Below are 114869 nucleotides of genomic sequence, written 5' to 3'. Positions count from 1 at the left end.
GACGAGACCACCTACCAGGGCGGCACCATGAAGGGCGACCACCCGATCGCCTGGTGCCAGAGCTACGGCGGCGGCCGGTCCTTCTACACCGGCGGCGGCCACACCAAGGAGTCCTACGCCGACGAGGCCTTCCGCGCCCACCTGCTCGGCGGCCTCCGGTACGCCACCGGCCAGGTGAAGGCGGACTGCAAGCCGAGCAAGGACTACCGGAAGATCTTCAACGGCCGGACCCTGGACGGCTGGAAGCAGGCCGGCCCCGGAAATTTCGTCGTCAAGGACGGCGTGATGGAGTCCGAGGGCGGCATGGGTCTGCTCTGGTACCAGGCCAAGGAGCTGAAGTCCTACTCGCTCAAGCTCGACTGGAAGATGCGGGGCGACGACAACTCCGGGATCTTCGTGGGCTTCCCCGCCTCCGACGACCCCTGGTCCGCGGTGAACAAGGGCTACGAGATCCAGATCGACGCCACGGACGCACCCGACCGCACCACGGGCTCCGTCTACTCCTTCAAATCGGCGAACATCAAGGCCCGTGACCAGGTCCTTCGGCCGCCCGGCCAGTGGAACTCCTACGAGATCAAGGTCCGGGGCGAACGCCTCCAGGTGTTCCTCAACGGAGTCAAGATCAACGACTTCACCAACAAGGACCCCCAGCGGAGCCTGACCGACGGCTACATCGGCCTGCAGAACCACGGCGCCGACGACCAGGTCTCCTTCCGCAACATCCAGCTCAGGGAACTGCCCGTCCAGGGCGACTGAACGGCGGCGGGCGGGGGACGCCGGACCCCCGCCCGCCGTCTCCCTCCCTCTCCCCCCCCGGGTTCGCGTACGACCAGGAGGCTGCCCATGTCCGCGTCCCTCTCCCGACCGCGTGTGGGGGTGTGGCTGATCGGAGCCCGAGGCTCCGTCGCCACCACCGTCGTCACGGGGTGCGCCGCCGTCGCCGCGGGACTGCACCCACCCACCGGCATGGTGACCGAAACACCGGCCTTCACCGACAGCGGCCTGCCCGCCCTGTCCGACCTCGTCTTCGGCGGCCACGACACCCTCGACTGCCCCCTGCCCAAACGCGCCGAGACCCTGACCGCCGGCGGCGTCCTCCCACCCGGCGTCGCCACCGCCGTCGCCGCCGAACTCGTCGCCGCCGACCGGGAGATCAGGCCCGGTGGCCCCACCCCGGGGGACACCAGGAGCGAGGCCGACCTGATCACGGCCTTCGCCCACGACATCCGCGACTTCGTGCACCGCCACACCCTGGAGCGGGCCGTGGTGGTGAACGTCGCCTCCACCGAACCCGCCTCCCAGGGGCCCGGCGCCCCGCTGCCGGCCAGCACCCTGTACGCGCTGGCCGCCCTGCGCGCGGGCTGCCCCTACGTCAACTTCACCCCCTCCGAGGGCATGCACCACCCCGCCGCCGCCCGTGAGGCCGAAGGGAGCAGCCTGCCCTTCGCCGGCCGGGACGGCAAGACCGGACAGACACTGCTGCGGGCCGTGCTGGGCCCGATGTTCACACAACGGGCGCTCAGGGTCCGGGCCTGGTCCGGCACGAACCTGCTCGGCGGCGGCGACGGCGCCGCCCTCGCAGACCCCGCCGCCGCGGCGGCGAAGAACGCCGGCAAGGAACGCGTCCTCGCCGACACCCTCGGCACCGTCCCCGAGGGCGAGGTCCACATCGACGACGTCCCCGCCCTCGGCGACTGGAAGACCGCCTGGGACCACATCGCCTTCGACGGCTTCCTCGGCACCCGCGTGATCCTCCAGACCATCTGGCAGGGCTGCGACTCGGCCCTCGCGGCACCCCTGGTGCTGGACCTGGCCCGCCTGACCGCCCGCGCCCACGAGACGGGGCTGTCCGGCCCGCTCGACGCCCTCGGCTTCTACTTCAAGGACCCGGTGGGGGACGGGCCCCCGGGGCTGTCGCAGCAGTACGAGGCGCTGGTCCGGTTCGGGCGCAGCCTCGCGCAGTCCGGTGGAAAGGAGCGTGGCACGCGGCCGGAGAGGGGCACCGAGGAGACAGGGGAAACCTCGTGACGCTGCGCGAGAGCCCTTGCGGGTGCTCCGGCGGTGCGCCCGGCGCCGGCCCGGAAACCACTGGCGCCGGCCCGGGTGCCCGCCCCTGCACCCACCGCTCCCACCGGAGCCGCGCCTGGGCCGAACTCCTGCGCCTGCCCGCCCTGTTCAGTGTCCCGGGGGACGCCCTGGCCGGTACGGCCGCGACCGGCTCGGCACCCGACTCCCGCACGCTGCTCGCCATCGCCTCCTCCCTGTGCCTGTACGAGGCCGGCATGGCCCTCAACGACTGGGCCGACCGCGACGTGGACGCCGTCGAACGCCCGCACCGCCCCCTGCCCTCCGGCCGCATCCGGCCGGTTGCCGCCCTCACGGCGGCCTGCGCCCTCACCGGAGCAGGACTGGCCCTGGCCGCCCGCGCGGGCCGCCCCGCCCTGGCCGTCGCCGCACCCCTGGCGGCGACCGTCTGGGCGTACGACCTCGGCCTGAAACACACGCCCGCCGGACCCGTGGCCATGGGTGCGGCCCGCGGCCTCGACCTGCTCCTGGGAGCCGCGGCCACCACCGGCCGTACCCGCAAGGCCCTGCCCTCCGCCGCCCTCCTCGGCACCCACACCCTGGCCGTCACGACGGTCTCCCGCCAGGAGGTACAGGGCGGCTCACCCCTGCCACCCCTGGCGGCCCTCGCGACGACCGCCCTGCTCACCCGGCTGGTGACACGGCGCGCCGATGCCCTGTCGAGAGGCGCTCGGCAGGCGACCGCCACCGGGCTGACCGGTCCCCGGGCCGCCCGGCGCCCGGGGCAGGACTGGGCGGCGCCGCTCACCACCGTCCTCGGGGCCGCCTACGCCACGACGACCGCCCGCCCCTACGTCCACGCCACCCTCAACCCCTCGCCTCCTCTCACCCAACGCGCCGTCGGCGCCGGCATCCGCGCCACCATCCCCCTCCAGGCCACTCTCTGCGCACGCTCCCGGGGCACGGCGTCCGCCCTCCTCATCGCGGCCCTCGCCCCCCTCGGAGCCCGGTTCGCGAAGAAGGTGAGCGTCACATGAGCCCTGATGCCCGCAGCTCCGAGAGCGGTGCCGGGGCCTCGCGGGCACCCGGCGCCCAGGCCGCCGCCTCGCCCCGCACCGCCCTCGCCCCACCCGGTACCCTCCCCTCCCTCCGCTTCGGCTACGGCACCAACGGTCTCGCCGACCTCCGGCTCGACGACGCGCTCGCCCTCCTCGCCGACCTCGGCTACGACGGTGTCGGACTGACCCTCGACCACATGCACCTCGACCCGCTCGCCCCCGACCTCGCCGCCCGCACCGGCCGGGTGGCGCACCGGCTGGACGCACTCGGACTGGGCGTCACCGTCGAGACGGGCGCCCGCTATGTGCTCGACCCGCGCCGCAAGCACGGCCCGTCACTGCTGGACCCGGACCCCGCCGACCGGGCCCGCCGCGTCGACCTCCTCGTCCGGGCCGTCCGGGTCGCCGCCGACCTCGGCGCCCACGCGGTCCACTGCTTCAGCGGTGTCGTCCCCGAGGGCACCGACACGGACACCGCGTGGAAGCGCCTCACCGAAACCCTGACCCCTGTCCTGGACGCCGCCGCCTGCGCGGGCATTCCGCTCGCCGTGGAACCCGAACCGGGCCATCTCCTCGGCACGCTCGCCGACTTCCACCACCTCCGCAGCGCCCTCGGGGACCCCGAGCCCCTCGGCCTCACCCTGGACATCGGCCACTGCCAATGCCTCGAACCCCTTCCGCCGGCCGACTGCGTACGCGCCGCCGCCCCCTGGCTGCGGCACGTCCAGATCGAGGACATGCGACGCGGCGTCCACGAGCACCTCCCCTTCGGGGACGGGCAGATCGACTTCCCGCCGGTCCTGGCGGCCCTCGCCGCCACCGGCTACCAGGGCCTGACCGTCGTCGAGCTGCCCCGCCACTCCCACGCAGGTCCCCACTTCGCCGCACACTCCCTCCCGTTCCTCCGCCACGCCGAGCGGACCGCGGCCACCACGCCGCCCGCCCCCGCTCCGGCCCTCCAGCAGGCCGCGCCACCCCACGGCGCTCCCTCCGCCACCCATGAGGGGAGCAGCACCAGATGACCCGTCCCCGCACCACACCAGCGGCGAGAACCCAGCAGGCCGAAAGCCCCCAGGGCCCCCAGGGCGCCCAGGGCCTCCAGGACACCGACCGGACTGCCGACGGCCCGGGCGACGCCCCCCGCCTCCCCACGCGGGACACCGCCCCCACCCCCACACTCACCGACCTCCGCCACCACCTCGCCACCCACCTCGACCCGGCCGCCCGGGCCTGGCTCGACCACGCCCTCGACGAGGCCGCCGCCCACCCCGGCCTCCACGGGCCCATCTCCGCATGGGAGCTGCGCCTCGCCGAAGCCGGCCGGCGCTGCGGCCCCGCCCACGCAGACGCCGCGCGCGTCCTCATCCTCGACGCGGCCCACGCCGACACCGACGCCCTGACCCGGGTCTACTTCCAGGGCACCGCCGACGAGCGCCGAGCCGTCCTGCACGCCCTGCCCCACCTCGTCCCCGGCCCGGACGCCCTGCCGCTGACCGAGGACGCCCTGCGCACCAACGACACCCGGCTCCTCAGCGCCGCCCTCGGCCCCTACGCCGCCCGGCACCTGACCGCCCACCAGTGGCGGCACGCCGTGCTGAAGTGCCTGTTCACCGGCGTCCCCGTCGACCACGTGGCGGACCTGCCCCGGCGCGCCGCCGGTGACGGCGAACTCGCCCGGATGCTCGGCGACTACGCCGCCGAACGCACCGCCGCCGGCCGAACCGTCCCCGAGGACCTGTACCGCGTCCTGGACCTGACCGAGTCCGGCACCCCGGCCCCCGGCACGGACCACCCCCACGGCAAGGAGTCCTGATGCGCATCTTCGACCCCCACATCCACATGACGTCCCGGACCACCGACGACTACGAGGCCATGTACGCCGCGGGTGTCCGTGCCGTCGTCGAGCCGTCCTTCTGGCTGGGACAGCCGCGCACCTCGCCCGCCTCCTTCCGTGACTACTTCGACGCCCTCCTCGGCTGGGAGCCCTTCCGCGCCGCCCAGTACGGCATCGCCCACCACTGCACGATCGCCCTCAACCCCAAGGAGGCGAACGACCCGCGCTGCGCACCCGTCCTCGACGAACTCCCGCGGTATCTCGTCAAGGACAACGTGGTGGCGGTCGGAGAGATCGGCTACGACTCCATGACACCCGCCGAGGACACCGCCCTCGCCGCGCAGCTCCAGCTCGCCGCCGACCACGGCCTGCCCGCTCTCGTGCACACCCCGCACCGCGACAAGCTCGCCGGACTGCGCCGCACCCTCGACGTCGTCCGGGAGTCCGCGCTGGCCCCGGACCGCGTCCTGGTCGACCACCTCAACGAGACCACCGTCAAGGAGGCCAGGGACAGCGGCTGCTGGCTGGGCTTCTCCGTCTATCCGGACACCAAGATGGACGAGGAGCGGATGGTCGCGATCCTGCGCGCCCACGGCACCGAGCAGGTCCTGGTGAACTCCGCCGCCGACTGGGGAAAGAGCGACCCCCTCAAGACCCGCAAGGTCGGCGACCTGATGCTGGCGGAGGGCTTCGACGAGGACGACGTCGACCAGGTGCTGTGGCGCAACCCCGTCGCCTTCTACGGGCTCAGCGGCCGCCTGAACCTCGACGTCACCGGTACGGACGCCACCCACGAGGGCAACTCCATCCTCCGGGGCGCGCCGAGGGACCCGCACCAGCCGGACCACGGCCCCGGCAGGACGGCCGGCGTCCCCACCGCGGGGGCGTGAGCCATGCGCTTCCGCCACCCCGACGGTTCCACCGTCCACCTCGCCTACTGCACCAACGTCCACCCCGCCGAAACCCTCGACGGCGTCCTCGCCCAGCTGCGTGACCACTGCGAACCCGTCCGGCGCCGCCTGGGCCGCGACCGGCTCGGCATCGGACTGTGGCTCGCCAGGGACGCCGCCCACGCCCTCGTCACCGACCCGGTCGCACTGCGCAAGCTGCGCGCCGAGCTGGACCGGCGCGGTCTCGAGGTTGTCACCCTCAACGGCTTCCCCTATGAGGGTTTCGGCGCCGAGGAGGTCAAGTACCGCGTCTACAAGCCGGACTGGGCCGACCCGGAACGCCTCGACCACACCACCGCCCTCGCCCGCGTCCTCGCCGGGCTGCTCCCCGACGACGTCACCGACGGGACCATCTCCACACTGCCCCTCGCCTGGCGCACCGCGTACGACGACGACCGTGCGGAGACCGCCCGCACCGCGCTGCGCACCCTCGCCGAGCGCCTCGACGCCTTGGAGGAGCTGACCGGCCGCTCCATCCGCGTCGGCCTGGAACCGGAACCCGGCTGCGTCGTCGAGACGACCCACGACGCCATCGCCCCGCTCACCGCGATCGGCCACGACCGCATCGGCATCTGTGTCGACACCTGCCACCTCGCCACCTCCTTCGAAGATCCGCACACCGCCCTGGACGCGCTCACCGCAGCCCACGTCCCCGTCGTCAAATCCCAGCTCTCCGCCGCCCTGCACGCCGAACACCCCCATCTCCCCGAGGTGCGCGAGGCCCTCGCCGCCTTCGCCGAACCCCGCTTCCTGCACCAGACCCGCAACGCCACCGCCGCCGGCCTGCGCGCCACCGACGACCTCGACGAGGCCCTCGCCGGTGCCCTGCCGGACGCCTCACCCTGGCGCGCCCACTTCCACGTCCCCCTGCACGCGGCCCCCGCCGCCCCTCTCACCTCCACCCTGCCGGTCCTGAGATCCGCACTGACCCGGCTCGTCGGCGGCCCGGCTCCGCTCACCCGCCACCTGGAGGTCGAGACCTACACCTGGCAGACCCTCCCGCCCGAGCTGCGCCCCAAGGGCCGCGCCCAGCTCGCCGAGGGCATAGCCGCCGAACTGACCCTCGCCCGCGACCTGCTGACGGACCTCGGCCTGAAGGAACTGCCATGAGCAACGGCACCCATGAGCACCCCGGCCCGGCCGCCACGGACCGCCCCACCCCGCTCCTCGTCCTCGACGTCGTCGGCCTCACCCCCCGTCTGCTCGACCACATGCCGCACCTCAAGGCGCTCGGCCTGTCCGGCTCCCGCGCCCCACTGGGCACCGTCCTGCCCGCCGTCACCTGCGCCGCCCAGTCCACCTTCCTCACCGGCACCATGCCCTCGGAGCACGGCATCGTCGGCAACGGGTGGTACTTCCGCGAACTCGGCGACGTCCTCCTGTGGCGCCAGCACAACGGGCTCGTGGCCGGCGACAAACTCTGGGACGCCGCCCGCCGTGCCCACCCCGGCTACACCGTCGCGAACATCTGCTGGTGGTACGCCATGGGCGCCGACACCGACATCACCGTCACCCCCCGTCCCGTCTACTACGCCGACGGCCGCAAGGAACCCGACTGCTACACCCGGCCGGCCGCGCTGCACGACGAACTCACCGACGAACTCGGGACGTTCCCCCTCTTCCACTTCTGGGGCCCCGGAGCGGACCTCGTCTCCAGCCGGTGGATCATCGGCGCGACCCGCCACATCATCCGCACCCGGCACCCCGACCTGACGCTCTGCTACCTCCCCCATCTCGACTACGACCTGCAGCGCTTCGGCCCCGACGACCCGCGCTCCCTGAAAGCGGCCACCGACCTGGACGCCGCCCTCGCCCCGCTGCTGGACGACGCCCGCGCCGAGGGCCGCACCGTCGTGGCCCTGTCCGAGTACGGCATCACCCGTGTGAACCGGCACGTCGACATCAACCGCGCCCTGCGCCGGGCCGGCCTGCTGGAGGTGCACACACAGGACGGCATGGAGTACCTCGACCCGATGGCGTCCCGCGCCTTCGCGGTCGCCGACCACCAGATCGCCCATGTCTATGTGCGCCGCCCCGAGGACCTGGACGCCACCCGGGCCGCCCTCGACGGCCTGCCCGGCATCGAGCAACTCCTCGACGACGAGGGCAAGAAGGCCCACCACCTGGACCATCCGCGCGCCGGTGAGCTCGTCGCCGTGGCGGAACCCGACGCCTGGTTCACGTACTACTACTGGCTCGACGACGATCGCGCGCCCGACTTCGCGCAACTGGTCGAGATCCACCGCAAACCCGGCTACGACCCGGTCGAACTCTTCATGGATCCCCTCGACCCCTACGTCAAGGTCAAGGCGGCCACCGCACTGGCGCGCAAGAAGCTCGGCATGCGCTACCGCATGGCGGTGGTGCCCTTGGACCCCTCACCTATTCGCGGCAGCCACGGCCGCCTTCCGGCGAGCGACGACGACGGTCCGCTCCTCATCTGCTCCACCCCCCGCGCTGTCGGCGACCGCGTCGCGGCCACCGATGTGAAGTCACTGCTGCTCCGACTCGCCGGTCTCACCTGAGGTCATGACCCTCAGTGTCCGACTGGTCACAAGTGAAGCACTCACCACTGACAACGCCCCGCGATCACGAGGAGTTCCACGCATGAGCCGCTTCTCCCAGCCCGACCCCGAGCTCGGCCACCGCCTCAGCAGACGAGGCATGCTCGGCGTGGCCGCCGGTGCCACCGCCGCCGCTCTGCTCGGCGCCACGGGCCCCGCGACCGCCGCCACCGGCAACGCCACGACCGCCACCGCGTCCGGCGCCAAGGGCCGCGGCCGCCCCGTCCTGCCGCCCGGCCGGCTCGGCATCCAGCTCTACAGCCTGCGCGACAAGGTCTCCACCCTCGGCTTCGGCCCCGTCTTCGCCGAACTGGAGCGGTACGGCTACGACGAGGTCGAGTTCGCCGGCTACACCCAGGGCTCGGCCGGCCCCATCACCCTCGCCCAGCTCAAGCGGCTGGCCCGCGACCACGGCCTGAACCCGATCGGCAGCCACGTCGGCTACTACTCCGACGACCCGGGCGCCTACACCTTCGCCCAGAACCTCACCAAGGTCCTCGACGACGCTCAGGCCCTCGGCCTCAAGCACATCGGCACCGCCTCCGGCCCGTTCCGCTACGGCTCGACCGTCGACGCCTTCAAGCGTGCCGCCGAGGACTTCAACACCTACGGCGCGGCGGCCAGGGCCCGCGGCATGAAGTTCTACCAGCACAATCACTCCGAGGAGTTCTCCTTCGCCACCGACGATCCCAAGGTCCGCCTCTACGACATCCTGCTCAAGGAGACCGACCCGGACCTCGTCTACCTGGAGATGGACATCTACTGGGCGTACGTCGGCCAGTTCCGATTCTCCAAGCGGCCCGACGGCACACCCGCCCCGTTCGAGCCGCTGAACTACGTCCTCAGACAGCCCGACCGCTACCCGCTCTTCCACGTGAAGGACGGCGAGAGCGACCCGTCGAACCCCTACGGCTACAAGATGACCGACGTCGGTGACGGGGACATCGACTACCAGCGGTTCATCTCGGCCGTGACCCGGCTGCGGGGCCACCGCATGGCCCACCACTGGCAGGCCGAGCACGACAACCCGGCCGAGTCCTTCACGTTCGCCCGCCGCTCCAGCGCCCACCTGCACTCCCTGAGGGAGAAGTGCTGACGACCCCGGAAACGTGAGGAGGCCCTTCCCCGGCAGGGGAAGGGCCTCCTCACGTGGGGGCGGTCAGCCCCCGGGCCGCGTCCGGCCCGGGACGCCCCCGCCCGTCCCGCCGAGGCGGTGGACACAGGGGTGACCGTCGGTCGTTCGGCGATGGGGACGGTGCACGGCGGACGATGCGAACGGTCTGCGTGCCGCGGTCGGATCCGGCGTCATGTCAGGTCGTGTCCTCGCCGAGCGGTTGCGGGTTGGGGGAGATGCGGCGCGTTTCCTTGTCGCGTCCCGGCGGAGTCAGGAACACCGCCACGCAGCCGGCGAAGAGCGAGATGGAGCCGGCCAGGATGAAGGCACCGGAGTGTCCCCAGGCGCCGACGACCACGGCGCCCATGCCGGCTCCCAGGCCGGAGACGAGCTTGGCGCTGTAGACCATGCCGTAGTTGGACGCGTTGTTGTTCTCACCGAAGTAGTCGGCGGTGAGTGCCGCGAACATCGGGAAGATGGCACCGCCGCCGAAGCCGGAGATCGAGGAGAAGACCAGGAACAGCGGAAGGTTCTCGGCGTTCGCCGACCAGAGGATGCCGTACTGGGACAGGCCCAGGATCACGCACACGACGAGCAGGCACCGCTTGCGGCCGTACAGATCGGAGAGCCAGCCGATGACACCGCGGCCGGTGCCGTTGACGATGGCCTTCAGGGACATGGCCGTGGCGACGATCCCGCCCGCGAATCCGGCCTCCTCGCCGATCTCCACCTGGAAGGCGATGCCGAAGATGTTCACTCCGGAGGTGCAGGCCAGACAGAACCACATCAGAGCCACCCGGCCGGTCTTCCACGCCTCCTTGGGGGAGTACTGGCGTACCGCGGGCGGGTTCATCCGCATCGAACGGGCCGCGCGCGGGTCGTCCGGCGGGTTCAGCGGGTCGATGGCGGAGGGCCACCAGTTCTTCGGCGGGTCCTTGAAGAAGTAGCCGGAGCACGCGACCATCCCGGCCAGGAACACGCCCACCGAGACCAGCACCCAGCGGAAGTTGGTCAGGTCCATGTAGCCGTTGAAGAGGAAGACGAAGGGCACCGAGCCGTAGGCGAAACCGCCGTTGACGAAGCCGGTCTTGCCGCCCTTGCGCTCCGGATACCACTTGCCGACCATGTTGACGCAGGTGGCGTACACCATGCCCGCGCCCATGCCGCTGAACATGCTGAAGCCGATGTAGGCGAAGACGACGTGCGGCGCGAAGGCGAGGGACAGGTAGCCCAGCAGCGTGCCGGTGGCGCCGAGCATCATGGCCCAGCGGGCCGGCAGTTTTCCGCTCTCACGCAGTTTGCCCGCGGGGAAGGCCACCGCGGCCTGGAAGAAGACCCACACGGTCATCATCCAGAAGATGTGCATGCTGTTCCAGCTGTGCGCCGTGTGCAGGGTCTCCTCGGCCGACGCGAACGCGTACTCGGCGGAGGAGATGCCCATCATGCCGATCCAGGGCAGGATCACCATCCACTTGCGCTTGCGCCCCATGATGTCGATGTCGGTCTCCCCGAGGCGGTAGACGCGGCCGTTCGCGTCGGTGACCTCCCGGTAGGGAACCGTGGTGGGCAGATCGGTCGTTGTCATGTCGTGTCGCACCCCTTGCGTCGAAAGATCTGGCCAGCGCCCCCTGTCCCATGCCTTTCGTGCGCGTGCGGGTCCCGAGGCCGGCCGACGCGCACCGTCGGCCGGCCCCCCGCTCACTCACCTCATGTACCGCCCCCCAGCCGTCCCGCCTCCCGCGCCCAGCGGTACTTCGCGCCGAGCACGGCCACCGGCTTCTCGGTCGTGTACGGGTACGCCACGACTCCGCGCTCGAAGAGGTACTGGCAGGCCTCCTCGACCTCCACGTCCCCCGCGAGCGACGCCACCACGGGCTTCTCGATCCCGCGCTCCCGGAACTCGGCCACCACGCGCGCGGTGAGCTCCGCGAAGACCATGGGAGGAGTGACGATGGTGTGCCAGTAGCCGAGGACCAGCGCGTGGATGCGCTCGTCCTCCAGACCCAGCCGGATCGTCGCCTCGTACGTCGACGGCGGCTCGCCCCCGGTGATGTCCACCGGGTTGCCCGCGGCCCCGAAGGGCGGGATGAACTTCCGGAACGCCTCGTCGAGGTCCGGCGGGATCTCCATCAGGGACAGGCCGTTGTCCGTCACGGCGTCGGAGAGCAGCACACCGCTGCCGCCGGCGCCCGTGATGATCACGACGTTGTCGCCCTTCGGTGCGGGAAGCACCGGCAACGCGCGCGCGTACTCCAGCATGTCGTTCAGTCCCGGCGCCCGGATCACCCCGGCCTGCCGCAGGATGTCGTCGTACACGGCGTCGTCGCCGGCGAGGGCGCCGGTGTGCGAACCGGCCGCCTTGGCGCCCGCCGCCGTCCGCCCGGCCTTCAGCACGACCACCGGCTTCTTCGGCACGGTCGCCCGCGCCGCCTCCACGAAGGCGCGGCCGTCCTTGAGGTCCTCCAGGTGCATCGCGATGCAGTCGGTGTGCGGGTCCTCACCGAACCAGGTCAGCAGGTCGTCCTCGTCCAGGTCCGACTTGTTGCCGAGCCCGACGATCGCCGACACACCCGTCTTGGTGGTGCGGGCGAAGCCCAGGATGGCCATGCCGATGCCGCCCGACTGCGAGGTCAGCGCCACCCCGCCCTTGACGTCGTACGGCGTGCAGAACGTGGCGCACAGGTCCTGCCAGGTCGAGTAGTAGCCGTAGATGTTCGGCCCGAGCAGCCGGACGCCGTACCGCTCGGCGATCGCCACGATCTCGGCCTGGAGTTCGTGCTCGCCGGTCTCGGCGAACCCGGAGGGGATCAGCACGGCGTTCGGGATCTTCTTGCGTCCCACCTCCTCCAGGGCCGCGGCCACGAACTTGGCGGGGATCGCGAAGACCGCCACATCCACCTCACCGGGAACGTCCGTGACACTCTTGTACGCCTTGCGGCCCAGGATGTCATCGGCCTTGGGATTCACCGGGTGGATGTCCCCCGCGAAGCCCCCGTCGACGAGGTTGCGCATCACCGAATTGCCGATCTTGCCCTGCTCGTTGGAGGCGCCGATCACGGCGACCGAGTTCGGCTGCATCAGCCGGCGCATCGAGGTGAGGATCTCGTCGCGCGAGTACTTCCGGCGGGGTGCGGGCTGCGACTCGGCGAGGATCACCCGGATGTCGGCCGCGACGGCCCCCTCCGCCGTCGCGATCACCGGGTTGAGGTCCACCTCGGCGATCTCGGGGAAGTCCGCCACGAGTTGGGACACCCGACGGATCTGCTCGGCGACGGCCCACCGGTCCACACCCGCCTGGCCCCGCACCCCGCGCAGGATCTCCGCCGACCGGATCGAGTCCAGCATCGACAGCGCCTCGTCGGCGGTCACCGGCGCGAGCCGGAAGGTGACGTCCTTCAGGACCTCGACGAGCACCCCGCCGAGCCCGAAGGCGACCACCTTCCCGAACGTCGGATCCGTGACCGCACCGACGATGACCTCCTGCCCCTTCGGCAGCAGCTCCTGCACCTGCACGCCCGAGATGCGGGCATCGGCGTCGTACGCACGCGCGTTGTCGACGATCTTGTGGAACGCGGCCCGGACGTCGGTCGCGCCCTCGACCCCGACGATCACTCCGCCGGCGTCGGTCTTGTGCAGGATGTCCGGCGAGACGATCTTCATCACGACGGGCCCGCCGAAGCGTGCCGCGAACGCCACGGCCTCGTCGACGTCCGTCGCCAGTTCCTCGCCGGGTACGGCGATCCCGTACGCGTCGGCGATCACCTTGCCCTCGGGCGCGGTCAGCGCGGTCCGTCCCTCGGCCCGCACGGACTCCAGGAGGGACCGCACCCGCAGGACCCGGTCTTCCGCCATCACGTCAGATCACTCCGTTCGACTTGAGCAGGCGCACTTCCCCGTCGCCGAGGCCGAGTTCGCCGACGTAGACCTCTTCGTTGTGCTCGCCGAGCAGGGGTGAACTGGTCACCTCGACGGGGGAGTCGGACAGCTTGAGCGGGCTGCCGACGGTCACGAAGTCGCCCCGCTCGGGGTGCGGGACGGTGACGACCATCTCGTTGGCGACCAGCGAACGGTCCTCGATGATCTCCCGGGTGGACAGGATCGGCCCGCACGGGATGTTGTGCGCGTTGAGCCGCTCCAGCACCTCCCACTTGGGCAGCGTCGAGGACCACTCCTCGATCAGCTGGAACATCTTGCCGAGCTTGGGCAGCCGCGCCTCGGGCGTCGCCCACTCGGGGTCGGCGGCCAGCTCGGGCCGGCCGATGAGCTCGCTGATCGGCTGCCAGCCGACGGGCTGCACGATGACGTACACGTAGTCGTTCGGGCCGCCCGGCGCGCACTTGACCGCCCAGCCGGGCTGGCCCCCGCCGGAGGCGTTTCCGGACCTGGGAACCTCGTCGCCGAAGTCCTCGTTGGGATATTCAGCGAGCGGCCCGTGTGCCAGACGCTGCTGATCCCGCAGCTTCACCCGGCACAGGTTCAGTACGGCGTGCTGCATGGCCACGTTGACCCGCTGCCCGCGCCCGGTGCGCTCCCGTTGGTAGAGCGCGGCGAGGATGCCCGCCACGGCGTGCACACCCGTCCCCGAATCCCCGATCTGGGCTCCCGTCGCCAGCGGCGGCCCGTCTTCGAAGCCGGTGGTCGACATCGACCCGCCCATGGCCTGCGCGACGACCTCGTACGCCTTGAAGTTGGTGTACGGGCCCTCGCCGAAGCCCTTGATGGAGGCGTAGACGATCCGTGGATTGATCTCCTGGATGCGGTCCCAGGTGAAGCCCATCCGGTCCACCGCGCCCGGGCCGAAGTTCTCGACCATGACGTCGGAGCGCCGGATCAGCTCGGTGAGGATCTCCTTGCCGCGCTCGGTCTTGGTGTTGAGGGTGATGCTCCGCTTGTTGCAGTTGAGCATCGTGAAATAGAGGGAGTCGACGTCCGGCAGATCACGCAGCTGCTTGCGCGTGATGTCGCCGGTCGGCGCCTCCAGCTTGACGACGTCCGCGCCGAGCCAGGCGAGCAGCTGGGTCGCCGACGGCCCGGACTGGACGTGGGTCATGTCCAGGACGCGGATGCCTTCGAGGGCCTTGGTGGAGGTAGCTGTCATAGGGGGCACCTCACTTGTACATGGTCTGGTTCATGGTTCCGGGGGCGTACGCGTCCGGGTCGACCCAGACGTTGATCAGTGACGGCTTGCCGGACTCGCGGGCGCGCCGCAGGGCCGGGCCGATGTCGGCCGGGTCGCGGACCTCCTCGCCGTAACCGCCCAGCATCTGGGCGAACTTGTCGTAGTGGACGTCGCCGAGGGTGTTGCCGACCCGGTCGCGGTCCTTGCCGTACTTGGCGGCCTGGCCGTAGCGGATCTGGTTCATGGAGGAGTTGTTGCCGACGATGCCGACGAACGGGAGGTCGTAGCGGACGAGCGTCTCGAAGTCCCAGCCGGTCAGGGAGAACGCGCCGTCGCCGAAGAGCGCGACGACCTCCTTGTCGGGCCGCGCCTGCTTGGCCGCGAGCACGAAGGGGACACCGACGCCGAGCGTGCCGAGGGGACCCGGGTCCATCCAGTGCCCGGGCGACTTGGGCTGCACGACCTGTCCGGAGAAGGTGACGATGTCGCCGCCGTCGCCGATGTAGACGGAGTCCTCGGTGAGGAAGTCGTTGATCTCGCTGACCAGGCGGTAGGGGTGGATGGGTGAGGCGTCGGACCTCAGGTTCGGCAGCCGCTTCTCCAGAGCGGTCTGCTCGGCCGCCCGCAGCTCGTCCAGCCACTCCTTGCGCCTGGACGCACCGCCGTTGACGCGCCCGGAGGCCGCCTCGGTCACCGACTTCAGCACGAGGCCGGCGTCGCCCACGATGCCGAGGTCGATGTCGCGGTTCTTGCCGACGGTGCGGTAGTCGAGGTCGATCTGCACGACGGTCGCGTCCGGGGACAGCCGCTTGCCGTAGCCCATGCGGAAGTCGAAGGGCGTTCCGACGATGACGATGACGTCGGCGTTGGAGAAGGCGTACCGGCGCGAGAGCTGGAAGTGGTGCGGGTCGCCGGGCGGGAGGGTGCCGCGTCCCGCGCCGTTCATGTAGGCGGGGATGTTGAGGGTCCTGACGAGTTCGATGGCCGGCTCGGTGCCCCGGGTCGTCCACACCTGGCTGCCGAGCAGGATGGCCGGCTTCTCGGCGTGCACCAGCAGGTCGGCGAGCTTCTCGATCGCCTCGGGGTCGCCGGCCGAGCGGGTCGAGGCGCGGTAGGCGCCTTCCCGCGGGACGCGGGCCTTGGCGGCGGGGACCTTGGCGTCCAGCACGTCGCGCGGGATCTCCAGGAAGGAGGGGCCGGGCGCGCCGTGGAAGCACTCGCGGAACGCCATGGACACCATGTCCGCGGCGCGGGCCGTGTCGGGCACGGTCGCCGCGAACTTGGTGATGGGGTTCATCATGTCGACGTGCGGCAGGTCCTGGAGGGACCCCATCTTGTGCTGGGTGAGGGCTCCCTGACCGCCGATCAGCAGCATCGGGGACTCCGCGCGGAAGGCGTTGGCAACACCGGTGACGGCGTCGGTCGTGCCCGGTCCCGCGGTGACCACCGCGCAGCCGGGCTTGCCGGTGATGCGGGCGTATCCGTCGGCGGCGTGGGCGGCGACCTGCTCGTGGCGTACGTCGACGACCTCGATGCCCTCGTCGACGCAGCCGTCGTAGATGTCGATGATGTGGCCGCCGCACAAGGTGTAGATGCGGTCGACCCCCTCGGCCTTCAGCGCCTTGGCTACGAGATGACCACCGGAAATCAAGTCCTGGGTGTCGTCGGGCATGGCGAAGTCCTGTCCCTTCGTAGGGGGTTGGAGCGGCTCTCCGTACATTGCATACAGTCGACGAATACTGTATGAAGCTTGTTATCCCGCATCCGGTGGGTGGTGTCCAGGGGGCGTGCGGCATTTTCGGGGGACTGGGCGTCGCTCCCCAGCAGACACGGCAGTCAGGAGCCGCAATGGACCTGTACGAACACCAGGCAAGGGAACTCTTCGAGGAACACGGCATCTTGGTGCCGCGGGCCGAGGTGACCGACTCGCCCAAGGAAGCACGCGAGATCGCACGCCGGCTGGGCGGTCGGGTCGTGGTGAAAGCCCAGGTGAAGACCGGTGGGCGCGGCAAGGCCGGCGGTGTGAAACTCGCCGCCGACCCGGCCGCCGCCGAGCTCACCGCACGCCAGATCCTCGGCATGGACATCAAGGGCCACACGGTCGGAAAGGTGATGCTGGCCCAACCCGTGGACATCGCGAGCGAGTTCTACGTGTCCTACGTGCTCGACCGCGCGGCGGGCCGCTTCCTCGCGATCGCCTCGGCCGAGGGCGGCATGGAGATCGAGGAGGTCGCCGCCACGCGGCCGGAGGCGGTCGCCCGCGTCCCCGTCGACCCGGCCGAGGGTGTGACCTCCGCCAAGGCCACCGAGATCGCCGACGCGGCCGGGCTGCCGCCGCAGACCGTCGACGTCCTCGTACGCCTGTGGGAGGTCCTGGTCCGCGAGGACGCCCTCCTCGTCGAGGTCAATCCGCTCGTCCGCACGAAGGAGGGCCGGATCCTGGCCCTCGACGGCAAGGTCACCCTTGACGACAACGCCCGTTTCCGGCAGGCACGCTGGGGCGCGGACGACGCCGGGCACGACGACCCGCTGGAGGCGGCCGCCGCCGCGAAGGGCCTCAACTACGTCAAGCTGGACGGCGAGGTCGGCATCATCGGCAACGGCGCCGGCCTCGTCATGTCGACCCTCGACGTGGTCGCGGGCTGCGGTGCGCGCCCCGCCAACTTCCTCGACATCGGCGGCGGTGCGAGCGCCCAGGTGATGGCGGACGGGCTGTCGGTCGTCCTCTCCGACCCGGCCGTGAAGTCCGTCTTCGTCAACGTCTTCGGCGGGATCACCGCCTGCGACGCGGTCGCCGACGGCATCGTCCGCGCGCTGGACACCGTCCGGCTGACCAAGCCGCTCGTCGTGCGTCTGGACGGCAACAACGCGGCCCGGGGCCGGGCCATCCTCGACGAGCACGCGCATCCACTGGTCCAGCAGGTCACCACCATGGACGGCGCCGCCGCCCGTGCCGCCGAACTCGCCACCACGGCCTGAGGAGAGGGAACGCCATGGCCATCCACCTCACCAAGGAGAGCAAGGTCCTCGTCCAGGGCATGACCGGCGGCGAGGGCATGAAGCACACCCGGCGGATGCTCGCCGCCGGCACGAACGTCGTCGGCGGCGTCAACCCCCGCAAGGCCGGGCGCACCGTCGACTTCGACGACCGTGCCGTGCCCGTCTTCGGCTCGGTCGCCGAAGGGATGCGCGCCACCGGAGCGGACGTCACCGTCGTCTTCGTGCCGCCCGCCTTCGCCAAGGCGGCCGTCGTCGAAGCCGCCGACGCAGGCATCGGCCTCGCCGTCGTCATCACCGAGGGCATTCCCGTCCACGACTCCGTCGCCTTCACCGCCTACGCGAAGAACAAGGGCACCCGCATCGTCGGGCCCAACTGCCCGGGCCTCATCACCCCCGGCCAGTCCAACGCGGGCATCATCCCCGCCGACATCACCAAGCCCGGCCGCATCGGGCTGGTCTCCAAGTCGGGCACGCTGACGTACCAGCTCATGTACGAGCTGCGCGACATCGGCTTCTCGACCTGTGTCGGCATCGGCGGCGACCCCGTCGTCGGCACCACGCACATCGACTGCCTCGCCGCCTTCCAGGACGATCCCGACACCGAACTGATCGTCCTCATCGGCGAGATCGGCGGCGACGCGGAGGAACGAGCGGCGGCGTACATCCGGGAGCACGTCACCAAGCCGGTCGTCGGCTACATCGCCGGATTCACCGCACCCGAGGGCAAGACCATGGGGCACGCGGGCGCGATCGTGTCCGGCTCCTCCGGCACGGCCGCCGCGAAGAAGGAGGCCCTGGAAGCGGTCGGGGTGAGCGTGGGCAGCACACCGACAGAGACGGCGAAGCTGGTGCTCGCGCGACTCGAAGGCCGATAGCCGGGCGCCCACGCCGATTCCCCGGCCGATAGCCGGGCGCCGACGCCGATTCCCCGGCCGAAAGACGGGCGACCCCACGCCGGCTTCCCCGCCCCCGACGGTGCACCGAGAGCGGAGCAAACCCCATGGCACCCACCCTCACCCTCAAGACCGGCACGTCCTGGCCCGACGCGTGGCGGCGCTGTCTCGCCGTCGCCCCGGAGGCCTTCCGTGACGACCGGGTCCTCAACCTCTGGAACGGCGCCTGGCAGGAGGACGGCCGGGTCCTGCCCGCCGTCAGCCCGGTCGACGGCAGCCCGATCGCCGGCCCGCCACGCCTGGACGGGACCACCGCCCACCGGGCCGTGTGCGCCGCGCTCGACCAGCACCGCGCCTGGCGGCACCTCCCCCTTCAGGAGCGCCGGGCCCGGGTCGCGGCCACCCTCGACGCCCTCACCGAACACCGCGGCCTGCTCGCGCTGCTGCTCGTCTGGGAGATCGGCAAGCCCTGGCGGCTCGCCCAGGCGGACGTCGACCGGGCCATCGACGGGGTCCGCTGGTACGTCGACGGAGTCGAACCCATGCTCGCCGGGCGCTCCCCGCTGGACGGCCCCGTGTCCAACATCGCCAGCTGGAACTACCCGATGAGCGTGCTCGTTCACGCTTTGCTGGTCCAGGCACTGGCAGGCAACGCGGTCATCGCCAAGACCCCGACCGACGGCGGTGTCGCCTGTCTGACCCTGGCCTGCGCCCTCGCCGCCCGCGAGGGCATCCCGGTGACCCTCGTCAGCGGCAGCGGAGGCGAGCTCAGCCAGGCGCTGGTGCGGGCGCCCGAGATCGGCTGCATCTCCTTCGTCGGCGGCCGCGACACCGGCGCGGCCGTGGCCACGGCCGTCACCGACCTCGGCAAACGGCACGTACTCGAACAGGAGGGACTCAACACCTGGGGCATCTGGAACTACTCGGACTGGGACACCCTCACCGCGGTGATCCCCAAGCTCTTCGACTACGGCAAGCAGCGCTGCACGGCGTACCCGCGCTTCGTCGTCCAGCGGCATCTGTTCGACGCGTTCCTGGCGGCGTACCTCCCCGCGGTGCGCACCCTCGAGGTCGGGCATCCGCTCGCCGTGGAGCGGCCGGACGACCCTTACCCGGAGCTGGACTTCGGGCCGGTGATCAACGCGGCCAAGGCGAAGGAACTGCACGACCAGGTCGCCGAGGCGATCGAGCGCGGCGCCGTGCCGCTGCACCGCGGCAGGCCCGACGACGCCCGCTTCCTGCCCGGCCAGGACACCGCCGCCTACGTCCAGCCGGTCACGCTCCTCAACCCGCCCTCGTCCTCTCCGCTGCACCATGCGGAGCCGTTCGGCCCGGTCGACACGATCGTCCTGGTCGACACGGAGGCGGAGCTGCTGGCCGCGATGAACGCCTCCAACGGCGCGCTGGTCGCCACCCTGTCCACGGACGACCGGACGACCTACGACCGGCTCGCCCCACAGATCCGCGCGTTCAAGGTCGGCCACGGCGCGCCCCGCTCCCGGGGGGATCGCGACGAGCTGTTCGGCGGGCTCGGCGCGTCCTGGCGCGGCGCGTTCGTCGGCGGCGACCTGCTCGTGCGCGCCGTGACGCGGGGGCCGGAGGGGGAGCGGCTGCCGGGGAACTTCCCCGAGTACCAGCTGCTGCCCTGAGACAAGGGGCGCGGCCGGCACCGGTTCCCCACACGGTCGGTCGAGTGGGTGCCGGTTCCGGTGCCGGTGCCGGCCGCGGGCACGGTCGGACGCCGGGCCGGCCTGCCGCGGTGGTGCGGCCGGCTGCGGCGGCAGGCCTCTCTTCGGCCCGGCCGCCCACCCGGAGCCGTTCCGAGCGTGCCGGGACAGGCTCAGCCGATGCCCTGCCGGTCCGGGCGCAGGGCGAACTCCCGGTCCGACGGGGTCGGCGCGGCCAGGCCGACGGCCTGCCGGAGCAGTTCGCGATGACGCAGCAGCGGCTCGCGGCGTTCCGGCGGCGCGAGCAGGAGCAGATCGTCCAGGCCGGCCAGCATGCGCCGGGAGACCTGTGGGCTCCCCACGGCGCAGACCCGTGCCTCGGTGAACCCGAGATCCACCAGCTCGGTCCACCCGGGCACGGGCTGCACCAGCCGCACCGCACCGGCCCGGTCCCGATGCAGGGCGGCGTCGAGCGGCCGCCGGCTCACCACGGCGAGGAACTGGACGATCCGGTCCAGCGCCTGCACGGCGGTCGTCGGATCGTTGATCGCGGACGACAGGGCGCGCAACGCGATGTCGGACAACTGCCGCAGCCCGAAACCGAGATCCTGGTGGTAGGTCCGCTCCACCCCCACCGAGATCGCGTGACGCAGCATCCTGCGCGGCGGGACCGGCCCGCCGTGCACCGCCAGTACGGGCATCCCGGGCACCACGAAGTCCCCGATCCGGGGGATCAGCCGCAGCACGACCCCGTACCGGCGCGCCGCCCGCACCAGCCGCGCGATGTGCACGTCCCGCAGCACCCCCGCCCGGCCCTCGTGCGGCACCCACGCGGTCTCGAGGCCGAGGGCGGGAGCGTCCTGTCCGCCCACCGGCACCGGCATCGAGGCGGCCACCCGGAACGACTCCGAGGCGATCCGCGCGATCACATGGCTGATCCGCATCAGCCGCAGGGTGGTGTTCACGTACAGAACGAACAGCAGCAGGCTCAGCCCGACCATGCAGAGGGTGAGGACCGACTGCACCAGAGGCACCGACGTGACGGCCCGGGGGTCGTCGACACTGTCGAAGCTCGTCAGGACCAGCAGGGTCAGTACGAAGGTCGCCAGGAACACCGCGAAGGTCGCCTTGGTGATCCGGCTCCGGACGAAGAGCCGCACCACGCGCGGGGTGAACTGGCCACTCGCCATCTGCACGGCGACCAGCGAGATGCTGAAGACGACACCGATGAAGGTCATCATCGCCGAGCCGACCGCGCTCACCACGGCCTTCGCGTCCTCCGCGAACCGCAGCAGCTCGTCGAGCGTCTCGAAGTCCCGGTCCTCCCGGAGCGCGTCGACGAGGGCCGTGTCGAGCAGCTCCGCCCCCGCCCAGACCACGAAGACCCCCACCATCGCCGCGGTGGGGGCGAACCAGAACGTGTCCCGCAAGTGCTCCCTGAGCGGCGACAGGGCACGCGGGCGACGCCTCACCGAGGGGCTCTGCGTCACCATCCAGTCACTCATGGTGTGACCCTAGAGGTATCGGAGCGCGAGGTCCCGGACCCCCGCCAGGCGGACGGAAACGCAGGTGAAAGGCACTCCGAAAGCTTGGTATTGTTGTGCGTGTCGCCGCGGGGAACACTCCTGGCAAGGCGGCGGACACCTGGTCCGGGTGGCGGAATGGCAGACGCGCTAGCTTGAGGTGCTAGTGCCCTTTATCGGGCGTGGGGGTTCAAGTCCCCCCTCGGACACAGACCAGCTCGGGCGGGTCGAGATCTTCTCGACCCGCCCGAGCTGTCGTGCGTCGTTCCCGTGCCCGGAGCCGTTCCCGTGCCAGGCGTCGCTCCCGCGCACAGAGCCGTTCCGCGACTCAGCGCCGGTACTCCCGCAGCTTGCGGTACAGCGTTGCCCGGCCGATCCCCAGCGCGGCCGCCGTGCGGGCCTTGTTGCCTCCGTGACGGCGCAGTGCCTCCAGGATCGCGGCGCGCTCGGCGTGCTCCATCGGGCTGAGCGGGCGCGCGGCCGGTCCCTCCCGGACGGTGTCCGGCAGCTCTGCCCGGCGCACCGGACCGGTCACCCGCCGGTGCTCCGCCAGGGCCCGGACGACATGGGCCAGCTCGGTGACGTTGCCGGGCCACGGGTACAGCTCCAGGGCGCGCAGGGCGTCCAGAGTCCAGGTCAGCGGCGGCTGCCCGGGTGCGGGGCGGGGCGTGAGGGCCGGCAGCAGCTCCCGTACGTCCTCGGCGCGTTCCCGCAGCGGCGGCAGGGTCACCGAGCGGGCGGACAGTTTGTCCAGCAGGCGCTGGAGGCAGGGGCCGGCCGGCGCGCCGGGCGTGTAGGTGACCAGCAGCCGGGCGTCCGGGTGCTGGTCCAGCAGGGAGTTGAGCGCGGCCACGCCGGGTTGCGTGAGGCGCTCGGCATGCCGGAGCAGGAGCGGTCGATCGGGCTGCCACGCGGGCAGGGCCCGGTCGAGCCCGGCGTCCTGCGCCGCGTCGGCGACCTGGGCGGTGTCCGGCCCGAACAGCTCCCGCGCCAGTGCGGACTTGCCGGTTCCGCGTTCGCCGGTCAGCAGCAGCGGCTCCCGGGAGCGGGCCAGCTCCATGGCACGCCCGACGGCGTGCCGCCAGGGGACCGAGGAGCCGGTCAGGGTGGCCGGCCGGCCGGGTGAGGCAGCCGTCGGGGGCGCAGGATCGTCGAGCGGTTCCAGGACGGCCACGACCCCGATGGCGGTGCCGTCCAGCTGTACCGGAGTGACGCGCGCGGTGCACCCGGCTCCCTCCGGCAACTCCGCGAAGCCCGTGACGTCGGAGCCCCGCGCACCGGCCGCCGTACGCTCCAGCACGCCGAGCACCTCGGGCGTCAGCAGCCGCTGCGCCGCGTCACTGACCAGCCGGTTGCGGCCGTCGAGGGCCGCCACGGCCCGGTCCCGCCCGCGCGCCGCCCGCATGTACGCGTCCAGCAGCACCCGCTCGGCCCGGCCCGCCCGCGCCCGCAGCTCCGTCTCGACCGCCGCGACCGTCGCCTCGGCGAACGCGGCCTGGGGATGCGGCGGACCCGCGGCGCACAGGCGTGACGCGACCGTCAGCGTGCCCAGCACCTGCCCGCTCTCCGGAGCGAGCACCGGGACGCTGACCGCGGACACCTCCTGCCACCGGTCGAGGAAGTGCTCGGGCCCGTGCACCTCGGCGCGGCCCCGGGTGCGCAGGGCGAGGGCAGCGCTGTTGTTGCCGACCTCCTGCTCCGACAGGACGGTGCACGTCTCGAAGCCGGGCACGTGCCCCGCCGTCCACAGCACGCGCAGCCGCTCGTCGGTCAGGACCAGCAGCGAGCGGCTCGCGCCCAGGGCGGGCACGATCCGGTCGAGCACCGGCCGGGCGGCACCGAACAGCTCCGACTCGCCGGGGCGCGACGGGCACGTCGGAGGCTTCTCCAAGTCGTGCCGTACACCGAAGAACCGGGCCCGCCGCCACGCCGCGACCACCTCCTCCGGCACACCCGCGGGCAGCGGACGGCCCGACAGGAACCGCTCGCGTGCGACGCGGAGGGAGGGGCGGACGGTGGCTGTGGGGGAGGGGTCTGTGGTGGTCACGGCACTGTCCACCGTAGCGGGTTCCGTTGAACGGGAAACAACTGCGGGTCCCGGTGCCCCTCTTCACCGGCCCACGGTGTCTCGTAATGAGACACCCGCGCCCCACCGAAGCGCCCCATGATCATGCGTGTTCCGCGTCCCGCCCGCCCCCGTCCGCAGGAGCGCCCGTGTCCACCGTCGTCGAGACCGACGTCCTGATCGTGGGCAGCGGCCCGGCCGGTGCCTCGGCCGCGCTCGCCCTGAGCACCTACGGCGTGCCCAACATCGTCGTGACCCGTCACGCGAGCCTCGCCGACACCCCCCGTGCGCACATCACCAACCAGCGCACCATGGAGGTGCTGCGCGACCTCGGCGTCGAGCAGGAGGTCGTCGCCCGGGCGACCCCGCAGCACCTGATGGGCAACACCACCTTCTGCACCAGCCTCGCCGGCGAGGAACTGGGCCGGGTGCGCTCCTGGGGCAACGACCCGCTCGTGCAGGCCGAGCACGAACTCGCCGGGCCCACCCGCATGTGCGACATGCCCCAGCACCTCATGGAGCCGGTTCTCGTGAACGCGGCCGTCGCCCGCGGCACCCGGCTCCGCTTCCAGAACGAGTACGTCTCCCACACGCAGGACGCGGACGGCGTCACCGCCACCGTCCGCGACCGGCTGCGCGGGGACACCTACGAGATCCGTGCCAAGTACCTGATCGGCGCCGACGGCGGACGGTCCAGGGTCGCCGCGGACGCCGGGCTGCCGATGGGCGGTCAGATGGGTGTGGCCGGCAGCATCAACATCGTCTTCGAGGCGGACCTGGCCAAGTACACCGCCCACCGCCCCTCCACCCTCTACTGGGTGCTCGCCCCGGGCGCGACGGTCGGCGGCATCGGCGCGGGCCTGGTGCGCTGTGTGCGCCCCTGGAACGAGTGGCTGATCGTCTGGGGCTACGACGTGCACGCGGGCGCGCCCGATCTGACCACCGAGTACGCCGAGTCGATCGTCCGGAAGCTCGTCGGCGACGACGACATCCCCGTGACCATCACCTCGTCCTCGGCGTGGACCGTCAACGAGATGTACGCCGAGACGTACGCCAGCGGCCGAGTCTTCTGCGCCGGTGACGCCGTGCACCGGCATCCGCCGTCCAACGGCCTCGGCTCCAACACCTCGATCCAGGACGCCTACAACCTCGCCTGGAAGCTCAAACTGGTCCTCGACGGCACCGCCCACCCCCGGCTGCTCGACAGCTACACCGCCGAGCGCGCCCCGGTCGGACGGCAGATCGTCACCCGCGCCAACCGGTCCATCCGCGAGACCGCCCCGATCTTCGAGGCCCTCGGGGGGCTCTCCCCGCAGACCCCCGAGCAGCTGTGGGCCAACATCGCCGCCCGCAAGGACGCCACCGAGGCCGCCGAGAAACAGCGGGAGAGGCTGCGCGAGGCGATCGCCTTCAAGGTGTACGAGTTCAACGCCCACGGCGTCGACCTCAACCAGCGCTACTGCGCCGAGAGCTCTGCCGCGATCGTCCCGGACGGCACGCCCGACCCCGGCTTCGCCCGTGACCCCGAGCTGCACCACCAGCCGTCCTCCCGGCCCGGCGCCCGGATCCCGCACGCCTGGATCACCTCCGGCACCCGCACGCTCTCCACCCTCGACACCGTGGGGCGGGGCCGCTTCACCCTGCTGACCGGCATCGGCGGAGAGGACTGGGTGTGGGCGGCCGAGGCACAGGAGACCGAGATCGCCACCGTGGTGATCGGGCCCGGGCAGGAGTACGAGGATCCGTACGGCGACTGGGCGCGGCTGCGCGAGATCTCCGACGCGGGCGCCCTCCTCGTCCGCCCGGACGGGTTCGTCGCCTTCCGGCACGCGACCGCTGCTCCGGACGCCGGGCGGCTGCTGACGGACGCGCTGCGGCGGATCCTGGGGCACGCCTGAGCACCACCGCCCGGACGCGCCGCGGCGTGTCCTCGGCCCGCCCGGGTGCGCGCCATCATGGAAGAAGCGGACATCGACGACGAGGAGCCGGGATGACCACCGATGCGACCGGGACCGGCGTCACCGAACAGGCCCTGGCAAGCCTGCGCGGGACCGCCGACCCGCGGCTGCGTGAACTGCTCACCGGCCTCGTGCGCCATCTGCACGACTTCGCGCGCGAGACCCGCCTCACCCAGGACGAGTGGGAGCGGGCCGTCGCCTTCCTGACCGCGACCGGGCAGAGGTGCACCGACACCCGGCAGGAGTTCATCCTGCTGTCGGACGTGCTGGGCCTGTCCATGCTGGTGGAGACTCTGCACGGCGATCGTGCCCCGGGGGCCACCGAGCCGACGGTGCTGGGCCCCTTCCACATGACCGAGTCGCCGGTCCGCGCGCTCGGCGACGACATCGACCTGGTGGGTGGCGGCGAGAAGTGTGTCGTCAGCGGCCGGGTGCGGTCCGCGGACGGCACCCCGCTGCCCGGCGCCGCCGTCGACGTCTGGCAGGCCGACGACAAGGGGTACTACGACGTCCAGCAGCCCGGCGTCCAGCCCGCCGGCAACGGACGCGGACTGTTCACGGCCGACGCCGAGGGCCGGTTCTGGTTCCGCACCTGCGTCCCGGCGGCGTACCCGATCCCCACCGACGGCCCCGTGGGCGGGCTGCTGCGCGCGACGGGGCGGCACCCCTACCGCCCCGCACACATCCACTTCATCGCCTCGGCCGCGGGCCACACGCCCGTCACCACGCACATCTTCGTGGCCGGCGGCGACTACCTCGACTCCGACGCGGTGTTCGCCGTGAAGCAGAGCCTGATCCAGGACTTCGCACAGACCGATGACGCCCCGCTCGCCCGGGAGTTCGGCGTGCAGAACCCCTTCCGGCACGCCCGCTTCGACCTCGTGCTGGAGCGGGCCGCATGACGTTCCAGGAGGAGTTCACGTACGAGACGCGGCCCGTGCGGGTCGTCTTCCGGCCCGGCGCGGCCGTCACCGCGACCCCGGGCGAGGCGGCACGCCTGGGCCTGCGGCGGCTGCTCGTGGTGTGCGGCAGCCGGGGCGAGCGCGTGGCCCGGGCCGTCGCGGACGCCCTCGGCGACACCTGCGCGGGGCTGCACGCCGAGGCCCGGATGCACGTGCCCGTGGAGGACGCGGACCGTGCCGTCGCGGCCGTACGGGCGGCCGGCGCCGACGGCTGCGTCGCGGTGGGCGGCGGCTCCGCGATCGGGCTCGGCAAGGCGATCGCCCTGCGCACCGGACTGCCCCTGATCGCGGTGCCGTCCACCTACTCGGGCTCCGAGATGACCCCGGTCTGGGGCCTGACCGAACACGGCACCAAACGCACCGGCCGCGACCCGGCCGTCCAGCCCCGCAGCGTCGTCTACGACCCCCGGCTCACCCTCTCCCTGCCCGTGCCGCTGACCGTCACCAGCGGGATCAACGCCCTCGCGCACGCCGTCGAGGCGCTGTACGCCCCGGACGTCTCGCCGCTGGTGACGGTCATGGCCGAGGAGGGGGCCCGGGCGATGACCGAGGCGCTGCCGCGGCTGGCCGACGACCCGGAGAACCTCGACGCGCGCAGCCGGGCGCTGTACGGGGCGTGGCTGTGCGGAGCGTGCCTCGGCGCGACCACGATGGGGCTGCACCACAAGCTGTGCCACGTCCTGGGCGGCACCTACGGACTGCCGCACGCCGAGACCCACACCGTGGTGCTGCCCCACGCCCTCGCCCACAACGCCCCCGCCGCCCCGCAGGCGTTGACCGTAATGCGCCGCGCCCTCGGCGCCGACGACGTGCCCCGCGCCCTGTGGGACCTGGCCGGCCGCCTGGGCGCACCGCGTTCCCTCGCCGAACTGGGCTTCGCGGAGGCCGACGTGACACCGGCGGCGGCCCGGGCCGCCGCCGAGCCGTACGCCAACCCGCGGGAGGTGACGGCGGAGGGGGTTCGGGGATTGCTGCTCGCGGCGTACGAGGGAGGGCCGCCCTCGACCGCATAGGCGCCGCCTTCAGCCGGCCCGCCCGCACCTGCCGTGACCGCGACCTCACGGTCCGTGCCTGATGAGGCGTCAGCGCGCCTCCGGAACCCCCCGCCCGTGGACCCCTCAGGACGAGATCCGCAGGGATCCACGGGCATCGTGGACGCCGTGCGACCGGAGGTGCCGGCACGGACGGCGGTGCGGTTGCAGCGCCCGTGACCAGGGCGGAGGATGAAGGCAGGCCCTCCGGCCGCTGTCACCGTCTCCCACCGCCTTGCGCAGGGCCACACGCACGCGCACCGGGAGTCCACATGGACCGAGCCGACCTCTCAGCGGTGTTCTACGGGGATGGTCCCGTCCCCGTCCTGTGGGCCGCCCACTGCCCCGTGCACTTCGACGTGTGGCTGGCGTTCGCCCAGCCGCCGTCCTCGCGGGGGGACGCCGACGGCCCGGGTGGCGTGGCCCGGACGGGGGAGCGGGGACGGCAGGACCTGATTCTCGCGATCCGTGAGGAGTACGGCGTCGAGCGGGTGCTGGAGCGCTTCCAGAACCGCGGGCTGATGGAGAAGTGCCGTCCGATCGCCGCCGGCAGCTTCGTGGCGGCACAGCTGACCCTGAAGGAGCTCGTCAGCGACGTCCTGCCCCTGACCAGTCTGGCCGGTGCGGTGCGTGTCGCGCACGAACTCGCTCGGTACGGCGGGACCGAAGGCATCGAAGCGGCCCTCGCCGGACACGTCAGGACCCCGGCCACCAGCGAGATCCACGACAGCATGGAGCGCCGGCAGGAGCGCGGCCGCCACGTCACCTGGCTGTTGAGGCTGCTGCACCGCATCGTGCGGCACGCGAGGCCCGACCTGGGCGGGGGCGAGAGGCGGGAACAGGCGGTGACCGGCGTGCTCGTCGACATGCTGGACGCCGTCGTCGTGGACACCGGCCCCGCGCACCGGCCGCACGCACCCGCCGGGCGGGTGGCCGACCGGAGACAGAAGTATCCGGTCGTCTCCGTGACGACGAACCGGCCCGCGACCGGAGCGGTCGTACGGTCCCGCCGGACCATCAAAGCCGACGCGGCGGAACAGGTCTTCTCGGTCGACACCGCCTCCATCGGCTGGGCCGTCGTCGACAGCGGCATCGATCCACGGCACCCCGCCTTCCACGACTGGGACACCACCGGCCCGACGCCGCAGCGACTCGAGACGCGTATCGCCCGTTCCTTCGACTTCACCGGCGTACGGGAGAAACTCTCCGCCGACGTGCTCGTGGGCGGCCTCGTCAACTGGGCGGCCGCCCTGCCGTCCGTCGAGACCACCCCGTCCCGGGAGCAGCCCGCACGGCCGCCGCCCGGCGACCAGCACGGCACCCACATCGCCGGCATCATCGGCGGCTGGTGGCCGGAGCTGGACTTCCGCGGCATCTGCCCACGCATCCGGCTCTACGACTTCCGGGTCCTCGACGACGAGGGAGGGGGCGACGAGTTCTCCATCGTCACCGCGCTGCAGGCGATCCGTCACATCAACGAGCAGGCAGGGCGGTTCATCGTCGCCGGGGTCAACATCAGCCTGTCGGTCCCGCACGACGTCGCCGGTCACTCCACCGGATGGACACCCGTGTGCGTCGAGTGCGACCGCCTGACACGGTCGGGCGTCGTGGTCGTCACCGCGGCGGGCAACGCGGGGTTCGCCGGCACCGCGCGGACCGTGGGCGCCGACTACCGGGCCATCAGCATCTCCGACCCCGGAAACGCGGAGTCCGTCATCACCGTCGGCTCCACCCACCGCAGCAACCCGCACCGCCACGGCGTCAGCTACTTCTCCGGCCGGGGGCCCACCGGCGACGGGCGGCCCAAGCCCGACCTGGTGGCGCCGGGGGAGGACATCGACGGCCCCATCCCCGGCGAGGGCATCGCCGCCATGCACGGCACCAGCCAGGCGGCCGCCCATGTCAGCGGTGCCGCGGCCATGCTGCTGGCCCGCAACCGGGAGTTGCTCGGCCGCCCGGAACGGGTGAAGGAGATCCTGTGCGCCACGGCGACGGACCTGGCTCGTGAACGCCACTTCCAAGGCCACGGGCTCGTCGACGTGCTGCGTGCCATTCAGTCCGTCTGACGGAACGGTCCACCAGCCAGGAGCCGACATGCTCACCTTCGATTTCCTCGACGCACGCCACGGCGACTGCTTCCTCGTCCACTGGGGCACACCCCACGAGCGGGTCATGCTCGTCGACGGCGGTCCCGGCGGCGTCTACCGGGCCACACTCCGCGGCCGGCTGAAGGAGCTCGGCGGACCGGACGGCGGTGACCGGCCGCACCTCGACGTCGTGTGCCTGTCCCACGTCGACGACGACCACGCCGGCGGGCTCGTCCGGCTCTTCCGCGACATGAGACAGGCCCAGCAGGACGGGGAGGCCCTGCCGTACGCGGTGGACGCCCTGTGGTTCAACTCCGTGGAGGAACTCGTCGACCGGCGCGCCCCCGGGCTGAGCGCCTCAGTCCGGCCGCTCCTCGAACGCGCCGCCGCCGACGCGGCGGTCGGGGCGAGCTACCAGCAGGGCCGCGACATCCGCAACGCGGCGACCGCGCTGGGCCTGGACGGCAACGCCCCGTTCGGCGGACCGCTCACCGAGGGCGCCGAGGCCGTCCTCGACGACTTGGACGTCACGGTCGTCGCGCCGGACCAGGAAGCGCTGGTGGAGCTGGAGGAGCGGTGGCGCGAGGCGAAACAGCGCGGCGATCCCGACGTCATCACCGCGGGCTACACCGACGGGTCGGTGCCGAACCTCTCCAGCATCGTCCTGCTGCTGCGCCACGAGGGCCGCACCGCCCTGCTCACCGGTGACGCCCGCGGTGACCGCGTCCTGGCCGGGCTGCGTGAACTGGGCCTGCTCGCCGACTCCGAACCCCTCCACGTCGACCTGCTGAAACTGCCGCACCACGGCAGCGACCGCAACGTGGAGGCGGGCTTCTTCGAACAGGTACGGGCCGACCACTACGTCATATCCGCCGACGGCGTCCGCCACCACCACCCCAGCGAGGACACCCTGCGCCGGCTCGTCGAGTCCCGGGCACCGGACGACGAGTACGTCATCCACCTGACCAACCACATCCCGTTCGCCGAGGAGGAACTGACGCGCCTGGGCGAGGGCCGCGCCTTCGGCGTCGACGTCCGGGCGCCCGCCGAGCAAGCGCTCCTCATCACGATCGGAGACCGGCCATGACCACCTCCCGTCAGGCCCCCGCCCCTCCCGCCCCTTCCGCGCACCCGGCCGGCGCCGCACCGGACGCCGGGCCGCAGTGGGCCGTGGACTCGCCCGCCGCCGGCACCGGCCTCACGGCACGTCCCTGCGGTGACGCCCTCCGCCCCGCCGAACCACCGGCCACCGCGCACCCGGTCGCGCTCGCCCTGTCCGGCGGCGGATTCCGCGCCACCCTCGCCGCCCTGGGCTTCGTGCGGCTGCTGGCCGGCACCGGGCTGCTCTCCCGGCTGCGGTACTCCTCGTCCGTGTCCGGCGGTTCGATCGCCAACGGCTGCCTGGCCACCGCCTGGCCCGCGCTGCGGCGGGAGAACTTCACCGCCCGCGCCGTCGACGAGCTGGTCATCGCGCCGGTCGTCGACCGCGTCTCCTCCCGCTCCCTCAAACGCGCCCTCGTCCGCGGCCTGTGGCGGACCCTCGGCCCCTCGACCCGTACGGACCTCCTCGCCGGGCGTCTGGACGAGTGGTTCCTGCGGGGGACCGAACTGGAGCGGCTGGACCCGGAGGTGCGCTGGATCGTCAACGCCGCCAACCTGACCACCGGTGCCCGCTTCACCTTCGAACGCGACGTGTACGGCGACTACACCATCGGCCTGGCCTCCACAGCCGGCACGCGGCTGCGGCTGAGCCGGGCCGTGTCGGCCTCCGCCGCGGTCCCCGGCGCGTTCCCGCCCGTCGTTCTCGACCGGACCCCCTTCCCGTGCGCCGCCCAGCCGCCCGCCCTGCTCGACGGCGGTACGTACGACAACACCGGCCTGGAGGCCATCGACTCGGACCGCTACCGGCACACCTTCCTGTGCGTCCTCAACGCCGGGGGGCTGCTGCGCCCCGGCGTGTACGGGCGCGTGCCGGTGGTCCGGGACCTCGCCCGGGCGAACTCGCTGCTGTACCGGCAGAGCACCACGCTGCGGACCCGTGCCGTCGTCGAACGCTTCGAGCACGCGAGGGCCTCGGGCCCGGACGGCGAACTGCCGCGCGGAGCCCGCCGCGGAATCCTCGTCCAGCTCTCCACCGACTTCCCGGCGGACGGCCCGGACGCCCTGCGCCGCTGGCGCGCGGCCTTCCCCGAGGAGCCGGCCTTCGACGGACGCCATCTCGCCCTCGTCCCGACCGTGTTCGACCGCCTCGACCCCGGCCTGTGCCGTGCCCTGGTCCACCGCGGCTGGTGGCTGGGCGGCGCGGCTCTGGCGGCGTACCACCCCGAGCTGCTTCCGGACGACCTGGCAGAGCTGCGCCCGCCGCCACGATGACACCCCTGCCGACGACCGCGAGCGCAGACCCGCCCCGCCCGGTTTCCGCGGACAGAAGGTGACCGCAAGCCTTCCTAGGGTCGTGCCATGACTCAGACCCAGAGGATTCTTGTCACAGGCGCCACCGGAACCGTCGGCCGTCAGGTCGTCGCCGAGCTGCTCCAGCGCGGGCACGAGGTGCGTGCCTTGACGCGCGACGCGGCGAGGGCCGCCTTCCCGGCCGGTGTCGACGTCATCGAGGGCGACCTGACCGAGCCGGAGACCCTGGCCCCGGCCCTGGAGGGCGTCACCGGCCTCCATCTGATCACTTTCGGCGGTGCCGCCTTCAGCCCGCTGGAGACCGGCCCCCGGATCCTGGAGCTCGCCCGTTCGGCCGGGGTCCGCCGGGTCACCGTGCTGCACGGCGGCGGCCCCACCCCGCTGGAAGACGCGGTGCGCGCCGACGACGGCGTGGACTGGACCGTGCTCATGCCGGTGGAGTTCATGGCCAATGCCCTGGAGTGGGCGGACGGGATCGTCGCCTCGGGCGAGGTGCGGGAGCCGTTCGTGGACCGGCTGAGTGCCATGGTCCACGAGGGGGACATCGGCGCCGTCGCGGCCGTCGCGCTCACGCAGGAGGGGCACGGCGGCCAGACGTACGTGATCACCGGCCCCGACGTGCTCACCGTCGGGGACAAGGTGAAGACGATCGCCGCCGCCGCCGGCCGCGAGATCGCCCTGGTCGAACTGACCGAGGAACAGGCCCTCGCGCAGTGGCGGGCGGCGGGCCTGCCCGACGACGTCATCGGCTTCCTGCGGGAGGCGTACGGGAACACGCCGGAGGTGGGCCGCACGGTCTCCGGCACCGTCGAGCAGGTCACCGGCAGCCCGGCACGCCCCTTCGCCCGGTGGGCCGCCGAACACGCGGACGCCTTCCAGGGGCGGTCGTGACTGTCTCGTATTGAGACACCCGGACCGCGGCGACGTCCGTCAAGATCGGCAAGGGGGTGTGACCGCAGCAAGGTGCGGCCGTCGGCATGCGAGAAATCGCCGCCCGTACGGCCGCACACCCGAAGAAAGGTGACCACCATGGCCCTCGCACTGCTCCGGCGCCGGTGGCTCAAGAACACCCCCGCCGCAGCGGCGGGCCTCGCCCTCCCCCTCCCCTCCGGCGCGGGTGCCGTCGCCCGCGAGGTCGTCGACCCGATGGGCTCGCCCCTGGCGGCCGCGGACGTCACCGTCACCGCCCTGGACACCCACCGCGTCGCCGTCCGCGGCACGACCGACCCGTACGGCTACTTCCTCGCGGCGCTGCCGCCCGGCCGGTACAGCCTGCTCATCTCGGCGGAGGGCCTGCGGCCGCACCGCGAGACGATCGAGACGGGCCCGGGCACCCCGACGGCCACCGAGCGCGTCTGGCTGCAACCCGCCGAGGCGCTCCAGCTCCCGACGGCGGGGACCTGGCTCTTCGACCCGCCGCACACCGCGATCCGGTTCATCGCCAAGCACGTCGGCATGGCCCATGTCCACGGCCGCTTCGAACGCTTCGAGGGCGGCATCCGGATAGCCCCGAACATGACCGACTCCCGCGTGCACGTCCGCATCGACGCCTCCAGCATCACCACCGGCAACACCACCCGCGACAACCACCTGCGGTCCGCCGACTTCCTCGATGTCGAGCGCTTCCCGCACATCGACTTCACGAGCTCGCGCTTCGCCTACCGGGGCGGCAGCAAGTGGACGCTGCAGGGTTCCCTCACGATGCACGGCGTCAGCCGCTCGGTGGCCCTGGACACGACGTACCTCGGCACCGTGAACGGCGGTTACGGGCAGGAGCTGCGCTGCGCCGCCCTCGCCACGGCGGAACTCCACCGCGAGGACTACACGCTGAACTGGCGTTCCATGCTGGCCCGGGGCATCGCCGTGGTCGGCCCGACGGTCCAACTGGAGCTGGACGTCCAGGCGATGTACCGCACCCACGACACTCCGACTCCGCCGGAGTAGGGGTCTGGCCCCCCAGGCGACACAGCTCTCACGGAACCATAAGAAGCGACGGCTAAGTTCGTAGCGGCCACAACGCACAAGGGGGGCGCATGAAGTGGGCAATGAGCGACGACTACGCCGCTCTCATCACCACGATCATCCTGGCCGTACTGCTCATCGGGACGGTACAGACGTACACCCTCCTGCGAGCATGGACGAACTCGTATGCAGAGACAGCCGGTCACTACGTCGAAGCGCATAATCGCGTCGTGGCTGCTGTCACAGCGGGCAACGACCCGGACAGCGAAGACCTCGAGCTGATCAGCGCAGTCGCCGCCCCTCGTCGCCTACTGCTCCTGGCCTGGCCGGCGGTGACCGCAGGCTCAGCCTGGCTGACGGTGTGCGCGCTGCTCGTCACGGTGCAGATCAAAGTGCTTCTCTGGTCTGCCACTCACCAGCCGGAGACGGACCCGCAACTGGCCAGATGGGCCTTCTATGTCACATCCGGATCTGTTGTCCTGCTCCTCATGGAAGGGCTCGTCCGAGCCGCGCTGCAGGGGTTGTTCGGAGTCAGGCGGTCCCTGAGCGGCTACACACCACTCGATGCTCAAACACGTGACGGCTTCTACAAGGCGATCGCCCAGCACGCCCGAAACCGAGATCGCGGAACCCAGTAGACGCTGAGGCGTCGCTGTTCCGCTGCACTGGTCACGCACCGTGCTCTCGGCTCCGTCGTACGGACGAGCCGCGCTCACCCGGCATCCGGCCACACCTCCGGAAGCCGGGGCGGTTCCGCGTCGGTCCGCCGTTCCGACGCCCGGGCGTTCTCCTCCCGCAGGGCCGTCAGCCACGGCCACAGATCGGGCAACGGCTGCTGCGCGCACGCCAGTCGGTGCTCGATCCGGCAGCGCTGCGATCCGTCCGGCGGGCACACGCCGTACAGCGCGACCCGGCCGTCCGACAGAGTGATCCACCGGTGCCCCGCGGGCACGAGATGCGCCGGCACCTCCACCTCCGGTTCCAGCAGAACCCATTCGTGCTCCAGCGTCGCCACGCGATCCTGCGGCAACCGGCAGTGCGGACACACGTACGGGCCGCCCCGTAACCGGCGCAGCCCCTCGTCCATAGCCCCCATACGGCCAGCGTCCGCAGTCACCGCCGCGGCGAGAAGAGCGCGAACCGGACGAGGGGGCTGAGCCGCGTCGGCACCACGGAGGCGCGGTGAGACTCGGCAGGTTCAACCGGCAACCACCGTCGCATCCCCGATGGCCGGGACGCGACGAAACCCCGACCGTCCCCGCACCCGCGGCGAACCGCCGATAATCCCTGGCCCCCACCCCTCCGGTCTTCCTACACTCACGCACATACCCGCGCCGCCCACCATCCGAGCGGCGCGCCGATGTGACGAAACGAAGGGAGACGGCCATGCGTGACCACGCCGCTGTCGTCGTCTCCCTGCCGCGCTACGAGGTGATCCTCGTGTCTTTCGTCGCCCCGGTGCCCGCTGCGCGGCGGCACCGGCTGTCCGGGATGAACGCCTGACCACACCAGGACACTGACATATCGTCAGGTCCAGGTGACGTCTGCCCGCCTCGCCCGGAAATCGCGCTGCCCCCTTTTCTGACCGCATCGAAAGGCCCTGGGCCGTGCGCACCCACCTCAACCCGCTCGCCGTCGTCCGCAACCTCGGCATCCTCGCCCACGTCGACGCCGGCAAGACCACCGTCACCGAACGCATCCTCTTCGCCACCGGCACCACCCACAAACGCGGCGAGGTCCACGACGGCACCACCGTCACCGACTTCGACCCGCAGGAGCGCGACCGGGGCATCACCATCTTCGCCGCGGCGGTGAGCTGCGCCTGGGACGGTCACCGGATCAACCTCATCGACACTCCGGGGCACGTCGACTTCGCCGACGAGGTGGAGCGTGCCCTGCGGGTGCTCGACGGCGCCGTGGCCGTGTTCGACGCCGTGGCCGGAGTGGAGCCGCAGAGCGAGTCGGTGTGGCGGCAGGCCGACCGGCACGGCGTGCCGAGGATCGCCTTCGTCAACAAGATGGACCGGGCCGGCGCCGACCTCGACGCGGCCGTGGCGTCGATCCGGGAGCGATTGCACCCGGCGCCCCTGGTCGTGCAGTTGCCGATCGGCACGGAGGACACCTTCACCGGCGTCGTCGACCTGGTGCGCATGCGTGCGCTGCTGTGGACCGACGGCGACGCCGTCGAGGAGACACCGGTACCGGACGGCCTGCGCGACGAAGCCCTCGTCCGCCGCCGCACGCTGGAGGAGGGCGTGGCGGAGCTGCACCCGGGCGCGCTGGAGGAGTTCTGCGACACGGGCACGCTCTCCGAGGAGACGCTCTCCTCGGCGCTGCGCGCGCTGACCCGTGACGGTGACGGAGTGGTCGTGCTGTGCGGCTCGGCGTACCGCAACCGCGGTGTCGAACCGCTGCTCGACGCGGTCGTGGCCTATCTGCCGTCGCCGCTCGACGTGCCGCCGGTGCGCGGCACGCACGACGGCGAGGAGCAGGAGCGGCCCGCCGACCCGGACGCACCGGCGACCGCCCTCGCGTTCAAGGTGCACGCCACCTCGACGGGACGGCTGACGTATCTGCGGATCTACTCGGGCACCATCGAGAAGGGAGACACCCTGTGGGACGCGACCGCGCGGCGCACCGAGCGCATCGGGCGGATCCTGCGCGTGCGGGCCGACCGGCACGCCCCGCTGGAGCGGGCCGTCGCCGGGGACATCGTCGCCGTCGTCGGGCTGAAGTCGGCCCGGCCCGGATCGACCCTGTGCGCGCAGGGCGCCCCGCTCGTGCTGGTGCCGCCGGGGGTGCCCGAGCCGGTGGTGTCGGTCGCGGTCGAGTCCCGTCGTGCCGGCGACACGGACCGGCTGGCGTCGGGGCTGGCGCGGCTGACCGAGGAGGATCCGTCGCTGGTCGTGCGGACCGACCCGGAGACCGGGCAGACGGTGCTGTCCGGTATGGGTGAACTGCATCTGGAGGTGGCGGTGGAAAAGCTCCGGCGCGAACTGGGGCTGGAAGTCAACGTCGGCCGCCCGAGGGTCAGTTGTCGCGAGACCGTGGGCCGGGGCGTGTCCGGGCTGGTGTTCCGGCACGTCAAACAGGACGGCGGGGCAGGGCAGTTCGCCCATGTCGTCCTCGATGTGGAGCCGTACGAGGAGGGAGGTTTCGACTTCCGGTCCGCCGTCGTCGGCGGGCGGGTGCCGCAGGAGTACGTCCGGGCGGTCGAGGCCGGCTGCCGGGACGCCCTCGCCGAGGGGCCGCTCGGCGGGCACCCGGTCACCGGGCTGCGCGTCACGCTCACCGACGGGGCGACCCATGTGAAGGACTCCTCGGACACGGCGTTCCGCACGGCCGGCCGGCTCGGCCTCCGCGAGGCCCTGCGCGCCTGCGCGATGGTCCTGCTGGAGCCGGTCGTCGAGGTCACGGTCACCGTGCCCGAGGACGCGGTCGGCGGTGTGCTCGGCGATCTCGCCGCCCGGCGAGGGCGGGTGACCGGCTCGGTCACCCGCGGGGGCGCGGCGGTCGTCACGGCCACCGTGCCACTGGCCGAACTGTTCGGCTACGCGACCCGGTTGCGCAGCCGGACGCAGGGCCGGGGCACCTTCACGGCCCGGCCCACCGGCTACGCGCCGGCGCCGGCAGTGACGCCGGCGCGGTAGCCGAGGCGCCGACCCCTCCCTTCCCGACCGGAAGGGAGGGGCCGGTCGTTCACGGGTACGACACCACCGTCGACGGCACCGTGGACGTCCCCGACGTGGGCGCCCCCGTGTCGTTGATGACGCACTCGTACTGGCCGTTACCGCCCAGCGAGACCACGAGCAGGTCGTGGAAGCGCACCCCGGGCCGGTTCGGCGCCGCGAAGCCGTGGTGCTGGACGATGGTCGGGTCGACGTTGTAGTAGCAGTAGCTGCCCAGGCCCCAGCCCTCGTGGCTGGTCACGTCGTTCCCGACCCGGTAGGCCGCGTACCCCTTGACGGAACCGTTCTGTATCGCGGCCTGGTTCGGCGCGTCGTACGCCTTCTCGTTCTGGTAGAAGATCGTCCGGCCGCGCTCGCCGAACCACTGCACGTCGTACTTGTTGAAGTGCTCGACGAACAGGCCGGTCGCCAGCACGTCGTGGCCGTTGACGACCACGCCGTAGTCCGCGCGGTTGGTCTCCCAGCCGACGCCGTCACCGTGGTCGGCGCGCCAGACCCAGGTGTGGTCGACGATGGTGTGCCGGCTGTTGACGACCATGCTGGTGGTGGCCTTGCCCGGACCCGCCCCGCCGATGCGGATGAACACGTCCTGGACGGTGGTCGGGTTGGCGGAGTGGTCGCGGGAGGCGCCCCTCGGGCCGATCTCCAGCAGCGTGGCGGAGTTGACCGGCCCGGCGTCGACGAGGAACCCGGCCAGCCGTACCCCGTCGACGTCGGCGACCTTCAGCGCGGTGACGCCGTTGTCGGGGATGAGCGTGGCGTAGCCGAGACCCAGCACCACGGTGCCGGCGCGGTCGACCCTGACCGGCTGGTCGAGGTGGTAGATCCCCGGCGTCAGCAGGAGGTGGAGTCCTTCGGCGAGGGCCTGGTTCAGCGTGGCCGCCGAGACGCCGGGCTTGGCGACGTAGAAGCGCGACAGGGGCAGCGAGGTGCCCCGCGGCGTGCCGTTGCCCCAGGTGACGCCGCGGGCGTTGGTCCGCTTCTCGGGCAGGAAGACCCGGTACTCGCTGCCGTTGAGGTACAGGAACGGCTTCTCGCGGGAGACCGGCGTGGTGTTCAGCGTGGTGTACGGCGGGTTCGGGAAGCCCTGCGCGGGGGCGCCCTCGACGCCGGAGAACACCATGTTCCACACGCCGTTGAGCCAGCCGCCGATCGCGCTGTCCCGGGTGTACCACTGCTGCTGCGAGTAGGGCTGCACCTGGCCGTCGATCCGGCTGTCGGCGATGTAGCCGCCGCTGGACCAGCCGTAACCGGTCGGGGCGAGGTTCAGGTTGCCGCGGACGTGCATCCGGCGGAACGGGGCCGCCTGCGAGACCGCCCAGCGGTTGGTGCCGTTCACGGGGACGACCGCGAGGTTCTCCGCCGAACGCCAGAAGTTCTGCGTGGCGTTGCCGTTGAACCAGCCCGCGTCGACGGTGATGTCGCCGTTGATGGTGGTGTCGTCGGGGGAGAGGCCGAGGCCGGAGACGGAGGTGTAGAAGCCGATCTGCGCGTTGAGGCCGTGGTAGGTGCCGGGCTTGAACAGCAGCTGGTAGCGGCCGGTGCCGAACTGGGCCGATTCCTGCTGCCGGAAGACCTCGTCCAGTCTGGCCTGGATGCCGGGCGTGGCCGGGTCGAAGACCAGCACGTTCGGGCCGAGGTCGCCGCCGCCGGGCAGGGCGCGCGGCTTCCTGCGCGCGGGCCGTTCGCGACCGGTCGGGGTGGCCTGGGCGGCCGAGGCCGTACCGGGCAGCGCGGCCAGCGCGGAGGTGGCCGCGGCGGCACCGAGAACGGCCCGGCGGCCGGGGCCGGGCAGGCGGGATGACGGGGAGTCAGCAGGCATGGGGCGGCTCTCCTGGTTCAGGAAGTGAACGGAGTGGGGTGCGGGGAGCGCTCTCTCGCCGCTGAATGGTTCATCCGTGGAACAGATGCGTCAAGGGGTCCGGCGAGAGTTCCAAGAGTGTGTCGAAACCCTTGACGGGGCTGCCTTCCACGGATTAACTCACGTCCTAAATTAAGCCATGACGGCTCCCTCGCGACGGGGGAGACGTACTCCCGTACTCCCGGAAGGGCCAGGAGCAGCCATGCGCAGCATCCGAGCCGCGGCGGCAGGCGCCGTCACACTGTCACTCGCCCTCGCGGCCACGGCCTGCGGAGGCGGCTCCGCGACCGGCGGCGGATCGAACGACTCGCCCAAGACGCTCACCTACTGGGCGTCCAACCAGGGCGCCAGCATCGAGGTCGACAAGAAGGTCCTCCAGCCCGAACTCGACAAGTTCGAGAAGCAGACCGGCATCAAGGTGAAGCTGGAGGTCGTCCCCTGGTCGGACCTGCTGAACCGGATCCTCACCGCCACCACCTCCGGCCAGGGCCCGGACGTGCTGAACATAGGCAACACCTGGAGCGCCTCGCTCCAGGCCACCGGTGCACTGCTGCCCTGGGACGCCGAGAACTTCGACAAGATCGGCGGCAGGGACCGGTTCGTCGACTCGGCGCTCGGCTCCACGGGCGCCGAGGGCAAGGACCCGGCGGCGGTGCCGCTGTACTCGATGTCGTACGCGCTCTACTACAACAAGAAGATGTTCGCCGACGCGGGCATCTCCCAGCCGCCGGCCACCTGGGACGACCTCGTCGCCGACGGGAAGAAGCTCTCCACGGACGGCAAGTGGGCCCTGGGCATGGAGGGCTCGAACCCGTCGGAGAACATCCACCACGCGTTCGTCTTCGCCAAGCAGCACGGCGCCGACTTCTTCACCGCCGACGGCAAGCCCGACTTCACGAACGACGGGACGGTCGCCGCGGTCAAGCAGTACGTCGACCTGATGGCCAAGGACAAGGTCATCGCGCCGGGCAACGCCGAATACGCGCAGAACCAGTCGGTCAGCGACTTCGCCAAGGGCAAGACGGCGATGCTGCTCTGGCAGTCCGCCTCCGCCAACCTCGAGTCCCAGGGCATGAGCAAGGACGACTACGGCATCGCCCCCGTGCCCGTGCGGTCCGGCACCCCCGGCACCGGCAAGCAGGTCAACTCGATGGTCGCGGGCATCAACCTGGCCGTCTTCAAGAACACCGACAACATCGACGGCGCCACGAAGTTCGCGAAGTTCATGACGAGCGACGCCGAGCAGAAGATCCTCAACAAGGCCTACAGCACGATTCCGCCCGTCAAGTCGGCCCAGGCGGACGCCGCCTTCGCCACCCCGGCCAACACCGTCCTGAAGGACACCCTGGCGCACAGCGCCGTGGCGCTGCCGCAGGTCGCCGACGAGTCCCAGTTCGAGACGGCGGTCGGCACGGCCATCAAGGGCCTGTTCGCCGACGCGGCCGCCGGACGCGCGGTCACCACCGGCTCGGTGAAGGCGGCCCTGGAGAAGGCCCAGCAGCAGATGCCGGCGGCCTGAACGACATGACCACCACGGTTGAAGCCGGCACGCCGCCGGTCCGCAAGAGCCCGCCCGGCGCGGCGCGCGGCCCCCGCCGCCGCACCGGGCGCGTCCGCCGCGTCGGCCTGCCCTATCTGTTGCTCCTGCCCGCCCTGCTCCTCGAACTCCTCGTCCACCTGGTGCCGATGGTGATCGGCATCGTCATGAGCTTCAAGGAGCTCACACAGTTCTACATCCGCGACTGGGGCGCCGCCCCCTGGTCCGCCCTCGACAACTACAAGGTGTCGGTGGACTTCGACGCCCCGGTCGGTGAGGCACTGCTCCACTCCTTCCTCGTCACCGTCGCCTTCACGGTGCTGTCGGTGGGCCTGTGCTGGCTGACCGGCACGGCCGCGGCGGTCTTCATGCAGGACACCTTCCGGGGCCGCGGCCTGCTCCGGGCCCTGTTCCTCGTCCCGTACGCGCTGCCGGTCTACGCGGCCGTCATCACCTGGGTCTTCATGTTCCAGCACGACAACGGCCTGGTGAACCACGTCCTGCACGACCAGCTGGGCCTCACCGACAAGCCGTCCTTCTGGCTCATCGGCGACAACAGCTTCATCGCGCTGCTGACCGTGTCGGTGTGGAAGGGCTGGCCGTTCGCCTTCCTCATCGTCATGGCCGGCCTGCAGAACATCCCGCGCGAGCTGTACGAGGCGGCCGCCCTGGACGGCGCCGGCGTCTGGCAGCAGATCCGCCGGATCACCCTGCCGTCCCTGCGCCCGGTCAACCAGGTCCTGGTCCTGGTCCTCTTCCTCTGGACGTTCAACGACTTCAACACGCCGTTCGTCCTGTTCGGCAGGACCGCGCCGGAGGCCGCCGACCTCATCTCGGTGCACATCTACCAGGCGTCGTTCGTCACCTGGAACTTCGGCACCGGCTCCGCGATGTCCGTCCTGCTGCTGCTGTTCCTGCTGCTGGTCACGGGCGGATACCTCGCGCTCACCTCGCGCGGACGGAGGACCGCCCCATGAGCACGTCCCCCACGCCCACGTCCCCCATGGCCCCGCCCCGCTCGTTCCTGTGGTCCCGGCGGGTCTTTCTGACCCTGCTGACGGGTTTCGTGCTGGTCCCGGTCTACGTCATGGTCTCCAGCTCGCTGAAGCCCCTGGCCGATGTGACGGGCACGTTCCGCTGGCTGCCGAGCGAGCTGACGATCCGCCCCTACATCGACATCTGGTCGACGGTCCCGCTGGCGCGCTACTTCGTCAACTCCCTGGTCGTGGCCGGGGCGGCGACGGTCTGCTCGGTGGTCATCGCGGTCTTCTCCGCCTACGCGGTGAGCCGCTACGACTTCCGCGGCAAACGGGTCTTCACCGTCACCGTCCTGTCCACGCAGATGTTCCCGGGCATCCTCTTCCTGCTGCCCCTGTTCCTGATCTACGTCAACATCGGCAACGCGACGGGGATCGCCCTGTTCGGCTCGCGCGGCGGCCTGATCCTGACGTATCTGACGTTCTCGCTCCCGTTCTCGATCTGGATGCTGATCGGCTACTTCGACTCGGTGCCGCGCGACCTGGACGAGGCCGCCCTGGTCGACGGCTGCGGCCCGCTCGGCGCGCTGTTCCGGGTCGTCGTCCCGGCGGCCGTCCCCGGCATCATCGCGGTCGCGGTCTACGCCTTCATGACCGCCTGGGGCGAAGTCCTGTTCGCCTCGGTGATGACCAACGACACCACCCGCACCCTCGCCGTCGGCCTCCAGGGCTACTCCACCCTCAACGACGTGTACTGGAACCAGATCATGGCCGCCTCGCTGGTCGTCAGCGTTCCCGTGGTCGCGGGCTTCCTGCTGCTCCAGCGCTACCTCGTGGCCGGCCTGACGGCGGGAGCCGTCAAGTGACCGACTCGCCCGTTCTCGAAGGGACTTCCGTGACCATCGACCTCGCCGCACTCCCGCACGACTTCCTGTGGGGCACGGCCACCTCGGCGTACCAGATCGAGGGAGCCGTGGCGGAGGACGGCCGTTCGCCGTCGATCTGGGACACGTTCTCGCACACCCCCGGGAAGACCGCCGGCGGCGACCACGGCGATGTCGCCTGCGACCACTACCACCGCTGGCGCGAGGACATCGCCCTGATGCGCCGGCTGGGTGTGAACGCCTACCGTCTGTCGGTCGCCTGGCCGCGCGTCGTTCCGGGCGGCGACGGCCCCGTCAACGCCAAGGGCCTCGCCTTCTACGACGAGTTGGTCGACGGCCTGCTGGAGGCGGGCATCACCCCGTCCGTCACCCTCTACCACTGGGACCTGCCGCAGACGCTCCAGGACCGGGGCGGCTGGCCGGAGCGCGACACCGCCTCGGCGTTCGCGGAGTACGCCTCGGTCGTCGCCGGGCGCCTGGGCGACCGCGTCACCCACTGGGCCACGCTCAACGAGCCCCTGTGCTCGGCGTGGATCGGTCACCTCGAAGGCAAGATGGCACCCGGCCTGACGGACCTCACGGCCGCCGTCCGGGCCTCCTACCACCTGCTGCTCGGCCACGGACTGGCGGCCCGGGCGATCCGCGCGGCGGCCCCGGCGGCACAGGTCGGCATCGTCAACAACCTCTCCACCATCCACCCCGCCACCGACCGCCCCGAGGACGTCGCCGCCGCCCGCCGCATGGACGGCCACACCAACCGCTGGTGGCTCGACCCGGTGCACGGCAGGGGCTTCCCGGCGGACATGCGCGAGCTCTACGGCGTCGAACTCCCGGAACGGCCCGGCGACTCGGCGGCCATCGCCGCCCCGCTGGACTGGCTGGGCCTGAACTACTACTTCCCGCAGACCGTCGCCGACGATCCCGACGGCCCGGCGCCGTACGCCCGGGCCGTACGCCGGGACGGCGTCGCGCGCACCGGCATGGACTGGGAGATCGACGCGAGCGGCATCGAGTCGCTGCTGCTGCGGCTCACCGACGACTACGGAGCGCGCCGGCTGTACGTCACGGAGAACGGCTCGGCCTACCCCGACGTCGTCCGCCCCGACGGCACGGTCGACGACCCCGAGCGCCAGGACTACCTGCTGCGGCATCTCCAGGCCTGCGCCTCCGCCGCTCGCAAGGGCGCCCCGCTGGCCGGCTACTTCGCCTGGTCGCTGCTGGACAACTTCGAGTGGGCGTACGGCTACGAGAAGCGGTTCGGCCTCGTCCACGTCGACTACGCCACGCAGAAGCGCACGATCAAGGGCACGGGACACCGGTACGCCGATGTCGTCCGGGCCCACCGAGGTCAGGCGCGCAGGGCCGCCTGATCCACGAACGCCGGGGTGGGCGGGGATGCGGGAGTCCACGCCCACCCCGGCTCACCCTCTTTGGAATGTCAGGTGCACGTCATCAATTGCCCCGTAATCGGAGGAGAGCCATGCCGTCCCGTACGCCCCGCACCCTCCTGACCGCCCTCGCGACCCTCGCGCTGCTGACCGCGGGCCCCGCCCTCGCGGCCCCCGCCCCCGAGACGCCGGCCGCGGCAGCCGCCTGGGACACCGACCGCGCGGCAGCCGCCTACACCGTGGACCCGGCCGCCGTCACGGCGTCCGGCAGCGAGAACGCCGACACGTCCCCCGGCCGCGCCTTCGACGGCCTCGGCTCCACCCGCTGGTCCAGCGACTTCTCCGACACCGCCTGGATCCGCGTCGACCTCGGCTCGACGATCCGCGTCGACCGGGTCGTCCTGGACTGGGAGGCCGCCTACGGCAAGCACTACGTCCTCGAAGCCTCGAAGAACGGCACCGACTGGACCCCCTTCTACACGGAGACGGCCGGAACCGGGGGCTCGGTCACGGCCCACACGTACCCCCAGGAGGTCACGGCCCGCTACGTCCGCCTGCGCGGCGTGGAACGCGCCACCCCCTACGGCTACTCGCTCTGGTCGATGAAGATCTACGGCGGCGAACCGGCTCCCGCGTCCGCGACCCGCACCAACCTCGCCCTGAACCACCCCGCCTACGCGAACTCCTACCAACACGCGGGCAACTCTCCGGCGTTCGTCACGGACGGCGGCCGGCCGGCCGATCTGAAGGCGGATGCGACGCGCTGGTCGAGCGACTGGAACGCGAACCGCTGGGTCTCGGTCGACCTCGGCGCGCCCGCGACCATCGACACGGTCGATCTCTACTGGGAGGCGGCCTACGCCGTCGACTACGAACTCCAGGTCTCCGACGACAACCGCACCTGGCGCACGGTGTACCGTCCGTCCGCGGCCGAGGTGGCGTCCCGCCGCGCGAACGTCACGTCACCGGCGGAGGCCGTCGGTCTGCACGACTCGATACGCCTCCCGCAGTCGGCCACGGCCCGCTACGTCCGCATGCTCGGCAAGGAGCGCCGCTCCTTCCACAACCCGGCCCCGGCCACGGCCCAGTTCGGCTACTCGCTCTACGAGTTCCAGGTCTGGGGCACGGGCGGCAGCGCGACGGCCGCGTACCCCGCGCTCCCCGCCGACCAGCCGGGCACCTACCGCACCACCTTCTTCGACGACTTCACGACACCCGGACTCGACCGCTCCAAGTGGCGGGTCGTACGCACCGGCACGGAGATGGGCACGGTCAACGGCGAGGCGCAGGCGTACGTCGACTCCGCGGACACCATCCGTACGGAGAACGGTGCACTGGTGCTGTCGGCCGGGCACTGCAAGGGCTGCACCCGAGCGGGCGGCGCCACCTACGACTTCACCTCCGGCCGCATCGACACCCACACCCGGTTCGACTTCACCTACGGCAAGGTCAGCGCCCGCATGAAGCTCCCGGTGGGCGACGGCTTCTGGCCGGCCTTCTGGCTGCTGGGCAGCGATGTCGACGACCCCTCGGTCGGCTGGCCGTCCTCCGGCGAGACCGACATCATGGAGAACGTCGGCTACGCCGACTGGACGAGCACGGCCCTGCACGGCCCCGGCTACTCGGCGGACGGCAACGTCGGCGCCCGCCAGACCTACCCGTCGGGCGGTCGCGCGGACGAATGGCACACCTACGCGGTGGAGTGGACCCCCACGACGATGCGCTTCTCCGTCGACGACCGCCTGGTCCAGGAGACGACCCGCAACAAGCTGGAGTCGACCCGGGGCGCGTGGGTCTTCGACCACGACCAGTACGTGATCCTCAACCTGGCCCTGGGCGGCGCGTACCCGGCGGGCTGGAACAAGGTGACGACGCCCTACTGGGGTCTGCCGCAGTCGAGCGTGGACCGGATCGCGGGCGGGGGAGTGCGGGCGGAGGTGGACTGGGTTCGGGTGGAGCAGAAGGGCTGAGTCGCCGCAGCCGTACGCAGAGAGGTCCTGCGTGGCGAGGAGTCGTCGAGGCGGCGGACCAGGTGATTCCCGGCTTCTAGGCCTGAACGGCGGCCGTCGTGGGGTCTGCCCCCGCCCCGAAGCCCGGCACGGGCCCGGTGAGGTCCGGGTCGCCGAACTCCGCGCGCAGCGCCTGGAAGGCGGTCACCTTGTCCTCGCCGAAGCGGCGGATGTGGGCGGCGTATTCGTCGGGGGAGAGGAACGCCGACGGCCGGGACTTGGTGTGGAACTTGTCCGCGTACATCACCAGCCTCTCCTCCTCCGTCACCGCCACGTAGTCGGCGGGAGGGAGGGGCAGTCCCTGCCTCACGATGTCGTGCCGCGTGAGTCCCACGCCGGTGTGGTGGGAGCAGAAACGGCGCAGGGTTTCGGGGAAGTCCTCCGCTTGGAGGATCTCGTCGCCGAGCAGGCCGTGCCTGATGTAGTTCCGGTGGTCCAGGCGTCCGTCGCCGTCGTAGAGGCGGTAGACGCCGATGTCGTGCAGGAGGCAGCCGGCGCGGACCAGATCGGCGTCGAGGTGAGAGAGGTGGGGCGCCGAAAGAAGCTGCTCGGCGATTCCCCAGACGATCTCGCAGTGCGTGTGGACGAGGGTGAACGCCTCGGCGGTGGGCGCGTACTTCTCGTGCAGCGCTCGAATCTCTGCGGGGCCCGGAATGCTCACCGGAGGAGCCTAACAACCGCCGATCCCGCTCGGTCGGCCAGTTCCCGCGTCGCCGGTTTTCACGCGATGGGGTGGTGCTGCGGAGAAGCGGGCACGGGCCGGCTTCGCGGGCCGTTCGAGCGGGTGACGGGGACTTCTGGTCCGTGATCACCACTTCATCGGAGCACTCCATGAGCCTGCACTTCCACCGCAACCCCGACGGCACGACGACCGGGCGCAACGAGGCCAACGGCTTCACCGTGACGCATGCCGAAGAAGAAGAGGTCAAGCGGCAGTTGTACGAGGACGCCGGGTGGGAGTACACGCCTCCACCGCCTCCGGTTCCACCCGGGTTCCACCGGTTCTCCTTGGCGCACGACGAGTTCAGGGCCTCCGGGTTCGGGGACGAGAGGTATGCGGGGCTGCGGGCGCGTCCGCCCGAGGGGTGTGTACCGGTCGACTGGGGGTGCTTCGCCCTGGAGTGTGTGCGGCCCGGCAAGACGCTGATGGACGCGGTCACCGGCACCGTCGCGGAGGTCCGCCGGGAGTACGGGCTGGTGATGAACAGTCTGGGCGTCGAGAAGCCCCAGGAGTGGTTCGACGCGGACGACAAGAACGGCTACGCGGCGAAGACCGTCGCGCACTTGGTGCTGATGGCCGCCGACCGCGCGAGACTGCTCGGGTACAGGCGCAAGGAATTGGTCCGGCTGCTCGATGCCACGGGGATCGAGTAGGGGGCGAAGACGGCTGACGCCCGGCGGAAATCCCGTTGCCCAGGACGCCACCTGCTGACAAGGTCGCGCCCATGCCCACCTTCTCCGCTCCCGACGGCACCACCTTGGCCTATCACCAGGACGGGGACGGTCCGCCCCTGCTCTGTCTCCCCGGTGGTCCCATGCAGGACTCCGTCTACCTGGGGGATCTGGGCGGGCTGACGGCCCACCGCACCCTGATCCGGCTGGACCTCAGGGGTACGGGCCGGTCCGCGGTGCCGGCCGATTCGGCGTCCTACCGCTGCGATCGGCTGGTCGGCGATGTCGAGGCGCTGCGCGCGGAGTTGGGTCTGGAGCGGGTGGATCTGCTCGGTCACTCCGCGGGGGCGAACCTGGCCGTGCTGTACGCGGCCCGGTATCCGGATCGGGTGGGGCGGCTGGCGCTCGCCACGCCCAGCGTCTTCGCCGTCGGGCTGGACGTCACCGTCGAGGACCGGCTGGAGACGGCCCGTCTGCGCCGGGGCGAACCGTGGTTCGCCCCGGCGTACGCCTCCCTGGAGGCCGTCACGTCCGGCCGGGCGGCCCCCGCCGACTGGGACGCCGTGGCGCCCTTCTGGTTCGGCCGCTGGGACGACGCGGCGCGCGCGTTCCGTGCGGCGGAGCGGCGGCAGCGCAACGACGAGGCCGCGGCCCTGTACGCCTCCGAGGGCGCCTTCGACCCGGGCGTCACGCGTGCCGCTCTCGCTGGGTTGCCCGCACCGGTGCTCGTCCTCGCCGGGGAGTACGACATCGCCGCGCCCCCGCGGGTGATGAAGGAGTACACCGGGTTGTTCGCTCGGGCGGAGCTGGTCGTGCAGAGCGGGGCGGGGCACTTTCCGTGGCGCGACGGGGCGGGGGCGTTCGTGACGGCCCTGGCGGCCTTCCTGGGTCAGGCGTCCGCTCCGCTGCCCGGGACGTAGTCGGGGTCCACCTGCGCCGCCAGGTCCTCGCCCGTGCGGGCGTCCGCCCAGGCCCGGACGTTGCGCAGGTGGAACTCGACCGCGTGACGGTGGAGCCGGTCCCAGTCGCGCGGGTGGGAGTCGACCGTCTCGCGCAGCACCCCGAGGGCGTGGCGGTTGTGCGGCTCCAGCGACGCCAGTGCGTCCGGGCCGGGCTCCGTGCGGCCCTGCTCGGCCGCGCGGATCCAGGGGGAGTGGACCAGGTGGGTCAGGAGGTCGTCGCCCACCTGTTCCTTGAGGAAGAGCAGGTCGTCCTCGCTGGTGACCTTGTTGCCGACGACCGCGATGCGGATGCCGAACTGTTCCGCGTGATCGCGGTACTGGCGGTAGACGGAGACGCCCTTGCGGGTGGGTTCCGCCACCAGGAACGTGATGTCGAAGCGGGTGAACAGACCCGAGGCGAAGGCGTCCGCGCCCGCCGTCATGTCGACCACGACGTACTCGCCGGGGCCGTCCAGCAGATGCCCGAGATAGAGCTCGACCGCGCCGAGCTTGGAGTGGTAGCAGGCCACGCCCAGGTCCGACTCGTCGAACTCGCCCGTGACCATCAGCGGGACACCGCCCGCCCGGCCGACGTGCCGGGCGTGCAGTTCGTCGTCGCCCAGCGGGCGCAGCAGGCGGGAGCCGCGGCCCGGCGGGGTCGTCTTGATCATCGCCTCGGGTGAGGTGATGCGCGGATTCGTGCCCCGCAGGTACCTCTTGATGTCGGGCAGGTGCGCGCCCAGAGGAGGCGCGGGCTTCTCCTCACCGCCGAGCGCCTCGGCCAGGTGCTGGTTGATGTCGCCGTCGATGGCGAGGACCGGGGCGCCGGAGCGCACCAGGTGGCGGGAGAAGAGCGCGGACAGCGTGGTCTTGCCGCTGCCGCCCTTGCCGACGAACGCGATCCTCATGATCGCCCCACCTTTTTGAAAATGGATGTCATGTGGTCAGGTTTAGGGAGTGATCCACGTCGGTGTCAAATCGGCTGCGCCGTAAGGGATTTGGCGATGCCCCTGGCGTGGATCACCCGGTTGACCGGCGTGTTCCGCTTGATGCGTAGGCTGTGCAGGTGCGTCCATCGAGCATCAAGAGCCGCGCCCGGTTCCTCACCGCCCTGGTCCTCGCGCCGTGTCTCACCGGCTGTTTCGTCTCTCCCGGCGGGGAGTCGTCACCGCAGGGCGGGCCGTCGGGAACCCGACTGCGCGTCGCCCTCGCCTTCCCTCCCGCCGAGAACCTCTCGCCGTACGGGGCCGACGCCACGCTGCTCAGCAGGCTCGGCGTCACCGAAGGCCTGACCGCCCTGGACGCCAACGGCGCCGCCGCCCCCGCACTCGCCCGGTCCTGGCGCCGGGAGAACGACCGCACCTGGCGCTTCACCCTGCGCGAGGCCACCTTCCAGGACGGCACGGACGTCACCCCCGCCGCCGTGGCCGCCGCGCTCACCCACGCCACGAAGGCCGAGCCCGCACCCGCCGCCCTGACCGGCGTCGCCCTCACGGCCGAGCCGGACGGCGACAGCGGCATCCGCGTCACCACCGCCGCGCCCGACCCCGTCCTGCCCATGCGCCTGGCCGGGCCGAGCCTGGCGATCCTCTCCCCGAAGGCGTACGGGAAGAAGGGCGACCCCACCCCGGTCGGCACCGCCACCGGACCCTTCGAGATCACCGAGGTCAACGGCGGTGGCTCCGCCACGCTCGACCGCTACGACGACCACTGGGCCGGCCTCGCCCACGCCTCCGGCATCGACGCGCGCTTCATCAAGGACGGCACCGCACGCGCCAACGCCGTCCGCACCGGCGACGTCGACATCTCCGAGGCGATCCCCGCCGCCCAGGCCGCCACCCTCGACAAGGCCACCCTCAGGGAAGCCGGCACCACCCGGACCACCAGCCTTCACCTCAACACGTCGGCCGGACCCTTCAAGGACCCGGAGCTGCGCGCGGCCGCCCGCACGGCGATCGACCCCTCCGCCCTGGTCGAGGGCGTCTTCGAGGGCTACGCCGACCCGGGCGCCGGCATCTTCGGACCCGCCGTCACCTGGGCCGAGAGCAAGCGGGTGAAGCCCACCGGGCGCGCGAAGGCCGCCCGGCCCGACGGTACGTCGATCACCCTCGCCACCTACGACAACCGGCCCGAACTCCCCGAGGTCGCCCAGGTCGTGCAACAGCAGCTCAGGAAGGGCGGCTTCACGGTCAAGCTGGAGGTGCGCGAGTACTCCCGGCTGGAGAGCGACGCGCTGGCCGGGACGTTCGACGCGTTCATCGGCGCCCGCAACAGCCTCCTGGACACCGGCGACCCCGTCGGCGTCCTCGGCAGCGACTACACCTGCGACGGCGGCTACAACCTGGCCCGCCTGTGCGACGACAAGGCCGACCGGGCCGTCGCCGAGGCCGTCGGGACCGACGGCACCGGTGAGCGCCAGGACGCCGCCATGGCCGCCGAGGCCGCGATCCTCGGCACGGACGCGGTCGTGCCGCTGGTCCACCAGCGGATCGTGGCCGGCGTCTCCACCGAGGTCCGGGGCGTGCTGCTCGACCCGTACGAGCGGACCCTGGTGGGCGCGGGAACGCGCCGCTGACCGGCCCGTTCAGGCAGGCAGCTTGGTGTCGACCACGCAGCTGATCTCGACGAGCTGACCGGGAAAGGTCAGTTCGGTGACGCCCAGGGCCGTGCTGACCGGGCGGTGGGTGCCGAAGTACGCCCGGTTGCCCTTCGCCACCACCTCGGCGTTGCCCACCAGGTCCACGGCGTACAGCGTCTGGGACACGACCTGATTGCGGGTGGCACCGTAGTGGGCCAGGACCTTGTCGAGGTTGACGTAGGTCCGCTCGAGCTGCGCGGCCACGTCGTCCTCGGGGTGGAAGACACCCGCCTCGTTGAACGAGAGCTGCCCGGAGACGTGGATCAGATCACCGGACCTGATCGCCTGCGCGTAGCCGAAGTGGTGCTCGGCCGGGATGCCGTGGTCGTAGACGTCGATGGTGGTCACAGTCGGTGTCCTTCCGTCGAGCGCGAACCCGCGCTCTCTTGCGGTTACTCGGAAACCGTAGGAGAGTGACCGCCGACCTGGAAGAACGCACTTTTCCGTGACGGGGGAACCTGATGGTGACCAAGCAGGTGAGAGACCTGCCGGAGAACGCGGACCTGCGCAGGGCGGACTCCCTGGCGCGGGAGATCTTCTCGGACGTCGCCAACAAGTGGGCGCTGCTGATCATCGAGGCCCTCGGGGAACGCACCCTGCGCTTCAGCGCGTTGCGCGACGAGGTCGAGGGCGTCAGCCACAAGATGCTGACCCAGAACCTGCGAATGCTGGAGCGCAACGGCCTGGTCTCCCGGAAGGTGCACCCCACCGTGCCGCCCAAGGTCGAGTACACGCTCACCGAACCGGGCCGGGCCCTGCGCGCCACGGTCGACGCGATCTGCGGCTGGACCCATGAGTACCTCGGTCAGATCGAGGCGGCGCGCGGCCGGTTCGACGTGTGACCGCCCACGGCCCCCGCCGTCAGCCCGCGACCAGTTCCCGTACCTGCCGCGGGGCCACCGGCTCCTCGACGCGCGAGGTCCGGTACAGCCACAGCACATCCCGCCCGAACGACCAGACCAGCAGGCCCAGTGCCAGGGCCGCGACACCGAAGTTGGCCGCGTGGGGCAGCAGACCGGCGCCCGCCAGCAGCAGGAGCACACCCTGGAGCGCGGCGACGGTCTTGCGGGCGGTGCTCGGCGGGAGTGCGGCGTTCAGCCAGGGCCACACCTTGGCCGCGGCGACGAAGACGTAGCGCATACCGCCGATCGCCAGCACCCACGGGCCCAGTTGCATGGACACGTACACGCTCAGCACCAGGATGAGGAACGCGTCGACCTCCATGTCGAAACGCGCGCCCAGCGGGGTCGAGGTGCCGGTGCGGCGGGCGACCTTGCCGTCCACGCCGTCGAGGATCAGCGCCACCGCCGTCAGGCCGACGAACAGCGACACGGGCGGCGAGCTCTGGAAGGAGTCGGCGACCAGGGCGGTGACCCCGCCGACGAGGGTGGCCCGGCCGAGGGTGACCCGGTTGGCCGCGCCGAACGAGCGCAGCCGCGAGCGGTGCAGGGCCCGGGAGAGCACCGCCCAGGTGGCGATCGCGAACGCGAGGCCCGTCAGCCAGCCCGCCGGCCCCATCCCGATCGCCGTGCCGATCAGGGCCAGCAACAGGACCTGCACGCCCGCCCCCAGGGCGGTCTCCTGTTGTACGAGCCTCGCGTCGTAAGTGTTGTTCAGGGCCACCGAACGTCCTCCGGCCGTGTGACAGAGTCGATCAACGCCGCTACGTTGTGCGCGGCCTGTGCACCCCTCGGTACGCAAGCAGCTTCCCGATCGTTCAGGAGGACTTCGATGAAGCACACCGCACGGGCGTTCTGGATCGACTCGCCTGGGCGAGGCGCGATCCGGGACGTCACCCTGCCCGCGCCCGGCGAGGACGAGGTGCTCGTCCGGACGCTGTTCTCCGGCGTGAGCCGCGGCACCGAGACGCTCGTCTTCCGCGGCGGCGTGCCCGTCAGCCAGCACACGGCCATGCGCGCACCGTTCCAGGAGGGCGACTTCCCGGGCCCGGTGAAGTACGGCTACCTCAACGTCGGCGTGGTGGAGGAGGGGCCCGAGGAGCTCACCGGCCGTACGGTGTTCTGCCTCTACCCGCACCAGACGCGCTACGTCGTGCCGGCCACCGCCGTCACCCCCGTCCCGGACACCGTGCCCGTCGAACGGGCCGTGCTCGCCGGGACCGTGGAGACCGCCGTGAACGCCCTGTGGGACGCCGCGCCCCTGGTCGGCGACCGGATCGCCGTGGTCGGCGGTGGCATGGTCGGCTGCTCGGTGGCCGCCCTCCTCGCCCGGTTCCCCGGCGTCCGCGTCCAGCTGGTCGACGCAGACCCCTCCCGCGCGAAGATCGCCGAGGCGCTCGGCGTCGGCTTCGCCACCCCGCAGGACGCCGACGGGGACCGCGACCTGGTCGTGCACGCCAGTGCCACGGAACAGGGCCTCGCGAGGTCCCTGGAGCTCCTCACCGCCGAGGGGACCGTCCTCGAACTCAGCTGGTACGGCGACCGGCAGGTCAGTCTCCCGCTCGGTGAGGCCTTCCACTCCCGGCGGCTCGTCATCCGCAGCAGCCAGGTCGGCACCGTCTCCCCGGCCCGCGCGAACCGCACCTACGCCGACCGGCTCGCCGTCGCCCTGGACCTGCTCGCCGACCCCGCGCTCGACGCGCTGATCACCGGTGAATCCGCCTTCGAGGACCTGCCGGAGGTGCTGCCCCGACTGGTCTCCGGCGAGGTCCCCGCGCTGTGCCACCGCGTCCGTTACGACGAGAACGACGGACCCATCGGCTGACGATTCGTTCCATCCGGTACGAGTTCGCCACGACAAGAGCGCCTGACCTGAGAAAAGACGTACCGACGGCTGAACAAGGGAAGGCAAGGAGCCGTACTACTCGGCATCCCCGGCACCGAGAGCGGGGAGCAGACGCGCCGCACCTGGAGGGTCGTCCGTTGTTCAGCATCACCGTCCGCGATCACATCATGATCGCTCACAGCTTCCGTGGCGACGTCTTCGGACCGGCCCAGCGCCTCCACGGCGCCACGTTCCTCGTGGACGCCACGTTCCGGCGCGAACAGCTGGACGAGGACAACATCGTCGTCGACATCGGGCTGGCCACCCAGGAACTCGGCGCGGTCGTCAGCGAGCTGAACTACCGCAACCTCGACAACGAGCCCGACTTCGCCGGAGTCAACACCTCCACGGAGTTCCTCGCCAAGGTCATCGCCGACCGGCTCGCCGAGCGCATCCACAAGGGGGCGCTGGGCGAGGGCGCCAAGGGCATCGCGGGCCTTACGGTCACGCTGCACGAGTCGCACATCGCCTGGGCGAGTTACGAGCGTGCGCTGTGACCGACACGACGATCGAACGGCCCGGGCAGCCCGGGCCGGCACCGGCGCGGCTGAATTATGTTCCCGTGCAGCACGCCTCCCTGAAGAACGCCGAGATCATCCCCATGTCCCTGCGCACCGTGCACTTCGTGCTGCCGGGCGGCGTCGACGACCCGGCGGCACCCAGCGGCGGCAACGCCTACGACCGGCGCGTGTGCCTGGATCTGCCCGGCTTCGGCTGGCAGGTCACCAAGCACGCCGTGGCCGGTGACTGGCCCCGGCCGGGGGCCGACGCCCGTACGGAACTCGCCCGCACCCTGAGCGGACTGCCCGACGGGGCCGTGGTCCTGCTCGACGGGCTCGTGGCCTGCGGCGTGCCGGAGGTCGTCGTGCCCGAGGCGGAACGGTTGCGCATGGCCGTCCTCGTCCACCTCCCGCTCGGTGACGAGACCGGGCTCGACGCGGCCGTGGCCGCCGAACTGGACGCCAGGGAGCGGACGGTGCTGCGGGCGGTGCCCGCGGTGATCGCCACCAGCGACTGGGCGGTCCGCCGCCTGGTCTCCCACCACGGCCTCCCTCCCGAGCGGGTCCATGTCGCGGCCCCCGGCGCCGACATCGCACCGCTCGCGCCCGGCACCGACGGTGTCTCGCGCCTGCTGTGCGTGGCCGCCGTGACCCCGCGCAAGGGCCAGCACCGGCTGGTCGAGGCGCTGGCCACGGTGAGCGACCTGCCGTGGAGCTGCGTGTGCGTCGGCGGTCTGACCCAGGACCCGGAGTACGTCGCCCACCTGCGGTCCCTCATCCGCAGGCACGGGCTGGAGGACCGGCTGGAGCTGGCGGGGCCGAAGTCCGGTGCCGCGCTGGACGCCAGTTACGCCACCGCCGACCTGATGGTCCTCACCTCCTACGCCGAGACGTACGGCATGGCGGTGACCGAGGCCCTGGCCCGGGGCATCCCGGTGCTGGCCACGGACGTCGGCGGGCTGCCGGAGGCGGTCGGCCGCGCGCCCGACGGCGGGGTGCCCGGCATCCTCGTCCCGCCGGAGAACCCCGCCGCCATCGCCGCCGAACTGCGCGGCTGGTTCGGTGAGGCGGACGTACGACGCCGGCTGAAGGCCGCCGCCCGCAGCCGCCGCGCCGCCCTCGACGGCTGGGCGACGACCGCACAGAGCCTGGCGGCGGTCCTGCGCCGGCTTCCGACCGAACCCCGGAGGGCCGCATGACGAACCCGGTGACGATCCAGCAGAGCGGTACGATCCCGGCCCAGCCCGGCCCGAGGGAGGTCACGGTGACGGACGACGTGACTCCGGGCGCGCGGCCGGGAGGGACGTCCGGGTCCGGGCAGGCCGGGAACAGCGTGGCCCCGGGCGGGAAGCCCGGGCCGGGGGCGGCCGGTGACGCCGTGCGCCAGGGGCTGGGCTCCAGTGTCGTGTTCGGTCCCGGTCAGGTCCCCGGTGCCGTCATCCCCGGCGCCGGGCCCAGCGGCAAGCCCGGCTCCCGGCCGACCGTGAAGCTGCGGGAGGCCGACCCCGACGACCCGCCCCGTTACGCACCCGAGTGGCTGGAGTTGCGGGAGCCGGCCGATGCCGCCGCGCGGGCGCACGACCTGCTCGACCCGCTGCGGATCCGGCTCGCCAACCTGCCGGGCAAGTCGGGCGTCGTCATCCACGACCTGGGCTGCGGCACCGGCTCGATGGGCCGCTGGCTCGCGCCCCGCCTGGACGGCGCCCAGCACTGGGTGCTGCACGACCGCGACCCCTACCTGCTGCACTTCGCCGCCGTCGCCTCCCCGCGCTCGGCCGCCGACGGCAGCCGGGTCTCCGTGGAGACGCGGCGCGGTGACATCGCCCGCCTCACCCCGGACGCCCTGCGGGGCGCGTCCCTGGTCACGGCGTCCGCCCTGCTGGACGTCCTCACCCGCGAGGAGATCGACACCTTCGCCGCCGCGTGCGCCGGAGCCGGCTGCCCCGCCCTGCTGACGCTGTCCGTCGCCGGGCGCGTGGAACTGACCCCGTCCCACCCGCTGGACGCGGAGCTCACCCAGGCGTTCAACGACCACCAGCGCCGCGACGGCCTGCTCGGCCCCGACGCGGTCACGGCGGCGGCCGAGGCGTTCTCCGAGCACGGCGCGACCGTACGGCTGCACCCGAGCCCCTGGCGGCTCGGCCCCGAGCAGGCCGCGCTCACCGAGCAGTGGTTGCGCGGCTGGGTCGGCGCCGCCGTCGAGGAGCGCCCCGAGCTGCGGGCCGAGGCCGACGTCTACCTGGCCGACCGGCTGGCGGCCTGCGCCGCGGGCGAGTTGCGCGTGACGGTCCACCACATCGACCTGCTGGCCCTGTCCCGCCCGGTGGGCGGAGCGTCATGAGCCCCCCGGCGACGGGAACGCGTCCGCGTGCCACGCCCACCGACACCCGGCCGTCCACGACCGGCAGCGGCACCCGTGCGCCCGCGATATCCGGTGCGGCGGGTACGGTCCGGGCAGAGGCGGTCGTGCCGCGCCCGGCCGCGGACGACAGGAGCGAGCCCATCGCCTCGGACCCGGCCGGACCGGGCCGGACGACGACCGGAGCCCCGCCGCCCGGGCCTCTCCGCACCGCCCTGGCACGCCTCGGCTCCTCCCGCGTCCGTACACACCTCGGCACCCTCGCCGGAATCGCCATCCTGGGCGTGCTGTTCTGGCGGCTCGGCACCGGTGTCTTCCTGGACGGGCTGCGGCGCATCGACGGTGTGTCGCTGCTGCTGGCGCTCGGCATCGGGCTCGTCACCACCGTGTTCAGCGCGTGGCGATGGGCGATCGTGGCCCGGGGGCTCAGGATCCGGCTGCCGTTCGGTCCGGCCGTCGCCGACTACTACCGCGCGCTGTTCCTGAACGCGGCCCTGCCCGGAGGCGTCCTCGGCGATGTGCACCGGGCCGTGCGGCACGGACAGAGCGAGGGGGATCTGCGGCGGGGCGTGAAGGCCGTCGTCCTCGAACGGGCCGCAGGGCAGATCGCGTTGTTCGCCGTGGGGGCCGTCGTCCTGCTGACCATGCCGTCCCCGGTGCTCGCCGAGGCCCGGCACATCGCCCTGCTGACGGCCCTGGCCGCCCTGGGCGCGACCGCCGTGGTCCTCGCCCTGCGCATGAACCGTTCGGCGCCCTCCCGCCGCGGCCGCACGCTGCGCGCCGCCCTCATCGAGGCCCGCGAAGGGCTGCTGTCGCGGCGGAACGGGCCTGGAGTGGTGGTCTCCTCCGTGGTGGTGCTGGCAGGTTACGTCGCGATGTTCGTACTCGCCGCCCGTGTCGCCGGGACCGCCGCCTCCGTGGCCGTCCTGCTGCCCCTCGCGGTCCTCGCCCTGCTGGCGATGGGCCTGCCCCTGAACGTCGGCGGCTGGGGACCGCGCGAGGGCGTCACCGCCTGGGCGTTCGGCGCCGCCGGCCTGGGTGCAGGACGGGGACTCGCCGTCGCGGTCGTCTACGGGGTGCTCAGCCTCGTGGCGAGCCTGCCCGGCGTGATCGTGCTCGTCGCCCGCTGGTACGCGGGCCTGAGGGCCGGGTCCCGGGCCGTCCCCGAGGCCCCGGCGCCACAGGGTGACTACGCCTCGGAGGTCAGCATCGAGAAATACGCCCCGAAGGAATCCGCGAGGCTCGCCAGGAGTTCCTTCCCCTTTACCGCCGAACCCAGCGAAGGACGGCCGATGACACCCGAATCGGTATAGCCGGACATGCCGAGGGTGAGCAGATGACGCCGGTCGTCAGCGACGAAATCGGAGGTCTCATAACCGGGTCGGAGCATTTCGGGATGAGCGTGCAGAAGGATGGAGGTCTCTATTTCCCCCGCATGCATGTCGGTGAGCAGCGAGGTGACCACACCCGCCCGTTCGCGCGCCGCCTCCCAGTCCTCCGGGGCCGGGAAGAGCGCCATCCGCTCGCCGCGGGCGGAGGATTCCTGAACCACGTTGCCCAGCACGTAGTTGCCGCCGTGCCCGTTGACCACCACCAGGGTGTCGACCCCGGACCGGCGCAGCGAAGCCGCAATGTCCCGTACCACCGCATGAAGGGTCACCGAGGAGATGCTCACGGTCCCCGGCCAGGCCGCGTGCTCGTGCGAGCACGAGATCGTCACCGGAGGAAGGAGGTGCACCGGGTACGCGCCGGCTATCTCCCGCGCGACGGCACAGGCGACGAGCGTGTCGGTCGCCAGCGGGAGGTACGGACCGTGCTGCTCGAAGCTCCCCACGGGAAGCACCGCGACCTGCCGTGAGACACCGGCGCCCCGCGTCCGTACGTCTTCCGTGGTGTCCGCCGGCACCAGATCACTCATAACGTCACGGCCTTTCGTCTCTGCTTAGGAACTCGAGAATCATGACAGAAAAAATTGGCGTACTCGGCAAGAAGTCGACGCAGCGGACCGGCGTGGAACGCGTCGTGAATGCGCCCTTGCCCACCGTGTACGGGAAATTCCAGGCGGTCGGCTACCTGGACCATGACCGCGGTGACGAGCAGGTGGCGCTGGTCTACGGCGAGATCGGCACGGACGACGTCCTCATCCGGCTGCACTCGGAGTGCCTGACCGGCGACGCCTTCGGCTCCCAGCACTGCGAGTGCGGTGACCAGCTCGACGCCGCCCTGCGCGCGGTCGTCGCCGAGGGCGCGGGCATCGTCGTCTACCTCAGAGGGCATGAAGGCCGCGGCATAGGCCTGCTCGCCAAGCTGCGCGCGATGGCCCTGCAGGCGGAGGGCCTGGACACCGTCGAGGCCAACCTCGCCCTCGGCCTGCCGGTCGACGCCCGAGACTACGGTGTCGCCGCCCGGATCCTGGACGACCTGGGCGTGCGGTCGGTGCGCCTGATGTCCAACAACCCGCGCAAGCGCGAGGCACTGGTGGACCACGGCATCACGGTCGCCGAGCAGGTCCCGCTGCTGATCCCGCCGTGCGAGAACAACATCACCTATCTGCGCACCAAGCGGGAACGCCTCGACCACCACCTGCCCCACCTGGACGCGGTGGTCAGCTCCTCCTGACGCGTACGCTTCGTGGACGTCCGCCCCTTGAGCGTCGGCCCTCAGCGGCCGACGCCTCACGCCGGAGGCCCACCTGGTATGACCGAGCTCCATCTGTGGCTGCGCCACGAGGACCGCACGACCGAACGACGCACTCCGATCGTGCCCGACGACGCCCGGCGGCTCGTCGGGCACGGAGTGCGACTGACCGTGGAGGAGTCCCCGCAGCGGGTCTTCCCGATCGAGGAGTACGAGGCGGCCGGCTGCCGTGTCGCGCCCGCCGGCTCCTGGGTGACGGCGCCGCGGGACGCCGTCGTGCTCGGCTTGAAGGAACTGCCCGACCACCCGGCCGAGCTGACGCATCGGCACATCTTCTTCGGCCACGCGTACAAGGGCCAGCCGGGAGCGGCGGACCTGCTGGGCCGGTTCGCCGCCGGGGGCGGGGCACTGTTCGACCTGGAGTACCTGGTGGACGACACCGGACGGCGCCTCGCCGCCTTCGGTTTCTGGGCCGGCTACCTGGGTGCGGCGCTGGCGGTGCTCCGGCACCGGGGCCGGCTGCGGGCACCGTTGACGCCGACCACCAAGGAAGACCTGGACGAGACGCTGCGGCCCGCCGCCGGGGACCGCGAGTTCACCGGCCTCGTCATCGGCGCCCTGGGCCGCAGCGGCCGCGGCGCCCGCGCGGCCTTCACCACCGCCGGCGTCGACCCGACCTGCTGGGACCTCGCCGAGACCCGGGACCTGGACCGCCCCGCTCTGCTGCGGCACGACGTGATGGTCAACGCGGTGCTCGCCACCACCCCCGTCCCGCCCTTCCTCCGCGAGCGGGACCTCGACACCCCCGGCCGCCGGCTGCGCACCCTGTGCGACGTCACCTGCGACGTCGGCTCCCCGCTCAACGTCCTTCCGGTGTACGACGACACCACCGACTGGGACGAGCCCGTACGGCGGCTGCGCGACGCACCCCCGCTCGACCTGATCGCCATCGACAACCTGCCCTCCCTGCTGCCGCTGGAGTCCAGCGCCGACTTCTCGGCCGCCCTGCTGCCCCAGCTGCTCGACTTCGGCGTCTCCGGGCCCTGGGGACGCTGCCTGGACCGGTTCCGTGAGGCGTCACGGGCCCACGGCCTCGACAAGGGGGATTCCTTTGACCACTGAACCGGCGGCGGCGAGCGGCACCGTCCACTGGATCGGCGCCGGCCTGTCCACGGGCAGCGGTCTCGCCATGCTGTGCGACGCCGCCCAGCGCGTCCGGCTCTGGCACCGCACCGAGAGCCGCGCCGCCGATGCCCTCGGCCGGCTGGGCCTCACCGGACGGGCCGGGCCCCGCGCCTACACGCTGTCCGCGCTCGCCGCCGAACTCGCCCCGGGCGATGTCGTCGTGTCGATGCTGCCCGCGCCGGAGCACGCGCCGCTGCTCGCGGAGTGCGTACGACAGGGGGCGCACTTCGCGTGCTCCAGTTATGTGTCGGACGCGGTGCTGGAGCAGGTGCCCGCGGCCGGGAAGGCCGGGCTCGTCGTCCTCACCGAGGCCGGGCTCGATCCGGGCATCGACCACCTCTTCGCCCACGCCCTGGTCGCCCGGGCCCGGGAGGCGATCGGCGCCGGGACGCCCGCCTCGTACACCCTCACGTCGTACTGCGGCGGTGTCCCCGCCGTCCCGAACGACTTCACGTACCGCTTCAGCTGGGCACCCGCGGGGGTCCTGGGCGCCCTGCGCTCGCCGGCCCGTTACCTGGAGGGCGGTGCGGAGACGGTCGCCGAACGGCCCTGGGAGGCGACCCGGCGGCATGTCGTCGACGGGGAGACCTTCGAGGTCTACCCCAATCGCGACAGCGTCCCGTTCATCGCGCAGTACGGGCTGCCGGACGCCTGGACACCGCGGACGTTCGTCCGCGGCACCCTGCGGCTGGAGGGGTGGCTGCGCGCCTGGGACGGCGTCTTCGCGGAGCTGAGGACCGGTGACGACGCCCGGATCGCGGCCCTGGCCCGGGAGCTGGCCGCCGCCCACCCCACCACGGACGACGACCACGACCGGGTCGTCCTCGTGGTGTCCCTGGACGTGCGCGCCGAGTCGGGGCGGTCGTGGAAGGGCGGTTACCTGCTCGACCTGGTGGGTGACGCCGAGGAGAGCGCGATGGCCCGCTGTGTCTCGCGGACCCTCGCGCTGGGCGTCCGGCACATCCTGGACGGCTCTTCGCCGCCCGGCCTGAACCGTGCCGCCGAGACGGCCGCCCGGTCCGAGCGGTGGCTGCGTGAACTGGCCCGGGACGGGCTCGGGTTCACGCTCCGCGTCGACCCGTAGCGGGCCTCAGTCCGACAGGGCCTCGTGCACCATCCGCTTGAGGTCCTTGAAGACCGTGTGAGAGGTCTTGGGCCGCACCTGCGTCATGAACTGCACCGTCAGGTCGCGGCCCGGGTCCACCCAGAACGTCGTCGTGGCCACGCCGCTCCAGCCGAAGGCGCCGAGCCCGGACGGCACCAGGGTGCGGGACGGGTCGATCACCACGGAGCAGTTGAGGCCGAAACCGAGACCGTCGTTGCCGGGTTCGTCGTGGGCGGGGCGGCTGCCGAAGGCCCGCAGATCGGCGCCGCCGGGCAGGTGGTTGCGGGTCATCAGATCCACGGTCTGCGGCGTGAGCAGCCGCACGCCGTCGAGTTCGCCCCGGCGGCGCAGCATCTCCATGAAGCGGTGGTAGTCGTGGGCCGAGCACACCATGCCGCCGCTGCCCGACAGGAACCGCGGACGGCCGCGCAGCGGGAGCCCCGGGATCGGCTCGATGCCGCCGCCCTCCTTCTCCCCGTACATCTCGGACAGCCGGGCCGCCTGCGCGTCCGTCACATGGAAACCCGCGTCCGTCATGCCGAGCGGCCCGAAGATCCGCTCGGCGCAGAACGCGTCGAGCGGCTGCCCGGACACGACCTCGATGATCCGGCCCAGGACGTTGCTCGCCACCGAGTAGTTCCACTCGGTGCCCGGCTCGAACTGCAGCGGCAGGCTCGCGTACACCTCGACCGTCTCGGCCAGGTCCGCGCCCGGCGGCACCGACGACTCCAGACGGGCCTCGCGGTACAGGGCGTCGACGGGGTGGGCGTGGTAGAAGCCGAAGGTCAGACCCGAGGTGTGGGTCATCAGATGCCGGACGAGTATGGGGCCGTCGGCCGGGCGGGTCTCGACGTCGGCCCCGGAGCCGCTGACGTAGACCCGCGGGTCGGCGAAGGCGGGCAGATGGTCGGCGACCGGGTCGTCCAGCGACAGCCGGCCCTCCTCCACCAGCAGCAGCGCGGCGACCGCGGTGACCGGCTTCGTCATGGAGTAGACCCGCCACAGCGTGTCGGGCTCGACCGGGAGCCCGGCCGCGATGTCGCGCAGCCCGTGCGTCGCGAGGTGGGCGACGCGCCCGGCCCGGGCTATGGAGACGAGGAAGCCCGGCAGGCGCCCGTCGTCGACCAGCCGGGCGAAGTGCCGGTCCAGGCGGCCCAGCACCTGCGGATCCAGCCCGGCCTCATCCGGATCGACCTCTTGTCGCAGCTGTGCCATGGCTCTTCTCCCGTCGCGCTCGTCGAGGTGAGATCCGGCATACCCCGCCCGGACCACCTCAGACCCCATCGTGGTGCAGGAACGGTTCATGATCGCGCAGGAACACGTGAGCGACGGCTCTGGGGGCCGGGGGTGCGGGACCGATGGCAGGTGGACCCGCTGATCGTCATGGGACGGCCCCGGCCCGGACGACCTGGTCGCCCGTCCGCAGCGGCACGGCGGGTAGAGGGGCGAGTCCCCCAACCCCTACGGGGACGAGTGGGGAGTCACCGTCCAGGACCCGGACGGCTGCCGTCTCGTGCCGTGCCGCCGGGCCGGGGCCAACCGCTGACGGCACCACACGGCGAGCTTCAGGCCGTCACTTTCTGCGGCCGCGCGGTCCCGAGTCCGGTGCGTTCCCCCAGTGCCTCCGTAGGAACCCGGTGCGTCTCCCGCGCCGACACCGCCGCGATCACCGGCGGCACGCACAACGCCGCCGTGAACAGCGCCACCGCCGACCAGTCGTCACCCCCCGGCCCGGCGATCCGCGCCGCGAACGTCACCGCGAACCCGGCCGCGGCGAAACCGATCTGGGTGCCGATCGCCACACCGGACAGCCGGACGCGCGTCGCGAACATCTCGCCGTAGAAGGCGGGCCACACACCGTTCGCCGCGCTGTAGACCACGCCGAAGCAGACGACGCCGGTCAGGAACGTCAGCGGGTAGGAGCCCGTGGAGACCGCCCACAGGTACAGGAACATCGTCACCGCGCTGCCGGCCGCGCCGAGCAGGAACACCGGGCGGCGCCCGATCCGGTCGGACAGCGCGGCCCACAGCGGGATCGCGGCGAGCGCGACGACATTCGCCAGGGCACCCACCCACAGCATGGCCGTACGCGACATGCCGACCGCGTCGCTGGTGGCGTACGCCAGCGCCCACACCGTGAAGATCGTGCTGACCGAGGCGACCAGCGCGCCGGCGATCACGCGCAGCACGTCCGCCCAGTGCTCGCGGAGCAGGATCACGAGCGGCAGCTTGGCCACGCCCTCCTCGGCGGCCTGCTGGGCGAAGGCGGGCGTCTCGTCCAGCTTGCGGCGGATGACGTAGCCGACGACGGCGACCGCGACGCTCAGCCAGAACGGCAGCCGCCAGCCCCACGACAGCAACTGGTCCTCGGGCAGCGCGGCGACCGGGATGAACACCAGCGTGGCCAGCAGCTGGCCGCCCTGTGTGCCGCTCAGGGTGAAGCTCGTGAAGAAGCCACGCCGGTGGGGTGGCGCGTGTTCCAGCGTCATGGAGTTGGCGCTGGCCTGCTCGCCGGCCGCGGAGATGCCTTGGAGCACCCGGCACAGCACCAGCAGGACCGGGGCGAGGTCGCCGACCTGGTCCCGGGTGGGCAGGCAGCCGATGAGGAACGTCGACAGGCCCATCAGCATCAGCGTGAAGACCATGATCTTCTTGCGGCCGGTCCGGTCGCCGACGTGCCCGAGCACCAGCGCGCCCACCGGGCGGGCGGCGTACGCGACGCCGAACGTGGCGAGCGACAGCAGGGTCGCCGTGGCCGGGTCGGACTCGTCGAAGAACACCTCGGGGAAGATCAGCGCGGCGGCGCTGCCGTAGATGAAGAAGTCGTAGTACTCCAGGGCGCTGCCGATCCAGGCGGCGGTCGCGGCCTTCCTGGGCTGGCCGGGCGGGGCGGTGGGCCCTGAGGGCGTGGCGGGGACGGACACGGCGGCTCCTTCGGGGGAGCTCCGCCCTGGGCGGAGCGAGACACGGGTGAGCAGAGGGGGCGTGCGCCGGATCGCGGCTAATTAACCCACTGGGTAGTTAGTAGGGGATGGCCAGTGATGCTGCGCCCGAGTGCCACCGGTGTCAAGGGGTCCCGCGCCGGGCGTTCAGTCCGCCGTCCGCTCCGCCGTCAGGTACGCGATCACCATGTCGCCCAGCATGGCGCGGTAGTGCGCGCGCTGCGTCCGGTCGAGCAGGTCGCGGCCGAACAGCGCGCCGAAGGTGTGCCGGTTGGAGACCCGGAAGAAGCAGAACGAGGAGATCATCGCGTGCAGGTCGACGGCGTCGACGTCGGCCGTGAACAGGCCCGACTCCCGGCCCGACGCCAGGATCCGGCGGATCACGTCCAGGGCGGGGGAGCCGATCTTGCCGAGCTTCTCGGAGCCGGCGATGTGCTGCGCCTCGTGGATGTTCTCGATGCTGACCAGGCGGATGAAGTCGGGGTGCTGCTCGTGGTGGTCGAAGGTCACCTCGGCGAGCCGCCGGATGGCCGCGACCGGGTCCAGATGGTCGACGTCGAGCTGCTGCTCGGCCTCCCGGATCACGCCGTACGCCCGCTCCAGCACCGCCGTGAACAGCTGTTCCTTGCCACCGAAGTAGTAGTAGATCATCCGCTTCGTGGTGCGGGTGCGGGCGGCGATCTCGTCCACCCGGGCTCCGTCGTAGCCGGCCCGCGCGAACTCCTGGGTGGCGACCTCGAGGATCTCGGCCCGGGTGCGGGCGGCGTCACGGATGCGCTCGCCAGGTCGTGCCGGTTCTTCGACGCTGGTCATCAGGTTCCTTCGGGCGGAGGGGCCGGTGCCGGTGATTGTAGAAGCACGGGGCCGTCCCTCCGGCAGGTCTTCCCGAGCCCGTGCTCGGCTGATATAGCTAACGTACTGGTTCGTACATTAGTGAGCCGCTCGGGAGGCGCGCGTGCCCAAGGAGTCGTATCTCGTCGGACTGATCGGTTCCGGCATCGGTCCGTCCCTCAGCCCGGCGTTGCACGAGCGGGAGGGCGACCGCCAGGGCCTGCGCCTGGTCTACCGGCTCATCGACATCGACACCCTCGACGTGGCGCCCGAGGCGGTGGGCGATCTGGTGCGGGCCGCCCGCGACCTGGGCTTCGACGGGCTCAACATCACGCACCCCTGCAAGCAGCTCGTCCTCGGGCACCTGGACGCGCTCACCCCGCAGGCCGAGGCGCTGGGAGCGGTCAACACGGTCGTCTTCGAGGACGGCCGGGCCGTCGGCCACAACACGGACGTCACCGGTTTCGCCGCCTCCTTCGCGCGCGGGCTGCCCGACGCGCCGCTGGAGCGGGTCGTCCAGCTGGGCGCCGGCGGTGCGGGCGCGGCCGTCGCCCACGCCGTGCTCACCCTCGGCGCCGGGCGGGTCACCGTCGTCGACGCCCTGCCCGAGCGGGCCGCCGCCCTGGCCGAAGCGCTGAACCGGACCTTCGGGGCGGGCCGTGCGGCCGCCGCCCCGCCGGACCGGCGGGCCGAGCTGCTCGCGCACGCCGACGGCATCGTCCACGCCACGCCCACCGGCATGGCCGCCCACCCGGGCCTGCCCCTGCCCGCCGCGCTGCTCCACTGCGGGCTGTGGGTGGCCGAGGTGGTGTACCGCCCGCTGGAGACCGAGCTGCTGCGCACGGCCCGCGCCCTGGGCTGCGCCACCCTCGACGGCGGTGGCATGGCCGCCTTCCAGGCTGCCGACGCGTTCCGCCTGTTCACCGGCCGGGAACCCGATGCCGCGCGGATGCTGGCGGACCTGGCCGAACTGGCCGGGGCCATCGGGGCTTCGCACTAGAGAGAGGTACCGACGTGCGTACGTCCATCGCCACCGTCTGTCTCAGCGGCTCCCTCACCGAGAAGCTCGACGCCGCGGCCCGGGCCGGGTTCGACGGGGTGGAGATCTTCGAGAACGACCTGCTGGCCAGCCCTCTCACTCCCGAGGACATCCGCGCCCGCTGCGCCGACCTGGGGCTCACCGTCGACCTCTACCAGCCGATGCGGGACATCGAGGCCGTCCCCGAGGCCGAGTTCGCCCGGAACCTGCGGCGGGCCCGGCACAAGTTCGAGCTGATGCGCCGGCTCGGCGCCGACACGGTCCTCGTCTGCTCCAGCGTCTCCCCGCAGGCGGTGGACGACGACGCCCTCGCCGCCGAGCAGCTCAGCCGGCTCGCCGACCTGGCGGGGGAGTCCGGCGTCCGGGTCGCCTACGAGGCGCTCGCCTGGGGCCGGCACGTCAGTACCTGGGACCACGCCTGGCGCATCGTCGAGGCCGCCGGCCATCCGGCGCTCGGCACCTGCCTGGACAGCTTCCACATCCTCTCGCGTGGCTGTGAACCGAAGGACCTCGAAGGCATCGCGGCCATCCCCGGTGAGAAGATCTTCTTCCTCCAGCTCGCCGACGCCCCACTGCTCGCCATGGACGTCCTGCAGTGGAGCCGCCACTACCGCTGCTTCCCCGGCCAGGGCGGCTTCGACGTCGCCGGGCTGGTGCGGCACGTGCTGGCCACCGGCTACGACGGCCCGCTGTCCCTGGAGGTCTTCAACGACGTGTTCCGGCAGGCCGAGGCGGGCCCGACCGCCGTCGACGCCCGGCGCTCCCTGCTGGTCCTCCAGGAGGCGGTGGGCACGGCGTCCCCGCCCGCCCCGGTCGTCCCCACCGGCGTCGCCTTCGCCGAGCTGGTCACACCCGACGCCGAACCCCTGGGCGCCCTGCTCGGCGCCCTCGGCTTCACCCGCACCGCACGGCACCGGGGCAAGCCCGTCACCCTGTGGGAGCAGGGCGAGGCCCGGATCCTCGTCAACACCGGGCCGGCCGTCCGCCGCGAGGGCACCCGACTCGCCGCGATCGGGCTGGAGTCACCGGACCCGGCAGCGGCGGCCCGGCGGGCCGAGGCACTGCTGGCGCCCGTGCTGCCGCGCCGACGCGCTCCCGGGGACGCCCCACTGGACGCGGTCGCCGCGCCCGACGGCACCGAGCTGTTCTTCTGCGCCGCCGGCCGCCCGGAACCGCCCGACTGGCGCGCCGACTTCGAGGACATCGGCGCGCCCCCGGCGGACGCGGGCATCCGGGGCATCGACCACCTCGCCCTCACCCAGCCCTGGCACCACTTCGACGAGGCGGCCCTCTTCCACCGCGGCGTGCTCGGCCTGCGCGCCCAGGAGAGCGTCGACGTCGCCGACCCCTACGGACTGATGCGCAGCCGCGCCGTCACCACCCCCGACGGCAGCGTCCGGATCGCCCTCACCGTCGGCGCCGCGCCCACGGACGACACCGTCCACGCCCAGCACATCGCCCTGGCCACCGACGACGTGGTCGCCGCCGCCCGCCGTTTCCGGGACGCGGGCGGCAGCCTGCTGCCCGTCCCGGCGAACTACCACGACGACCTCGCCGCCCGCTTCGAGTTCGCCGACGGTGAGCTGGAGACCTACCGCGACCTCGGCATCCTCTACGACCGCGACGCCCACGGCGTCTTCCGCCACTGCTACACCCGCACCGTCGGCCGGGTCTTCCTCGAACTGGTGCAGCGCGACGGCGGCTACCGGGGCTACGGCGCCGCCAACGCCCCGGTGCGGCTGGCCGCGCAGCACGCGGTGCGGGCCCTCACTGGCGGCTGACGGTCCGGGTGATGCCGGTGACGACGGTGGTGGCGAGGATCCAGCCCGTGAGCACGAGGGCGTAGGAGAGCCACTGGTACCCGCCGGTGGGGGCGAACGCGGCCTCCTGGCCGAACGAGATCACCGGCAGCAGCAGGTCGAGGGTGTAGAAGACCGCGTTGAACTGGGGGGCCTCGTCGGCCTTGAGCGGCTCGGGGTGGTGCAGGGCGTAGGCGAGGGAGCCGATCACCAGCAGCGACACCAGCCAGCCCGCGGCCCGCAGGGGGCGGAAGCCGTAGCCGACGGTGGCGTCCTGCACATGGCCCCACAGCCGGCCGTACCAGGGCAGGGTGCCGCGCCGGCGGCGCTGCTTGGCGAGCTGGACGAGGCGGGCGGCGGGGTCGTCGCCGATCCTGCGGTAGGCGGCGGTCAACTGCTCGTAGGCGTGCGGGACATAGCCCTCGCCGTCCCGCTCCAGCATCGCCAGACGCCGCTCGGCGGGCTCGTGCGGGGTGAGGGAGGTGTAGACGAGACTGTCGAGCAGGACCTCCTCCGGGACGACCTCCGGCTCCAGGAACAGCACGTCCAGCTGGGCACGGCGCAGGTTGAGGGTGCCGGCCATGGGAGGGCTCTTGCGCAGCCAGAGTTCCCCTATGGTGCAGCTGCTGGCCCGCAGCGCCGCGTCACCCGGGTTCGCCAGGCGGGCGTGCGACAGGTCGAGCCGGCCCGCGATCCGGGCGCCGCGCAGCCCGATCCAGCCGAGGACGTCCGCGTCGCGCAGCAGGGCGTCGCCGTCCACCGTGAGCGTCTCCGCGTCGAGGGCGACCTCTCCGGCACCGGCCTCCAGCCGCGCCCCGTTGAGGTCGACGCTGCCGGCGACCGACGCGCCCGTCAGCCGCACCTCACCGCGCGTGCGCAGGCCCGGCGCCGACAGACCGTCCCCGACGGTCACGTGGTTGAGCTGGAGCGCCGGCTGGCCGGGGGGCGGTTCGTCGATGGCGGCCCCGTCCATGAACAGCGCGCCGGAGATCTGCGCGCCACCGAGCCGCACGGGTCCCTCGAATAGGCAGCCGGACATGCGCAGCACGCCGTCCACGCGCAGGGTGGCGGCGTCCAGGCCGGGCAGGGCGGAGCCGCGCAGGTTCAGCTGGCGCAGCCGCGCCGCGTACAGGACGGGCACGTCCTCGAAGAAGCAGTCGCTGAGGCGCACGGCGTGGTCGACGTCGGCGTACTGGAGGTTCAGCGCCCCGGTGATCCGCGCGCCGGCCAGTCGGAGGGCGGCCGTCTCCCCGTCCTCCTGCGGGGCGCTGAGCAGCAGTGCCCGCACCACGGTCGCCCGCAGGGTCCGTTCGGGGCCCCACTCGGCGCCGCGCGTGGGGTCCTCGCCCGCCGGTCCCCGTAAGTCGACGTCCTCCCCGCGCGTGAAGGCGCGCCACACCCGCTCCTCGGCGGGCGTCATGGTGTGGATCTCCATCAGCGGGGACTCTGGCGCGCCCGGCCGGAGGCTGTCAACCCGCCTCCGGCCGGGGCCGGTTACGCCCTGGTGTTCCACTCCGCGATCACGGGCCGGCCGTGTTCGGTCGACAGCCGGCAGACCGTGCCGGTCTCCAGCCGGAACAGCCGCCCCTCCGCCGGGGACAGACCCAGCCGGCGGGCCGTCACGACGCGGAGGAAGTGGCCGTGGGCCACCAGCAGCACATCACCCTCGGGCAGCGCCTTCGCCGCCCGGGCCAGTACCCGGTCGGCCCGCTCGCCGACCTCCTCGGGGGACTCGCCCGGTTCGCCGTCGGGGCCGGGCGGGCCTCCGTCGGTCCACAGGTCCCAGTCGGGGCGGGTGCGGTGTATCTCCTCGGTGGTGACGCCCTCGTAGGCGCCGTAGTACCACTCGTGCAGGTCCGCCTCCCGCACGGCCCCCGTCAGGCCCGCGAGTTCGGCGGTGCGCACCGCGCGGGCGAGCGGGCTGGTGAGGACCAGTGCGAAGGAGCGGTCCGCGAGGAGCGGGGCGAGCGACTTGGCCTGTTCCTCACCGTTCGGGGTGAGGGGCAGGTCGGTGAAGCTGGTGTGCTGCCCGCTCCGGCTCCACTCCGTCTCGCCGTGGCGGACCAGCAGCAGATCACCCACGCGCTACGCCTTCTTCGCGGACTCGACGGCGTGGCCGCCGAACTGGTTGCGCAGCGCCGCGATCATCTTCATCTGCGGCGAGTCGTCCTGCCGGGAGGCGAACCGGGAGTAGAGGGAGGCGGTGATCGCGGGCAGCGGCACGGAGTTGTCGATCGCGGCCTCCACGGTCCAGCGTCCCTCGCCGGAGTCCTGGGCGTAGCCCCGGAGCTCCTCCAGGTGCTCGTCCTCGTCGAGGGCGTCCACCGCGAGGTCCAGCAGCCAGGAGCGGATGACGGTGCCGTCCTGCCAGGAGCGGAACACCTCGCGGACGTTGTCCACCGAGTCCACGGCCTCCAGCAGTTCCCAGCCCTCGGCGTAGGCCTGCATCATCGCGTACTCGATGCCGTTGTGGACCATCTTGGCGAAGTGCCCGGCGCCGACCCTGCCCGCGTGGACGAAGCCGTACGGGCCCTCCGGCTTGAGCGCCTCGAAGATCGGCCGCAGCCGGTCGACGTACTCCTTCTCGCCGCCGACCATCAGGGCGTAGCCGTTCTTCAGGCCCCACACGCCGCCGGAGACACCCGCGTCGACGAAGCCGATGCCGCGCCTGCTCAGCTCCTCGGCGTGCTTCTCGTCGTCCGTCCAGCGGGAGTTGCCGCCGTCGACCACCGTGTCGTACGGCTTCAGGAGGCCCGCGAGCTGGTCGATGACGTGCTGGGTGGGCTCGCCGGCCGGGACCATGACCCAGACCGTGCGGGGTGCTTCCAGCTGGTTGACGAGGTCGGCCAGACTGCTGGCGTCGGACTTCTCGGGGTTGGTGTCGTATCCGATGACGGTGTGGCCGGCGTTGCGCAGGCGCTCGCGCATGTTGCCGCCCATCTTGCCGAGACCCACAAGACCGATCTGCATGTCAGTTCACTTCCCGGAGGTTGCGGTAGGTGGCCACCAGCGCGGCCGTGGACGGGTCGAGACCGGGGACGTCCGCGCCCTCGGTCAGAGCGGGCTCGACGCGCTTGGCGAGGACCTTGCCCAGCTCCACGCCCCACTGGTCGAAGGAGTCGATGTTCCAGACGGCGCCCTGCACGAACACCTTGTGCTCGTAGAGGGCGACGAGCTGGCCGAGGACCGACGGGGTCAGTTCGGTGGCCAGGATCGTCGTGGTGGGGTGGTTGCCCCGGAAGGTGCGGTGCGGAACCTGTTCCTCGGGCACGCCCTCCGCGCGCACCTCCTCGGCGGTCTTGCCGAAGGCGAGCGCCTGCCCCTGCGCGAACAGGTTGGCCATCAGCAGGTCGTGCTGCGCCTTCAGTTCGTCGCTCAGCTCGGCGACGGGCCGGGCGAAGCCGATGAAGTCGGCCGGGATGAGCTTGGTGCCCTGGTGGATCAACTGGTAGTAGGCGTGCTGCCCGTTGGTGCCCGGCGTGCCCCACACCACCGGCCCGGTCTGCCACTCCACGGCGTGGCCGTCGCGGTCCACCGACTTGCCGTTGGACTCCATGTCGAGCTGCTGGAGGTAGGCGGTGAACTTGGACAGGTAGTGGCTGTAGGGCAGCACCGCGTGCGACTGGGCGTCGTGGAAGTTGCCGTACCAGATGCCCAGCAGGCCCATGATCAGCGGGGCGTTGGCCTCGGCGGGGGCGTTGCGGAAGTGCTCGTCGACGATCCGGAACCCGTCGAGCATCTCCCGGAAGCGGTCCGGGCCGATCGCGATCATCAGGGACAGCCCGATCGCGGAGTCGTACGAGTAGCGGCCGCCGACCCAGTCCCAGAACTCGAACATGTTGTCGACGTCGATGCCGAAGCCGGCCACCTTCTCGGCGTTCGTCGACAGCGCGACGAAGTGCTTCGCCACCGCCTTCTCATCGCCCCCGAGGCCCTCCAGCAGCCAGGAGCGGGCCGAGGTCGCGTTCGTGATCGTCTCGATCGTGGTGAACGTCTTGGACGCGACGATGAACAGCGTCTGTGCCGGGTCCAGGTCGCGGGTGGCCTCGTGCAGGTCGGAGCCGTCCACGTTCGACACGAAGCGGAACGTCAGTTCCCGGTCGGTGAACGGCCGCAGCGCCTCGTAGGCCATCGCCGGGCCGAGGTCCGAGCCGCCGATGCCGATGTTGACGACGTTGCGGATCCGCTTGCCGGTGTGGCCGGTCCACTCACCCGAGCGCACCCGGTCCGCGAAGGCGGCCATCTTGTCGAGCACGGCGTGCACGCCCGGGACGACGTTCTCGCCGTCGACCTCGATGACGGCGTCCCGCGGGGCGCGCAGCGCGGTGTGCAGCACGGCCCGGTCCTCGGTGACGTTGATCCGCTCACCGCGGAACATGGCGTCGCGCAGCCCGAACACGTCGGTCGCGGCGGCCAGTTCCTGGAGCAGGGCCAGTGTCTCGTCGGTGATCAGGTGCTTGGAGTAGTCGATGCGCAGGTCGCCCACGCGCACGACGTAGCGCTCGGCGCGCCCCGGGTCCGCCGCGAACAGTTCCCGCAGGTCCGGCTGGGGCAGGGCGTCCGTGCGGTGGTTCTCCAGGGCGGTCCACTCGGGGCGCCGGGTGAGCCTCGGGGAACCGGAGGGGGAGTCAGACATGAGCAGGAGTCTCCTCGGTTGCCTCGCCGTTCAGGGCGATGGCGTACATCTCGTCCGCGTCGAGGCGCCGCAGCTCCTCGGCGATGAGTTCGGAGGTGGCACGGACCTTGAGCGCGAGGGTGCGCGACGGCTGGCCCGGCAGGGTCAGCGTGGCCAGCGGCCCCTCGGGGCGGTCGATGACGATCTCGCCGTTCTCCGTGCCCAGGCGCACGGCCGTGACGACCGGACCGGCGGTGACCACACGGTCGACCCGGACGTGCAGCCGTGCCTCCAGCCAGCGGGCCAGCAGCTCGGCGGCCGGGTTCTCGGCCTCGGCCTCCACGGCCGCCGAGGTGATCTGCGCACGGGCCTGGTCCAGCGCCGCCGCCAGCATCGAACGCCAGGGCGTCAGCCGGGTCCAGGCCAGGTCGGTGTCACCGGGCGCGTAGGAGCGGACCCGCCTCTCCAGCACCTCCAGGGGGTTGGCGACGGCGTACAGGTCGGTGATCCGGCGCTGGGCCAGTGCTCCGAGCGGGTCCTTCGAGGGCACCTCCGGGGCGTCCATCGGCCACCACACCACCACCGGCGCGTCCGGCAGCAGCAGCGGCAGCACCACCGAGTCGGCGTGGTCGGACACCTCGCCGTAGGTCCGCAGGATCACCGTCTCGCCGGTGCCCGCGTCGGCGCCCACCCGGACCTCGGCGTCCAGGCGGGAGGCCTGACGGTCGCGCGGGGTGCGGGCGTGCCGCTTGATGACGACGAGGGTGCGCGAGGGGTGCTCGTGCGAGGCCTCCTCGGCCGCCTTGATCGCGTCGTAGGCGTTCTCCTCGTCCGTGACGATCACCATCGTCAGGACCATGCCCACGGCAGGCGTGCCGATGGCGCGGCGCCCCTGCACCAGCGCCTTGTTGATCTTGCTTGCCGTGGTGTCGGTCAGGTCGATCTTCATGGCCTGCGCCAGCTCCGTCCGTCTCGTGCGAGCATCTCGTCGGCTTCCTCGGGTCCCCAGCTGCCCGAGGCGTACTGCGCGGGCCGGCCGTGCGTGGCCCAGTACTGCTCGATCGGGTCGAGGATCTTCCAGGACTCTTCCACTTCCTGGTGACGGGGGAACAGGTTGGCGTCGCCCAGGAGGACGTCGAGGATCAGCCGTTCGTACGCCTCGGGGCTCGACTCGGTGAAAGACTCGCCGTAGGCGAAGTCCATCGTCACGTCCCGGATCTCCATCGACGTACCCGGCACCTTCGAGCCGAAGCGGACCGTCATGCCCTCGTCCGGCTGGACGCGGATGACGATCGCGTTGGAGCCCAGCTCCTCGGTCGCGGTGGAGTCGAAGGGGGAGTGCGGGGCCCGCTGGAACACCACCGCGATCTCCGTCACCCGGCGGCCGAGCCGCTTGCCGGTGCGCAGGTAGAACGGGACGCCCGCCCAGCGGCGGTTGTCCACCTGGAGCCTGACCGCGGCGTAGGTGTCGGTCGTGGAGGACTGGTCGATGCCGTCCTCCTCCAGATAGCCCCGCACCTTCGTGCCGCCCTGCCAGGCCGCCGCGTACTGCCCGCGCACGGTGCCCTGCCCGAGGTCCTGCGGCAGCCGCACGGCCTTGAGGACCTTCAGCTTCTCGGTGAGCAGCGAGGCGGCGTCGAAGGCGGCCGGCTCCTCCATCGCGGTGAGCGCCATGAGCTGGAGCAGGTGGTTCTGGATCACGTCACGGGCGGCGCCGATGCCGTCGTAGTAGCCGGCCCGGCCGCCGATGCCGATGTCCTCGGCCATGGTGATCTGCACGTGGTCGACGTACGACCGGTTCCAGATCGGTTCGAACATCTGGTTGGCGAAGCGCAGGGCCAGGAGGTTCTGGACGGTCTCCTTGCCGAGGTAGTGGTCGATGCGGAAGACCTGCTCCGGGTCGAACACGTCGTGCACGATGCGGTTCAGCTCTTCGGCCGACCTCAGGTCGTGCCCGAAGGGCTTCTCGATGACCGCGCGGCGCCAGGCGCCCTCGGGGGCGCTGGCCAGCTTGTGCTTCTTCAGCTGCTGGACGACCTTCGGGAAGAACTTCGGCGGCACCGAGAGGTAGAAGGCGTAGTTGCCGCTGGTGCCCCGGGAGGCGTCCAGCTCCTCGACGGCGGCGCGCAGCTGCTTGAACGCCGTGTCGTCGTCGAAGTCGCCGGGGATGAACCGCATGCCCTCGGCGAGCTGCTGCCAGACCTCCTCGCGGAAGGGGGTGCGCGCGTGCTCGCGGACCGCGTCGTGCACCACCTGCGCGAAGTCCTGGTCCTCCCAGTCCCGGCGGGCGAAGCCCACCAGGGAGAAGCCCGGCGGCAGCAGACCGCGGTTGGCCAGGTCGTACACGGCCGGCATCAGCTTCTTGCGGGACAGGTCACCGGTGACGCCGAAGATGACCAGCCCGGAGGGCCCCGCGATCCTGGGCAGACGGCGGTCGCGCGGGTCGCGCAGCGGGTTGCTGAAGTCGGGGTCCGCGTGGTCGGTGCGCGGGGCGGCGGGCACCTCGCCGCTCACCCCGGTCTGCTCGACCCCGGCGGCCTCCTGGGCCACCCGGGCCTCCTTGTCCTCCTTGGTCCCCTTGGTCTCCTGTTCGGCCGTCTGGGGGATGCCCTCGCTCATTCCGCGTCAACTCCCTTGTCGTTCAAGGACTTGGTGACCGCGTCCAGCAGCTCCTGCCAGGCCACCTCGAACTTGGCCACGCCCTCGTCCTCCAGTTGCCGCACCACCTCGTCGTATGCAATTCCGAGCCGTTCGACGTCCGCCAGGTCCGCTCGGGCCCGGTCGTAACCGCCGGTGACGGTGTCGCCCCGGACGTCGCCGTGGTCGGCGACGGCGTTCAGCGTGGCTTCCGGCATGGTGTTGACCGTGCCGGGGGCGACCAGTTCGTCCACGTACAGGGTGTCCTTGTAGGCGGGGTCCTTCACACCGGTGGAGGCCCAAAGGGGGCGCTGCCGGTTCCCGCGGGCATCCTCCAGGGCCTGCCAGCGCGGCCCGGCGAAGACCTCTTCGTACGCCTCGTAGGCGAGCCGCGCGTTGGCCAGGGCCGCCCGGCCCTTCAGGGCGAGGGCCTCCTCCGTGCCCAGCACCGTCAGCCGCTTGTCGATCTCGGCGTCCACGCGGGAGACGAAGAACGACGCGACCGAGTGAATGCCCGACAGGTCGAGGCCGGTCGCGCGCGCCCGTTCCAGACCGGCGAGGTAGGCGTCCATCACCTCGCGGTAGCGCTCCAGCGAGAAGATCAGCGTCACGTTGACACTGATACCCGCTCCGATCACTTCCGTGATCGCCGGCAGGCCCGCCCTCGTCGCCGGGATCTTGATCATCACGTTGGGGCGGTCCACCAGCCAGGCCAGCTGCCGGGCCTCGGCTACGGTCGCCGTCGTGTCGTGGGCCAGCCGGGGGTCGACCTCGATGGAGACCCGGCCGTCCCGGCCGCCGGTGGCCTCGTACACCGGCCGCAGGACGTCGGCGGCGGCCCGGACGTCGGCGGTCGTCATCATCCGGACGGCCTCGTCGACGGTCACGCCGCGCACCGCCAGGTCGGCGAGCTGCTCCTCGTAGCCGGCACCGGAGCCGATGGCGGCCTGGAAGATGGACGGGTTGGTGGTGACGCCGACGACGTTCCTCGTGGCGACGAGCTCGGCCAGGTTGCCGGACTCGATCCGCCGGCGCGACAGGTCGTCCAGCCAGATCGACACGCCCTCGTGGGACAGGCGCTCCAGTGCTCCCGCGTTCGCGGTCGCTTCGGTCACAGTGATCATCTTCTTTCGGGCGGTCGGTCAGCCGCGCGCCGCGGACAGGGATTCCCGCGCGGCGGCGACGACGTTCTCGGGGGTGAAGCCGTACTCGGCGAACAGGGTCCCGGCGTCGGCGGAAGCACCGAAGTGCTCCAGGGAGACGATGCGCCCCGCGTCCCCGACGAACCGGTACCAGGTCAGGCCGATCCCGGCCTCGACGGCGACCCGGGCCTTCACGGACGGCGGAAGCACGCGGTCGCGGTACGAGCGCGGCTGCTCCTCGAACCACTCCACGGACGGCATCGACACGACGCGGGTGGGCACGCCCGCCTCCTGAAGACGCTCGCGTGCCTCGGCGGCGACGTGGACCTCGGAGCCGGTGGCGATCAGGATCACCTGCGGCTCGCCGCCCTCCGCCTCGAACCGCACGTAGCCGCCGCGGGCCGCCAGCGGGTCCGGCTCGTAGGTCGGTACGCCCTGGCGGGTGAGCGCGAGGCCGTGCGGGGCCGGGGCGGTGGAGTGCCGCTTCAGGATCTCGGCCCAGACGATCGCGGTCTCGTTGGCGTCCGCCGGGCGCACCACGTTCAGGCCCGGGATCGCCCGCAGCGACGCCAGGTGCTCGACCGGCTGGTGGGTCGGGCCGTCCTCGCCGAGGCCGATGGAGTCGTGCGTCCACACGTACGTCACCGGCAGCTGCATCAGGGCAGACATCCGCACCGCGTTGCGCATGTAGTCGGAGAAGACCAGGAAGGTGCCGCCGTAGACGCGGGTGTTGCCGTGCAGGGTGATGCCGTTCATCTCGGCGGCCATGGAGAACTCGCGGATGCCGAAGTGGACGGTGCGGCCGTACGGATCGGCCTCCGGCAGCGGGTTGCCCTCCGGGAGGAACGAGCTGGTCTTGTCGATGGTGGTGTTGTTGGAGCCGGCCAGGTCGGCGGAGCCGCCCCACAGCTCGGGGACGACCGGGCCGAGCGCCTGGAGGACCTTGCCGGAGGCCGCGCGGGTGGCGACCGCCTTGCCCGGCTCGAACACCGGCAGGGCGTCCTCCCAGCCCTCGGGCAGCTCGCCCTTGCTGACGCGGTCGAACGTGGCGGCCCGCTCCGGGTTCTCGCCCCGCCAGGCGGCGACCCGCTTGTCCCAGGCGGTGTGCGCCTCGGCACCCCGGTCCAGGGCCAGGCGGGTGTGGGCCAGCACCTCGTCCGCGACCTCGAAGGACCGCTCCGGGTCGAAGCCGAGGAGGCGCTTGGTGGCCGCGACCTCGTCCTCGCCGAGCGCCGAGCCGTGGGAGGCCTCGGTGTTCCGGGCGTTCGGGGCGGGCCAGGCGATGATCGTGCGCATCGCGATGATCGAGGGGCGCCCGGTCTCGGCCTGAGCCGCCTTCAGCGCCGCGTACAGCGCGTGCACGTCGACGTCGCCGTCCTCCCGCGGCTCGATCCGCTGCACGTGCCAGCCGTAGGCCTCGTAGCGCTTCAGCACGTCCTCGGAGAACGCGGTCGCGGTGTCGCCCTCGATGGAGATGTGGTTGTCGTCGTAGAGGAACACCAGGTTGCCGAGCTTCTGGTGGCCGGCGAGCGAGGAGGCCTCGGCGGAGACACCCTCCTGGAGGTCGCCGTCGGAGACGATCGCCCAGATCGTGTGGTCGAAGGGGGAGTCGCCCTCGGGGGCGTCCGGGTCGAACAGACCGCGCTCGTAGCGGGCGGCCATCGCCATGCCGACGGCGTTGGCGACGCCCTGGCCGAGCGGGCCGGTGGTGGTCTCCACGCCCGCCGTGTGCCCGTACTCGGGGTGACCGGGCGTCTTGGAGCCGTGCGTGCGGAACGCCTTCAGGTCGTCCAGCTCCAGCTCGTAGCCCGCGAGGTAGAGCTGCGTGTAGAGGGTCAGCGAGGTGTGGCCGGGGGAGAGGACGAAGCGGTCACGGCCGGTCCACTCGGGATCGGCGGGATCGTGCCGCATCACCTTCTGAAAGATCGTGTAGGCGGCCGGTGCCAGGCTCATCGCGGTACCGGGATGGCCGTTGCCGACCCGCTGGACGGCATCCGCCGCCAGGAGACGGGCGGTGTCGACGGCACGCCGGTCGAGTTCGGTCCATTCGAAGCGGTCCGCTGTCTGCGTGCTCATCTTCACGAAGTCCTCGATAGGAGCGAAGTTGCTGGTCTGACGTGTTCAAAGTTAAAAGTCTGACTTTTTCGGCGGAAGGTCGTCGTGTGCCAGCCTGTGGTGAAAGTGGGACACCCACGGGCAGCAGGACACGCGAGCGGGGCGGTACGAGGCGGACATGGCGGACAGAAGCATCCAAGACGGCGACGGGATCGATACCTTCCCCTTCCCGGTCGAGCTCAGTGTCGGCGGCGTCGGCATGCAGGTCGGTCCGATGGGCACCGGCCGTACCTGGCACGCCGACGCGCCGCTGGAGCGCGTGCACCGCATCGACTTCCACATCGTCCTGCTGTTCGGCGCGGGTCCGGTCCGGCACATGGTCGACTTCACCGAGTACGAGGCCACGGCCGGGGACCTGCTGTGGATCCGCCCCGGGCAGGTCCACCGCTTCTCGCGCACCAGCGAGTACCGCGGAACCGTGCTGACCATGCAACCCGGCTTCCTGCCCCGCTCGACCGTGGAGGCCACCGGCCTCTACCGCTACGACCTGCCGCCGCTGCTGCACCCCGACCCGGCCCAACTCGCCGGTCTGCAGGCCGCACTCGCCCAACTGCGCCGCGAGTACGAGGACACGGCGACGCTCCCGCTCAGCCTGCACACCGCCGTCCTGCGCCACTCGCTGACGGCGTTCCTGCTGCGGCTCGCCCACCTCGCGGCGAGTTCGGCCCAGGCCCTGCGGCAGCGGTCCGACTCCACCTTCACCCTCTTCCGGGACGCCGTGGAGCGGGACTTCGCCACCAACCACAGCGTCAGCGCCTACGCCGACGCGCTCGGCTACTCCCGCCGCACCCTGGTCCGGGCGGTGCGCGCCGCGACCGGCGACACGCCCAAGGCCTTCATCGACAAGCGCGTGGTCCTGGAGGCCAAACGACTGCTCGCCCACACCGAGTTGCCGATCGGCAGGGTCGGCGTGGCGGTCGGCTTCCCGGACGCCGCGAACTTCTCCAAGTTCTTCCACCAGCACACCGAGCAGACCCCGGCGGCGTTCCGGGCCGAGTTGCGCTGACGGCGGCCCGGCGCAGCGAAAAGGGGCCCCACGCACGCGTGGAGCCCCCGCCCTGAACGCTCAGTGCCCGAAGGTGAACCAGTTGACGTTCACGAAGTCCGCAGGCTGTCCGCTGGTGAAGGTCAGATACACGTCGTGCGTGCCCGTCACGGCGCTGATGTTCGCCGGGACGGTCCGCCAGGACTGCCAGCCGCCGGTGCTGCCCACCGCGAAGCTCCCGACGGGCGCGTTGCTCCGGCTGTCCAGCCGCACCTCGACCAGCCCGCTGACACCACCCGCCGCGCCGCTCGCGACCCGGGCGCTGAACTGCCGGGCCGCCGAGGAGCCGAAGTCGACGCCCTTGAAGTGCAGCCAGTCGCCGTTGGCCAGGGCGCCGACGTTCCGGCCGCCGCCGGAGTCGGACGTCGTCTCGGTGATCACCCCGGACTGGCCGTCGTAGGACTCGGCCTGGATGGTGCCGTAGGCGTCGCGGCCGCCGGCCGGGGGAGGCGTGGTGCCGCCGCCGGACGACAGCACCTGCACGTAGTCGACGACCATCGCGTGGCCCGGCTGCGTCCCGGCGTCCGGGCCACCGCCGAACGCGTCGGGGAAACCGCCGCCCATCGCGACGTTCAGGATGATGAAGTAGCCGTGGTCGGTGGCGTTCTTCCAGGTCGTCGCGTCGACCTGGTTGGCGCGCACCGTGTGGTAGTTGACGCCGTCGAGGTAGAAGCGGACCTCCTCGACGCTCGTCGAGCGGTCCCACTCCATCCGGTACGTGTGGAAGCCGGCCTGGCAGGAGGTGCCCTGGCAGGTCGTCGAACCGCCGATGCCGCTGGTCTCGTTGCAGGGGCCGCCCGGCGAGGTGCCGCAGTGCATCGTGGCGAACACCGTGTTCATGCCCTGGGTGTTCTCCATGATGTCCAGCTCGCCGACCGCCGGCCAGTTCCAGTGGTTGCCGCGGTACGGGGAGCCCAGCATCCAGAACGCGGGCCAGTAGCCCTTGGCGGCGGCACCGGTGACGTTCGGCACCTGGATGCGCGACTCGACGCGGAGCGTGCCGCCGGCCGGGGGCTGGAAATCGGTGCGGTTGGTCTCGATCCGGCCGGAGGTCCAGTTGCCGGCGGCGTCCCGCCGGGGCGTGATGCGCAGGTTGCCGTTGCCGTCGAGCGAGACGTTGTCCGTGCTGTTCGTCATCGTCTCGATCTCGCCGGTACCCCAGTTGGCGGGACCGCCCGGGTAACCCTTGCCGGTCGCGTACTGCCAGTTGGAGGTGTTGACGCCGGAGCCCGCGGCGCCGTTGAAGTCGTCCACGAACACCTGCGTCCAGCCCGACGGGGGCGGCGGCGCCGAGGCGTTGGCCGAGGGGGTGGCGACCGTGGCGGCGGCCGCCGTGAGACCGAGGGTGCCGACGACGGCGACGAACGCCCGACGGAAGGGGCGGGGTCTGCGGGGGGTGCTTGAGGTTCCGCTCATGTGGGGGCCTCTCGGGGAAGGGGATGAGAGCGCTCTCAAAGTGCCGCCAATGTGCTCCACCGCACCCGGGCCGTCAAGGGATGAAGCCAAGAAAAGTAGGCGGGCCCCACCGGCTGCAGAGCCTGAAGGAAAGGGACCGGGAGTCAGCCGGAAGCCTCCTCGTCGGCGGACCACCGCTTCAGGTACCAGGCCACCGTGTCGTCCAAGGCCGGCACGAGCACGACGCCGATCCCCAGCGTCCACTGGGGAAGCTTGGTGAAGAAGACAACGGTGCCCACGACCATCGAGACGACGGCCATCAGCAGCCACCGCACCCCGGTCCGCCACCGGCGGTGCGCCGCCGCCCACCGTGCCCACCGCCGCGCCCCGTCCGACTGCGCCATCCCCGGTCCCCTCCCCGCTGAGCACCTCGCAGGGTTCGACCCGCCTCGGGCCGCGACAGTTGCCCCGGTCGCCGCCGGTGCGCCCGGGCTGTTGAACCGGTCCTGGCGGGGCACTCGGGGGCGGAGAACCCGGTCGAGCCAGCAGGAGGCATCCGTGGCCGTACGCCATCACCTGATCCGAGTCCCGCCGAGCGTCGTGTGGGACGTCCTCGCCGACGGCCACCGCTACGCCGAGTGGGTGGTGGGAACGTCCGAGTCGCACCCCGTACGCGGACAGTGGCCGCGCACCGGCGCGGCGATCCGCTACGAGGTCCGGCTCGGCCCGGTGCGCCTGGACAACGAGACGATCGTCCGCCACTGCGAGGAAGGCACCCGGCTGGAGCTGGAGGCGCAGGCCGGTCCCCTGGGCACGGCACGCATCGCGATCGAGCTGCGGCCCTGGGGCGAGCACTGCCTGGTGATCGTGGACGAGCATCCGTTGCGCGGTGCGGGCGGCCGGCTGCACAACGTCGGATTCGAGGCGCTGATCCAGTTGCGCCACCGCGCCATGTTGGCCCGGCTGGCCCGGCTGTGCGAGGCCGAGGCGGGGCAGGCGGGAGACACCCGGCGGGCCCTGGGCCAGGTGACCGTGGGATCCGACGCGGACGGAGCCCGCGATGCCTGACGCCGTGGTGATCGGCGCGGGCCCCAACGGGCTGGTCGCCGCCAACGTCCTCGCGAGCGCCGGGTGGAGCGTCGAGGTGCTGGAGGAGCAGCCCGAACCGGGGGGCGCGGTCCGCCACGACCGGGGCGTCGACCCCGCCTTCGTCAACGACCTGTTCAGCTCCTTCTACCCCCTCGCGGCCGCCTCGCCCGTCCTGGCCGCGTTGCGCCCCGAGGAGCACGGACTGCGCTGGAGCCACGCGCCCAGCGTCCTGGCCCACCCCCTCACCGACGGCAGCTGCGCCGTCCTGGACCGGAACATCGACACCACCGCCGCCTCCCTGGACACCTTCGAGCAGGGCGACGGAGCGGCCTGGCGGCGGCTGCACGACGTGTGGGAGGGCCTGCGCCCCGGCCTCCTGGACGCCCTGTTCACCCCGTTCCCGCCCGTCCGCGCGACGGCACGGCTGGCGCTGCGGCTGCGGGCCGCGGGCGGACTGCGCATGGCCCGCTCCCTGGTGCTGCCCGTGAGGCGCCTGGGAGAGGAGGAGTTCCGCGGCCAGGGCGGGCGCCTGCTGCTGGCCGGCAACGCCCTGCACGCCGACCTCGCCCCCGAGTCGGCGGGCAGCGGCGGCTTCGGCTGGCTGATGGCCATGCTGGGCCAGACCTACGGCTTCCCGGTCCCGGCCGGTGGCTCCGGCGCGCTGACCTCGGCCCTGGTCCGGCGGCTGGAGAGCCTGGGCGGGCGGGTCCGCTGCGGGCAGCGCGTCGAGCAGGTCGTCGTCCGCGGCGGGCGCGCCGTCGGCGTGCGGACGGCCACCGGAGACGCGGTGCGGGCCCGGCGGGCGGTGCTGGCGGACGTGTCGGTGCCGGCCCTGTACGGCGAGCTGGTCGACCCCGCGCACCTGCCCGCCCAGGTCCTCGACGACCTGCGCCGTTTCCAGTGGGACTTCGCCACGTTCAAGGTCGACTGGGCGCTCGACGGCCCGGTGCCCTGGCAGGCCGAACAGGCCTCCCGGGCCGGTACGGTGCACCTCGCCGACGGCATGGACGAGCTGACCCGTTTCGCCGCCCAGATCGCCATGCGACAGGTCCCGGACCGCCCGTTCCTGATCTTCGGCCAGATGACCACCTCCGACGCCACCCGCTCACCGCGGGGCACCGAATCGGCCTGGGCCTACACCCACGTCCCTCACGAGATCCGCGCCGACGCCGCGGACGAGGGGATCACCGGCAGCTGGGCCACCAAGGACCAGGAACTCATGGCCGACCGGGTCGAACGCCAGGTGGAGCGCTTCGCGCCCGGCTTCCGCTCCCTGATCCGCGGCCGCCGCATCCTCGCGCCCCCGACCCTGGAGGCACTCGACGGCAATCTCGCCGGCGGCGCCATCAACGGCGGCACCACCGCGATCCACCAGCAGCTCGTCTTCCGTCCGCTGCCCGGCACGGGCCGCCCCGAGACCCCGGTGCCCGGCCTGTACCTCGCCTCCTCCGGAGCCCACCCGGGCGGTGGCGTGCACGGAGCGCCGGGAGCCAACGCCGCGCGGGCCGCCCTGCGCCGCAACCTGCCCCCCGGCTTGGCCCGCGCCCAGCGGCTCCTCGCCCACCGCGACCGCACCGGAGCCAGGCGCTGACCGTCCCTCCGGGACGTATCCGGCACCGTGAGGAAGGGCAGCCCATGAGCAGCAGCCCGCTTGCCGAGCGCACCGTCGTCATCACCGGAGCCGCCCGCGGCGTGGGCGCGGCACTCGCCCGTGAAGTCGCCCGGCGCGGCGCCCGGGTGGGCCTGGTCGGCCACGAGAGGACCGTTCTGGACGAGGTGGCAGCCTCCCTGCCGGGCTCCGCCCTCGCCGTGGAGGCCGACGTCACCGACCTCTCCGCGCTGGAAGCCGCCGCGGACACCGTGCGGGCCGGCCTCGGCCGTGCCTCGGCCGTCGTGGCGAACGCCGGTATCGCCATGGGCGGTGCCCTCCTCGACTCCGACCCGGCCACCTGGCGCCGGGTGATCGACGTCAACCTCACCGGCAGCGCCCACACCGCCCGGGCGTTCCTGCCGGACCTGTTCGGCACGGCGGGCTACTTCCTCCAGGTCGCCTCCCTCGCGTCGATCGGCGCCGCCCCGCTGATGAGCGCGTACTGCGCCTCCAAGGCCGGGGTCGAGGCCTTCGCGCACTCCCTGCGCGCGGAGGTGGCGCACCGCGGGGTCGGCGTGGGCATCGCCTACCTGAACTGGACGGACACCGACATGATCCGCGACGCCGAGCGGTACGACGTCCTGCGGGAACTGCGTCTGCACATGCCCCCGCCGGCCCGCCGCGTGTACCCCGTGGACACGGTCGCCGCCCGCATGGTCACAGGCATGGAACACCGTCGTACGGCCGTGTACGCACCGGCCTGGCTGCGGCTGGCCCAGCCGATACGCCCGGCCATGCCCCCGGTGGTCCTGCGCGTGGCGCGCCGCGCACTGCCCCGCATGGAGGCCTCGGGCTCGCTCCGCCCCACCGGGCCGCTCGGCGCCGGCGGCCTGGCCGACCGTGCGGCGGCCGGGCCGTGGACCTGACGCGGCCGGGCCGGCGGGTCCGGACGGCACGGTCATGCCGGACACTGTCAGCAGGGGAAGGGAGGCCGACCGTGCTGACCGGAGTCCGTGAACAGCTGGGCCAGGCCCTGTTCCGCCGCGTCGCGGGCCCGGGCGGACCCGCGACCCGTGCCCGTATCCACCACACGCCCGGCCCGCGCTGGTTCGGGCCGGACCGGCCGATCCGCGTGGTCCACGGTGACGCCTCGATGTTCATCGGCGGGCTGACCGCCCTGCTCCTTCAGTCGCTGCATCCGCTCGCGATGGCGGCCGTCGCCGGGCACTCCGGCTTCCGCGGCGACCCGTGGGGCCGGTTGCAGCGCACCAGCACCTTCCTGGCCGTGACGACCTACGGCACCGCCGCGGACGCCCGGCAGGCCGTCGACCAGGTGCGCGGCATCCACGAACGGATCCGCGGCACGAGCGCCGAGGGCGTGCCGTACCACGCGGCCGACCCCCATCTGCTGGGCTGGGTGCACGCCGCCGAGACGGACAGTTTCCTGCGCGCCCACGAGCGCTACGGGGCCCGGCCGCTGGACGCCGCCGGCTACGACGCCTACGTCGCCGACACCGCGCGCGTCGCCGAGGCGCTGGGAGTGGCCGACCCGCCGCGGGACCGGCGTGAACTGGCCGAGCGCCTGACCGCCTACCGGCCCGAGCTGCGGGCCACGCCCGAGGCGCGGGCAGCCGCCCGTTTCCTGCTGTTCCAGCCTCCGCTGCCCCTCGCCGTCCGGCCCTTCTACGGCGGGCTGGCCGCGAACGCCGTCACCCTGCTCCCGCCCTGGGCGCGCGGCATGCTGTGGCTGCCCCGGGTGCCGGTCGTCGAAGACCTCGCCGTTCGTCCCGCCGGCCGGGCCCTGACCCGGACCATCCGCTGGGCGATGACCCCGGCCCGGGAAGCCTGAACCCGCGGGCGTCAGCGCCCCGGCGCGCCCCGGCGCCGCTGAGGGCTGCCATCCCGGCACCGCTCAGGGCTGCACCCCGGCACCGCTGAGGGCTGCACCCCGGCGCCGCTGAGGGCTGCCACCTCGGCGCCGCTGAGGGTTGCCATCCCGGCACCCGCTCAGGGCTGCCACCCCAGCGCCCGCGAGATGCCACGCGCCGCCATCCGCACCGCCGGGCCCAGCACCGGGACCTGGGCGTCCGCGTGGGGCACCACGATCGACACGGCGGCGGTCACCGTGCCGTCCGCGCCGCGGACCGGCGCGGCCACGGACAGGGCGTCCTCCGTGACCTGCCGGTCGCTCACCGCCACCCCCGACCTGCGCACCTCGGCGAGCACCCGCCGCAGCCGCTCCGGTTCCGTGATCGTGTGCGGGGTGAAGGACGCGAGGTCGCCCGCGCAGTACTCCTTCTGGAACACCGGGTCGCCGTGGGCCAGCAGCGCGAGCCCGACCCCGGTGGCGTGCAGCGGCCAGCGGGCGCCGACGCGGATGTGCACGCCGACGGCAGACCGGCCCGACAGCCATTCGATGTACACGACGTCCCGGCCGTCCCGGACGGCCAGCTGCACGTTCTCGTGCGTCGCCTCGTACAGGTCCTCCAGATACGGCAGCGCGATCTGCCGCAGGCCGAGGCCGCGCGGGGCCAGTGCGGCGAGCTCCCACAGCCGCAGCCCCACGTGGTAGACACCGGACTCGTCCCGCTCCAGGGCGCCCCATTCGGTGAGCGCGCCCACCAGGCGGTGCGCGGTGGTCAGGCTCAGCCCGGCCCGCCGGCTGATGTCCGTCAGGCACAGCCCCGGATGCTCGTGGTCGAAGGCCGCGAGTACGGACAGCAGCCGGTCGGGCGCGGTGGGAGCGGTCATGGCCGGGCGTCTCCCGGATGGGCGAGGTCGTAGGGGCGGGGGTAGACGGTCGGGCGGTACGGCAGGTAGCGGGGCTCGGACGCCGGGTCCGCCGCCTTCGCACGGGAGTTGAGGGCGCCGGGTGAGGCGTCCCAGCGGCCGGTGTCCAGGCGCTTCTCCACGGTGTGCAGGGCGGCCAGTGTCTCGCCCGGGGTGAAGGTGCAGTGGCCCGGGGCGTCGACGTACGCCTGGCGGAGGAGCCCGGCGGAGCCCGCCGCCGTGGCGGCCCGCAGGAGCCGATCAGGGCGTAGCCCTCGGCCAGCAGCTTGTCGCGGGCGGCCGGGCCGGGCGAGTTCTGGGCCGGGTTGGGGGCCCCGGCCGGGGTGTAGCCGTGGCTGTACAGCAGCACCGTGCCGTTCCAGGACGCGGGTACGTCCATCACGTACGCGGCGCCGGAAGGGAGCTCGCCTTCCAGGTGGGCGCCGGTGGCGTCGACGGCCTGTGCGGGCAGCGCGGTCGCCACGGACAGGCAGGCGGTCAGGAGGACGAGGCGGATCCTCAACGCGGGGTTCCTTCCAGGGCGGGGGCGGCGGCGGGGGTGTCGAGGGCGTCCGTGTGGGTCTCGCGCAGCCGCCACACGGTGACCGCGGTGATCGCCGCGCCCGCGCACAGCAGCAGCGACACCGGAGTGCTGCCGCCGCCGAAGGAGGCCAGGAGGCTGCCGGCGATCAGCGGGGAGAACCCGGCGCCGATCAGGGTCGCCCCCTGGTAGCCGAGCGAGGCGCCGGTGTAGCGGACGCGGGTGCCGAACATCTCGGTGAGCAGGGCGCCCAGCGGCCCGTACATCGTGGACTGGGCGACGCCGTGGCCGAGCGCCAGGGCGAGGATCAGCAGGCCGGGGGAGCCGGAGTCGACCAGGGCCAGCACCGGGAAGGCGAGCGCCGCCGAGGCGACGGCACCGGCGAGGACGACGGGCCGGCGCCCCACCCGGTCCGACAGCGCGGACGCGGCGGGCAGGACGACGAGGGCCACGCAGGAGGCGACGGTGACCGCGGTCAGCACCTGCGGGCGCGTGTACCCCTCGTCGACGGCGTAGGAGATCATGAAGCTCGTCAGCAGGGACTGCGCGGTGAACGCGCCGATGCCGACACAGGCGGCCAGCAGCACCGGCTTCGGGCGGCGCAGCACCTCCACGATCGGAGGCCGGTCCACCGGCTCCCTCCTGGCCTGGGCGAACAGCGGGCTCTCCGCCACCTTCAGCCGCACGAACAGGCCCACGCCCAGCAGCACGATGCTCAGCAGGAACGGCACCCGCCAGCCCCAGGAGCGGAACTCCTCGTCCGGCAGGGTGGCGACGAGGGTGACCACACCGGCCGACAGCACGGAACCGAGCGGCGCGCCGAGCTGGGTGAAGCTGGACCACAGGCCGCGCCGGGACCCCTGCGCGTGCTCGGCGTGCTCGACGACCATCAGCATCGCGCCGCCCCACTCGCCGCCGATCGCGATGCCCTGCACCACGCGCAGGGCGACCAGCAGCACCGGCGCCCAGACGCCGATCGTGTCGTACGTCGGCAGAAGACCGATGAGGAAGCTGCCGGACCCCATCAGGACCATGGTCAGCAGCATCATCGACTTGCGGCCCAGCCGGTCGCCGAAGTGCCCGAAGAGGATGCCGCCGAGCGGCCGGGCGAGATAGCCCGCGGCGAAGGTGCCGAACGCCGCGACGGTGCCGACCGCCGGGTCGGCCCGTGGGAAGAACAGCTCGCCGAAGACGAGCGCGGCGACGGTGCCGTAGACGAGGAAGTCGTAGAACTCGACGGTCGTGCCGAGCAGACCGGACACGGCGACGCGGCGCAACTGCCGGGAATCGGGGGAGGGTTGGGCGGCTGACGGGGATGGCTGCACGGTGGGCTCCCTGGGGACGGGGCGCGGTTGGTCCGTGAAGTTATGCATCCATCGTGCAGCCGTCAATCATTTGCACAACATCAGTTCAGGCCGTCCTCCGCGATCCGCAGCAGCAGCGCGTGCAGGGTCTCCCGCTCGGCCGGGCCCAGCGGGCCCAGCAGTTCGCCGGTCACCCGCAGGCCGGCCTCGTCGGTGTCGCGGAGGAACCCGCGGCCGCTCTCGGTCAGGACGACGATCCGGCTGCGGCGGTCGTCGGGGGAGGGGCGGCGCTCGGCGAAGCCCAGCTTCTCCAGGTCGTCGACCAGGCCGACGATCGCACTCGGGTCGTACCCGAGCCGCGCGCTCAGTTCCCGCTGCAGGGCACCGTCGGTGGTGGCGAGGAAGCGCAGCACCGCGTAGTGGCGCAGGCGCAGGCCCGACTCCTGGAGGCAGGCGTTGAACAGCTGCCCCGAGCGCAGGCCCAGGCGGTACAGCAGATAGCCCGTGTCGGCGTGCAGTCCGCGCATCCACGGCTCGTGGGCGTCGATGGGCTTCGCGGAGACGTTCTGGCGTGTGATGGCGGACTCCCTGTGCTCGGTGCTGCGTCCTGGTGATTCCAGCATCCCCCACCCAAAGGTCGCCAACAACTATTGACGACAACAATTATTGCTCTTAGCTTCGATCTCGCAGTCGACCCCGTGCGAAGGGACCCACCCGTGCCCAGCATCGATCTCTCCGGCAAGGCCGCCGTCGTCACCGGCAGCGGCCGGGGCCTCGGCCTCGCCTACGCCCACGCCCTGGCCGCCCACGGCGCGTCCGTGGTGGTCAACGACGTCGACGAGGCGGTGGCCGAGGCGGCCGTGAAGTCCATCGTGGAAGCGGGCGGCAAGGCCGTCGCCGAAGTCGTCCCCGTCGGCACCTCCGAGGCGGCCGAGCGGCTGGTGAACCGCGCGGTCGAGGAGTTCGGGAGGCTGGACGTACTCGTCACCAACGCGGGCATCCTGCGCGACAAGGTCCTGTGGAAGATGACCGACGAGGACTTCGACGCGGTGCTCACCACCCACCTCAAGGGCACCTTCACCTGCGCCCGCGCGGCCGCCGTGCGGATGCGCGAGCAGGGCGAGGGCGGTTCGCTGATCCTGGTCGGCTCCCCGGCCGGACAGCGCGGCAACTTCGGCCAGACGAACTACGCCGCCGCCAAGGCCGGCATCGCGGCGATGGCCCGCACCTGGTCGATGGAGCTGGGCCGCGCGAACATCACGGTCAACGCGATCGTGCCGGTCGCCGCCACCGCGATGACCGAGACCATCCCGGCCTTCGCCCCGTACATCGAGGCCATGAAGAACGGCGCGCCGCTGCCGGACTTCCTGCGCAAGGGCGAGGGCTTCGGTACCCCCGAGGACTGCGCGGCCCTGGTCCCCTTCCTGGCGTCGGAGGCCGCCCGGGGCGTCACCGGCCAGTGCGTCGGCATCGGCGGTGACAAGGTGGCACTCTGGTCGCATCCGCAGGAGATCAGGGCGGCCTACGCCGACGGCGGCTGGACCCCGGACACGCTGGCCGACGCCTGGCCCACCTCGGTCGGTGCCGAGCTCCAGTCGGTCGGCATCCCGGCGCCGAAGTTCCCGGAGGCGTGATGGACCCCGTGATGGACCTGGAGTCACTGGTCGCGATCGACGTCCACACCCACGCCGAGGTGTCCTCCAAGGGCCACTCCTCCCTGGACGACGACCTGCACGACGCCTCCTCGGCCTACTTCAAGGTCGAGGGCAAGCGGAAACCGACCCTGGAGGAGACCGCCGCGTACTACCGCGAGCGGAACATGGCCGCGGTGATCTTCACGGTCGACGCCGAGTCCGCCACCGGCACCCCGCCCGTCCCCAACGAGGAGGTCGCCGAGGCGGCCGCCGCCAACGCCGACGTCCTCATCCCCTTCGCCTCCATCGACCCCTTCCGGGGGAAGGCGGGCGTCAAGCGGGCCCGGCGCCTGGTCGAGGAGTACGGGGTGAAGGGCTTCAAGTTCCACCCCAGCATCCAGGGCTTCTTCCCCAACGACCGCGCGGTGGCGTACGACCTGTACGAGGTGATCGAGGAGACCGGCGCGATCGCCCTCTTCCACACCGGCCAGACGGGCATCGGCGCCGGCGTCCCCGGCGGGGGCGGGATCAGGCTGAAGTATTCCAACCCGCTCCACGTGGACGACGTCGCCGCCGACTTCCCGCACCTGAAGATCATCCTGGCGCACCCGTCCTTCCCCTGGCAGGACGAGGCCCTGGCCGTCGCCACGCACAAGCCGGGCGTGCACATCGACCTGTCCGGCTGGTCGCCGAAGTACTTCCCGCCGCAGCTCGTGCAGTACGCGAACACCCTGCTGAAGGACAAGGTCCTGTTCGGCTCCGACTTCCCCGTCCTCACCCCCGACCGCTGGCTCGCCGACTTCGGCAAGCTGACGATCAAGGACGAGGTCCGGCCGAAGATCCTCAAGGAGAACGCGGCCCGCCTGCTCGGGCTGACGAAACCGTAAGGGGCGTGACATGCGCAACGAGGGACTGGGGTCATGGCCCGCACGCCGGGCCCGCAAGACCCCGCACCGCACCGCCCTGATCCACGGCGAGTCCGCCACCGACTACGGCACGCTCCACGCCCGCACCACCCGCCTGGCGCACGCCCTGCGCGCCCGGGGCGTGCGCCGCGGCGACCGCATCGCCTACCTCGGCCCGAACCACCCCTCCTACCTGGAGACCCTGTTCGCGGCCGGCACCCTCGGCGCGGTCTTCGTCCCGCTCAACATCCGCCTCGCCGGACCGGAGATCGCCTACCAGCTCGCCGACTCCGGAGCCCGGGCCCTCGTCTACGGCCCGTCCTACGCCGGTCTGGTCGCGGGCCTGCCCGGCAGCACGGACGTCCGCGTCTACCTGGAGGTCGGCGGCGAGTACGAGGCGGCCGTCGCCGAGGCGTTCGGGGAGCCGATCGACGAACCGGTCGGCGCCGACGACACCTGCATCATCATGTACACCTCGGGCACGACCGGCCGCCCCAAAGGCGCCATGCTCACCCACGGCAACCTCACCTGGAACGCGATCAACGTCCTCATCGACCATGACCTGGTCGCCGACGAACGAGCGCTGGTCTCCGCCCCGCTGTTCCACACCGCCGGCCTGAACATGCTGACGCTCCCCGTCCTGCTGAAGGGCGGCACCTGCGTCCTGGTCGACGCCTTCGACCCGGACGCCACCTTCGACCTCATCGAACGGCACCGGATCACCTTCATGTTCGGCGTGCCCACGATGTTCGACCAGGTGGCCCGCCACCCGCGCTGGCCGGACGCGGACCTGTCCTCGCTCCGCATCCTCACCTGCGGCGGCTCTCCTGTGCCCACCCCGCTGATCGCGGCGTACCAGGAGCGCGGTCTGACCTTCCTCCAGGGCTACGGCATGACCGAGGCCGCTCCCGGCACGCTCTTCCTCGACGCCGAACACGCCCTCGCCAAGGCGGGTTCGGCGGGCGTGCCGCACTTCTTCAGCGACGTCCGCGTCGTCCGGCCCGACCTGACCCCGGTCGACGCCGGCGAGGTGGGCGAGATCGTGGTGCGCGGCCCGCACGTCATGCCCGGCTACTGGGGGCTCCCCGAGGAGACGGCCGCGTCCTTCGCGGACGGCTGGTTCCGCAGCGGGGACGCCGCCCAGGTCGACGAGGACGGTTACGTCCACATCGTCGACCGCATCAAGGACATGATCATCTCGGGTGGGGAGAACATCTACCCCGCCGAGATCGAGGACCGGCTCCTCGCCCACCCGGACATCGTCGAGTGCGCGGTGATCGGCGTGCCGGACGACAAATGGGGCGAGGTGCCGCGCGCGGTCGTCGTGCCCCGCGAGGGTGCCGCTCTCGACCCTGACGAGGTGCTCGCCTCGCTCGCCGGCCACCTCGCCAAGTACAAGATCCCCAAATCGGTGGTCCTCGCCGACGAACTCCCGCGCACCGCCTCCGGAAAACTCCTCAAGTCCCGTGTCCGTACCCGATACGGCAAGCAGTAAGGAACCGCATGAGCCTCACCGTCAACGGCCTCGACGAACTCAAGAAGCTCGCCGGCAGTGACCTCGGCACCAGCGAGTGGATCGAGGTCACGCAGGAGCGCATCGACACCTTCGCCGACGCCACGGGCGACCACCAGTGGATCCACGTGGACCCCGAGCGCGCCAAGGACGGCCCCTTCGGCGCCCCCATCGCACACGGCTACCTCACGCTCTCCCTCTTCATCCCCCTGTTCACCGAGCTGCTGGACGTCCAGGGAGTGACGACGAAGGTCAACTACGGCCTCAACAAGGTGCGTTTCCCCGCCCCGGTGAAGGCCGGCTCCCGCATCCGCCTGACGGCGAAGCTCGCCGAGGTCGAGGAGGTGCCGGGCGGTGTGCAGATCACCGTCGAGGGCGCCATCGAGATCGAGGGCGGCACCAAGCCCGCCGCCGTGCTGCAGAGCCTGTCGCGGTTCTACGCCTGAGGCCGCGCGGGCACCAGGTCCAGGAGGCGTTCCGAGGCGTCGCGGACGAGCGGTGAGAGCCGCTCGTGCACGGTCCGGAACGTCTTCTCGGCCTGTTCGGCCGGCCAGTCGTCCGGCAGATGCCCGACGGGCAGCCGTGGGTCTCGCCGGACGATCTGCAACCACTCCGTCTGGAGCCGGAGCCGCAGCACGAGCGCGTCGTCGGCGTCCGGCAGGTCGTCCTCCCAGGGCTGCCAGCGCCGTACGAACCCCTCGTAGCGCCCGGCGAGGTCCGCCAGCTCCCAGGTCTCCTCGATCATCTGGCCGATGTCCGTGCCGGTGTCCGCGTGCGCCCGGAAGACCTTGACGTGCGCGGACAGGCCGAGCTCGGCCACCAGGGCCGACACGTCTGCCTCGCCGGGGGCGATCCACAGGCCGTTGAAGAGCGGGCCGAAGCCGCTCCAGGTCAGTTGGGAGCGCAGGTCGTGGCGCTGGCGCTGCCAGGACTCCGGCAGGGAGAAGCCGAGCAGGGTCCAGGTGCCGTCCCACTGCCGGTTGACGGCCCCCGTCCGCCAGATGCGCTGCTCGCCGTCGCGCAGCACCGCCTCCGAGCGTTCGGTCAGCCCGAAGTACATACGGCGGCCCTCGCGCTGGCGGCGCAGCAGGTCACGGCCCGCCATGCGGCTCAGCGTGGAGCGGGTGGCCTGCTCGCCGATCCCGGCACGGGCGAACACGTCGATGACGCTGCCCGAGTACACGCACACGTCACGGCCGAGCACCTGGTCACCCAGGAACGTCAGCATCAGGGACTGGGGCCGCAGCGGCTCTTCACCGGTCACGCGGCCCACCGTACCTCCGCTCGATCAGTCCGTGACCTGCTGGTACACGAGGGTCACGGACCCTGGACGTCGACGAACACGGGGTTCGAGCAGAACCACGTGTCCGCCCACGGATCACCGTTCCCGGGCAGGTGCGGGACCGGCCCGTGCGGGTCGACCGAGGCGCCGAGGCAGCCCGGGCCGTTGCGGTTGCCGTCGCTGCCGCGCAGCCGGACGTAGAAGGACTCCTCGCCGGCGGTCAGCGGGACGCGCAGGGTGCAGGTGCCCTCGCGGCCAAAGACGTCCTCCGTCCGGACGACCCGGGTGTCCGGGGCTTTCCAGGTGTCGCGTTCGGCGACCGGGCCGCGCACCGCGCCGCGGATGACGTCCACGTGCGCCAAGGCGGGCAGTACGCCCTGCGGATTGCGCCGGGAGGCGCTCGTCACCGTGACGTTCCAGGCGGGCAGTTGCTGCTCGGTCATGATCGGCAAGTCCTTCGGGATCTCAGTGATTCATGAAGGAGGTGACGGGCAGTGCCCGGGCGACGATCCGGACGTCGCCGAGCCGGCCGTGGAGGATCTGGTCGATCTTGCCGCCGTACTCGTAGCCGCCGAGCAGCCACGGCAGGCCGACGGAGGTGATGCCGGCCGAGGGCGCCTTGGGGTTGCGGACCACCGGACAGCCCTCGACGTACAGGGTGGTGTGCCGCCCGTCGTTGACGACCGCGAGGTGCCACCAGGTCTCCAACGGCGTCTCCTGGCCCCAGTTGGTGGCGATGCCCTGCTGGTTGAGCGGGCGCATCGCCCACTGCGGTTCACGGTCGTTGGACAGCGACAGCGTGGCCAGCGGCTCGTCCGGGTCGTCGGCGGTCTTCCCGGCGGCGCCGCCCGTGCCCGTGCGGGAGACCAGGCCCGACCAGGCGTTGTGGTCCGGGTCCCAGTCGGCGGGCAGGCGGTAGAACGCCTCGATGGTGTAACCGTCCTCAAAGGTGGCCCTGTTGAGCGGGGCGCCGTCGACCGTGCGCAGGTAGGCCCCCTTCAGCGGCGACTTGAAGCCCTGGAACTCCAGGCTGCCGTGGCCCGGCTGGTCGGGGTGGTGGTCCGCCGACCAGCCCAGCGCGCCGCCGCCGACCGTGACGAGGGAGAGGTCGTTGCCCCGCCCCGACAGGTCACGGACCGTGCCGTCCACCGGCTTGTCGAAGCGCCAGTACGCCATCGTGCCGGAGACGAGCAGCTTCGAGGCGGGCCTGGCCGGACGGGCGGGCACGGGTGCGAAGCCGGAGAAGCGCCGGTCGAAGTCGATCTCGACGGAGAACCGGTCGGCGTCGCCGCTCAGCTCCATCTCCTGCCGCTCCAGCTGGTTGACGCCCTTCCCGGCCCGGCCGAGGATCCAGGGGGAGACCGTCTCCACGTCGATGACCTGGCGGTCCAGGTCGAAGCGGTAGAGGCGGATCATCGCCGCACCGCCGAAGTAGCGGTTCTGGTAGTTCGTCAGATGCAGATGGACATCGTGCCCGGCGGCGTTCTTCCGGGTCGCGCGGGCCGCCGGCCAGTAGTGGCCGTTGAGGGTGAGGAAGATCTGGTCGTGGTCCTCGATCAGCCGGTCCCACAGTTGCTGCCCGTAGTCCGACAACGTGTCGTCCTCGACGACCAGTTCGTGCGTCGTGAGGATCACCGGTGTCCTCGGGTGCCGCGCCAGGACGTCCTTCGCCCACGTGTAGCCCTGCGGCGACAGCCGCCAGTCCAGCGCCAGCACGAGCCACTGCCGGCCGCCCGCCGTGAACAGGTGGAAGGAGTTGTAGCCGTCCGGGGACGCCCCGCCGAACGTCCGCTGACCCCTGAACCGCTGCGGCCCGAACGCGTCCAGATACGGGGTGGTGCCGCGCTGGTCGGTCGACGACGACTTCACGTCGTGGTTGCCGGCCAGGACGCTGTAGCCGACGCCCCGCCGGTCCAGCAGCCCGAACGCCTCGCCGATCGCGGTGAACTCCTCCGTCGCGCCGTTCTGCGTGAGGTCACCCAGGTGGGAGAGGAAGACGATGTTGTCCTGTCTGCCGTGCTCCAGCAGATAGCGCAGCGAGGCCTCGACCGGCGCCTTGTCGATGCTCGGACCGTCGAAGAGGTACTGCGTGTCCGGCATCACGGCGAGCGTGAACCGGCGGCTGTCCGGGTCGGGGCGCCACGTCGAGGCCGCCGCCTCGGCGGCGGCCGGCAACGCGGTCACCGCCGCCGCGCTCGCGCCGAGCAGCGCCGTCGCACGGAGGAAACCGCGTCGTCCGGCACCGGCCTGGGGCGCCTCGCCCAGGTCGTGGTCATGCGAAGTGCACACGGGTGCTCCATGGGGTGACTGGGAGGGGAGGAAGTCAGAGAACGCGCAGCGTCCAGCTCCAGCGATGGACGCCCGCCGCGACGAGGTAGGAGGCGAAGGTGTCGGGCCCGCACGAGGCCGTGCCGAGCCCGCGGTGCGCCGCGTCGATGTGCACCACGCACCCGGCCCGCGGCACCAGTTCGTCATGATGGGCGACGGCGCCGAGATCGGCCGCGCGATGCCGTGTCACGGAGACCTGGCGCGCCCGGTCCAGCCGCACCGCGAGACCGGTGGCGTCCGGCGCGGACAGGGTGAACCGCCGCACGCCGTGCCGTCCGCCGCTCTCCTGAGGCCGCAGGTAGGGCGTGAACAGCTCGTCCACGGGCAGGCAGTGGTGGCCGACGGGCGCGCCCGCGGCCCGGTCCGGATACGACTCCCAGGGACCCTGGCCGAACCACTCCAGCAGGTTCAGCCCGGCGACCGTCTCGAACACGGTCCCCACCCGGGCCACGTCGTGCAGTGCCTCGGGCAGCTCGGCGCTCTCCTCGACGAGCAGTCCGCCCTCCACGGCCGTCAGCACCTGCTCGTGCCGGACCGTTCCGCCGGTGCAGAGGTAGTCGGACACCACGGCGACCCGGCCCCGGTCACGCCGCACGGAGACGACGGTGCGCGAGGGTGCCTCAAGCCCCCACTCGCGCCAGCGCGCCGCCATGCCGCCCAGTTCGTCGTTGTCGGTCGGTGCCCGCCACAGGGACAGCGTGGGCGCGGCCGTCAGCAGTGGATGGACCAGCAGGCCGTCCTCGTCGACGTCGACCGAGCCGTCCGGGACCCGGGTGTGCACCGGCGGGAGCGCCGCCCGCAGCCGCACCTGCGGCAGGCACACGACCGTGCCGCGCGGCGCCCACGGCTCGTCGCGGGCCGTCGTGACCCGCAGGGTCAGCCATGCCTCACCGCCATCGTCGGGCAGCGCGAAGGGCAGCGGCACCGCGGCCGTCTCGCCCGGCCGCAGAGCGGGCAGACCGGCGGGGGCCGTCAGGGTGGTGCCGTCGGCGAGGGACAGCTCCCACTCGCCGGACAGCCAGTCCAGGCCCCGGAAGTGCTGGTGGTTGCTCAGGACGACGCCCTCGTGCCGGAAGGACTCGATCCGCACCGGCGCGGCGATCTCCCGGTGCTCGAACAGCACGGGCTTGGGGGTGCGGTCGGGGAAGACGACCCCGTCGGCGATGAAGGCGCCGTCATGGTCCGTCTCGCCGAAGTCGCCGCCGTACGCCCAGCGGTGTCCGGGCGCGGCGACACCGTTGTCATAGAGCCCGGCGCCCCCACGCCCGGCCGGTCTGCCGTCGTTCACACGCTGGAGGATGCCGTGGTCCCACAACTCCCAGATGAACCCGCCCTGAAGACCCGGGGTGGCCTCGATGGCCGCCCAATGGTCCGCCAGCGTGCCGTTGCTGTTGCCCATGGCGTGCGAGTACTCGCACTGGATGAGCGGCTTGGTCTGGGTGCCGGACAGGGCGTGCGCCAGGCACTCCTCCAGCGGGGCGTACATGGGGCAGGCGATGTCGGAGGCCAGGCCGGGATCCGACCAGCCGCGCTTGGCCGCGCCCTCGTACTGCACCGGCCGGGTCGGGTCGTGCCGGCGCACCCAGCCGGCCGCCGCGTCGTGGTTCGCGCCGTAGTCGGACTCGTTGCCCAGCGACCAGACGATGACGCAGGGGTGGTTCTTGTCGCGCAGCACCATCCGCGCCACCCGGTCCACGAAGGCGCCGAGGTAGCGCGGATCGTCGGCGATCTCGTGGGCGTGGTCGTGGGACTCGAGGTCGGCCTCGTCGACGACGTACAGGCCGAGCTCGTCGGCCAGGTCGTACAGGGCCGGGTCGTTCGGGTAGTGCGCGGTACGGATCGCGTTGAAGCCGAACCGTTTCAGCAGGACGAGGTCCGCGCGCATGTCGTCGTACGACACCGTCCGCCCGGTCAGCGGGTGGAAGTCGTGCCGGTTGACGCCCCGGATGAACACGCGCTCCCCGTTGACCAGCAGGTCCCGGCCGTCGATCTCGACATCCCGGAAGCCGACCCGGTGCCGGGAGGTGTCGGCGACCGTGCCGTCGGCGCGGTGCAGGCGGACGGTCAGGCCGTACAGCTCGGGCGTCTCGGCGTTCCAGGTGCGCACGTCCGGCACGGCGCCGCGCAGCCGGGCCTCGCCGAGGAAGCCGGAGACGCGCTCGTCCTCGGCGTTGGCCCGGTCGAACTCCGCGTCCTGGGTGAGCAGGCGTCCGTCCAGTTCCCCGCTGACGTACCAGCCCTCGGGCAGTGCCCCGCCCGCGTCCCGCACCCGGCACTCCACCAGGAGATCGCCGTCGCGCCGGGCCCGCACGGTCACGTCCGCGAGATGCAGCGGGTCGACGGCGTACAGCAGCACCGAGCGGGTGATCCCGCCGTGCCACCACTGGTCCTGGTCCTCGATGTGCGAGGCGTCCGACCACTTCACGACCGTCAGGCGCACGGTGGCCCGCTCCCCGGCACGCACCAGGCCCGTCAGGTCGAACTCGGCGGCCAGGTGCGAGTCCTTGGAGACCCCGGCGGGCCGCCCGTCCACGTGCACCAGCAGCACGCTCTCGGCGGCCCCCACCTGGAGCACGATCCGCCGCCCGGTCCACTCGGCCGGCACGTCCACGGCACGCTCGTACACCCCGGTCGGGTTGGCGGCGGGCACGTGCGGCGGGTACTCGGGGAACGGCATGCGGACGTTGAGGTACCGGGGGAGATCGTCCGTGCCCTGCATGGTCCACACGCCGGGGACGTACGACGACGACCAGATCTCCCCGACCGGGGAGTCCGGCGCGGGCAGCAGCTGGAAGCGCCAGTCGCCGTCCAGGGAGACGGCTCCGGCACGCCGGTCGACGGCGTTCATCGGCAGCCGTCCCCAGGAGGTCACCTCGGGTGACTCCCAGGGGCGCAGGGTGAGCAGGGGATCGCAAGGCGCGTCGGTCATGACCGTTCCGGGGTTCGTGGGGTGGGCCGGGGCAGGACGCGTCCCTGCAGGCCCCAGGCGGGGTCGACGGGGATGCCGAGACGGTCCAGGACGGTGGGGGCGATGTCGATGAGACGGGGTGTGTCGAGCCGGGTGCCTGCGGACCCGTCCGGCTCGGACAGGACGACGAAGACCTCCCGCTCGGCACGCGAGTCGCCGCCGTGGCCACCGGAGTCGAGGTGACCGTGGTCCGTCGTGACCAGCACGGTCCACTGCTCCTCCTCGCGACCCGGATCCGCGCGCCGGGCGTCGATCGCCTCCAGCAGCCGCCCGAGGTGGGCGTCCTGGGCGAGGAGGGCACGGTCGTAGGCGGGGGACAGGGGGCCCGTGGCGTGGCCGGCCTCGTCGGTGGCGCCGAAGTACACGAACAGGACGTCCGGATCGGATGTGGCGAGCCAGCGCAGGGCGGTGCGGGCGACGCGGCGGTCTGCGGTGTCGTAGCCCCTGGATTCGCCGTTGTGGCGCACACGCCGGCCGATGGCCCGGCCGAGGGTGCCGCGGCGGACCAGGGCGGGCCAGGACACCGCGGCCGCCGTGCGCAGACCCGGCCGGGCGGTGGCCGCGCGGGTCAGGAAGTCGGGGTAGCGGGCGTAGTCGGCGCCTTTGAAGTCGTTGCCGGTGACCCCGTGCCGGTCGGGCCACACCCCGGTCATCACACTCGACCAGCCGGGGCCGGAGTCGGTGTAGGCCCTGCCGTCCGAGGGCCCGTCGTCGGCTCGGCCGTAGGGCAGCAGGCTGGTGCCGTGGGCCCCCGCATCCATCAGGCCGTGCAGCACGGGTGCGGTGGAGGGGGAGCGGGCCAGCCGGTCGAAGCGCAGGCCGTCCATGCCGACGACGAGTACCTTGGCGCGTCGGCCCCCGGGGTTGACGTCCGTCACTGGAGTGCCTCTCTTGTGTGACTCCTACGAGCTCGGGACCGTCCGCCGGCTCCTGGCTGCGCGTCCGCCGTGGCCGGTCGCTCCCCCCAGTTCTCGGCTTTGCTCGAACAGGGGGACCCCCATCGCGGCGGGAGCCGCACATCCATACAGCCCCGCGCCCCTTTCGGGGCATTCCCGGTCAGCTGCCCTGCACGGCTCCTTCGGTGGCTCCCGCGATGAACCCGCGGGCGAAGATCGTGAAGACCACGACCAGCGGCACGGACGCCATGAGCACACCGGCCATGACCATGCTGTAGTCGGTGGTGTGGCCGACGTGGAGCTGGGCCAGCGCCACCTGGAGAGTGAGGTGGGTGGGGTCGTTGAGCACGACGAGCGGCCAGATGTAGTCGTTCCAGGCGCCCACGAAGGCGTAGATGGCGAGGAAGGACAGCGCGGGCCTGATCATCGGCAGCACGATGTTCCAGTACTGGCGGAAGAACCCCGCGCCGTCGATGCGCGCGGCGTCGAGCAGTTCGTCCGGCACCCCGTTCTCAATGTACTGGCGCAGCCAGAAGATGCCGAAGGCGTTGGCGAGGGCGGGCAGGATCAGCGCCTTGAGGGTGCCGACCCAGCCGATGTCGGACATGAGGATGAACTGCGGGAGCACGGCCAGCTGGAGAGGCAGCATCATGAACCCCACCAGCATGGCGAACAGCACCTTGCGGCCGGGGAAGTCGAACTTGGCGAAGGCGAACGCGGCCAGGGAGTCGACGAACAGCACTAGGACGGTGGTGACGGACGCGACGACGACCGTGTTCAGCATCGACCCGAAGAAGTCGATGGTGTCCAGCACGTGCCGGATGTTCTCCAGCAGGTGCGAACCGAAGGTCAGCTTCGGCGGGCTCTTGTAGATGTCCTCGGTGGTGTTCGTCGCCATGACGATCGTCCACACGAACGGGAAGACCGAGACCAGCACGGCCAGGACGAGGACGATGTGCGCGGTCAGGCCCTTGGGACGCCGTGACCGCCTCGGTACCACTGCGGTCATGACTTCCTCCCGCGCTGGACGACACGCCAGTTGACGACGACCAGCACCATGATCAGTACGAAGAAGGCCCACACGATGGCCGCGCCGTAGCCGTAGTCGTTGTTGACGAAGGCCGACTGGTAGAAGTACAGCAGCGTGGTCAGGCCCGCCTGGCCGGGACCGCCGAGGTTCGGGTTGGCCGCGTTGCTGCCGAACAGGACCTGGGGCTCGCTGAAGCTCTGCAGGCCGTTGATGGTCGAGATGATGACCGTGAACAGGATGATGGGCCGCATGATCGGCATGGTGATCTGGAAGAACGTACGGATCGGCCCGGCGCCGTCCAGCTTGGCCGCCTCGTAGACCTGGGCCGGGATGGCCTGGAGGCCGGCCAGGTAGATGATCATGTTGTAGCCGGTCCACATCCAGGTCATCAGCAGCGCGATGACCAGTTTGATCAGCCACGGATTGCTCAGCCACGGCACGGGCGAGATGCCGACCGTGCCCAGGATCGCGTTGACCAGACCGAAGTTGTTGCTGAACACCGCGCCGAAGAAGATCGAGACGGCGACGATCGACGTGACGTTCGGTACGTAGAGCGCGATGCGGTAGAAGCCCTTGAAGCGGCGCACCGAATGCAGCAGCGTCGCCAGCACCAGGGCGCCGAACAGCGTGGGGACGGTGGACAGGACCCAGATCACCAGGGTGTTGCGGATCGACAGCCAGAAGACCGGGTCGTCCCAGAGGAACCGGAACTGCTGCAGTCCCACGAACTGGATGGTGCCCATGCCGTCCCAGCGCTGGAAGGCGAGGTACAGCGAATAGAAGACCGGGAGGAACGAGAAGGCGCCGAAGATCAGGAAGAAGGGCGAGATCGCCAGGTACTGCCGCCAGTGGGACAGCACCCCGCGACGCCCTGGCCGCACCGTGCCCGCGGGTGGCGTGCGCCGCGGGCGGAAGCGGGCCGGGCCGGGCCCGCCGTGGTGCCGGGGCACCGCGGCGGAGCCGGTGACCGGAGGGGACGACACCTCAGTTCACCCCCTGCCGCCGGGCGATCTGCCTGGCCTGGGCGACCGCGTCCTTCCAGGCCGCCTCGGGCTTCTTGCCCTTGGCCTCGATGCTGCTCAGTTCGGTGAAGTAGGGGGCCATGACGGCGGCGTCGGCGGGCGCCTCGTAGGCGGCCGGGATGGCCTTGGCGGCGGGGCCGAACACCTCGATGACCTTCTGTCCGCCGAAGAAGGGGTCGCCGCCCGTCATGGCGGGCATGGCGTAGGCCGCCGGCGCGGCCGGGAAGATGGCGGCGTCGGTGAAGCCGCGGGCGTCGTTCTCCGGGCTGAGGATCCAACTGACGATCTTGAATGCCTCTTCGGGGTTGCGGCACTGTTTGGGCAGGGCCAGGTAGGAGCCGCCCTGGTTGGCCGGCCCGCCGGGGGTCGCGCAGATGCGCCACTTGCCCTTGGTCTTCGGGGCGGCCTGCTCGATGTCCAGCGCGTGCCAGGCCGCGCCGAGTTCGGTGGTCAGGGTCTTGCCGATGGCGGCGTTCCAGGTGTTGTCGTTGATCTTGGCGTCGAGGCCCAGGGTGTAGGGGCGTATCGCCGTGTCCCACGCGGTGCGGATGTGGTCCTGGTCGCCGATGAAGTGGTTGTCCTTGTCGATGAACCGCTGGGTGCCCTGGCCGACCGCGATGTTGAAGACCGAGCCGATGTTGTTGACGAGGTAGGTGCCGGGCACCTTCTCGCGCAGCTCGGTGCCGAGTGCGAAGTACTCCTCCCAGGTCCCGGTCCGGGCGGCGACCTTGTCGGGGTCGGTGGGCAGTCCGGCCTTGTCGAACAGGTCGGCGCGGTAGAAGAGCGCGGTGGGGCCGATGTCGATCGGGAAGCCGATCTGCTTGCCGTCCTCGGTCCGGGCCAGCTTGGTCTTCCAGTCCAGGTACCGGGACGCGATCTTCTCGAAGCCGAGGTCGTTCAGATCGAGGAAGCGGTTCGCGTTGGGCAGGAAGGACGCCATGTCCTCGCCCTTGATGCCGGTGATGTCGGGCACGGAGGCGCCCGCCGTGAGGGTGGTCGTCAGCTTCTGCTTGAAGTCGCCGCCGATGGAGGCGGCGGTCAGCTTCACCTGGCCGCTGAAGTGCGTCTTCGCCTCGGCGACCACCTTGTCGCTGAGCGCGCCTCCCCAGTACCACAAGGTGAGGTCCTTGCCGTTCTTGCCGCCGGCCGATCCCGAGCCGCCGCCGCATGCGACGGTCAGACCGGAGGCGGCCGCGGTCAGCGCGGCGGCCTGGAGGAAGCCTCTACGAGAAAGGTCCACGGGTCACTCCTGTTGTTCCTGTTCGACGTGCGGAGGGGTGGAGAGTCGGTGCCGCCCTTCTCAGGCGCGCGGACCGACGGGGGTGTGAGGGCTCGGCGGGGTGACGGGGGCGTGGCGCACGGGCGGGCCGGGGTGGGCGGGGATGCGGTCGGCCAGGAAGCCGTAGGCGCGTCGCAGTGCGGGGTCGGTCTGTGAGCGCCACCAGCGTGCGACGCCGTACCAGCCGGGCGCCGCGAGGGCACCGCCGTGGTGGCGCACGGACAGCCCGGCCGCCAGCACCGCGAACCGCAGCCGCTCCGCCAGCGGCCAGCCGCCGAGCGAGGCCGCGACGAAACTCGCACCGAAGACGTCCCCGGCGCCCGTCGCGTCCAGGACGTCGGTGTCCAGGGCCGGGACGTCGGCGTACTCGCCGGTGATCTGGTCGACGGCGAGGGCGCCGTGCCCGCCCCGGGTCACCACGGCGACCGGCACCAGCTCGGAGAGCGTGCCGAGCGCGGCCACCGCGCTGTCGGTGCGGGTGTAGGCCATCGCCTCGGCCTCGTTCGGCAGGAAGGCGTGGCACAGGGCCAGCTGCTCCAGGAGTGCCGTCGGCCACTCCTGGGTGGGGTCCCAGCCGACGTCGGCGTAGATCTGCGTGCCGTTCGCGGCGGCCTTGGCGAGCCACTCGCGCGGCTCGGCCTCGAGGTGCACCAGGGCGGTCCGCGCGTCGGGTGGGTCACCCATCAGCACGTCCTGCGAGTACGGCGGCTCCTGGCCGTGGGTGAGCAGGGCCCGGTCGTGGCCGTAGGCGACGGAGACGGTGACCGGGGTCGGCCAGCTGTCCGCCGTACGGGAGAGCGAGAGGTCGACGCCTTCCTGGCCGCCCAGGACGTCCCGGCAGTACGCGCCGTAGAAGTCGTCGCCGAACACCGTGGCAAGGGAGGTCCTCAGACCGAAGCGGGAGGCGGCCACGGCGAGGTTCGCGATGCCGCCCGGGCCGCAGCCCATGCCCCGGGTCCAGATCTCCTCGCCCGGGGTGGGCGGCTTGCCGAGCCCCGTGAGGACGAGGTCGTAGAAGAGCAGCCCCGTCAGCAGCACATCGGGCCGGTCGTCGTCCACGGATGTGTCCTCTCGCTCACGGCTTTGACGGAGATCGTCAGAACTCTTCATTCGGTGACCGGAATCGTGCGCTGCTCCAGAGAGATTGGTCAATACCTGAGCAGAACTGAGCATAGAAATGATTGAAGATGACGAGTAGTGTTCCCGCCGTGCTGGCAGAACGACGACACCAACTCATCCTGCGGGCCCTGCGCGCCGGCGGGCCCGCGGCCGTGACCGACCTCTCGGAGCAACTGGGAGTGAGTCCCGCCACTATCAGGCGCGACCTGGTCAAACTGGAAGAAGACGGACTGCTCACTCGCGTGCACGGTGGCGCCGTCGTGGAGGAGGGCGACCAGCCCTTCGCCGAGGTCGCCGAGGTGCGCGTCACCGAGAAGGACGCCATAGCCGAACGCGCCGCCGCGATGATCAAGGACGGCCAGTCGGTGCTGCTGGACATCGGGACGACGGCCTACCGCCTGGCCCGGCAGCTGCACGGACGGCGGCTCACCGTGATCACCAGCAACCTGGTGGTCTACGAGGAACTCGTCGACGACGAGGGCATCGAGCTGGTCCTGCTCGGCGGCATGGTCCGCCGCGAGTACCGCTCCCTGGTCGGCTTCCTCACCGAGGACAACCTGCGCCAGCTGCACGCCGACTGGCTCTTCCTCGGCACCAGCGGGGTGCGGCCCGGCGGGCAGGTCATGGACACGACGGTCGTGGAGGTGCCGGTCAAGCGCGCCATGATCAAGGCCGGCGAGAAGGTGGTCCTCCTCGCCGACGCGGCGAAGTTCCCCGGTCACGGGATGGCGAAGGTCTGCGGTCCCGAGGACCTGGACGCGGTGGTGACGAACGAGCCGGTCGATGCGGCGACGCGGACCTCCTTGCAGGAGGCGGGCGTCGAGGTCGTCGTGGCGGGAAAGGTGCAAGCGTGAAGCTGACGATTCTGGGCGGCGGGGGATTCCGCGTGCCGCTGGTGTACGGAGCGCTCCTCCAGGACCACGCCGAGGGCCGGGTGACGCACGTAGTCCTTCACGACCTGGACGCCGGCCGGCTGTCGGCGATGACCCGCGTCCTCGCCGAGCAGGCGGCCGGCGTCCCGGATGCGCCCGAGGTGAGCGCCACCACCGACCTCGACGAGGCCCTGCGCGGCGCCGACTTCGTGTTCTCCGCGATCCGCGTCGGCGGCCTGGAGGGGCGCGCGAACGACGAACGCGTGGCCCTGGCCGAGGGAGTGCTGGGCCAGGAGACGGTGGGCGCGGGCGGCATCGCCTACGGCCTGCGCACGGTCCCGGTCGCGGTCGACATCGCCCGGCGGGTGGCCCGGCTCGCTCCCGACGCCTGGGTCATCAACTTCACCAACCCGGCCGGCCTGGTCACCGAGGCCATGTCCCGCCACCTCGGCGACCGCGTCATCGGCATCTGCGACTCACCGGTCGGCCTCGGCCGCCGCATCGCCCGGGTGCTCGGCGTGAAGAACCCGGGGGAGGCGTGGATCGACTACGTCGGACTCAACCACCTCGGCTGGGTGCGCGGCCTGCGCGTCGCCGGCCGCGACGAGCTCCCGCGCCTGCTCGCCGACCCCGACCTGCTCGGCTCCTTCGAGGAGGGCAAGCTCTTCGGCGCCGACTGGCTGCGGTCCCTGGGCGCGATCCCCAACGAATACCTGCACTACTACTACTTCAACCGCGAGGCCGTCCGCGCCTACCAGCAGGCCGAGAAGACCCGCGGCGCGTTCCTGCACGACCAGCAGGCACGCTTCTACGCCGAGATGAGGAACCCGGACGCCCCGGCCCTCACCGTGTGGGACCGCACCCGCGCCGAGCGCGAGGCCACGTACATGGCCGAGAACCGCGAGAGCGCGGGCGCCGGCGAACGCGACGAGGACGACCTGTCCGGCGGCTACGAGAAGGTCGCCCTCGCGCTGATGCGGGCGATCGCCCGGGACGAGCGCACCACCCTGATCCTCAACGTCCGCAACCGGCACACGCTGTCGGTCCTGGACGCGGAGGCCGTCATCGAGGTCCCCTGCCTCGTCGACGCCAACGGTGCCCACCCCGTCACCGTGGACCCGCTGCCCGGTCACGCCACCGGCCTGGTCTGCGCCGTCAAGGCCGTCGAGCGCGAGGTGCTGGCCGCCGCCGGTTCCGGCTCCCGCGCGACGGCCGTGAAGGCCTTCGCCCTGCACCCGCTCGTCGACTCCGTCCAGGTGGCCCGCAGGCTGGTCGAGGGCTACACCGAGGTCCATCCCGGGTTGGCGTACCTTAGGTGAACGCCGCCTGGTAAGCGCTTTCCCCCACCGCCTGCCGCCTGCTCGCTCTTCCCGCTTCCTGGAGACATCCCATGCACGACGAAAGCCGCCGCATCGAGGAGCGCGTGCAGCGCCTTCACGACCAGCGCATCAAGACCGCGGTCTACGCGGCCACCGTCCCCTTCGAGGTGGAGGCCTGGCAGGCCCCGGGGGAGCCGGTCCCCTTCGAGGAGGCCGCCGCCGCCTCCTACGAGCCCTTCGCGATGGGTACCCCGTGGGGCCCGCCCTGGGGCACCACCTGGTTCCGCATGCGCGGACAGGTACCCGAGGAGTGGGCGGGCCGCCGCGTCGAGGCCGTCATCGACCTGGGCTTCGTGGGCGACTGGCCCGGCAACCAGGCCGAGGCCCTCGTCCACCTCACGGACGGCACCCCGCTGAAGGCAGTGAACCCGCTCAACCAGTACGTGGCGATCGCCAACCCCGCACAGGGCGGCGAAACGGTCGACTACCTGGTCGAGGCCGCCTCCAACCCGGACATCCTCGCGGACAACTTCTCCAGGCCCACGCCCCTCGGCGACAAGCTCACCGCGGGCGACAAGCCGCTCTACACCTTCCGCGCCGCCGACATCGCCATCCTCGACGAGGAGGTCTTCCACCTCGACCTCGACGTGCAGGTGCTGCGCGAGCTGATGCTGGAGCTCGGCGAGCACGACCCGCGCCGCCACGAGATCGCGCACGCCCTGGACCGGGCGATGGACCTGCTGGACCTGGACGACGTCTCCGGCTCGGCCGCCGCGGTGCGCGAGGCGCTGAAGCCGGTGCTGTCCAAGCCCGCGCACGCCAGCGCGCACACGATCTCCGGCGTCGGCCACGCCCACATCGACTCCGCCTGGCTCTGGCCGATCCGCGAGACCAAGCGCAAGACGTCCCGCACCTTCTCGAACGTCACCTCGCTCGCCGACGAGTACGACGACTTCATCTTCGCCTGCTCCCAGGCCCAGCAGTACGAGTGGGTGCGCGACAACTACCCCAAGGTCTGGGCCCGCATCCAGGAGTCCGTCAAGAACGGCCAGTGGGCGCCGGTCGGCGGGATGTGGGTGGAGGCCGACGGAAACCTGCCCGGCGGCGAGGCCGTCGCCCGCCAGTTCATCCACGGCAAACGCTTCTTCATCGAGCACTTCGGCATCGAGACCAAGGGCGTGTGGCTACCGGACTCCTTCGGCTACAACGCCGCCTACCCGCAGCTCGCCAAGCTCGCCGGGAACGAGTGGTTCCTCACCCAGAAGATCTCCTGGAACCAGACCAACAGGTTCCCCCACCACACCTTCTGGTGGGAGGGCATCGACGGCACCCGCATCTTCACCCACTTCCCGCCGGTCGACACCTACAACGCCCGCTTCAGCGGCGAGGAGATGTCCCGCGCGGTCCGCAACTACCAGGAGAAGGGCGGCGCCTCCCGCTCCCTGGCCCCCTTCGGCTGGGGCGACGGCGGTGGCGGCCCCACCCGCGAGATCATGGAACGGGCCCGTCGGCTGGCCGACCTGGAGGGCTCCCCGAAGGTCGTCGTCGAGCACCCCGACGCGTTCTTCGCCAAGGCCCGCGAGGAGTACCCGGACGCGCCCGTGTGGGTCGGCGAGCTGTATCTGGAACTGCACCGCGCCACCTACACCTCCCAGGCCCGCACCAAGCAGGGCAACCGCCGCTCCGAGCACCTCCTGCGCGAGGCCGAGCTGTGGGCGGCGACGGCCGCCCTGCACGCGCCGGACTACGCCTACCCGCACGAAAAGCTGGACCGGCTCTGGAAGACGGTGCTCCTGCACCAGTTCCACGACATCCTGCCCGGATCCTCCATCGCCTGGGTGCACCGCGAGGCCGAGGCCGAGTACGCCCGCGTCGCACGGGAACTGCACGCGCTGACCGCCGAGGCGGTGGCCGCGCTGGGCGCCGGCGGCACCCGCGTCTTCAACACCAGCCCCTACGACCGCGCCGAAGTGGTCCGCACTGTCGACGGTGCGCCGGCGTATGTGGAGGTACCCGCGAGCGGCTCCGCGCCCCTCACCGGCACCGCGGCCCCGCAGCCGGTGACGGTGAGCGGCCGGGTCCTCGACAACGGACTGGTCCGGGTGGAGGTGGCCGAGGACGGCACCCTGTCCTCCGTCCGCGACCTGCGCGCCGGCCGTGAGGTGCTGGCCGAGCCGGGCAACCTGCTCCGCCTGCACACCGACCTGCCCAACTACTGGGACGCCTGGGACATCGACAAGCACTACAAGAACCGCTACACCGACCTCCTCGACGCCGCCTCCGTCACGGTCGTCGAGCAGGACCCGCTGATCGGCGCCGTCCGCGTCGAGCGGTCCTTCGGCAAGGGCTCCACCATCACCCAGACCATCACCGTCCGCGCCGGCAGCCCCCGGATCGACATCGAGACGGACATCGACTGGCACGAGACCGAGAAGATCCTCAAGGCGGCCTTCCCGGTCGACATCCGCGCCCCGCACTCCTCCGCCGAGATCCAGTTCGGCCACATCCAGCGCCCCACCCACACCAACACCACCTGGGAGGCGGCTCGCTTCGAGGTCTCCGGCCACCGCTGGGTGCACCTCGGCGAGCCGGGCTACGGTGTGGCCGTCATCAACGACTCGACCTACGGCCACGACGTCTCCCGCACGGTCCGCGAGGACGGCGGCACCACGACCACCGTCCGCCTCAGCCTGGTCCGCGCCCCGCGCATCCCCGACCCCGAGGCCGACCAGGGCCGCCACCGCTTCACCTACGCGCTGCTGCCCGGCGCGACCATCGAGGACGCCGTGGCCGAGGGCTACTCGCTCAACCTCCCGCTCCGGGTGGCCGAGTCGGCCGGGGCCCCCGAACCGGTCGTCACCGCCGAGGGCGAGGGCGTCACCGTGGAGGCGGTCAAGCTCGCCGACGACGCCTCCGGCGATGTCGTCGTGCGGCTCTACGAATCCCGCGGCGGTCGCGCCACCGGCACCCTGCGCACCGGGTTCCCGCTCGCCGGCGCCCAGATCACCGACCTGCTGGAACGACCGCTTCAGGACGCGGAGATCACCGACGGCGCCGTCGCCGTCGCCCTGCGGCCCTTCCAGATCCTCACCCTCCGCCTGCGCAGGGGCTGACCTGGTGGCCATGCAGCCGTGGTTCGAGGACGCCAAGCTCGGCATCTTCGTCCACTGGGGCATCTACGCCGTCGACGGCGTCCAGGAGTCCTGGTCGCCGTCCCAGCTCCACCGGTTCACGGCCGCCCGCTAGGACCCGCGCGACCGGGCCAGGCTCGTCGCGCGGGCCGGCGCCGGGTACGCCGTCCTGCCCAGCCGCCACCACGACGGGGTCGCCCTGTGGGACACCGCGTACGGCGACCTGGACGTGGGCCGTGACCTGATCGGCGGCTGTGCCGGGGCCCTGCGCCCGGGATCCTCTGGATCGCTCCCCCCACGGCGGCGGACCTCGATCCGCACGCCACGGTGCCGGCCGCCGAACTGGAAGGAGCACTGGAGCTGTACCGGGGCGAGGGCCGCTTCCGACCGCCGAATTGACCCACGATTCCGGCACCGGAATGCCCCCGGCCATGGGTCGCTCGGCTCCCTAGAGTCATCATCATGACGACGAAGCAGAACGAGACGGAACACATCGGCCACGTTCAGCCGCTCCTCACCCGCGCCGCCGAGGCCGAGACGACGCGCGACCCCAGCAGCGTGATGACCCTCCTCGCCGACTCCCGGGACACCGGCGGGCGGCTCACCAGCTACCGGTCGACGTTCGCCGAGGGCGCGGTCGGCGCGCCCGCCCACCTGCACACCAAGGCGTCCGAGCTGTTCTACGTGATCGACGGAGCGCTCCAGGTCCTGGTGGGCGAGGAGATCACCGTGCTCCGGGCCGGCGACTTCCTGCTGGTCCCGCCCCACACCCCGCACGCCTTCGCCGCCGCACCCGGAGCGACAGCCGACGTGCTGTTCGTCTTCACCCCGGGCGCGGGACGCTTCGACTACCTGCGGCTGCTGGGCCGGGTGATGCGCGGCGAGGCCGACCCGCAGGAGATCAAGGACTCCTCGGAACGCTTCGACAACCACTATGTCGACAGCCCCGTGTGGCGCGAGGCACTCGCCGCCAGGCGCTAGGGGGTGTCGCAAAATCCCGTCTGCCTCGCGACGCCCGGCACGCCGAGAGCACGCTCTCCCAAGCTCTCGACTCCGCTCGAGCAGGGGGCACCCCCATGACGCCGCGGGGTCCGCCCTCCGGGCGGACGACGCGACTTCGCGGACACCCCCTAGAAGGGCAGCGCCTGAGCCGCCGCGCCGACGGGGCCGACCGGTTCCGCCGACGGGGGTGCGGGCACCCCCGGCAGCGGCTCCGTCGCCTCCGGCCGCTGCTGCGGCAGCGACACCGGCCGCAGCGGACGCAGCCCCGACACCACCGTGTAGTCCTGGCCCAGGAACGGCGGAACCATCTCGCCCGGGTCCTCACCGAGGGCCAGCTGCACCGCGGCCCAGGGGGCGTTGACGCCGCACAGGGACAGCTGGTGCAGTCCGCCGGCCGGGCGGGTGTTGACGTCCATGAGGACCGGCCGGTCGCCGAACATCCGGAACTGGATGTTGGACAGGTAGTGCAGACCGAAGCCCTCGGCGATCCGCCGGGCCGGGTCCAGCCACTGCTCGTCCAGGGTGAAGCCCCGGCGGCGGCCGTTCTTGGTGCGGCCCACCGCCAGCCGGACCCGGTTGTCCGGGCCGGTGAGGCAGTCCACCGACACCTCGGGCTGCTCGAGCCGCGGCATCACCAGCCAGTCCACCGGCTCCTCGGCACTTCGCAGCGCCTCCAGCACCAGATCGAGCGGCACGTACGGGCTGGGGAACCCGCTCAGATGCATCAGCGAGAAGGGCGTACGCGTGATCACGCGAAAACCCACCCCGCCGGCCCCGGACGCCGGCTTGAAGCACGCCTTGTGCCCGTCGGCCTCCAGCTCCTCGACGGCTGCGACGAGTTCGTCCTCCGAGCGGACCCGGTACCACGGCGGCACCGGTACCCCGATCGCCTGGACCGCCTCGTAGGCGATCACCTTGTCGTGGAAGACGGCCACGGCCTCGGGGGGCGGCGCCAGCAGGGCCGTGCCGGCCGCCTCGAACTCGGCGCGCTGCGCCACGATCGCCGACTGGTGCAGCCGGGGCACGAACACGTCGATCCCGCGTCGCGCGCACTGGTCCAGCGCGTACTCGACATACCCGGCGGGGGAGAGGTTCTCGGGTTCCAGCTCGGCGGTGTCGGCGGCGGCCAGCACGGGCGAGTCGGGGTCGCCGTGGGTGGCATGGATCTCGACGGCCCGGTCGCTGGGATTTCTCCGCAGCTGATCCATGAAGAACACGTTCTCCGCGTACGTGCGGTTGAGCCAGACGCGTACGCGAGAGACCATGCAGGCCGCCTTTCACGGTTCGCGGGCAGGGCTGAGCAGCCCGTGCCCGGGCAGAAGAATGGAGGGACACCAAACCGCCCCTGTGAAAGGGAAATTCCAAGCGGTGGTGTTGGGGCAGATCATACGGCTTCGGCGGGCCCCGCCGTGCAACGCGCGTGTGAAGGGTTTCTCCGGGCACGGCCCTCGGGCCTCCCTTGTCCCGGTCGCACTGATGTGATCTCTTGGTGGCGTCCGGGTGCACGGAGGGGGCAAAGGGTGATGTCGACGGCCGGTGGAGCCGCACAACTGCTGGCCGTCAGCGATCTGCACGTCGGGTACCCGGAGAACCGCGCCCTGGTCGAGGGCATGCGGCCCGGGACGGACGACGACTGGCTGCTCGTCGCCGGTGACGTCGCGGAGACCGTGGTGGACATCCGCTGGGCCCTCGAGACGCTCTCGGGCCGCTTCCGCAAGGTCGTCTGGGTGCCCGGCAACCACGAGCTGTGGACCCATCCGAGCGACTCCGTGACCCTGCGCGGTGCCGCCCGCTACGCGTACCTGGTCGAACTGTGCCGCGAACTCGGAGTGACGACACCCGAGGATCCCTACCCCGTCTGGGAAGGCCCCGGCGGCCCGGTGGCCGTCGCCCCGCTCTTCCTGCTGTACGACTACTCCTTCCTGCCGGCCGGCTGCGCCACCAAGGAGCAGGGACTGGAGTACGCGCAGGGCACCGGGATCGTCTGCACCGACGAGTATCTGCTGCACCCCGACCCCTACCCGAGCCGGGAGGCCTGGTGCCGGGCCCGGACCGCGGAGACCGAACGCAGGCTCGCCGAACTGCCCGGCGACCTGCCGGTGATCCCCGTCAACCACTACCCGCTGCACCGGCACCCGATGGACGTCCTGTGGCACCCCGAGTTCGCCATGTGGTGCGGCACGGACCTGACCGCCGACTGGCACCGCAGGTTCCGCGTCCGGACGATGGTCTACGGCCATCTGCACATCCCCCGCACCACCTGGCACGAGGGCGTGCGCTTCGAGGAGGTGTCGGTGGGCTACCCGCGCGAGTGGCGCAAGCGGTCAGGACCACCGGGGCGGCTGCGCACGATCCTGCCGGGGGAGGGCGAGGAGCGGTGATCGGGGACCTGCTGCCGGAAGCCGCGGTCACCGTGGAGGCGTACGGCCACGAGGAGGCGGCCACGCCGCTCCACCCCGAGGAGGCGCCGCTCGTGGCGCGGGCGGTCGCCGCGCGGCGCAGGGAGTTCGCCGTCGTGCGCTCCTGCGCCCGCAGCGCCATGGAGAAGCTCGGCGTGCCGCCGCAGCCGATCCTGCCGGGGGAACGCGGCGCCCCCCGCTGGCCGGAAGGGCTGGCCGGAAGCATGACCCACTGCGACGGCTACTGCGCCGCCGCGCTGGCCCGCGCCACCGACCTGGCCTCCCTCGGCATCGACGCCGAGACCCACGGCCCGCTACCGGAGGGCGTCCTGTCGTCCGTGTCCCTGCCGGCCGAGGCCGGCCGGCTGCGGCGGCTCGCGGCCGAACGCCCCGACATCCACTGGGACCGGCTGCTGTTCAGCGCCAAGGAATCCGTCTACAAGGCGTGGTTCCCCCTCACCGGGAAGTGGCTGGACTTCATGGAGGCCGACATCGAGCTCACCGCGGACGGCACCTTCCGCGCGGCGCTGCTCGTCCCCGGCCCCCGTGTGGGCGCCCGCCGCCTCACCCACTTCGACGGCCGCTGGACAGCGGCGCGGGGCCTGATCGCGACGGCGATCGCCGTACCGCACGTCTGACCCCGCTCCGCGGCACCCGGTCCGCGTCACCGTGGCTCAGGGACCCGGCTCCGGGCACCAGTTCTCCAGGAGGCGGAAGAACGCCTCCTCGTTGCCGGTCAGCCCGGCGCGTTCCAAGGCCTGCTCCGCCTCGGCGAGCACCGTGGGCGGGACGAGCGGCGGGCCGCCCTCCAGGTCGAAGGCGGCCCGGACGGTGTGCAGCAGTCGCAGATAGGCCTGGACGGCGGTGCGTTCACGATCGGTCAGAACGGCGGTGGGCATCGGTCGGCTCTCCCCGTGTCGGCGTCGTCGGTCAAGCGCCCTCGCGGCGCGCACGCCCCGCACAGCGGTGGCGCACCTCCAGCTTGCCGCCCACCACTGACAATCCGGTCCCGCCGCCCTCCGGTTCGCCCGCTCGGCGGAGGCGGACGCACCGGTCGCCGCCGGGGACGGCCCGTCAGCCCTGCGGTCCGCGGTACCCCAGCGAGGCCTCGATCCGTCCCGCGAGATGGTCCCGCTGCACCGGCCCCCGCGATGACGAACCGGCCAGCCAGGCCCGGCACTTGCTGGCGAGCAGCAGACCGAAGCT

General features: G+C 72.0%; 96 protein-coding genes, 1 tRNA gene and 4 pseudogenes (2 of these 101 only partly in view). 59 read left to right on the top strand and 42 right to left on the bottom strand.

Going from position 1 to position 114869, the window contains the following annotated elements; all coding sequences use genetic code 11:
• The 9 genes from ACFY9E_RS03310 to ACFY9E_RS03270 all read left to right on the top strand — a co-directional run.
• On the top strand, nt 1-756 hold the 3' portion of the coding sequence (locus ACFY9E_RS03310) for a ThuA domain-containing protein (protein WP_390978864.1). 2967 nt of this gene lie to the left of the window's left edge; the window shows 756 of its 3723 coding nt (coding positions 2968-3723); the start codon falls outside the window, past its left edge; its stop codon occupies nt 754-756.
• 87 nt (nt 757-843) lie between these two features.
• A complete protein-coding gene (locus tag ACFY9E_RS03305) occupies nt 844-2028 on the top strand; it encodes an inositol-3-phosphate synthase (RefSeq protein ID WP_390978862.1) in 1185 nt (394 codons plus the stop codon).
• Nucleotides 2025-3062 (top strand): SCO3242 family prenyltransferase, encoded by a 1038-nt coding sequence (locus ACFY9E_RS03300; protein ID WP_390978860.1) that lies wholly within the window; start codon nt 2025-2027, stop codon nt 3060-3062. Before ACFY9E_RS03305 ends, ACFY9E_RS03300 begins: the two co-directional genes overlap by 4 nt.
• Nucleotides 3059-4105, top strand: a complete 1047-nt coding sequence (locus ACFY9E_RS03295) for a TIM barrel protein (protein ID WP_390978858.1) — start codon at nt 3059-3061, stop codon at nt 4103-4105. Before ACFY9E_RS03300 ends, ACFY9E_RS03295 begins: the two co-directional genes overlap by 4 nt.
• On the top strand, nt 4102-4896 hold the full coding sequence (locus ACFY9E_RS03290; protein ID WP_390978856.1) for an EboA domain-containing protein: 795 nt from the start codon (nt 4102-4104) through the stop codon (nt 4894-4896). Before ACFY9E_RS03295 ends, ACFY9E_RS03290 begins: the two co-directional genes overlap by 4 nt.
• Nucleotides 4896-5807: a TatD family hydrolase gene (locus ACFY9E_RS03285; protein WP_390978854.1), complete on the top strand. Its 912-nt coding sequence runs from the start codon at nt 4896-4898 to the stop codon at nt 5805-5807. The genes ACFY9E_RS03290 and ACFY9E_RS03285 overlap by 1 nt, the downstream gene beginning before the upstream one ends.
• 3 nt (nt 5808-5810) lie before the next feature.
• Entirely contained in the window at nt 5811-6977 is a 1167-nt protein-coding gene (eboE, locus tag ACFY9E_RS03280) for a metabolite traffic protein EboE (protein WP_390978852.1), read from the top strand.
• Nucleotides 6974-8392 (top strand): alkaline phosphatase family protein, encoded by a 1419-nt coding sequence (locus ACFY9E_RS03275; protein ID WP_390978850.1) that lies wholly within the window; start codon nt 6974-6976, stop codon nt 8390-8392. The genes eboE and ACFY9E_RS03275 overlap by 4 nt, the downstream gene beginning before the upstream one ends.
• An 82-nt stretch (nt 8393-8474) precedes the next feature.
• A complete protein-coding gene (locus tag ACFY9E_RS03270) occupies nt 8475-9527 on the top strand; it encodes a TIM barrel protein (RefSeq protein ID WP_390978848.1) in 1053 nt (350 codons plus the stop codon).
• A 214-nt stretch (nt 9528-9741) separates the two neighbouring features.
• Here ACFY9E_RS03270 and ACFY9E_RS03265 read toward each other — a convergent pair whose 3' ends face one another.
• From ACFY9E_RS03265 to ACFY9E_RS03250, 4 genes are all read right to left on the bottom strand, one after another.
• Entirely contained in the window at nt 9742-11130 is a 1389-nt protein-coding gene (locus ACFY9E_RS03265) for an MFS transporter (RefSeq protein ID WP_390978846.1), read from the bottom strand.
• A 122-nt stretch (nt 11131-11252) separates the two neighbouring features.
• Nucleotides 11253-13397: an acetate--CoA ligase family protein gene (locus ACFY9E_RS03260; RefSeq protein WP_390978844.1), complete on the bottom strand. Its 2145-nt coding sequence runs from the start codon at nt 13395-13397 to the stop codon at nt 11253-11255.
• 4 nt (nt 13398-13401) lie between these two features.
• The gene (gene frc, locus ACFY9E_RS03255; RefSeq protein ID WP_390978843.1) at nt 13402-14643 is read right to left on the bottom strand and encodes a formyl-CoA transferase; all 1242 of its coding nucleotides are present in this window, start codon (nt 14641-14643) and stop codon (nt 13402-13404) included.
• A 10-nt stretch (nt 14644-14653) separates the two neighbouring features.
• Entirely contained in the window at nt 14654-16336 is a 1683-nt protein-coding gene (locus ACFY9E_RS03250) for a thiamine pyrophosphate-binding protein (protein ID WP_390978841.1), read from the bottom strand.
• A 176-nt stretch (nt 16337-16512) separates the two neighbouring features.
• Between ACFY9E_RS03250 and sucC the strand changes: the two genes are divergently transcribed.
• The 3 genes from sucC (at nt 16513) to ACFY9E_RS03235 (ending at nt 20206) form a co-directional block, all read left to right on the top strand.
• Nucleotides 16513-17643 carry an ADP-forming succinate--CoA ligase subunit beta gene (gene sucC / locus ACFY9E_RS03245; RefSeq protein WP_390978839.1) on the top strand — a complete coding sequence of 377 codons (1131 nt, stop codon included), beginning with the start codon at nt 16513-16515 and terminating at the stop codon, nt 17641-17643.
• A gap of 14 nt (nt 17644-17657) precedes the next feature.
• Entirely contained in the window at nt 17658-18539 is an 882-nt protein-coding gene (sucD, locus tag ACFY9E_RS03240; protein ID WP_390978837.1) for a succinate--CoA ligase subunit alpha, read from the top strand.
• A gap of 125 nt (nt 18540-18664) precedes the next feature.
• Nucleotides 18665-20206, top strand: a complete 1542-nt coding sequence (locus tag ACFY9E_RS03235; RefSeq protein WP_390978835.1) for an aldehyde dehydrogenase family protein — start codon at nt 18665-18667, stop codon at nt 20204-20206.
• A 191-nt stretch (nt 20207-20397) separates the two neighbouring features.
• On the opposite strand, the gene ACFY9E_RS03230 is transcribed toward ACFY9E_RS03235, so the two are convergent.
• Entirely contained in the window at nt 20398-21729 is a 1332-nt protein-coding gene (locus tag ACFY9E_RS03230; protein WP_390978833.1) for a DUF2254 family protein, read from the bottom strand.
• Between the two features lie 142 nt (nt 21730-21871).
• Here ACFY9E_RS03230 and ACFY9E_RS03225 point away from each other — a divergent pair.
• Nucleotides 21872-21956 (top strand) — tRNA-Leu (locus ACFY9E_RS03225).
• A 119-nt stretch (nt 21957-22075) separates the two neighbouring features.
• Here the strand turns inward: ACFY9E_RS03225 and ACFY9E_RS03220 are convergent.
• Complete coding sequence (locus ACFY9E_RS03220; RefSeq protein WP_390978831.1) at nt 22076-23794, bottom strand: helix-turn-helix domain-containing protein; 1719 nt, start codon at nt 23792-23794, stop codon at nt 22076-22078.
• Nucleotides 23795-23961: 167 nt separating this feature from the next.
• Here ACFY9E_RS03220 and ACFY9E_RS03215 point away from each other — a divergent pair, with 167 nt between their 5' ends.
• From ACFY9E_RS03215 to ACFY9E_RS03175, 9 genes are all read left to right on the top strand, one after another.
• Nucleotides 23962-25710 (top strand): FAD-dependent monooxygenase, encoded by a 1749-nt coding sequence (locus ACFY9E_RS03215; RefSeq protein ID WP_390978829.1) that lies wholly within the window; start codon nt 23962-23964, stop codon nt 25708-25710.
• 92 nt (nt 25711-25802) lie between these two features.
• A complete protein-coding gene (locus tag ACFY9E_RS03210) occupies nt 25803-26672 on the top strand; it encodes a dioxygenase (protein ID WP_390978827.1) in 870 nt (289 codons plus the stop codon).
• Nucleotides 26669-27745: an iron-containing alcohol dehydrogenase gene (locus ACFY9E_RS03205; protein ID WP_390978825.1), complete on the top strand. Its 1077-nt coding sequence runs from the start codon at nt 26669-26671 to the stop codon at nt 27743-27745. Before ACFY9E_RS03210 ends, ACFY9E_RS03205 begins: the two co-directional genes overlap by 4 nt.
• 290 nt (nt 27746-28035) lie before the next feature.
• The gene (locus tag ACFY9E_RS03200) at nt 28036-29829 is read left to right on the top strand and encodes a S8 family serine peptidase (RefSeq protein ID WP_390978823.1); all 1794 of its coding nucleotides are present in this window, start codon (nt 28036-28038) and stop codon (nt 29827-29829) included.
• Nucleotides 29830-29857: 28 nt separating this feature from the next.
• Nucleotides 29858-30937: a ComEC/Rec2 family competence protein gene (locus ACFY9E_RS03195; RefSeq protein ID WP_390978821.1), complete on the top strand. Its 1080-nt coding sequence runs from the start codon at nt 29858-29860 to the stop codon at nt 30935-30937.
• On the top strand, nt 30934-32223 hold the full coding sequence (locus tag ACFY9E_RS03190; protein WP_390978819.1) for a patatin-like phospholipase family protein: 1290 nt from the start codon (nt 30934-30936) through the stop codon (nt 32221-32223). Before ACFY9E_RS03195 ends, ACFY9E_RS03190 begins: the two co-directional genes overlap by 4 nt.
• Before the next feature lie 87 nt (nt 32224-32310).
• A complete protein-coding gene (locus ACFY9E_RS03185) occupies nt 32311-33153 on the top strand; it encodes an NAD(P)H-binding protein (protein ID WP_390978817.1) in 843 nt (280 codons plus the stop codon).
• A gap of 138 nt (nt 33154-33291) precedes the next feature.
• Entirely contained in the window at nt 33292-34206 is a 915-nt protein-coding gene (locus ACFY9E_RS03180) for a YceI family protein (protein WP_390978815.1), read from the top strand.
• 101 nt (nt 34207-34307) lie between these two features.
• Complete coding sequence (locus ACFY9E_RS03175; protein WP_390978814.1) at nt 34308-34862, top strand: hypothetical protein; 555 nt, start codon at nt 34308-34310, stop codon at nt 34860-34862.
• 74 nt (nt 34863-34936) lie between these two features.
• Here ACFY9E_RS03175 and ACFY9E_RS03170 read toward each other — a convergent pair whose 3' ends face one another.
• Complete coding sequence (locus ACFY9E_RS03170; protein ID WP_390978812.1) at nt 34937-35320, bottom strand: DUF6083 domain-containing protein; 384 nt, start codon at nt 35318-35320, stop codon at nt 34937-34939.
• A 511-nt stretch (nt 35321-35831) separates the two neighbouring features.
• On the opposite strand from ACFY9E_RS03170, the gene fusA reads away from it, so the two are divergent.
• Nucleotides 35832-37874, top strand: a complete 2043-nt coding sequence (fusA, locus tag ACFY9E_RS03165) for an elongation factor G (protein ID WP_390978810.1) — start codon at nt 35832-35834, stop codon at nt 37872-37874.
• A gap of 49 nt (nt 37875-37923) precedes the next feature.
• On the opposite strand, the gene ACFY9E_RS03160 is transcribed toward fusA, so the two are convergent.
• The gene (locus ACFY9E_RS03160) at nt 37924-39735 is read right to left on the bottom strand and encodes a coagulation factor 5/8 type domain-containing protein (RefSeq protein ID WP_390978808.1); all 1812 of its coding nucleotides are present in this window, start codon (nt 39733-39735) and stop codon (nt 37924-37926) included.
• A 241-nt stretch (nt 39736-39976) separates the two neighbouring features.
• Here ACFY9E_RS03160 and ACFY9E_RS03155 point away from each other — a divergent pair, with 241 nt between their 5' ends.
• The 5 genes from ACFY9E_RS03155 to ACFY9E_RS03135 all read left to right on the top strand — a co-directional run bounded on the left by ACFY9E_RS03155 (nt 39977) and on the right by ACFY9E_RS03135 (nt 46530).
• A complete protein-coding gene (locus tag ACFY9E_RS03155) occupies nt 39977-41293 on the top strand; it encodes an extracellular solute-binding protein (RefSeq protein ID WP_390978806.1) in 1317 nt (438 codons plus the stop codon).
• 5 nt (nt 41294-41298) lie between these two features.
• Complete coding sequence (locus tag ACFY9E_RS03150; RefSeq protein ID WP_390978804.1) at nt 41299-42288, top strand: ABC transporter permease subunit; 990 nt, start codon at nt 41299-41301, stop codon at nt 42286-42288.
• Nucleotides 42289-42314: 26 nt separating this feature from the next.
• The gene (locus ACFY9E_RS03145) at nt 42315-43154 is read left to right on the top strand and encodes an ABC transporter permease subunit (RefSeq protein WP_390980274.1); all 840 of its coding nucleotides are present in this window, start codon (nt 42315-42317) and stop codon (nt 43152-43154) included.
• A gap of 29 nt (nt 43155-43183) precedes the next feature.
• A complete protein-coding gene (locus tag ACFY9E_RS03140; RefSeq protein ID WP_390978802.1) occupies nt 43184-44542 on the top strand; it encodes a GH1 family beta-glucosidase in 1359 nt (452 codons plus the stop codon).
• Nucleotides 44543-44652: 110 nt separating this feature from the next.
• Nucleotides 44653-46530: a discoidin domain-containing protein gene (locus ACFY9E_RS03135; protein WP_390978800.1), complete on the top strand. Its 1878-nt coding sequence runs from the start codon at nt 44653-44655 to the stop codon at nt 46528-46530.
• 76 nt (nt 46531-46606) lie between these two features.
• Here ACFY9E_RS03135 and ACFY9E_RS03130 read toward each other — a convergent pair whose 3' ends face one another.
• Nucleotides 46607-47230 (bottom strand): HD domain-containing protein, encoded by a 624-nt coding sequence (locus tag ACFY9E_RS03130; RefSeq protein WP_390978798.1) that lies wholly within the window; start codon nt 47228-47230, stop codon nt 46607-46609.
• Nucleotides 47231-47400: 170 nt separating this feature from the next.
• Here ACFY9E_RS03130 and ACFY9E_RS03125 point away from each other — a divergent pair, with 170 nt between their 5' ends.
• Together ACFY9E_RS03125 and ACFY9E_RS03120 are read left to right on the top strand one after the other, a co-directional pair.
• Nucleotides 47401-47943 (top strand): hypothetical protein, encoded by a 543-nt coding sequence (locus ACFY9E_RS03125; protein WP_390978796.1) that lies wholly within the window; start codon nt 47401-47403, stop codon nt 47941-47943.
• A 71-nt stretch (nt 47944-48014) separates the two neighbouring features.
• Complete coding sequence (locus tag ACFY9E_RS03120; protein WP_390978794.1) at nt 48015-48881, top strand: alpha/beta fold hydrolase; 867 nt, start codon at nt 48015-48017, stop codon at nt 48879-48881.
• Here the strand turns inward: ACFY9E_RS03120 and ACFY9E_RS03115 are convergent.
• On the bottom strand, nt 48851-49810 hold the full coding sequence (locus ACFY9E_RS03115) for an ATP-binding protein (protein WP_390978792.1): 960 nt from the start codon (nt 49808-49810) through the stop codon (nt 48851-48853). The two genes, ACFY9E_RS03120 and ACFY9E_RS03115, sit on opposite strands and share 31 nt — an antisense overlap.
• Before the next feature lie 152 nt (nt 49811-49962).
• Here ACFY9E_RS03115 and ACFY9E_RS03110 point away from each other — a divergent pair, with 152 nt between their 5' ends.
• A complete protein-coding gene (locus ACFY9E_RS03110) occupies nt 49963-51477 on the top strand; it encodes an ABC transporter substrate-binding protein (RefSeq protein WP_390978790.1) in 1515 nt (504 codons plus the stop codon).
• Nucleotides 51478-51486: 9 nt separating this feature from the next.
• Here the strand turns inward: ACFY9E_RS03110 and ACFY9E_RS03105 are convergent, their stop codons facing one another.
• Nucleotides 51487-51888 (bottom strand): Rid family hydrolase, encoded by a 402-nt coding sequence (locus tag ACFY9E_RS03105; RefSeq protein WP_390978788.1) that lies wholly within the window; start codon nt 51886-51888, stop codon nt 51487-51489.
• Between the two features lie 113 nt (nt 51889-52001).
• Here ACFY9E_RS03105 and ACFY9E_RS03100 point away from each other — a divergent pair, with 113 nt between their 5' ends.
• The gene (locus ACFY9E_RS03100; RefSeq protein ID WP_390978786.1) at nt 52002-52382 is read left to right on the top strand and encodes a winged helix-turn-helix transcriptional regulator; all 381 of its coding nucleotides are present in this window, start codon (nt 52002-52004) and stop codon (nt 52380-52382) included.
• Nucleotides 52383-52401: 19 nt separating this feature from the next.
• Here ACFY9E_RS03100 and ACFY9E_RS03095 read toward each other — a convergent pair whose 3' ends face one another.
• A complete protein-coding gene (locus ACFY9E_RS03095; RefSeq protein ID WP_390978784.1) occupies nt 52402-53163 on the bottom strand; it encodes a CDP-alcohol phosphatidyltransferase family protein in 762 nt (253 codons plus the stop codon).
• Nucleotides 53164-53271: 108 nt separating this feature from the next.
• On the opposite strand from ACFY9E_RS03095, the gene ACFY9E_RS03090 reads away from it, so the two are divergent.
• The 5 genes and pseudogenes from ACFY9E_RS03090 to ACFY9E_RS03070 form a co-directional block, all read left to right on the top strand.
• Entirely contained in the window at nt 53272-54264 is a 993-nt protein-coding gene (locus ACFY9E_RS03090) for a zinc-binding alcohol dehydrogenase (protein WP_390978782.1), read from the top strand.
• Between the two features lie 158 nt (nt 54265-54422).
• Complete coding sequence (locus ACFY9E_RS03085; protein ID WP_030843501.1) at nt 54423-54821, top strand: 6-carboxytetrahydropterin synthase; 399 nt, start codon at nt 54423-54425, stop codon at nt 54819-54821.
• Nucleotides 54818-56023, top strand: coding sequence for a glycosyltransferase (locus ACFY9E_RS03080; RefSeq protein WP_390978780.1), 1206 nt, complete (start codon nt 54818-54820; stop codon nt 56021-56023). The genes ACFY9E_RS03085 and ACFY9E_RS03080 overlap by 4 nt, the downstream gene beginning before the upstream one ends.
• Nucleotides 56020-57165, top strand: a complete 1146-nt coding sequence (locus ACFY9E_RS03075; protein ID WP_390978778.1) for an SAM-dependent methyltransferase — start codon at nt 56020-56022, stop codon at nt 57163-57165. Before ACFY9E_RS03080 ends, ACFY9E_RS03075 begins: the two co-directional genes overlap by 4 nt.
• A pseudogene (locus ACFY9E_RS03070) lies at nt 57162-58229 on the top strand (lysylphosphatidylglycerol synthase transmembrane domain-containing protein); the annotation flags it as partial. The gene ACFY9E_RS03075 and the pseudogene ACFY9E_RS03070, both read left to right, overlap by 4 nt.
• A 143-nt stretch (nt 58230-58372) precedes the next feature.
• On the opposite strand, the gene ACFY9E_RS03065 reads toward ACFY9E_RS03070, so the two are convergent.
• The gene (locus ACFY9E_RS03065) at nt 58373-59101 is read right to left on the bottom strand and encodes a creatininase family protein (protein ID WP_390978776.1); all 729 of its coding nucleotides are present in this window, start codon (nt 59099-59101) and stop codon (nt 58373-58375) included.
• Between the two features lie 41 nt (nt 59102-59142).
• Between ACFY9E_RS03065 and ribA the strand changes: the two genes are divergently transcribed.
• The 3 genes from ribA (at nt 59143) to ACFY9E_RS03050 (ending at nt 62089) form a co-directional block, all read left to right on the top strand.
• Entirely contained in the window at nt 59143-59802 is a 660-nt protein-coding gene (gene ribA / locus ACFY9E_RS03060; protein WP_248501678.1) for a GTP cyclohydrolase II, read from the top strand.
• A gap of 78 nt (nt 59803-59880) precedes the next feature.
• Complete coding sequence (locus ACFY9E_RS03055; protein ID WP_390978774.1) at nt 59881-60942, top strand: saccharopine dehydrogenase; 1062 nt, start codon at nt 59881-59883, stop codon at nt 60940-60942.
• A complete protein-coding gene (locus tag ACFY9E_RS03050; RefSeq protein WP_390978772.1) occupies nt 60932-62089 on the top strand; it encodes a saccharopine dehydrogenase C-terminal domain-containing protein in 1158 nt (385 codons plus the stop codon). The genes ACFY9E_RS03055 and ACFY9E_RS03050 overlap by 11 nt, the downstream gene beginning before the upstream one ends.
• Before the next feature lie 6 nt (nt 62090-62095).
• Here the strand turns inward: ACFY9E_RS03050 and ACFY9E_RS03045 are convergent, their stop codons facing one another.
• Entirely contained in the window at nt 62096-63325 is a 1230-nt protein-coding gene (locus ACFY9E_RS03045; RefSeq protein WP_390978770.1) for a serine hydrolase, read from the bottom strand.
• Between the two features lie 172 nt (nt 63326-63497).
• Here ACFY9E_RS03045 and ACFY9E_RS03040 point away from each other — a divergent pair.
• Nucleotides 63498-63656 (top strand): annotated as a pseudogene (locus ACFY9E_RS03040) (VOC family protein); the annotation flags it as partial.
• Nucleotides 63657-63675: 19 nt separating this feature from the next.
• On the opposite strand, the gene ACFY9E_RS03035 reads toward ACFY9E_RS03040, so the two are convergent.
• Nucleotides 63676-65034, bottom strand: a complete 1359-nt coding sequence (locus ACFY9E_RS03035; protein WP_390978768.1) for an MFS transporter — start codon at nt 65032-65034, stop codon at nt 63676-63678.
• A gap of 165 nt (nt 65035-65199) precedes the next feature.
• Entirely contained in the window at nt 65200-65865 is a 666-nt protein-coding gene (locus ACFY9E_RS03030) for a TetR family transcriptional regulator (RefSeq protein WP_390978766.1), read from the bottom strand.
• 142 nt (nt 65866-66007) lie between these two features.
• On the opposite strand from ACFY9E_RS03030, the gene ACFY9E_RS03025 reads away from it, so the two are divergent.
• Nucleotides 66008-66883 carry a shikimate dehydrogenase gene (locus ACFY9E_RS03025; RefSeq protein ID WP_390978764.1) on the top strand — a complete coding sequence of 292 codons (876 nt, stop codon included), beginning with the start codon at nt 66008-66010 and terminating at the stop codon, nt 66881-66883.
• 14 nt (nt 66884-66897) lie between these two features.
• Nucleotides 66898-68703 (top strand): TIM barrel protein, encoded by a 1806-nt coding sequence (locus tag ACFY9E_RS03020; RefSeq protein WP_390978762.1) that lies wholly within the window; start codon nt 66898-66900, stop codon nt 68701-68703.
• Here the strand turns inward: ACFY9E_RS03020 and ACFY9E_RS03015 are convergent.
• From ACFY9E_RS03015 to tkt, 8 genes are read right to left on the bottom strand one after another with little or no spacing between them, the layout of a single operon-like run.
• On the bottom strand, nt 68690-70156 hold the full coding sequence (locus ACFY9E_RS03015; protein ID WP_390978760.1) for a membrane-associated oxidoreductase: 1467 nt from the start codon (nt 70154-70156) through the stop codon (nt 68690-68692). The two genes, ACFY9E_RS03020 and ACFY9E_RS03015, sit on opposite strands and share 14 nt — an antisense overlap.
• 59 nt (nt 70157-70215) lie before the next feature.
• Nucleotides 70216-70803 carry a histidine phosphatase family protein gene (locus ACFY9E_RS03010; protein WP_390978759.1) on the bottom strand — a complete coding sequence of 196 codons (588 nt, stop codon included), beginning with the start codon at nt 70801-70803 and terminating at the stop codon, nt 70216-70218.
• 3 nt (nt 70804-70806) lie between these two features.
• Entirely contained in the window at nt 70807-71691 is an 885-nt protein-coding gene (gene gnd, locus ACFY9E_RS03005; RefSeq protein WP_390978757.1) for a phosphogluconate dehydrogenase (NAD(+)-dependent, decarboxylating), read from the bottom strand.
• Nucleotide 71692: 1 nt separating this feature from the next.
• Nucleotides 71693-73357: a glucose-6-phosphate isomerase gene (pgi, locus tag ACFY9E_RS03000; RefSeq protein ID WP_390978755.1), complete on the bottom strand. Its 1665-nt coding sequence runs from the start codon at nt 73355-73357 to the stop codon at nt 71693-71695.
• On the bottom strand, nt 73350-74285 hold the full coding sequence (gene opcA, locus ACFY9E_RS02995) for a glucose-6-phosphate dehydrogenase assembly protein OpcA (RefSeq protein ID WP_390978753.1): 936 nt from the start codon (nt 74283-74285) through the stop codon (nt 73350-73352). The genes pgi and opcA overlap by 8 nt, the downstream gene beginning before the upstream one ends.
• Nucleotides 74282-75955, bottom strand: coding sequence for a glucose-6-phosphate dehydrogenase (zwf, locus tag ACFY9E_RS02990; RefSeq protein ID WP_390978751.1), 1674 nt, complete (start codon nt 75953-75955; stop codon nt 74282-74284). Before zwf ends, opcA begins: the two co-directional genes overlap by 4 nt.
• A complete protein-coding gene (gene tal / locus ACFY9E_RS02985; protein ID WP_390978749.1) occupies nt 75952-77097 on the bottom strand; it encodes a transaldolase in 1146 nt (381 codons plus the stop codon). The genes zwf and tal overlap by 4 nt, the downstream gene beginning before the upstream one ends.
• Before the next feature lie 18 nt (nt 77098-77115).
• Complete coding sequence (gene tkt / locus ACFY9E_RS02980) at nt 77116-79191, bottom strand: transketolase (RefSeq protein WP_390978747.1); 2076 nt, start codon at nt 79189-79191, stop codon at nt 77116-77118.
• A 157-nt stretch (nt 79192-79348) separates the two neighbouring features.
• Here tkt and ACFY9E_RS02975 point away from each other — a divergent pair, with 157 nt between their 5' ends.
• Nucleotides 79349-80236 carry a helix-turn-helix domain-containing protein gene (locus ACFY9E_RS02975; protein ID WP_390978745.1) on the top strand — a complete coding sequence of 296 codons (888 nt, stop codon included), beginning with the start codon at nt 79349-79351 and terminating at the stop codon, nt 80234-80236.
• 60 nt (nt 80237-80296) lie between these two features.
• On the opposite strand, the gene ACFY9E_RS02970 is transcribed toward ACFY9E_RS02975, so the two are convergent.
• Nucleotides 80297-81691, bottom strand: a complete 1395-nt coding sequence (locus ACFY9E_RS02970; RefSeq protein ID WP_390978743.1) for a carbohydrate-binding protein — start codon at nt 81689-81691, stop codon at nt 80297-80299.
• Nucleotides 81692-81834: 143 nt separating this feature from the next.
• Nucleotides 81835-82074, bottom strand: a complete 240-nt coding sequence (locus ACFY9E_RS02965) for a hypothetical protein (protein WP_390978742.1) — start codon at nt 82072-82074, stop codon at nt 81835-81837.
• Between the two features lie 154 nt (nt 82075-82228).
• Between ACFY9E_RS02965 and ACFY9E_RS02960 the strand changes: the two genes are divergently transcribed.
• From ACFY9E_RS02960 to ACFY9E_RS02945, 4 genes are all read left to right on the top strand, one after another.
• Entirely contained in the window at nt 82229-82738 is a 510-nt protein-coding gene (locus ACFY9E_RS02960) for an SRPBCC family protein (protein WP_390978741.1), read from the top strand.
• Nucleotides 82731-84350, top strand: coding sequence for an FAD-dependent oxidoreductase (locus ACFY9E_RS02955; protein WP_390978740.1), 1620 nt, complete (start codon nt 82731-82733; stop codon nt 84348-84350). The genes ACFY9E_RS02960 and ACFY9E_RS02955 overlap by 8 nt, the downstream gene beginning before the upstream one ends.
• A 44-nt stretch (nt 84351-84394) precedes the next feature.
• Nucleotides 84395-85276 (top strand): short-chain dehydrogenase/reductase, encoded by an 882-nt coding sequence (locus tag ACFY9E_RS02950; protein ID WP_390978739.1) that lies wholly within the window; start codon nt 84395-84397, stop codon nt 85274-85276.
• A gap of 71 nt (nt 85277-85347) precedes the next feature.
• Entirely contained in the window at nt 85348-86199 is an 852-nt protein-coding gene (locus ACFY9E_RS02945; RefSeq protein ID WP_390978738.1) for an oxygenase MpaB family protein, read from the top strand.
• 158 nt (nt 86200-86357) lie between these two features.
• On the opposite strand, the gene ACFY9E_RS02940 is transcribed toward ACFY9E_RS02945, so the two are convergent.
• The 4 genes from ACFY9E_RS02940 to ACFY9E_RS02925 all read right to left on the bottom strand — a co-directional run bounded on the left by ACFY9E_RS02940 (nt 86358) and on the right by ACFY9E_RS02925 (nt 89491).
• Nucleotides 86358-87101, bottom strand: coding sequence for an IclR family transcriptional regulator C-terminal domain-containing protein (locus tag ACFY9E_RS02940; RefSeq protein WP_390978736.1), 744 nt, complete (start codon nt 87099-87101; stop codon nt 86358-86360).
• Nucleotides 87098-87262: a hypothetical protein gene (locus tag ACFY9E_RS02935; RefSeq protein ID WP_390978734.1), complete on the bottom strand. Its 165-nt coding sequence runs from the start codon at nt 87260-87262 to the stop codon at nt 87098-87100. The genes ACFY9E_RS02940 and ACFY9E_RS02935 overlap by 4 nt, the downstream gene beginning before the upstream one ends.
• A 376-nt stretch (nt 87263-87638) precedes the next feature.
• Entirely contained in the window at nt 87639-88985 is a 1347-nt protein-coding gene (locus tag ACFY9E_RS02930; protein WP_390978732.1) for an MFS transporter, read from the bottom strand.
• An 80-nt stretch (nt 88986-89065) separates the two neighbouring features.
• Complete coding sequence (locus ACFY9E_RS02925) at nt 89066-89491, bottom strand: MarR family transcriptional regulator (protein ID WP_390980272.1); 426 nt, start codon at nt 89489-89491, stop codon at nt 89066-89068.
• Nucleotides 89492-89680: 189 nt separating this feature from the next.
• On the opposite strand from ACFY9E_RS02925, the gene ACFY9E_RS02920 reads away from it, so the two are divergent.
• From ACFY9E_RS02920 to ACFY9E_RS02905, 4 genes are read left to right on the top strand one after another with little or no spacing between them, the layout of a single operon-like run.
• Nucleotides 89681-90598, top strand: a complete 918-nt coding sequence (locus ACFY9E_RS02920) for an SDR family oxidoreductase (RefSeq protein ID WP_390978730.1) — start codon at nt 89681-89683, stop codon at nt 90596-90598.
• Between the two features lie 11 nt (nt 90599-90609).
• A complete protein-coding gene (locus tag ACFY9E_RS02915) occupies nt 90610-91485 on the top strand; it encodes an amidohydrolase family protein (protein ID WP_390980269.1) in 876 nt (291 codons plus the stop codon).
• Nucleotides 91486-91495: 10 nt separating this feature from the next.
• Nucleotides 91496-92998, top strand: a complete 1503-nt coding sequence (locus ACFY9E_RS02910) for a long-chain-fatty-acid--CoA ligase (RefSeq protein WP_390978728.1) — start codon at nt 91496-91498, stop codon at nt 92996-92998.
• An 8-nt stretch (nt 92999-93006) separates the two neighbouring features.
• Nucleotides 93007-93462 (top strand): MaoC/PaaZ C-terminal domain-containing protein, encoded by a 456-nt coding sequence (locus ACFY9E_RS02905; RefSeq protein WP_390978726.1) that lies wholly within the window; start codon nt 93007-93009, stop codon nt 93460-93462.
• Here ACFY9E_RS02905 and ACFY9E_RS02900 read toward each other — a convergent pair.
• The 9 genes and pseudogenes from ACFY9E_RS02900 to ACFY9E_RS02860 all read right to left on the bottom strand — a co-directional run bounded on the left by ACFY9E_RS02900 (nt 93453) and on the right by ACFY9E_RS02860 (nt 104880).
• A complete protein-coding gene (locus ACFY9E_RS02900; RefSeq protein ID WP_390978724.1) occupies nt 93453-94280 on the bottom strand; it encodes a PaaX family transcriptional regulator C-terminal domain-containing protein in 828 nt (275 codons plus the stop codon). The two genes, ACFY9E_RS02905 and ACFY9E_RS02900, sit on opposite strands and share 10 nt — an antisense overlap.
• Nucleotides 94281-94333: 53 nt before the next feature.
• Nucleotides 94334-94711: pseudogene (locus ACFY9E_RS02895) on the bottom strand (histidinol-phosphatase); the annotation flags it as partial.
• A 52-nt stretch (nt 94712-94763) separates the two neighbouring features.
• Nucleotides 94764-96587: a LamG-like jellyroll fold domain-containing protein gene (locus tag ACFY9E_RS02890; protein ID WP_390978722.1), complete on the bottom strand. Its 1824-nt coding sequence runs from the start codon at nt 96585-96587 to the stop codon at nt 94764-94766.
• Nucleotides 96588-96621: 34 nt separating this feature from the next.
• A complete protein-coding gene (locus ACFY9E_RS02885; protein ID WP_390978720.1) occupies nt 96622-99555 on the bottom strand; it encodes a glycoside hydrolase family 2 TIM barrel-domain containing protein in 2934 nt (977 codons plus the stop codon).
• Entirely contained in the window at nt 99552-100472 is a 921-nt protein-coding gene (locus ACFY9E_RS02880; RefSeq protein WP_390978718.1) for an alkaline phosphatase family protein, read from the bottom strand. The genes ACFY9E_RS02885 and ACFY9E_RS02880 overlap by 4 nt, the downstream gene beginning before the upstream one ends.
• A 178-nt stretch (nt 100473-100650) precedes the next feature.
• Nucleotides 100651-101499: an ABC transporter permease subunit gene (locus ACFY9E_RS02875; RefSeq protein ID WP_390978716.1), complete on the bottom strand. Its 849-nt coding sequence runs from the start codon at nt 101497-101499 to the stop codon at nt 100651-100653.
• Nucleotides 101496-102380 carry an ABC transporter permease subunit gene (locus ACFY9E_RS02870; RefSeq protein ID WP_390980267.1) on the bottom strand — a complete coding sequence of 295 codons (885 nt, stop codon included), beginning with the start codon at nt 102378-102380 and terminating at the stop codon, nt 101496-101498. Before ACFY9E_RS02870 ends, ACFY9E_RS02875 begins: the two co-directional genes overlap by 4 nt.
• A gap of 124 nt (nt 102381-102504) precedes the next feature.
• On the bottom strand, nt 102505-103782 hold the full coding sequence (locus tag ACFY9E_RS02865; protein WP_390978714.1) for an extracellular solute-binding protein: 1278 nt from the start codon (nt 103780-103782) through the stop codon (nt 102505-102507).
• Between the two features lie 60 nt (nt 103783-103842).
• Nucleotides 103843-104880, bottom strand: coding sequence for a PfkB family carbohydrate kinase (locus ACFY9E_RS02860; RefSeq protein ID WP_390978712.1), 1038 nt, complete (start codon nt 104878-104880; stop codon nt 103843-103845).
• 149 nt (nt 104881-105029) lie between these two features.
• Between ACFY9E_RS02860 and ACFY9E_RS02855 the strand changes: the two genes are divergently transcribed.
• From ACFY9E_RS02855 to ACFY9E_RS02835, 5 genes and pseudogenes are all read left to right on the top strand, one after another.
• Nucleotides 105030-105794 (top strand): DeoR family transcriptional regulator, encoded by a 765-nt coding sequence (locus ACFY9E_RS02855; protein WP_390980265.1) that lies wholly within the window; start codon nt 105030-105032, stop codon nt 105792-105794.
• Nucleotides 105791-107131, top strand: a complete 1341-nt coding sequence (locus ACFY9E_RS02850) for a 6-phospho-beta-glucosidase (protein WP_390978710.1) — start codon at nt 105791-105793, stop codon at nt 107129-107131. The genes ACFY9E_RS02855 and ACFY9E_RS02850 overlap by 4 nt, the downstream gene beginning before the upstream one ends.
• Before the next feature lie 71 nt (nt 107132-107202).
• Nucleotides 107203-110244 (top strand): glycoside hydrolase family 38 C-terminal domain-containing protein, encoded by a 3042-nt coding sequence (locus ACFY9E_RS02845; RefSeq protein ID WP_390978708.1) that lies wholly within the window; start codon nt 107203-107205, stop codon nt 110242-110244.
• A 4-nt stretch (nt 110245-110248) separates the two neighbouring features.
• Nucleotides 110249-110533: pseudogene (locus ACFY9E_RS02840) on the top strand (alpha-L-fucosidase); the annotation flags it as partial.
• A gap of 191 nt (nt 110534-110724) precedes the next feature.
• A complete protein-coding gene (locus ACFY9E_RS02835) occupies nt 110725-111243 on the top strand; it encodes a cupin domain-containing protein (RefSeq protein ID WP_390978707.1) in 519 nt (172 codons plus the stop codon).
• 149 nt (nt 111244-111392) lie between these two features.
• Here ACFY9E_RS02835 and ACFY9E_RS02830 read toward each other — a convergent pair whose 3' ends face one another.
• Nucleotides 111393-112529 carry an ATP-grasp domain-containing protein gene (locus ACFY9E_RS02830; RefSeq protein ID WP_390978705.1) on the bottom strand — a complete coding sequence of 379 codons (1137 nt, stop codon included), beginning with the start codon at nt 112527-112529 and terminating at the stop codon, nt 111393-111395.
• 255 nt (nt 112530-112784) lie between these two features.
• Between ACFY9E_RS02830 and ACFY9E_RS02825 the strand changes: the two genes are divergently transcribed.
• Both ACFY9E_RS02825 and ACFY9E_RS02820 read left to right on the top strand, forming a co-directional pair.
• Nucleotides 112785-113645, top strand: coding sequence for a metallophosphoesterase (locus tag ACFY9E_RS02825; RefSeq protein WP_390978703.1), 861 nt, complete (start codon nt 112785-112787; stop codon nt 113643-113645).
• Entirely contained in the window at nt 113642-114301 is a 660-nt protein-coding gene (locus ACFY9E_RS02820; protein ID WP_390978701.1) for a 4'-phosphopantetheinyl transferase superfamily protein, read from the top strand. The genes ACFY9E_RS02825 and ACFY9E_RS02820 overlap by 4 nt, the downstream gene beginning before the upstream one ends.
• Nucleotides 114302-114337: 36 nt before the next feature.
• Here ACFY9E_RS02820 and ACFY9E_RS02815 read toward each other — a convergent pair whose 3' ends face one another.
• Entirely contained in the window at nt 114338-114562 is a 225-nt protein-coding gene (locus ACFY9E_RS02815) for a hypothetical protein (RefSeq protein ID WP_390978699.1), read from the bottom strand.
• Between the two features lie 175 nt (nt 114563-114737).
• Nucleotides 114738-114869: the 3' end of a toxin-antitoxin system, toxin component gene (locus tag ACFY9E_RS02810; protein ID WP_390980263.1), read on the bottom strand. It continues 399 nt past the right edge of the window; only the last 132 of its 531 coding nucleotides appear in the window; its start codon lies beyond the right edge, outside the window; its stop codon occupies nt 114738-114740.

Origin of the sequence: Streptomyces sp. NPDC012466 (genome assembly GCF_042955215.1) — a bacterium.
Taxonomy (GTDB): Bacteria; Actinomycetota; Actinomycetes; order Streptomycetales; family Streptomycetaceae; genus Streptomyces.
The sequence above is the reverse complement of the archived record's forward strand: the minus strand, read 5'-3'. Positions and strand labels throughout refer to the sequence as shown.

What these genes read in the sequence shown, in the direction of transcription:
- ACFY9E_RS03305 (WP_390978862.1), top strand. Translation starts at nt 844, where the DNA reads ATGTCCGCGTCCCTCTCCCGACCGCGTGTGGGGGTGTGGCTGATCGGA.
- ACFY9E_RS03295 (WP_390978858.1), top strand. Translation starts at nt 3,059, where the DNA reads ATGAGCCCTGATGCCCGCAGCTCCGAGAGCGGTGCCGGGGCCTCGCGG.
- ACFY9E_RS03290 (WP_390978856.1), top strand. Translation starts at nt 4,102, where the DNA reads ATGACCCGTCCCCGCACCACACCAGCGGCGAGAACCCAGCAGGCCGAA.
- ACFY9E_RS03285 (WP_390978854.1), top strand. Translation starts at nt 4,896, where the DNA reads ATGCGCATCTTCGACCCCCACATCCACATGACGTCCCGGACCACCGAC.
- eboE (WP_390978852.1), top strand. Translation starts at nt 5,811, where the DNA reads ATGCGCTTCCGCCACCCCGACGGTTCCACCGTCCACCTCGCCTACTGC.
- ACFY9E_RS03275 (WP_390978850.1), top strand. Translation starts at nt 6,974, where the DNA reads ATGAGCAACGGCACCCATGAGCACCCCGGCCCGGCCGCCACGGACCGC.
- ACFY9E_RS03270 (WP_390978848.1), top strand. Translation starts at nt 8,475, where the DNA reads ATGAGCCGCTTCTCCCAGCCCGACCCCGAGCTCGGCCACCGCCTCAGC.
- ACFY9E_RS03265 (WP_390978846.1), bottom strand. Translation starts at nt 11,130, where the DNA reads ATGACAACGACCGATCTGCCCACCACGGTTCCCTACCGGGAGGTCACC.
- ACFY9E_RS03260 (WP_390978844.1), bottom strand. Translation starts at nt 13,397, where the DNA reads ATGGCGGAAGACCGGGTCCTGCGGGTGCGGTCCCTCCTGGAGTCCGTG.
- frc (WP_390978843.1), bottom strand. Translation starts at nt 14,643, where the DNA reads ATGACAGCTACCTCCACCAAGGCCCTCGAAGGCATCCGCGTCCTGGAC.
- ACFY9E_RS03250 (WP_390978841.1), bottom strand. Translation starts at nt 16,336, where the DNA reads ATGCCCGACGACACCCAGGACTTGATTTCCGGTGGTCATCTCGTAGCC.
- sucC (WP_390978839.1), top strand. Translation starts at nt 16,513, where the DNA reads ATGGACCTGTACGAACACCAGGCAAGGGAACTCTTCGAGGAACACGGC.
- sucD (WP_390978837.1), top strand. Translation starts at nt 17,658, where the DNA reads ATGGCCATCCACCTCACCAAGGAGAGCAAGGTCCTCGTCCAGGGCATG.
- ACFY9E_RS03235 (WP_390978835.1), top strand. Translation starts at nt 18,665, where the DNA reads ATGGCACCCACCCTCACCCTCAAGACCGGCACGTCCTGGCCCGACGCG.
- ACFY9E_RS03230 (WP_390978833.1), bottom strand. Translation starts at nt 21,729, where the DNA reads ATGAGTGACTGGATGGTGACGCAGAGCCCCTCGGTGAGGCGTCGCCCG.
- ACFY9E_RS03210 (WP_390978827.1), top strand. Translation starts at nt 25,803, where the DNA reads ATGACCACCGATGCGACCGGGACCGGCGTCACCGAACAGGCCCTGGCA.
- ACFY9E_RS03205 (WP_390978825.1), top strand. Translation starts at nt 26,669, where the DNA reads ATGACGTTCCAGGAGGAGTTCACGTACGAGACGCGGCCCGTGCGGGTC.
- ACFY9E_RS03200 (WP_390978823.1), top strand. Translation starts at nt 28,036, where the DNA reads ATGGACCGAGCCGACCTCTCAGCGGTGTTCTACGGGGATGGTCCCGTC.
- ACFY9E_RS03195 (WP_390978821.1), top strand. Translation starts at nt 29,858, where the DNA reads ATGCTCACCTTCGATTTCCTCGACGCACGCCACGGCGACTGCTTCCTC.
- ACFY9E_RS03190 (WP_390978819.1), top strand. Translation starts at nt 30,934, where the DNA reads ATGACCACCTCCCGTCAGGCCCCCGCCCCTCCCGCCCCTTCCGCGCAC.
- ACFY9E_RS03185 (WP_390978817.1), top strand. Translation starts at nt 32,311, where the DNA reads ATGACTCAGACCCAGAGGATTCTTGTCACAGGCGCCACCGGAACCGTC.
- ACFY9E_RS03180 (WP_390978815.1), top strand. Translation starts at nt 33,292, where the DNA reads ATGGCCCTCGCACTGCTCCGGCGCCGGTGGCTCAAGAACACCCCCGCC.
- ACFY9E_RS03175 (WP_390978814.1), top strand. Translation starts at nt 34,308, where the DNA reads ATGAGCGACGACTACGCCGCTCTCATCACCACGATCATCCTGGCCGTA.
- ACFY9E_RS03170 (WP_390978812.1), bottom strand. Translation starts at nt 35,320, where the DNA reads ATGGGGGCTATGGACGAGGGGCTGCGCCGGTTACGGGGCGGCCCGTAC.
- ACFY9E_RS03160 (WP_390978808.1), bottom strand. Translation starts at nt 39,735, where the DNA reads ATGCCTGCTGACTCCCCGTCATCCCGCCTGCCCGGCCCCGGCCGCCGG.
- ACFY9E_RS03155 (WP_390978806.1), top strand. Translation starts at nt 39,977, where the DNA reads ATGCGCAGCATCCGAGCCGCGGCGGCAGGCGCCGTCACACTGTCACTC.
- ACFY9E_RS03150 (WP_390978804.1), top strand. Translation starts at nt 41,299, where the DNA reads ATGACCACCACGGTTGAAGCCGGCACGCCGCCGGTCCGCAAGAGCCCG.
- ACFY9E_RS03145 (WP_390980274.1), top strand. Translation starts at nt 42,315, where the DNA reads ATGGCCCCGCCCCGCTCGTTCCTGTGGTCCCGGCGGGTCTTTCTGACC.
- ACFY9E_RS03135 (WP_390978800.1), top strand. Translation starts at nt 44,653, where the DNA reads ATGCCGTCCCGTACGCCCCGCACCCTCCTGACCGCCCTCGCGACCCTC.
- ACFY9E_RS03125 (WP_390978796.1), top strand. Translation starts at nt 47,401, where the DNA reads ATGAGCCTGCACTTCCACCGCAACCCCGACGGCACGACGACCGGGCGC.
- ACFY9E_RS03120 (WP_390978794.1), top strand. Translation starts at nt 48,015, where the DNA reads ATGCCCACCTTCTCCGCTCCCGACGGCACCACCTTGGCCTATCACCAG.
- ACFY9E_RS03115 (WP_390978792.1), bottom strand. Translation starts at nt 49,810, where the DNA reads ATGAGGATCGCGTTCGTCGGCAAGGGCGGCAGCGGCAAGACCACGCTG.
- ACFY9E_RS03100 (WP_390978786.1), top strand. Translation starts at nt 52,002, where the DNA reads ATGGTGACCAAGCAGGTGAGAGACCTGCCGGAGAACGCGGACCTGCGC.
- ACFY9E_RS03090 (WP_390978782.1), top strand. Translation starts at nt 53,272, where the DNA reads ATGAAGCACACCGCACGGGCGTTCTGGATCGACTCGCCTGGGCGAGGC.
- ACFY9E_RS03075 (WP_390978778.1), top strand. Translation starts at nt 56,020, where the DNA reads ATGACGAACCCGGTGACGATCCAGCAGAGCGGTACGATCCCGGCCCAG.
- ACFY9E_RS03065 (WP_390978776.1), bottom strand. Translation starts at nt 59,101, where the DNA reads ATGAGTGATCTGGTGCCGGCGGACACCACGGAAGACGTACGGACGCGG.
- ribA (WP_248501678.1), top strand. Translation starts at nt 59,143, where the DNA reads ATGACAGAAAAAATTGGCGTACTCGGCAAGAAGTCGACGCAGCGGACC.
- ACFY9E_RS03055 (WP_390978774.1), top strand. Translation starts at nt 59,881, where the DNA reads ATGACCGAGCTCCATCTGTGGCTGCGCCACGAGGACCGCACGACCGAA.
- ACFY9E_RS03045 (WP_390978770.1), bottom strand. Translation starts at nt 63,325, where the DNA reads ATGGCACAGCTGCGACAAGAGGTCGATCCGGATGAGGCCGGGCTGGAT.
- ACFY9E_RS03030 (WP_390978766.1), bottom strand. Translation starts at nt 65,865, where the DNA reads ATGACCAGCGTCGAAGAACCGGCACGACCTGGCGAGCGCATCCGTGAC.
- ACFY9E_RS03015 (WP_390978760.1), bottom strand. Translation starts at nt 70,156, where the DNA reads ATGGAGATCCACACCATGACGCCCGCCGAGGAGCGGGTGTGGCGCGCC.
- gnd (WP_390978757.1), bottom strand. Translation starts at nt 71,691, where the DNA reads ATGCAGATCGGTCTTGTGGGTCTCGGCAAGATGGGCGGCAACATGCGC.
- pgi (WP_390978755.1), bottom strand. Translation starts at nt 73,357, where the DNA reads ATGTCTGACTCCCCCTCCGGTTCCCCGAGGCTCACCCGGCGCCCCGAG.
- opcA (WP_390978753.1), bottom strand. Translation starts at nt 74,285, where the DNA reads ATGAAGATCGACCTGACCGACACCACGGCAAGCAAGATCAACAAGGCG.
- zwf (WP_390978751.1), bottom strand. Translation starts at nt 75,955, where the DNA reads ATGAGCGAGGGCATCCCCCAGACGGCCGAACAGGAGACCAAGGGGACC.
- tal (WP_390978749.1), bottom strand. Translation starts at nt 77,097, where the DNA reads ATGATCACTGTGACCGAAGCGACCGCGAACGCGGGAGCACTGGAGCGC.
- tkt (WP_390978747.1), bottom strand. Translation starts at nt 79,191, where the DNA reads ATGAGCACGCAGACAGCGGACCGCTTCGAATGGACCGAACTCGACCGG.
- ACFY9E_RS02975 (WP_390978745.1), top strand. Translation starts at nt 79,349, where the DNA reads ATGGCGGACAGAAGCATCCAAGACGGCGACGGGATCGATACCTTCCCC.
- ACFY9E_RS02970 (WP_390978743.1), bottom strand. Translation starts at nt 81,691, where the DNA reads ATGAGCGGAACCTCAAGCACCCCCCGCAGACCCCGCCCCTTCCGTCGG.
- ACFY9E_RS02965 (WP_390978742.1), bottom strand. Translation starts at nt 82,074, where the DNA reads ATGGCGCAGTCGGACGGGGCGCGGCGGTGGGCACGGTGGGCGGCGGCG.
- ACFY9E_RS02955 (WP_390978740.1), top strand. Translation starts at nt 82,731, where the DNA reads ATGCCTGACGCCGTGGTGATCGGCGCGGGCCCCAACGGGCTGGTCGCC.
- ACFY9E_RS02950 (WP_390978739.1), top strand. Translation starts at nt 84,395, where the DNA reads ATGAGCAGCAGCCCGCTTGCCGAGCGCACCGTCGTCATCACCGGAGCC.
- ACFY9E_RS02940 (WP_390978736.1), bottom strand. Translation starts at nt 87,101, where the DNA reads ATGACCGCTCCCACCGCGCCCGACCGGCTGCTGTCCGTACTCGCGGCC.
- ACFY9E_RS02925 (WP_390980272.1), bottom strand. Translation starts at nt 89,491, where the DNA reads ATGCGCGGACTGCACGCCGACACGGGCTATCTGCTGTACCGCCTGGGC.
- ACFY9E_RS02915 (WP_390980269.1), top strand. Translation starts at nt 90,610, where the DNA reads ATGGACCTGGAGTCACTGGTCGCGATCGACGTCCACACCCACGCCGAG.
- ACFY9E_RS02910 (WP_390978728.1), top strand. Translation starts at nt 91,496, where the DNA reads ATGCGCAACGAGGGACTGGGGTCATGGCCCGCACGCCGGGCCCGCAAG.
- ACFY9E_RS02905 (WP_390978726.1), top strand. Translation starts at nt 93,007, where the DNA reads ATGAGCCTCACCGTCAACGGCCTCGACGAACTCAAGAAGCTCGCCGGC.
- ACFY9E_RS02885 (WP_390978720.1), bottom strand. Translation starts at nt 99,555, where the DNA reads ATGACCGACGCGCCTTGCGATCCCCTGCTCACCCTGCGCCCCTGGGAG.
- ACFY9E_RS02875 (WP_390978716.1), bottom strand. Translation starts at nt 101,499, where the DNA reads ATGACCGCAGTGGTACCGAGGCGGTCACGGCGTCCCAAGGGCCTGACC.
- ACFY9E_RS02845 (WP_390978708.1), top strand. Translation starts at nt 107,203, where the DNA reads ATGCACGACGAAAGCCGCCGCATCGAGGAGCGCGTGCAGCGCCTTCAC.
- ACFY9E_RS02835 (WP_390978707.1), top strand. Translation starts at nt 110,725, where the DNA reads ATGACGACGAAGCAGAACGAGACGGAACACATCGGCCACGTTCAGCCG.
- ACFY9E_RS02830 (WP_390978705.1), bottom strand. Translation starts at nt 112,529, where the DNA reads ATGGTCTCTCGCGTACGCGTCTGGCTCAACCGCACGTACGCGGAGAAC.
- ACFY9E_RS02815 (WP_390978699.1), bottom strand. Translation starts at nt 114,562, where the DNA reads ATGCCCACCGCCGTTCTGACCGATCGTGAACGCACCGCCGTCCAGGCC.